The organism is Aquabacterium sp., from assembly GCF_030652515.1.
In the GTDB taxonomy this organism is placed as follows: domain Bacteria; phylum Pseudomonadota; class Gammaproteobacteria; order Burkholderiales; family Burkholderiaceae_C; genus Aquabacterium.
The window spans coordinates 115,344-211,093 of record NZ_JAUSAR010000013.1 but is presented as its reverse complement, the minus strand read 5'-3'; the positions used below and the strand labels follow the sequence as shown (position 1 = coordinate 211,093).

88 protein-coding genes (1 of these 88 only partly in view) are annotated in these 95,750 nt (G+C 65.1%); 31 read left to right on the top strand and 57 right to left on the bottom strand.

Annotated elements, in window-relative coordinates; translation table 11 throughout:
- Nucleotides 1-148: 148 nt before the first annotated feature.
- On the bottom strand, nucleotides 149-1,375 hold the full coding sequence (locus Q7V20_RS03410; RefSeq protein ID WP_304787185.1) for a CHASE3 domain-containing protein: 1,227 nt from the start codon (nucleotides 1,373-1,375) through the stop codon (nucleotides 149-151).
- A 176-nt stretch (nucleotides 1,376-1,551) separates the two neighbouring features.
- Between Q7V20_RS03410 and Q7V20_RS03405 the strand changes: the two genes are divergently transcribed.
- Entirely contained in the window at nucleotides 1,552-2,559 is a 1,008-nt protein-coding gene (locus tag Q7V20_RS03405) for a PHB depolymerase family esterase (protein ID WP_304787183.1), read from the top strand.
- A gap of 32 nt (nucleotides 2,560-2,591) precedes the next feature.
- Nucleotides 2,592-3,389, top strand: a complete 798-nt coding sequence (locus Q7V20_RS03400) for a transglutaminase family protein (protein ID WP_304787181.1) — start codon at nucleotides 2,592-2,594, stop codon at nucleotides 3,387-3,389.
- 24 nt (nucleotides 3,390-3,413) lie between these two features.
- Here the strand turns inward: Q7V20_RS03400 and Q7V20_RS03395 are convergent, their stop codons facing one another.
- Nucleotides 3,414-4,622: an AI-2E family transporter gene (locus Q7V20_RS03395; protein WP_304787179.1), complete on the bottom strand. Its 1,209-nt coding sequence runs from the start codon at nucleotides 4,620-4,622 to the stop codon at nucleotides 3,414-3,416.
- 162 nt (nucleotides 4,623-4,784) lie between these two features.
- Here Q7V20_RS03395 and Q7V20_RS03390 point away from each other — a divergent pair, with 162 nt between their 5' ends.
- Both Q7V20_RS03390 and Q7V20_RS03385 read left to right on the top strand, forming a co-directional pair.
- Nucleotides 4,785-5,204, top strand: coding sequence for a CopG family transcriptional regulator (locus Q7V20_RS03390; RefSeq protein ID WP_304787177.1), 420 nt, complete (start codon nucleotides 4,785-4,787; stop codon nucleotides 5,202-5,204).
- Between the two features lie 26 nt (nucleotides 5,205-5,230).
- Nucleotides 5,231-6,313, top strand: a complete 1,083-nt coding sequence (locus tag Q7V20_RS03385; protein ID WP_304787175.1) for a PHB depolymerase family esterase — start codon at nucleotides 5,231-5,233, stop codon at nucleotides 6,311-6,313.
- Between the two features lie 16 nt (nucleotides 6,314-6,329).
- Here Q7V20_RS03385 and Q7V20_RS03380 read toward each other — a convergent pair whose 3' ends face one another.
- The gene (locus Q7V20_RS03380) at nucleotides 6,330-6,701 is read right to left on the bottom strand and encodes a response regulator (protein ID WP_304787173.1); all 372 of its coding nucleotides are present in this window, start codon (nucleotides 6,699-6,701) and stop codon (nucleotides 6,330-6,332) included.
- Between the two features lie 120 nt (nucleotides 6,702-6,821).
- Between Q7V20_RS03380 and Q7V20_RS03375 the strand changes: the two genes are divergently transcribed.
- Together Q7V20_RS03375 and Q7V20_RS03370 are read left to right on the top strand one after the other, a co-directional pair.
- Nucleotides 6,822-7,625 carry an alpha/beta fold hydrolase gene (locus Q7V20_RS03375; protein WP_304787171.1) on the top strand — a complete coding sequence of 268 codons (804 nt, stop codon included), beginning with the start codon at nucleotides 6,822-6,824 and terminating at the stop codon, nucleotides 7,623-7,625.
- 3 nt (nucleotides 7,626-7,628) lie between these two features.
- A complete protein-coding gene (locus Q7V20_RS03370) occupies nucleotides 7,629-9,596 on the top strand; it encodes an ATP-binding protein (protein ID WP_304787169.1) in 1,968 nt (655 codons plus the stop codon).
- Here Q7V20_RS03370 and ligD read toward each other — a convergent pair.
- The 3 genes from ligD to Q7V20_RS03355 are packed head-to-tail and all read right to left on the bottom strand — an operon-like array spanning nucleotide 9,568 to nucleotide 13,523.
- A complete protein-coding gene (gene ligD / locus Q7V20_RS03365) occupies nucleotides 9,568-12,033 on the bottom strand; it encodes a DNA ligase D (protein ID WP_304787167.1) in 2,466 nt (821 codons plus the stop codon). The genes Q7V20_RS03370 and ligD overlap by 29 nt on opposite strands.
- Nucleotides 12,030-12,614, bottom strand: coding sequence for a YqcI/YcgG family protein (locus tag Q7V20_RS03360; protein WP_304787165.1), 585 nt, complete (start codon nucleotides 12,612-12,614; stop codon nucleotides 12,030-12,032). Before Q7V20_RS03360 ends, ligD begins: the two co-directional genes overlap by 4 nt.
- An 18-nt stretch (nucleotides 12,615-12,632) precedes the next feature.
- Complete coding sequence (locus Q7V20_RS03355) at nucleotides 12,633-13,523, bottom strand: Ku protein (protein WP_304787162.1); 891 nt, start codon at nucleotides 13,521-13,523, stop codon at nucleotides 12,633-12,635.
- 109 nt (nucleotides 13,524-13,632) lie between these two features.
- Here Q7V20_RS03355 and Q7V20_RS03350 point away from each other — a divergent pair, with 109 nt between their 5' ends.
- The gene (locus tag Q7V20_RS03350; RefSeq protein WP_304787160.1) at nucleotides 13,633-14,037 is read left to right on the top strand and encodes a phage holin family protein; all 405 of its coding nucleotides are present in this window, start codon (nucleotides 13,633-13,635) and stop codon (nucleotides 14,035-14,037) included.
- 10 nt (nucleotides 14,038-14,047) lie between these two features.
- Here Q7V20_RS03350 and Q7V20_RS03345 read toward each other — a convergent pair whose 3' ends face one another.
- From Q7V20_RS03345 to Q7V20_RS03280, 14 genes are all read right to left on the bottom strand, one after another.
- Nucleotides 14,048-14,911, bottom strand: coding sequence for an SHOCT domain-containing protein (locus Q7V20_RS03345; protein ID WP_304787158.1), 864 nt, complete (start codon nucleotides 14,909-14,911; stop codon nucleotides 14,048-14,050).
- Between the two features lie 64 nt (nucleotides 14,912-14,975).
- Nucleotides 14,976-15,626 (bottom strand): DUF599 domain-containing protein, encoded by a 651-nt coding sequence (locus Q7V20_RS03340; RefSeq protein ID WP_304787157.1) that lies wholly within the window; start codon nucleotides 15,624-15,626, stop codon nucleotides 14,976-14,978.
- A gap of 9 nt (nucleotides 15,627-15,635) precedes the next feature.
- Complete coding sequence (locus tag Q7V20_RS03335; RefSeq protein ID WP_304787155.1) at nucleotides 15,636-16,652, bottom strand: YeiH family protein; 1,017 nt, start codon at nucleotides 16,650-16,652, stop codon at nucleotides 15,636-15,638.
- On the bottom strand, nucleotides 16,649-16,954 hold the full coding sequence (locus tag Q7V20_RS03330; RefSeq protein ID WP_304787153.1) for a DUF971 domain-containing protein: 306 nt from the start codon (nucleotides 16,952-16,954) through the stop codon (nucleotides 16,649-16,651). Before Q7V20_RS03330 ends, Q7V20_RS03335 begins: the two co-directional genes overlap by 4 nt.
- A 13-nt stretch (nucleotides 16,955-16,967) precedes the next feature.
- On the bottom strand, nucleotides 16,968-17,843 hold the full coding sequence (locus tag Q7V20_RS03325) for an ABC transporter ATP-binding protein (RefSeq protein WP_304787151.1): 876 nt from the start codon (nucleotides 17,841-17,843) through the stop codon (nucleotides 16,968-16,970).
- Nucleotides 17,844-17,854: 11 nt separating this feature from the next.
- The gene (locus tag Q7V20_RS03320; protein ID WP_304787149.1) at nucleotides 17,855-18,760 is read right to left on the bottom strand and encodes an ABC transporter permease; all 906 of its coding nucleotides are present in this window, start codon (nucleotides 18,758-18,760) and stop codon (nucleotides 17,855-17,857) included.
- A 21-nt stretch (nucleotides 18,761-18,781) separates the two neighbouring features.
- A complete protein-coding gene (locus tag Q7V20_RS03315; RefSeq protein ID WP_304787148.1) occupies nucleotides 18,782-20,212 on the bottom strand; it encodes an ABC transporter substrate-binding protein in 1,431 nt (476 codons plus the stop codon).
- Between the two features lie 84 nt (nucleotides 20,213-20,296).
- Nucleotides 20,297-21,370 carry an NAD(P)/FAD-dependent oxidoreductase gene (locus Q7V20_RS03310; protein WP_304787146.1) on the bottom strand — a complete coding sequence of 358 codons (1,074 nt, stop codon included), beginning with the start codon at nucleotides 21,368-21,370 and terminating at the stop codon, nucleotides 20,297-20,299.
- 3 nt (nucleotides 21,371-21,373) lie between these two features.
- Nucleotides 21,374-21,703 (bottom strand): ferredoxin FdxA, encoded by a 330-nt coding sequence (gene fdxA, locus Q7V20_RS03305; RefSeq protein ID WP_304787143.1) that lies wholly within the window; start codon nucleotides 21,701-21,703, stop codon nucleotides 21,374-21,376.
- A gap of 39 nt (nucleotides 21,704-21,742) precedes the next feature.
- Nucleotides 21,743-22,696 carry a HEAT repeat domain-containing protein gene (locus tag Q7V20_RS03300; protein ID WP_304787141.1) on the bottom strand — a complete coding sequence of 318 codons (954 nt, stop codon included), beginning with the start codon at nucleotides 22,694-22,696 and terminating at the stop codon, nucleotides 21,743-21,745.
- Nucleotides 22,697-22,706: 10 nt separating this feature from the next.
- Nucleotides 22,707-22,940 (bottom strand): ferredoxin family protein, encoded by a 234-nt coding sequence (locus tag Q7V20_RS03295; protein WP_230180168.1) that lies wholly within the window; start codon nucleotides 22,938-22,940, stop codon nucleotides 22,707-22,709.
- A 35-nt stretch (nucleotides 22,941-22,975) separates the two neighbouring features.
- The gene (locus Q7V20_RS03290) at nucleotides 22,976-24,703 is read right to left on the bottom strand and encodes a fumarate reductase/succinate dehydrogenase flavoprotein subunit (RefSeq protein WP_304787138.1); all 1,728 of its coding nucleotides are present in this window, start codon (nucleotides 24,701-24,703) and stop codon (nucleotides 22,976-22,978) included.
- A 16-nt stretch (nucleotides 24,704-24,719) separates the two neighbouring features.
- Nucleotides 24,720-25,490 carry a GntR family transcriptional regulator gene (locus Q7V20_RS03285; RefSeq protein WP_304787136.1) on the bottom strand — a complete coding sequence of 257 codons (771 nt, stop codon included), beginning with the start codon at nucleotides 25,488-25,490 and terminating at the stop codon, nucleotides 24,720-24,722.
- A 120-nt stretch (nucleotides 25,491-25,610) separates the two neighbouring features.
- Nucleotides 25,611-26,063: a GNAT family N-acetyltransferase gene (locus Q7V20_RS03280; protein WP_304787134.1), complete on the bottom strand. Its 453-nt coding sequence runs from the start codon at nucleotides 26,061-26,063 to the stop codon at nucleotides 25,611-25,613.
- Between the two features lie 71 nt (nucleotides 26,064-26,134).
- Here Q7V20_RS03280 and Q7V20_RS03275 point away from each other — a divergent pair, with 71 nt between their 5' ends.
- The gene (locus Q7V20_RS03275; RefSeq protein WP_304787132.1) at nucleotides 26,135-26,749 is read left to right on the top strand and encodes an XRE family transcriptional regulator; all 615 of its coding nucleotides are present in this window, start codon (nucleotides 26,135-26,137) and stop codon (nucleotides 26,747-26,749) included.
- 23 nt (nucleotides 26,750-26,772) lie between these two features.
- Here the strand turns inward: Q7V20_RS03275 and Q7V20_RS03270 are convergent, their stop codons facing one another.
- From Q7V20_RS03270 to Q7V20_RS03260, 3 genes are all read right to left on the bottom strand, one after another.
- The gene (locus tag Q7V20_RS03270; RefSeq protein ID WP_304787130.1) at nucleotides 26,773-28,176 is read right to left on the bottom strand and encodes an ammonium transporter; all 1,404 of its coding nucleotides are present in this window, start codon (nucleotides 28,174-28,176) and stop codon (nucleotides 26,773-26,775) included.
- Between the two features lie 101 nt (nucleotides 28,177-28,277).
- Entirely contained in the window at nucleotides 28,278-28,850 is a 573-nt protein-coding gene (locus Q7V20_RS03265; protein ID WP_304787128.1) for a HutD family protein, read from the bottom strand.
- Nucleotides 28,847-30,034 (bottom strand): FAD-binding oxidoreductase, encoded by a 1,188-nt coding sequence (locus tag Q7V20_RS03260; RefSeq protein ID WP_304787126.1) that lies wholly within the window; start codon nucleotides 30,032-30,034, stop codon nucleotides 28,847-28,849. The genes Q7V20_RS03265 and Q7V20_RS03260 overlap by 4 nt, the downstream gene beginning before the upstream one ends.
- Before the next feature lie 146 nt (nucleotides 30,035-30,180).
- Here Q7V20_RS03260 and Q7V20_RS03255 point away from each other — a divergent pair, with 146 nt between their 5' ends.
- From Q7V20_RS03255 to Q7V20_RS03230, 6 genes are all read left to right on the top strand, one after another.
- On the top strand, nucleotides 30,181-31,230 hold the full coding sequence (locus Q7V20_RS03255) for a LysR family transcriptional regulator (protein ID WP_304787124.1): 1,050 nt from the start codon (nucleotides 30,181-30,183) through the stop codon (nucleotides 31,228-31,230).
- Nucleotides 31,227-32,057, top strand: a complete 831-nt coding sequence (gene hutG, locus Q7V20_RS03250; RefSeq protein WP_304787122.1) for an N-formylglutamate deformylase — start codon at nucleotides 31,227-31,229, stop codon at nucleotides 32,055-32,057. Before Q7V20_RS03255 ends, hutG begins: the two co-directional genes overlap by 4 nt.
- Nucleotides 32,058-32,161: 104 nt before the next feature.
- Nucleotides 32,162-33,559 carry a type III glutamate--ammonia ligase gene (glnT, locus tag Q7V20_RS03245; RefSeq protein ID WP_304787120.1) on the top strand — a complete coding sequence of 466 codons (1,398 nt, stop codon included), beginning with the start codon at nucleotides 32,162-32,164 and terminating at the stop codon, nucleotides 33,557-33,559.
- A gap of 14 nt (nucleotides 33,560-33,573) precedes the next feature.
- Nucleotides 33,574-34,482, top strand: coding sequence for an amidophosphoribosyltransferase (locus tag Q7V20_RS03240; RefSeq protein WP_304787118.1), 909 nt, complete (start codon nucleotides 33,574-33,576; stop codon nucleotides 34,480-34,482).
- Nucleotides 34,470-35,159 carry a protein glxC gene (locus tag Q7V20_RS03235; RefSeq protein WP_304787116.1) on the top strand — a complete coding sequence of 230 codons (690 nt, stop codon included), beginning with the start codon at nucleotides 34,470-34,472 and terminating at the stop codon, nucleotides 35,157-35,159. Before Q7V20_RS03240 ends, Q7V20_RS03235 begins: the two co-directional genes overlap by 13 nt.
- Nucleotides 35,160-35,162: 3 nt before the next feature.
- Nucleotides 35,163-36,542, top strand: a complete 1,380-nt coding sequence (locus Q7V20_RS03230) for an FMN-binding glutamate synthase family protein (RefSeq protein WP_304787114.1) — start codon at nucleotides 35,163-35,165, stop codon at nucleotides 36,540-36,542.
- A gap of 1 nt (nucleotide 36,543) precedes the next feature.
- On the opposite strand, the gene Q7V20_RS03225 is transcribed toward Q7V20_RS03230, so the two are convergent.
- Together Q7V20_RS03225 and Q7V20_RS03220 are read right to left on the bottom strand one after the other, a co-directional pair.
- On the bottom strand, nucleotides 36,544-37,197 hold the full coding sequence (locus tag Q7V20_RS03225; RefSeq protein WP_304787112.1) for a hypothetical protein: 654 nt from the start codon (nucleotides 37,195-37,197) through the stop codon (nucleotides 36,544-36,546).
- A 174-nt stretch (nucleotides 37,198-37,371) separates the two neighbouring features.
- The gene (locus Q7V20_RS03220; protein WP_304787110.1) at nucleotides 37,372-39,165 is read right to left on the bottom strand and encodes a lipase family protein; all 1,794 of its coding nucleotides are present in this window, start codon (nucleotides 39,163-39,165) and stop codon (nucleotides 37,372-37,374) included.
- Between the two features lie 209 nt (nucleotides 39,166-39,374).
- Here Q7V20_RS03220 and Q7V20_RS03215 point away from each other — a divergent pair, with 209 nt between their 5' ends.
- Nucleotides 39,375-40,178 (top strand): TetR/AcrR family transcriptional regulator, encoded by an 804-nt coding sequence (locus Q7V20_RS03215; protein ID WP_304787108.1) that lies wholly within the window; start codon nucleotides 39,375-39,377, stop codon nucleotides 40,176-40,178.
- A gap of 1 nt (nucleotide 40,179) precedes the next feature.
- Here the strand turns inward: Q7V20_RS03215 and Q7V20_RS03210 are convergent, their stop codons facing one another.
- The 8 genes from Q7V20_RS03210 to Q7V20_RS03175 form a co-directional block, all read right to left on the bottom strand.
- Entirely contained in the window at nucleotides 40,180-42,747 is a 2,568-nt protein-coding gene (locus Q7V20_RS03210) for a diguanylate cyclase domain-containing protein (RefSeq protein WP_304787106.1), read from the bottom strand.
- Between the two features lie 144 nt (nucleotides 42,748-42,891).
- Nucleotides 42,892-43,314, bottom strand: coding sequence for a universal stress protein (locus Q7V20_RS03205; RefSeq protein ID WP_304787104.1), 423 nt, complete (start codon nucleotides 43,312-43,314; stop codon nucleotides 42,892-42,894).
- 33 nt (nucleotides 43,315-43,347) lie between these two features.
- A complete protein-coding gene (locus Q7V20_RS03200) occupies nucleotides 43,348-45,921 on the bottom strand; it encodes a cation-translocating P-type ATPase (protein ID WP_304787101.1) in 2,574 nt (857 codons plus the stop codon).
- A 2-nt stretch (nucleotides 45,922-45,923) separates the two neighbouring features.
- Nucleotides 45,924-47,660: an alpha/beta hydrolase gene (locus Q7V20_RS03195; protein ID WP_304787099.1), complete on the bottom strand. Its 1,737-nt coding sequence runs from the start codon at nucleotides 47,658-47,660 to the stop codon at nucleotides 45,924-45,926.
- Nucleotides 47,661-47,676: 16 nt separating this feature from the next.
- A complete protein-coding gene (locus Q7V20_RS03190) occupies nucleotides 47,677-48,753 on the bottom strand; it encodes an NAD(P)-dependent alcohol dehydrogenase (protein WP_304787097.1) in 1,077 nt (358 codons plus the stop codon).
- A 64-nt stretch (nucleotides 48,754-48,817) separates the two neighbouring features.
- Nucleotides 48,818-49,696: an NAD-dependent protein deacetylase gene (locus Q7V20_RS03185; RefSeq protein WP_304787095.1), complete on the bottom strand. Its 879-nt coding sequence runs from the start codon at nucleotides 49,694-49,696 to the stop codon at nucleotides 48,818-48,820.
- A 25-nt stretch (nucleotides 49,697-49,721) separates the two neighbouring features.
- Nucleotides 49,722-50,852 carry an alkene reductase gene (locus Q7V20_RS03180; RefSeq protein WP_304787093.1) on the bottom strand — a complete coding sequence of 377 codons (1,131 nt, stop codon included), beginning with the start codon at nucleotides 50,850-50,852 and terminating at the stop codon, nucleotides 49,722-49,724.
- Between the two features lie 70 nt (nucleotides 50,853-50,922).
- The gene (locus Q7V20_RS03175; protein WP_304787091.1) at nucleotides 50,923-51,516 is read right to left on the bottom strand and encodes a TetR/AcrR family transcriptional regulator; all 594 of its coding nucleotides are present in this window, start codon (nucleotides 51,514-51,516) and stop codon (nucleotides 50,923-50,925) included.
- Nucleotides 51,517-51,609: 93 nt separating this feature from the next.
- On the opposite strand from Q7V20_RS03175, the gene Q7V20_RS03170 reads away from it, so the two are divergent.
- The 3 genes from Q7V20_RS03170 (at nucleotide 51,610) to Q7V20_RS03160 (ending at nucleotide 58,211) form a co-directional block, all read left to right on the top strand.
- Nucleotides 51,610-52,272, top strand: coding sequence for an ion channel (locus Q7V20_RS03170; RefSeq protein WP_304787089.1), 663 nt, complete (start codon nucleotides 51,610-51,612; stop codon nucleotides 52,270-52,272).
- 150 nt (nucleotides 52,273-52,422) lie between these two features.
- Nucleotides 52,423-52,980 (top strand): SCO family protein, encoded by a 558-nt coding sequence (locus Q7V20_RS03165; protein ID WP_304787087.1) that lies wholly within the window; start codon nucleotides 52,423-52,425, stop codon nucleotides 52,978-52,980.
- A complete protein-coding gene (locus Q7V20_RS03160; RefSeq protein ID WP_304787085.1) occupies nucleotides 52,977-58,211 on the top strand; it encodes an RICIN domain-containing protein in 5,235 nt (1,744 codons plus the stop codon). Before Q7V20_RS03165 ends, Q7V20_RS03160 begins: the two co-directional genes overlap by 4 nt.
- Before the next feature lie 19 nt (nucleotides 58,212-58,230).
- Here Q7V20_RS03160 and Q7V20_RS03155 read toward each other — a convergent pair whose 3' ends face one another.
- The 14 genes from Q7V20_RS03155 to Q7V20_RS03090 all read right to left on the bottom strand — a co-directional run bounded on the left by Q7V20_RS03155 (nucleotide 58,231) and on the right by Q7V20_RS03090 (nucleotide 70,345).
- A complete protein-coding gene (locus Q7V20_RS03155; RefSeq protein ID WP_304787083.1) occupies nucleotides 58,231-58,944 on the bottom strand; it encodes a YebC/PmpR family DNA-binding transcriptional regulator in 714 nt (237 codons plus the stop codon).
- Between the two features lie 49 nt (nucleotides 58,945-58,993).
- Nucleotides 58,994-60,715 carry an ATP-binding protein gene (locus tag Q7V20_RS03150; RefSeq protein WP_304787081.1) on the bottom strand — a complete coding sequence of 574 codons (1,722 nt, stop codon included), beginning with the start codon at nucleotides 60,713-60,715 and terminating at the stop codon, nucleotides 58,994-58,996.
- Between the two features lie 2 nt (nucleotides 60,716-60,717).
- The gene (locus Q7V20_RS03145; protein WP_304787079.1) at nucleotides 60,718-61,749 is read right to left on the bottom strand and encodes an ATP-binding protein; all 1,032 of its coding nucleotides are present in this window, start codon (nucleotides 61,747-61,749) and stop codon (nucleotides 60,718-60,720) included.
- 1 nt (nucleotide 61,750) lies between these two features.
- Nucleotides 61,751-62,167, bottom strand: coding sequence for an anti-sigma regulatory factor (locus Q7V20_RS03140; protein WP_304787077.1), 417 nt, complete (start codon nucleotides 62,165-62,167; stop codon nucleotides 61,751-61,753).
- The gene (locus Q7V20_RS03135; protein WP_304787076.1) at nucleotides 62,157-62,528 is read right to left on the bottom strand and encodes an STAS domain-containing protein; all 372 of its coding nucleotides are present in this window, start codon (nucleotides 62,526-62,528) and stop codon (nucleotides 62,157-62,159) included. Before Q7V20_RS03135 ends, Q7V20_RS03140 begins: the two co-directional genes overlap by 11 nt.
- A gap of 7 nt (nucleotides 62,529-62,535) precedes the next feature.
- Nucleotides 62,536-63,402, bottom strand: coding sequence for an STAS domain-containing protein (locus tag Q7V20_RS03130; RefSeq protein ID WP_304787074.1), 867 nt, complete (start codon nucleotides 63,400-63,402; stop codon nucleotides 62,536-62,538).
- A 159-nt stretch (nucleotides 63,403-63,561) separates the two neighbouring features.
- On the bottom strand, nucleotides 63,562-64,404 hold the full coding sequence (locus Q7V20_RS03125; RefSeq protein WP_304787071.1) for a sensor histidine kinase KdpD: 843 nt from the start codon (nucleotides 64,402-64,404) through the stop codon (nucleotides 63,562-63,564).
- Complete coding sequence (locus tag Q7V20_RS03120; protein WP_304787070.1) at nucleotides 64,397-65,887, bottom strand: ATPase domain-containing protein; 1,491 nt, start codon at nucleotides 65,885-65,887, stop codon at nucleotides 64,397-64,399. The genes Q7V20_RS03125 and Q7V20_RS03120 overlap by 8 nt, the downstream gene beginning before the upstream one ends.
- Nucleotides 65,884-66,309: a hypothetical protein gene (locus Q7V20_RS03115; RefSeq protein WP_304787068.1), complete on the bottom strand. Its 426-nt coding sequence runs from the start codon at nucleotides 66,307-66,309 to the stop codon at nucleotides 65,884-65,886. Before Q7V20_RS03115 ends, Q7V20_RS03120 begins: the two co-directional genes overlap by 4 nt.
- Nucleotides 66,310-66,433: 124 nt before the next feature.
- Nucleotides 66,434-66,826 carry a response regulator gene (locus tag Q7V20_RS03110; RefSeq protein WP_304787066.1) on the bottom strand — a complete coding sequence of 131 codons (393 nt, stop codon included), beginning with the start codon at nucleotides 66,824-66,826 and terminating at the stop codon, nucleotides 66,434-66,436.
- Nucleotides 66,823-68,220 (bottom strand): HAMP domain-containing sensor histidine kinase, encoded by a 1,398-nt coding sequence (locus Q7V20_RS03105; protein ID WP_304787064.1) that lies wholly within the window; start codon nucleotides 68,218-68,220, stop codon nucleotides 66,823-66,825. Before Q7V20_RS03105 ends, Q7V20_RS03110 begins: the two co-directional genes overlap by 4 nt.
- Before the next feature lie 14 nt (nucleotides 68,221-68,234).
- A complete protein-coding gene (locus Q7V20_RS03100) occupies nucleotides 68,235-69,098 on the bottom strand; it encodes an OmpA family protein (protein WP_304787062.1) in 864 nt (287 codons plus the stop codon).
- Between the two features lie 32 nt (nucleotides 69,099-69,130).
- A complete protein-coding gene (locus tag Q7V20_RS03095) occupies nucleotides 69,131-69,526 on the bottom strand; it encodes a DUF4398 domain-containing protein (protein ID WP_304787060.1) in 396 nt (131 codons plus the stop codon).
- Nucleotides 69,527-69,625: 99 nt separating this feature from the next.
- Complete coding sequence (locus Q7V20_RS03090; RefSeq protein WP_304787058.1) at nucleotides 69,626-70,345, bottom strand: Crp/Fnr family transcriptional regulator; 720 nt, start codon at nucleotides 70,343-70,345, stop codon at nucleotides 69,626-69,628.
- Between the two features lie 248 nt (nucleotides 70,346-70,593).
- On the opposite strand from Q7V20_RS03090, the gene Q7V20_RS03085 reads away from it, so the two are divergent.
- The 3 genes from Q7V20_RS03085 to Q7V20_RS03075 all read left to right on the top strand — a co-directional run bounded on the left by Q7V20_RS03085 (nucleotide 70,594) and on the right by Q7V20_RS03075 (nucleotide 76,511).
- Complete coding sequence (locus Q7V20_RS03085; RefSeq protein ID WP_304787056.1) at nucleotides 70,594-70,950, top strand: hypothetical protein; 357 nt, start codon at nucleotides 70,594-70,596, stop codon at nucleotides 70,948-70,950.
- A gap of 93 nt (nucleotides 70,951-71,043) precedes the next feature.
- A complete protein-coding gene (locus Q7V20_RS03080) occupies nucleotides 71,044-74,865 on the top strand; it encodes an MBG domain-containing protein (RefSeq protein ID WP_304787054.1) in 3,822 nt (1,273 codons plus the stop codon).
- Nucleotides 74,862-76,511, top strand: coding sequence for a ShlB/FhaC/HecB family hemolysin secretion/activation protein (locus Q7V20_RS03075; RefSeq protein ID WP_304787052.1), 1,650 nt, complete (start codon nucleotides 74,862-74,864; stop codon nucleotides 76,509-76,511). Before Q7V20_RS03080 ends, Q7V20_RS03075 begins: the two co-directional genes overlap by 4 nt.
- Nucleotides 76,512-76,550: 39 nt before the next feature.
- On the opposite strand, the gene Q7V20_RS03070 is transcribed toward Q7V20_RS03075, so the two are convergent.
- A complete protein-coding gene (locus Q7V20_RS03070) occupies nucleotides 76,551-77,453 on the bottom strand; it encodes a LysR family transcriptional regulator (RefSeq protein ID WP_304787050.1) in 903 nt (300 codons plus the stop codon).
- 173 nt (nucleotides 77,454-77,626) lie between these two features.
- On the opposite strand from Q7V20_RS03070, the gene Q7V20_RS03065 reads away from it, so the two are divergent.
- The 8 genes from Q7V20_RS03065 to Q7V20_RS03030 all read left to right on the top strand — a co-directional run bounded on the left by Q7V20_RS03065 (nucleotide 77,627) and on the right by Q7V20_RS03030 (nucleotide 84,829).
- Nucleotides 77,627-78,346 carry a pirin family protein gene (locus Q7V20_RS03065; RefSeq protein WP_304787048.1) on the top strand — a complete coding sequence of 240 codons (720 nt, stop codon included), beginning with the start codon at nucleotides 77,627-77,629 and terminating at the stop codon, nucleotides 78,344-78,346.
- A 96-nt stretch (nucleotides 78,347-78,442) separates the two neighbouring features.
- On the top strand, nucleotides 78,443-79,096 hold the full coding sequence (locus tag Q7V20_RS03060; protein WP_304787046.1) for a hydrolase: 654 nt from the start codon (nucleotides 78,443-78,445) through the stop codon (nucleotides 79,094-79,096).
- A 5-nt stretch (nucleotides 79,097-79,101) separates the two neighbouring features.
- Nucleotides 79,102-80,991 (top strand): amidohydrolase, encoded by a 1,890-nt coding sequence (locus Q7V20_RS03055; protein WP_304787044.1) that lies wholly within the window; start codon nucleotides 79,102-79,104, stop codon nucleotides 80,989-80,991.
- A 5-nt stretch (nucleotides 80,992-80,996) separates the two neighbouring features.
- Nucleotides 80,997-81,395 carry a DoxX family protein gene (locus tag Q7V20_RS03050; RefSeq protein WP_304787042.1) on the top strand — a complete coding sequence of 133 codons (399 nt, stop codon included), beginning with the start codon at nucleotides 80,997-80,999 and terminating at the stop codon, nucleotides 81,393-81,395.
- Nucleotides 81,392-82,999 carry an MFS transporter gene (locus tag Q7V20_RS03045; protein WP_304787040.1) on the top strand — a complete coding sequence of 536 codons (1,608 nt, stop codon included), beginning with the start codon at nucleotides 81,392-81,394 and terminating at the stop codon, nucleotides 82,997-82,999. Before Q7V20_RS03050 ends, Q7V20_RS03045 begins: the two co-directional genes overlap by 4 nt.
- A gap of 299 nt (nucleotides 83,000-83,298) precedes the next feature.
- The gene (locus tag Q7V20_RS03040) at nucleotides 83,299-84,129 is read left to right on the top strand and encodes an alpha/beta fold hydrolase (RefSeq protein ID WP_304787038.1); all 831 of its coding nucleotides are present in this window, start codon (nucleotides 83,299-83,301) and stop codon (nucleotides 84,127-84,129) included.
- Nucleotides 84,130-84,131: 2 nt separating this feature from the next.
- Nucleotides 84,132-84,401, top strand: coding sequence for an AraC family transcriptional regulator (locus Q7V20_RS03035; protein WP_304787036.1), 270 nt, complete (start codon nucleotides 84,132-84,134; stop codon nucleotides 84,399-84,401).
- Nucleotides 84,402-84,475: 74 nt separating this feature from the next.
- Entirely contained in the window at nucleotides 84,476-84,829 is a 354-nt protein-coding gene (locus Q7V20_RS03030; protein ID WP_304787034.1) for a hypothetical protein, read from the top strand.
- 52 nt (nucleotides 84,830-84,881) lie between these two features.
- Here Q7V20_RS03030 and Q7V20_RS03025 read toward each other — a convergent pair whose 3' ends face one another.
- A complete protein-coding gene (locus Q7V20_RS03025) occupies nucleotides 84,882-85,949 on the bottom strand; it encodes a class I SAM-dependent methyltransferase (RefSeq protein ID WP_304787033.1) in 1,068 nt (355 codons plus the stop codon).
- A gap of 31 nt (nucleotides 85,950-85,980) precedes the next feature.
- Nucleotides 85,981-87,294, bottom strand: a complete 1,314-nt coding sequence (locus Q7V20_RS03020; RefSeq protein WP_304787031.1) for a vanadium-dependent haloperoxidase — start codon at nucleotides 87,292-87,294, stop codon at nucleotides 85,981-85,983.
- Between the two features lie 135 nt (nucleotides 87,295-87,429).
- Here Q7V20_RS03020 and Q7V20_RS03015 point away from each other — a divergent pair, with 135 nt between their 5' ends.
- Entirely contained in the window at nucleotides 87,430-88,473 is a 1,044-nt protein-coding gene (locus tag Q7V20_RS03015; RefSeq protein WP_304787029.1) for a GlxA family transcriptional regulator, read from the top strand.
- 6 nt (nucleotides 88,474-88,479) lie between these two features.
- On the opposite strand, the gene Q7V20_RS03010 is transcribed toward Q7V20_RS03015, so the two are convergent.
- The 6 genes from Q7V20_RS03010 to Q7V20_RS02985 all read right to left on the bottom strand — a co-directional run bounded on the left by Q7V20_RS03010 (nucleotide 88,480) and on the right by Q7V20_RS02985 (nucleotide 94,364).
- Nucleotides 88,480-89,238 (bottom strand): Crp/Fnr family transcriptional regulator, encoded by a 759-nt coding sequence (locus Q7V20_RS03010; RefSeq protein WP_304787027.1) that lies wholly within the window; start codon nucleotides 89,236-89,238, stop codon nucleotides 88,480-88,482.
- Between the two features lie 121 nt (nucleotides 89,239-89,359).
- Nucleotides 89,360-90,259 carry an SDR family NAD(P)-dependent oxidoreductase gene (locus Q7V20_RS03005; protein ID WP_304787025.1) on the bottom strand — a complete coding sequence of 300 codons (900 nt, stop codon included), beginning with the start codon at nucleotides 90,257-90,259 and terminating at the stop codon, nucleotides 89,360-89,362.
- Between the two features lie 41 nt (nucleotides 90,260-90,300).
- Nucleotides 90,301-90,903 carry a DUF2894 domain-containing protein gene (locus Q7V20_RS03000; RefSeq protein ID WP_304787023.1) on the bottom strand — a complete coding sequence of 201 codons (603 nt, stop codon included), beginning with the start codon at nucleotides 90,901-90,903 and terminating at the stop codon, nucleotides 90,301-90,303.
- Nucleotides 90,900-91,556 carry an OmpA family protein gene (locus Q7V20_RS02995; protein WP_304787022.1) on the bottom strand — a complete coding sequence of 219 codons (657 nt, stop codon included), beginning with the start codon at nucleotides 91,554-91,556 and terminating at the stop codon, nucleotides 90,900-90,902. The genes Q7V20_RS03000 and Q7V20_RS02995 overlap by 4 nt, the downstream gene beginning before the upstream one ends.
- Nucleotides 91,543-93,702: a DUF802 domain-containing protein gene (locus Q7V20_RS02990; protein ID WP_304787021.1), complete on the bottom strand. Its 2,160-nt coding sequence runs from the start codon at nucleotides 93,700-93,702 to the stop codon at nucleotides 91,543-91,545. Before Q7V20_RS02990 ends, Q7V20_RS02995 begins: the two co-directional genes overlap by 14 nt.
- A complete protein-coding gene (locus Q7V20_RS02985; RefSeq protein WP_304787191.1) occupies nucleotides 93,699-94,364 on the bottom strand; it encodes a DUF3348 domain-containing protein in 666 nt (221 codons plus the stop codon). The genes Q7V20_RS02990 and Q7V20_RS02985 overlap by 4 nt, the downstream gene beginning before the upstream one ends.
- 235 nt (nucleotides 94,365-94,599) lie before the next feature.
- Between Q7V20_RS02985 and Q7V20_RS02980 the strand changes: the two genes are divergently transcribed.
- Nucleotides 94,600-95,649: a putative solute-binding protein gene (locus tag Q7V20_RS02980; RefSeq protein WP_304787019.1), complete on the top strand. Its 1,050-nt coding sequence runs from the start codon at nucleotides 94,600-94,602 to the stop codon at nucleotides 95,647-95,649.
- On the opposite strand, the gene Q7V20_RS02975 is transcribed toward Q7V20_RS02980, so the two are convergent.
- Nucleotides 95,646-95,750, bottom strand: partial view of a secretion protein gene (locus tag Q7V20_RS02975; protein ID WP_304787018.1) — the 3' portion only. It continues 1,743 nt past the right edge of the window; the window shows 105 of its 1,848 coding nt (coding positions 1,744-1,848); the start codon falls outside the window, past its right edge; it ends in the stop codon at nucleotides 95,646-95,648. The two genes, Q7V20_RS02980 and Q7V20_RS02975, sit on opposite strands and share 4 nt — an antisense overlap.

Genomic DNA, 95,750 nt, shown 5'->3' with positions numbered 1-95,750 from the left:
CGATCAAGGCCTGCTCGGTCAGCTGGACATTGATCTGCTCCAACTCTGCTTGCTGGTGCTCCAGGTTCGTCTGGGATTCGGTCAGCACGCGCGACTGCTCTTCCAGCTCTTCATTGGCGGTGCGCAGTTCTTCCTGCTGGGTCAGCAGCTATTCATTGAGCTGGTGCGTTTCTTCCAGCGCGTCCTGCAGCCGCTGACGGTACTGCGCGGCCTCCACCGAGGCGCCCACGTTGGTGGCCAGGATGCGCAGCAACTCCAGATCGCGCTCGACCACGGGCCGCATGAAGCCCAACTCCATCACCCCGTTGACCTGGCCATCGTTGCTGATGGGCAGCAGGACCACGTCCGTGGGCGCCCCCGTGCTCAGGCCAGTGGTGACCTTGAAGTGGTGGTCGGGCACTTGCGGAACATGCTTGAGCTGGCCATCCATGGCCACCTGCCCCACCAGGCCATGGTCCAGGTCAAAGCTTTGTGCCACCTGCTCATGGTGCTTGTCAAACCCATAAGCCCCGGCCCGCACCAACTGGCCAGACTGGTTGCGCACATACAGGGCCGCCACGGCCACGCCCAGGTAGCCGGCCATGAACTCCAGCACATGGCGGCTCAACACCGGCAAGGTCAACTGCCCCAACAGGCGCTCGGCCAATTGGGTCTGGCCAATGCGGAACCAGGCCTTCTCCTGCAAGGCTTTGGTGCTGAGCACATGCTGGCGCAGTGCATCGCCGTAGCTGGCTGACAGGGTCATGATCTGGCGCCGCCCGCTCAAGGCGATGAGGCCGCTCAGGATCAGCACCAGGCTCACATACGACACGATCACCCAGAAGGTGGTACTGCGGGCGGTTTCATTGCGTTCCTGAAGGAGCTTGTTTTCCTCCCCGATGAAGTCCCGCAATTCACGGCGGATTTCGTCGAACAGTTGCTTGCCGGTTTCGGCCCGGATGATGCTGAGGTAGTCGCCTTGCGTTCGCCTCAGCTCGATGATGCGTTGGGCAAACTGGTCCCATTGTTTTTGCAGCGACTCGATGCGGTTGATCCGGTCCAGTTGCGGTTGGTTGTCCAGCACCAGCCCCTTCAAGTTCAGCAACTCCGAGGCCATTTTGGGTTTGGCCAGGTTGTAGGGCGCCAGGAACTTGTCCTCGCCAGTGATCAGGAAGCCGCGCGTCCCCGTTTCCTGGTCCACGATCACGGTCTTCAGTTCGTTGGCCTTGCCAATCACGCGCTGGGTGTGCTCCACCCAGTTGAGCTGGGACAGCAGGAAGAAAATCAGCCCGATGAACACCATGGCGCTGAACGCCCCCACTGCCAGAGGCAAGGTCAGGTGCCGCGTCAAGACACGCTGGAAGTGCGCTGTTTCATGAGAGGTCGTTTCGGGCATCTGAGAATCCGCGTGAAATCCAGGAGGAAGGCTTGGGAATTGTCAGGCAGTTGGGGCCCGTTCACGGTGCCCCAACTGCAAGACGCGGCAATGTCCTACAAGATCCGGGGCGGCTGTCCGGTGCGCCCGGGGCCTTTCCGACGGGAAACTACAGTTTGAAATCAACAGGTCAGCTCATGGCAAGGCGCTCCCCACAATCCATCTGGACCCGGTCCTTCCAGCGCACGGTCAGTGCCATCACCCGCAGCACGATCAAGGCGGGCAGCCGGGCTTTGACGCAGTCGCTGCGCACCCCCAAGGCCAGGGCACCTCGCTCCAGCAAACTCCAGGGTGAGTGGATCCCCGGCGTGGCGCTGTCACCGATGGGTGCGCGCCGCTACCACCTGTTCAAACCACCCGGCGTTCAATGGCAAGAACGCCTGCCTTTGCTAGTGATGCTGCACGGATGCGGGCAGGACGCCCAGTCCTTCGCGCTCAGCACCCGCATGAACCGCCTGGCGGCGCGTGAACGCTTCCTGGTGCTCTACCCCGAGCAAGACCGCCGAGCCAACCCCCAGGGCTGCTGGAACTGGTATGGCACGCGCACCAAAACGGCCTATGGCGAAGCAGCCATCCTGATGGCGGCCGTGCAGCAGGTCAGCCAGCTGTACCCGGTGGACCCTGCCCGCGTCGCCATCGCGGGCATGTCGGCCGGGGCCAGCATGGCCGCCTTGATGGTCACGCGCTACCCTGACCGGTTCAAGGCCGTGGCCATGCACTCGGGTGTGCCGCCAGGCGCGGCCGAATCCACGGTGTCGGCGCTGGCCGCGATGCGGGGCCGCGGCGCCACGCAGGCCTTGTCCGCCACCACCGACTGGCCGGCACTGCTCGTCATCCACGGTGACCGGGACGCCATCGTGGCGGCCAGCAATGGCCAGGCAGCCGCCAAGCTGTGGGCCGAAGCGGCGGGCCCCCATGTCGAGAAAAGCCGGCAAGTCAGCCGGGGCCAACGCCACCCCATGACGGTGACCGACTTCAAGGTGCGGGGCGGCCGGACGGTGGCCACCTTGTGCGCCATCGATGGCCTGGCCCACGCCTGGAGCGGGGGACTGGCCCGACAGGCCTACAGCGATGCCCAGGGCCCGGACGCCTCTCGCATGATCTGGTCATTCGCGACCAGGCAGTTTGACATCACCAAACCATGACACCACCACAACCCCTCTAACCCCCAAGCATCATGAGCACCACACCACGCCTGTTCAACATCGACTGCAAGCTGTCCTACAAATTGGCCCAGACCACCGACTTCGTGTTCCAGATCCACGCCCTTGAAGGCCAGGACCAACACATCCAGTCCGAGTCACTCAAGATCACGCCCAGCGCGCATTACCGGGTTTACGAAGATCCGCAAGTGGGCCAGCGCTTCTTGCGCGTTCAGGCCAAGGCTGGCACGCTGAGCTTGCGCTACAAGGCCAAGGTGCAGGTGGCCAGGCCGCCTCGCAAACGCAAGGCCCCCGAGCTGGCCATCGCCGAGTTGCCCGACCACGTGCTGCACAACCTGATGCCCACTCGGTACTGCGAATCCGACCTGCTGGCCTCGGCCGCGGTCAAGCTGTTTGGCAAGGTGCCACCGGGCTGCTCACGCGTCGAAGCCATCTGCGACTGGATCCACCACAACATCGAGTACCGCACCGGTTCCACCGACAGCACCAGCACGGCCTGCGACGTTTTCCTGAAGCACGCCGGCGTGTGCCGCGATTTTGCGCACCTGGGTGTCACCCTGTGCCGGGCGCTGAACATCCCCGCCAGGCTGGCCGTGGGTTACGCCATGTTCGACACGCCGCCACCAGACTTTCACGCCATGTTCGAAGCCTACGTGGGCGGCCGCTGGGAGCTGTTCGACCCAACCCGCATGTCGGACCCGCGCGACCTGGTGCTGATCGCCACCGGCCGCGATGCCAAGGACGTGGCCTTTGCCACCATCTTCGGCCCGGCACAGACCCTGGCCATCTTGCCGGAAGTCGAGCGGGCCTGAGCAGGGCCTGCCCGGCTCAGGCCATCAAGGCACGTTGATGGCGGCGTTGTCCCTGGCGGGCTCGACCCCGCCCATCAATTCGCCGACCGCCTTGAGTTCGTCCACCCGGTCACACACCGCTTTGATGGCCATCATGATGGGCGTGCCCAACAGCAGCCCCCACACGCCCCACAGCCATCCCCAGGCCAGCATGCCCACGAACACCACCACGGTGTTCAGGTGGCTGGTGCGGCTGGTGAGCCAGGGCGTGATCATGTAGCCCGAGATGATGTGCAGCAGCACCGACACACTGGCCACCAGAATGGCTTTGTCGATCGAGCCGAACTGCGTCAATGCCACGATGGCCGACAGCACGCAGATCGCGATTGAGCCCAGGTAGGGGATCAGGTTGAGCACGGCCGCCGCGATGCCCCACACCGCCACGTGCTTCATGCCCAGCGCCCAGAAGGCCAGGCTGGTGGCCAGGCCCACGCCGATGCTGGTAACGATCTGCACCACCAAGTAACGCCGCACCTGTTGCGTGATCTCGTTGAGAGCCTGCACCGTGATCTTGCGCTTGGCGAAGTTCGGCCCCGCGATGCGCGCCAGCTTGCGCCGGAAGATGTCACCCGAGGCCAGCATGAAGTAAGTGATGAAGCACACCGCCGTGAACTGGCCGATCATCTCGACGATGCCCAGGGTGCCCACCACCACATAGTCTTTGATGTTGAACGTGGGCTTTTCGATCCGCACACGCGTGATGCCAGCGGCGCCCCCGGAGGAACCCACCTGGCTCAGCTGCTCGGCCGCGAGCTGCAACTGATTGGCCGCCTTCTGCACCTTGTCCATGTTGCTGTCGGCCTGCGCCTGCGTGCCGCGAATGGCCTTGCGCAAGGTGCGCGCCGCCTCGGGCATCGACTGGATCATGTTGTCCACATCGTCCTGCAAGGTGTAGGCCCCCGCGCCCAAGGCCGACACCAGGGACAGCATCAGCACGGCAGCGCTCAGCGAGCGGGGCAGGCGCCAGCGGCACAGCGCATCCACCACCGGCGTCAAGGCGTAGGTGAACATGATGGCCAACAGCAGCGGGATGAACACCGCCCGGGCCCAATGCAGGGCGAACAAGCCCAGCAAAGCAGCGATCATGGCCAGCGAAGCGCTGCGCACGTCCACCGGCATGTGCAGCAGCACGCGGTCGGGTTCTGATTTGAACGAGGTAGGAGGGGGCTCGTCGGCTTCGCCAGCAATGCGCATGAATGTCCAAACCCAGGTAGACGTGAATGCGCCATTAAGCCCAAAGCCTTGTCCGATATCCAGCAGCGTTCACCGCGATGCGTTGTCAGCGGTGTCCTACGCCTGCATGGGCCACAGGCGAAGCACTTGCGCCATCCACTTGGATGGTGCTAGGATGGCGCCATGCCTCCACTCAGCCCCTCCGCCACGTCCAGCAAACCGCTGGACGAAAAAATCACCATCAACGTCGGCGTCGTCGATCTGGGACAGATCGACCTGCTCGTGCAGGAAGGCTTCTACGCCAACCGCACCGACCTGATCCGCACCGCCATCCGCAACCAGTTGTCGACCCACGCCGAGGTGGTGCGGCAAGTGGTGGCTCGGAAAATGCTGGTGCTGGGCATCCAGCACTTCAGCGCCGACGACCTGCGCGCCGTGCAGGCCGCGGGCCAGACCTTGCAGATCCGTGTGCTGGGCCTGGCCACCATCGCGCCCGACGTCAGCCCTGAACTGGCCCTGGCCACCATCGACTCCTTGACCGTGATGGGTGCCCTGCACGCCAGCGCGGCCGTCAAAGCCGCGTTGGCCCATCGCCTGCGCTGAACCTCGCCTAACCGGACAACTCACGCATGAACCCTCTCTTCAAACAACTCATGGGCCAGGCCTCGCGCCTGACCCTGACAGGTGACCTGGGAACGGCCACTGCGGCGATTCAGGATGCGTTGGCCCGGTCTGGCATGCCAGGGGCCCATGCGAAGGCGCCCGCGTGGTCAGACCTCAATGTGATCGATGTGGTGGCCCGCGAGGTGATTCAACCGGATGAAGCCTCGCCCCCGCCCGTGCCCAAGGGCAAGCCGCAGGACCAGGCCGGCCAATTTCTGAGCGCCACGCACCGCGATCCCATCGGCACACGCGACTACAAGCTGTACGTGCCGCCCAGCTACACGGGGCAGCCCTTGCCTTTGGTGGTGATGCTGCACGGCTGCACCCAGAACCCCGACGACTTCGCCGCCGGCACGGGCATGAACGACGCAGCGCTGGCCGAAGGCTTCTTCGTGCTCTACCCCGCGCAATCGCAACAGGCCAATGCCCAACGCTGCTGGAACTGGTTCAAGCACAACCACCAGCAGCGTGACCGCGGCGAGCCTGCCATGATCGCCAACATGACGCGCGCCGTGATGAAGCAATATGGCATCGACCCAGGCCAGGTTTACGTGGCGGGCCTGTCAGCGGGCGGGGCCATGGCCGCCATCCTGGGCGAGGCCTACCCGGACTTGTTCATGGCGGTGGGGGTGCACTCGGGCCTGCCCGTGGGCTCTGCGCGAGATGTCAGCAGCGCCTTGATGGCCATGAAGAACGGGGGGCCACGGCCTGCCTCTCAACGGGCGCCGTCCGCGCCGACGATCGTCTTCCACGGGGATCGCGACACCACCGTGCACCCGGTCAATGGTGACCACCTGATGGCGGACAAGTCCGCAGGCACAGTGATGGAACAAGAGCAGGCGCGTTCAGCCAATGGCCACGCCTACACGCGCCGACAGCACCGCAATGCCGAGGGCCAGGTGGTGGCAGAACAGTGGGTGGTCCACGGGTCGGCGCATGCGTGGTCGGGTGGTCGCATGCAGGGTTCGTACACCGATGCAAGGGGCCCGGACGCCACCCGGGAGATGCTGCGTTTCTTCAAGCGCCACGCTCGCCCCACCCCGCGCTGAGGCCCACGCTCGGCCGTCAATGCAGATGGCTGATCAAACGCAGCAACAAGGCCGTGTCACACGGCTTCTGAAGGTACAGGTCGAAATCGGACAAGCTGTCAGGCCGTGTGCCCTGATCCAAAGCCGTCAAGGCCACCAGGATCAAATGCCGATCCGGCAAAGTCTGCCGCAATTCGCGCGCGGCCTGGTGTCCATCCATCACGGGCATGTTGATGTCCAGGATGACGGTGTCGGGTTGAAAGCTCTTGGCCAGCTCCACGGCCTGGGCGCCGTTGTAGGCGGTGGCCGTCTCGTAGCCGGCCGAGTTCAACAGCATGGCCAGGCTCTCGGCACTGTCCCGCCAGTCATCCACCACCAAAACCTTGCCCATGGCTGCCGCCTGGTTCATAAGTTGCTCCTGATTGAGAAACCGCTGGCTTGAATGAGCCAGCACCCTTGGGTCAAGTCAGGCAAACCGCAGACCCGCTGTGAAAGAATGGCCCTTGGCATCGGTCTTGTTGGAGCACACATGAGCATTCAGGCACGCAACAACGTGCAAACGGCCGGGCAAGGCCAGGCGACCATGGTCTTTGCACATGGCTTTGGTTGCGACCAGCACATGTGGCGGCTCATGGCGCCCCACTTTCAAGGCCGCTTCAAGACCATCCTGTTCGACCTGGTGGGCAGCGGCAACTCCGACCTGTCGGCCTACGACATGGACAAGTACGGCACCTTGCATGGCTACGCCGCCGACCTGATCGAGATCATCGACGAGTTCGCGGATGGCCCCGTGGTCTTCGTTGGGCATTCGGTGAGCGCGTGCATCGGCATGCTGGCGGCCATCGCCGCCCCGCAGCGTTTCGCGGCGCAAGTCATGGTCGGCCCTTCGCCTTGCTACATCAACGATGGCGACTACATCGGCGGTTTCACCCGACCCGACATCGACGACCTGCTGAGCACGCTGGAGCGCAACTACCTGGGCTGGTCCAGCACCATGGCGCCGGCCATCATGGGATCGCCCGCGCAACCGGAACTGGGCGTCGAGTTGACCAACAGCTTTTGCCGCACCGACCCCGACATCGCCAAACACTTTGCGCGCGTCACTTTCCTGTCCGACCACCGGGCCGAACTGAGCCAGGTCACCACCCCCTCGTTGATCCTGCAGTGCAGCGAGGACATCATCGCGCCCCGGTCCGTGGGCCAGTACATGCACCGCACGATGCCGCACAGCACGCTGCGCATCATCGACAACGTGGGGCACTGCCCGCACCTGAGCGCCCCCAGCGCCAGTGCCGATGCCATGGGCGATTTTCTGCGCCAGCTGGAGATCTAGGCGATGCCCGCCAGCGCGAACCCGGTGCTGCCCACCGCTGAGGCGCTCTACGAGCAGGCCGCCTCGGGCCTGCTGCTGACCAGCACCGATGGCACCATCCTTCGCGCCAATGCCACCTTCTGCCGGTGGATAGGCCAGGACGCCGCCGACCTGATCGGACAGCGCCGGGTGCAGGAGTTGTTCACGATGGGTGGCCGGGTGTTCTACCAAACCCACTGGTCGCCCTTGCTTCAGATCCAGGGCTCGGTCGCCGAAGTCAAACTGGACATGGTGCACCGCGATGGCAGCCACGTGCCCATGCTGCTCAACGCCATCCGCCGGCAGCATGGCGACACCACCTACCATGAGCTGGCCGTCATCGTGGTCCGCGACCGCCACAAGTACGAAAACGAGCTGGTTCAGTCGCGCAAGAACGCCGAAGCCGCCCTGGCCGCCCAACACGAGGCGCAAAAGGCACTGCAGGAAACCGCCGATGTGCTGGGCCTGGCCATGCAGGGTGGCCAGATGGGCGCGTGGTCACGCAACCTGGCCACCAACCAGGTCTGGTGGAGCAGCCAGCTTGAAGTGCTCATGGGCCTGCCCACCGGCGGCTTTGCCGGCACCGAATCCGACTTCTTCGACCTCGTTCACCACGAGGATCTCTCCAAGGTCAGCGAGGCGGTGGAACAGGCCGTGACCTTGGGCACCGACTACAGCGTAGAGTTCCGATTTCGGCACGCGGGTGGGCAGTGGCGCTGGATGGAAGGCCGAGGCCGCGCGGTCTACGATGCGCAAGGCACCCCGGTGACGCTGTACGGCTTGGGCATCGACATCACCGACCGCAAGCATTCGGAAGACCAGTGGCAAGAGATCAGCGAGCGCCTGGCGCAAGCCGACCGCCGCAAGGACGAGTTCCTGGCCACCTTGGCCCATGAATTGCGCAACCCGCTGGCCCCCATGCGCAATGTGGTCGAGCTGCTCAATCTTCAGACCCTGGACGCCACCCAGTTGCGCTGGACACGCGAAGTGCTGGAGCGCCAGTTGCAGCACCTGACCCACCTGGTGGACGATTTGCTCGAAGTCTCGCGCATTACCCAGGGCAAGCTGGAGCTGCGCCGGCAACGCGTGGAGTTGGCCCACGCCGTGCACGGCGCGCTTGAAGCCGCGGCGCCCCTGGTGCGAGCAGCCTCGCACGAGTTGACCGTGGATCTGCCCGAGCAGGCCATCATGCTGGACGCCGATCCGACGCGGCTCACGCAAATCATCTTGAACCTGCTCAACAACGCCACCAAGTACACGCCGCCCGGCGGCCACATCTGGCTGAGCGTGCAACAGGTGGACGAGCACGCGACCGTGACGGTGCGCGACTCAGGCCTGGGCATCCCCCGCGAACACCTGGCCACCATCTTCGAGATGTTCTCGCAACTGACGCCCGCGTTGGAGCGCTCACAAGGTGGTCTGGGCATCGGGCTGGCGCTGGTACGCGGGCTGGTCGAACTGCATGGCGGCACCGTGTCAGCGCACAGCGATGGGCCCGGCCAGGGCAGCGAGTTCAAGGTCACCCTGCCTTTGGCCCCCAGCCACCACGCCGAGGCCACCCAAGTGGACACCCCCGACGAAGGCGTCATGTGCACCAGACGCATCCTGGTGGTGGACGACAATGAAGACGCCGCCGAAAGCCTGGAGATGCTGCTGAGCCTGCATGGGCACGAGGTGCGCAGCGCGGGCGATGGCATGGCGGCCTTGCGCCTGGCGGGGGAGTTCTTGCCCGAGCTGACCTTGCTGGACATCGGCTTGCCCAAACTCAATGGTTACGAGGTGGCCAAGCTGATTCGACAACAACCGTGGGGCGCCCACATGCTGCTCGTGGCCGTGACCGGCTGGGGTCAGGCCCAGGACAAACAAGCCGCTGACGAGGCGGGCTTTGACCGGCACCTCACCAAGCCCGTGGATCCGCAGGAACTCATGTCAATCCTGAGGGAGATGGCTTGAAGCCCAGCGCTTTCATCGCCCCGCTCAAGGTCTGCTTGTGCGTCCAGTAGCCTGACCACGGATCCTCGGCCTGGAAGGACAAGCGATCACGTGCCGTGGACACGGTCCAGTGGGCCCCGCTTTTCAGCGTGGGCAACTCGTCCCAAGCCACAGGCATGGACACCCCCAGGCCAGGCCTGGCCCGGGCTGAGAATGCCGCTGCCGTCGTGGCGCCATGCCCATTGCGCAGGTAATCGACGAACAGCTTGCCCACCCGGTTGGCCGGTCCGCTCTTGGCCACGAAGCGCGTCGGGATGGTGGTGGCCAGGTGCTGCACGATCACTTTCGAGAAGGCCTTGACCGTGTCGGCCTTCAAGCGCGGCGTCAAGGGCACCACCACGTGCAGCCCCTTGCCACCACTGGTCTTCAGCCACGACGCCAGGCCCAACTCGGTCAGGAAAGCCCGCACCAGCATGGCGGCCTCCTGCACATGTGCCCAGGGCGTGCCTTCACCCGGGTCCAGGTCGAACACCATGCGGTCGGGTTTGTTGATGTGGCGGCTGTGCGAGTTCCAGGTGTGGAACTCGATCACATTCATTTGCGCGGCGCTCAGCAAGGCCGACACGCTGGCCACCTCCAGCAAGGCATCGTGATCAGGCCAAAGCGCAGGATCGAGTTCCCGGACGCCCGGCATGCCGATGGCACCGCCATGCTTCTGGAAGAACAGCTCGCCACCCACGCCCTCCGGCCCCCGCACCAGGGAACACGGCCGGCCCTTGAGGTGCGGCAGGATCCAGTCGGCCACCCATTCGTAGTAACGCACCAGCGCCAGCTTGGTGGTGCCCGAGGCCGGGTCAATCACCCGTTCGCCATGGCTGACCTTGACTTTGCCGATGGTGGTTGAGGCGGTTGAACGCATGGCTGACTCCCCCAAGGTTTTGGCCACCTCCCGCACGATGGCTTTGGCAGGCTTGTCGCTGCGCAGCGCGATGTACGAGGCATGCCGGATCTGGCCATCGGTGGTCCACTCGGCAAACTCGACCTCGGCCACCAGGGTGGGCTTGACCCAGCGCTCACTGCCCAGCACGCGCTTGGACCATCGGCCTGGCTTGGTCACACCCGCCGCGAAGGGCGCGTGGGCGCTGTGCAGCTTGGCCAAGGTCGCTTTCAGATCTCGCGCCTCCTGCGCACGCCACCCCGTACCGACACTGCCCACCGAGACCAGTTGCCCCTTCTCGTCGTGCACCCCCAACAAGAGGCTGCCGATCTGCGCCCGGCCATCGCTGCGCTCGGTGTAGCCGCACACCACGAACTCCTGGCGCTGCCTGCACTTGAGCTTGAGCCAGGTCTCGGACCGGCTGGAGGTGTAGGGTGCATCGGCCCGCTTGGCGATGACACCCTCCATCTTGAGCTGGCAGGCTGATTGCAGGATGGACGCCGGATCGGCTTCGAAAGCGGCGCTGAACCGGATCGGTTCGCGACCCTTGGCCTCGATCAAGGCTTTGAGTTGCTGTCGGCGGGCTTCCAGTGGCAAGGGGCGCAAGTCCTGGCCATTCAAGAAGGGCAGGTCGAACAGGAAGTAGATGATCTGGTCGGTGCGCGTGCGGTGGGTGAAGGCGCTCTGCAAGGCGTTGAAGTTGGGCGTGCCGTCGTCGTCCAGCACCACGATTTCGCCGTCCAGCCAGGCCGACTGGATGCCCAGCCGCTCAATGCCCTTGACGAGTTCCGGCATCTTGTCCGACCAGTCGTGGCCGCCCCGGGTGATGAGCCGGGCCTTGCCACGCTCCACCCGGGTCATCAAGCGGTAGCCATCGAACTTGAGTTCGAACAACCAGCGCCCGGTGGCCGGCAGCCCCGTGACCAAGGTGGCGAGTTGTGGCGCCAGCTTGGCGGGCAGGCCCGCCTTGATCGGCTGGGTGATCACGCTGTCAGGCAAGGCGGTCACCACGTCGTACTCGGCCCTGGGCCGGGCGAACTCATCGCGCTTTTTAAAGAGCAGCCAGGCCTCCTGGCGCTCACCCGGTTTGGCCATCTTCACCAACTCCCACAGCCCGGTCAGCTTCTGGCCGTGCAGGGCGAACACCAGCTTGCCCTGCGCCAGGCCTTTTTGCGGATCACCGACAGGCTCCCACCGCCCCTTGTCCCACACGATCACGGTGCCCGCGCCATATTGCTTGGGCGGAATCGTCCCTTCGAAATCGCCATACGACAGCGGGTGGTCTTCCACATGGATCGCCATGCGCTTGTCGCTCGGGTCAAAGCTCGGGCCTTTGGGCACCGCCCAGGACACCAGCACGCCACCCAACTCCAAACGGAAATCGTAATGAAGGTGCGAGGCCGCGTGCTTTTGAACGACGAAGGCCCAACCCTGCGCCTTGGGCACATGCTGCCCCCGGGGCTCGGCGGTGAGGGAGAAGTCGCGCTTGTCCCAATAGCGTGCCAGAGGCTCTGTTCTCATCGCCACGCGTTCCAGACCGGGTAGAAAACCATGGAAGGTCGCGGCAAGCCACCCGCCCCCTGATGCCGGCCCACCACCACGTAGACGCGGCCACCGAATGAAAACTCGACCTTGGACGCATCCACACTGAGCGGATCAACGCCGTTAAAGTACTGCGCATCCACGCCGTGCATGGTCTGCAACTGCCGCCACAACAGGTGCTCGAAGTGAACCTCGCTGCCAATGGCTTGCCCTTTGAACAAAGCGGCGAAGCAGGCGCCCTGCTCGTCGTCCGCCTCGGCCAGGTCATGGGCAAAGTCGTACAGGTCATGGCACACCGCCAAGGCCGACTCGGGCGCCCCCAGATCAGGGTACAAGCCCATCCGAACCAATGAACGACCGGCCACGGGCCGCAGCGGCAGGTCACTGCTCAGCCTTGCAGCCTGCGGGTGCAAGTGCAAGGGGTTCCAAGGCCGCTCTGCCGACCACGCACCTCGGTGGCCCGGCAGATGCCCCCGCACCTGCCGCTGGCCCAGTCGGGCATGGTGGTCAAAGTCATGAACCGCAGCCAGAAACTCATCGGTGGGCAGGGCATGGATCATGTTCAGCCTCCGCCTGGCTCAAGCGTGCTTGCGGGCTGGTGCGCGGCCCGCTGCTTTCTTGACCGCGGCCTTCTTGGCGGTCGGCTTCGGTGCCGAGGCCTTGCTCTCGGGCGCTGATTTCTGGCTCAGGCTGCGCTTGAGCAGCTCGGTCAGGTCGATCACATTGTTGGTCACACCCGCATCAACGGCCTCCAGGGCTTGGACATGGCTGAGTTGCCCGGCCTGGGCCTTGGTTTCAATCAAGGCCATCACCGCATCGCGGAACTTGTCGCTGTAATGGCTGGGGTCAAAGTTGGCCGACATGTCATCCACCAACTGCGCGGCCATGCTGAGCTCGCGCTCGCTCAAGCCCGCCGCCTTGGCGCCTTCGGGCGGCAGCTTGAGTTCGTCCCAGGCTCGGATCTCGGATGGCCAGCGCAAGGTGTTCAGCATCAGCGCCGGCCCCACGGGGATCAAGGCTGCCAGGTGCTCCTTGGTCTGGATCACAACGCGGGCGATGCCGATCCGCTTGGAGGCGAGCAGGGTTTCGCGCAACAAGGCGTAGACCTTGTCACCCTTGGCAATCGGGCCCAGGTAGTAGGGGCGCTCCAGGTGCACAAAGGGGATGTCCTGGGCCCTGACGAAGGCCTCGATCTCGATCGTCTGCGTGGTCTTGGGATAGGCCTGCTTGATCTCGTCGTCGCTGAGCACCACATAGCGGTCGTCTTCGTACTTCACGCCTTTGACGATGTGCTCTTTGGTGATTTCCTTGCCCGTGCGCTTGTTGATGCGCTTGTAGCCCACCGGGTCCATCGAACGGCTGTCCAGCCAGTCAAAATCGATGGCATCTTCGCGAGAGGCAGGGTAGAGCGCGACCGGGATGTGGACCAGGCCAAATGAAATGGCCCCTTTCCAGAGACTGTGCGGCATGGCAGGCAAGGCACGATGCCCTGACGGTAGTGATGGTCCCGCCTACCAGCAGTTGGCGTGCCTGCCGGGCCGATTGATAATGGGGTCACCTTCATTGCACTGGCCCCACATGCTCGACCACCTGACGCCTTTTCTGATCCATTGGGGCATCACTGCCCTGTCACTCTGGGCGGCCAGTCACCTCTTCAAAGGCTTGAAGTTTGACGATGCCTCGTCGCTGATCGTGTCAGCCCTGCTGTTGGGCTTTGCCAATGCCGTCGTCAAGCCGCTGCTGGTCTTGCTCACGCTGCCGCTGACCTTGATCACCTTTGGCCTGTTCCTGCTGGTGATCAACGCCTTGATGATCATGCTGGTGGCCGCGCTGGTCAAAGGCTTCAAGGTCTCCAGCTTCTGGACGGCGTTTTTTGCCAGCATCTTCATCGCCTTGCTGAGCATTTTCATCGGCTCGTTCATCACCAACGACAGCCCGGCCAACACCATCCAGATGCCGCACGGTAGCGGCACCTGGCTTTGATGATGAAGGTCTAGAGGCGGCCCAGCAGCTCGGACTTCTTGGCCGCAAACTCTTCCGCGCTGATGAAGCCTTTGGCCTGCAAGGCGGCCAGCTTCTCGATGGTGGCAAAAATGTCGGAAGCATCTGCCGTGTTGGCAGGTGCCGGCTCGAAACGCTGCGGCTGAGGCGTTGGTGCGCTGTAAGCAGGCGCCGAGCGTTGGGCACCCTCGCCCGACACCACCGGCAAGGCCGCCACATCGATCAGGCCGTATTGGCTGGTGAAGCTGATCGAGCCGCTGCCCGATTGCTGCTGCGAGAAACCACCGATCTGGTGGTCCAGTGTGTCGTAAACCGTGACGCGCCCGCCCACGTCGATCGCCAGGCGACGCGCCTGCGCGAAATAGGCATAGCGCACGCCATTCTGGGCACCGGTGCTGTTGGGCCAACGCAAATCCGCGGGCCACCAGTCGTTGGAGGTGCCGGGCACGAACAGGCTGGCCGATTCGTTGTACCCCCCGCCTTGCGACTGGGAACTGCCCTGGTAAGCACCATTGTTTTGCTGTTGCTGCCCACGTGAATCCTGCCCGCCCTGGCTTTGCGATTGGAAGCTGCCGGTGCGGATCAGGTTGGGCTGGCTGGCGATCAGGTTGGCCAACTCAAAGCACAGGCCATCCACCCGCCCTTTGAGGTGGTTGTTGAACATGTCGGACACCATGGTCATGCCACCCCGCATCCACTGCCCGTAACCACCGAACTCGGGGTGATTGAACTGGGCCATGCCGCCGTTGCCTTTGATGACCGAGTCAAGCATGCTCATGACCGCGTCCGGGCTGAAGCCGGTGCGGTTAGCGATGTCGTTGATGGCCTGCTGGCCGGAGCTGGAAAGTTCACGCATGATGGGTCTGCCTGCTTGCATTTGATCGAGGAGATCAGCAATTCGCATGCCGACGGGCAGCAGGTTACCCCAGCGGGGGCACACCGGCCGGCGCGCGGTCGAAAGCCCTCAACACCAAGGCCAGCGCAATGGCGGCGAAAGGCATGGCCAAGGGGTTGACCAACCCGGCCACGATCGGGGCCAGGAAGAGGAACAAGCGCAAGCCCCAGCTGTATAAAATGCCAGCGCGCCGCACATAGTCGATGGCCATGGAGGTTCGGCGCTGGCGCTCTTCGGAACCCACCGGCAGCGACATGATGAAGCTGCCATGGCTGAAGTAGCGCATGGCCGTGGCCGAGCACACGTACGAGGCGAACAAGGTGGTCAGCAGCAGCAGCTCCAGCACCAGCCGGGTGGACAGTTGCTGCAGGCCGAACAGGGCCATGTCCTGGGCCACGGTGGTCGAGGTCACGGTGAGCGTGCCCATCAAGGCCAGCGCCGCGGTCGAGGCCGTGATGGTGGCCGACATCAGCGAGTTGCGAAGCGCCTGCACGGCCACGATCTCGGAGCCCGCCTGCCGAGACAGGGCCTGCACCCATTCCACACGCAGCAGGGCGTGGGCCGAACGGGCCGTGGCCAAGGGCTGGCGGCGAGACAGCCTCGACAGGTTCAGTTCATAAGCGCCCAGGATGGCCAGGGACAAAAACAGGGAGAGCCAGGGGATGGTGCTGTTCATACCCCCTGTTTACCACATCAGGTGGACGCCGATGAGGGCCTGGGCGCCGATGAACAGGGTGTCGAGCAGGAGCAAGGTGGGCAGCTTCCAGCCAGCGTCGAAAAGTTGCTTGAGGGAGGTGCGCAAACCCATGGCCGCCATGGCCACCAGGATGAAGAACTGCGATGCCGTGATCAACCCCGCCTTCACAGCCGGTGAAAACAGGCCGGCCGAGTTCATCACCACCAGGGCCGCGAAGCCGACCAGGAACCAGGGCCGAGGCGCCGATCCCGCCGTCACCTGCGCCGCCCGCTCGCGGAAGAACCAGGCGATCAGCAGCACCGCTGGCACCAGCAAGGCCACGCGCATCATCTTGGTCACCGAAGCCACATCACCTTCGGCCGCCCCCATGTGGTAACCAGCGCCCACCACCTGGGCGACGTCGTGCACCGAAGCGCCCAGGAACACACCCGCCTGGACACCGCCCAGTTGCATGGCATGCAGCATGGCCGGGTAAAGGATCATGGCGCTGGTGGACAGACAGGTCACGGTGACCACCACCAGCAGCACCAGGGCTGGCTGGACACGCCTGGGGGTCAAGGCATCGGCCACCGCCAACGCGGCAGACGCACCGCAGATGGCCACCGCCGCCCCGGCCACCACCGCATCGGCCACCGGGGTGCGCAGCCAGCGGCCGATCACCACGCTGACCAAGATGGTGGACACCACGCACAGCACCAGCAGGGCGAAGGTGTGCAACCCCAGCTCAGCGCATTGCGCCCAGGTGATGCGGGCGCCCAGCAAGGCCACCCCGATGCGCAAGCCCCGCGAACCGCAATGCAGGCAGGCCTGTTGGATGTGCGGTTGCTCGTGCAGAAAGTTCAACACCATGCCCAGCAGCAGGGCATACAGCAAGGCCGGGCCGCCCTGGTGGTCGGTGAGGAACTGCGCCGCGATGGCAATGGTGACGGGCAGCAACGCGCCCCGCGCGATGGCGCCCCAGCTCAACCACCAGGCCGGTGTGCGTGCCAGGGCCAGGCCGGTCATGGCGAGGTCGGCAAGTGTGCGGCTTGCGCCTCGGCCAGGTCCACCAGGTAAGGGTAAGGGTAGATGCCCCGCACATGGCCGTCCGAGAACTTCAGGTGGATGGCCGCCCCCATGGATTCCCACCCCACGATGTGCGTTCCCTCAGCCACTTGCGGCAGCTCACCCTTGCGTCGGCCCGATTCACAGAAGGCGCATTTGCATGCCGCCCTCAGCATCGCGTCGGGCAGGTCGATGCACCGGCCATCCTCCAGGCGCAAGGTCAGCACCTCGCGCTGCTGGTCGATCAAGAGTTCTTCAATCACGGTCAGGGCTCCTTCAGTGCATCAAACCCTCGACCCCGCCGGGGCCGATCTCGGTGCTCAGGCCTTGCAAGGCGCCATCTTTCAGATCCGCCCCCATGGCGCTCAGGCTTTCCTCGCGGATCAGTTGCTTGATCTGCTGGACGATGCGCAGGAACTCGGGCGAGCTGGTCATCGCCGGTGTGCGCGGGCGGGGCAAGGGCACGCGGATCTCGGCCTTGATGCGCCCCGGCCGCGCCGTCATCACGTAGATGCGGTCCGACAGGAACACGGCCTCGTCGATGTCGTGCGTGATGAACAGCACCGAGATGCGCAGACGCTGCCACATGTTGGTCAGGATCTCCTGCATGACCACGCGGGTCTGCGCGTCCAGCGCCCCGAAGGGCTCGTCCATCAACAGCACCTGCGGCGACGTGGCCAGCGCCCGCACGATGCCCACACGCTGCTTCATGCCACCAGACAACTGGTCGGGGTAGTGGTTCTCGAACGCCAGCAGGCCCGCCATGGACAGCAAGGTGCGCGCGGCAGACACGCGCGAGGTGCGGTCCACCCCCTTCATCTTCAAACCGAACTCGACGTTCTTGCGCACCGTCATCCATGGGAAGAGCGAGTACTGCTGGAACACCACGCCCCGGTCGGCGCCAGGCCCCTTGACCGTGCGGTGGTCCACCTGCGCCGTGCCCGACGAGGCCTGCAGAAAGCCCGCCACCACATTGAGCAAGGTCGATTTTCCACACCCCGAGGGCCCGATGATGGAAACGAACTCGCCGGGTTGCACCTGCATGGACACGTCGTCCACGGCCCGCACCAACTGCCCTTGCGCTTCGAAGCTCACCTCCAAGTGATCGACCTGGATCAGGCCCTTGACGTCGCTGTGGGGATGTCTGTCCATGGGGTTCTCCTTCAATCGTGGTTGGACGCGCCGTAGGCCATCCAGGGCATGACCGATCGGCCCACCAGGCGGATCAGCCCCGAACACAGCAGGCCCAGCACGCCGATGACGATCATGCCGAGCGCGATCTCGGAGTAGCGCACCAACGAGTAGGCCTCCCAGGTGAAATAGCCGATGCCGAACTGACCCGAGATCATCTCGGCCGCGATCAGCGAGACCCAGGCCACCCCCATGCCCAGGGCCAGGCCCGTGAACACATGGGGCAAGGCGCCAGGCAGGATGACTTCGAAGAACATGGCCCGCTGCGTCACGCCCAGGCTCTGCGCGGCGCGGATCAGCACCTTGTCAACCGCCTGCACGCCCTGCATGGTGTTGAGCAGGATGGGGAAGAAGGCCCCCAGGAAGGTGATGAACACGATGCTCACCTCATTGCTGGGCCACAGCATGATGGACATGGGCACCCAGGCGATGGCGGGAATGGGGCGCAGCACCTCCAGCGCGGGGAAGACGAGCTCACGGGCCGCACGAAAGCGTCCCAGCAGCAGGCCCAGGCCCACGCCCACCACCGAGGCGATCGCGAAGCCCAGGAAGATGCGCTGCAGGCTCAGGTAGATGTGCTTTTGAAAGCGCGCATTGCCGAACAGTGCCTGCGCGTCTTCCCACACCGCCGCGGGCGCGGGGATGTTGTTGAAGCGGATGTAGAAGTCCAGCCGGTACTTGACCGCCAGGTGCCACGCCAGGAGCAGCGCGCCCAGGGACAGCGCCGCACTCAGGGCGGTGCGCACCGCGCGCCAGGGCAAGCGCCGCGCTGGCTTGGATGAGTTGAGGGCGGCAGCGGTGGGCACCACATGCAAGTTGGGCGCCCCGGGCCCAGGGGCCTTGGCCGACGGGGCCATCACAGGTTCGGCGATGCGCATGGCGGGCTCCTGTTCAGTGGTTCACTTGATGAGCGCGAGCACTTGCTCGTACACCAGCACCTTGCCCTTGACCTTCGCGGCCATCTGCTCCGCGTCCTTCTTGAGCAGGAAGGGCTCGATGACCAAGGCCTTCGGATCCTGATCATTGACCGCGAAGAAGGCCTTGTCGGCGAACAGCTTGATGTTCAGGTTCTGGTCGAAGAGGTAGGCCGCGGCCAGGGCCTTGCCTTGCCCCGTGAACTGCTTGATGGCCCCCAGGGTGCAGGCCGCGCTGCTGTAGGCCATCAGCTCACCGGACTTGAGCCACACCTCGCCCGCCTCGATGGACTTGGCGATGGGCTTCTTGCAGAAGGTGTCCTGGCCACTGATCTCGCTGCCCGCGAAGCTGGCCTTCTGCGCCTCATAGTCCTCGCCACGCTCCTTGAAGGCCGCGCGCACATAGCTGTCGTCCACCCAGGCATTGACATCGAACTGCTTGACCCGACCCAGGCGCTGCAACACACCGGTGTCGTACCTGATGGTCTCGACCCACTTGGGCTTGATGCTCGGATCGAGTGTGTGGATGCCAGCGGGGCCCAGGAACATGTAGACCACTTCCTTGTCGATCTTGGTCCACTCGGCGATCTTCTCGGCGGCCAGCTTGGGGTTCTTGCGCACCCAGTCATTGGCCTCCATCACCGCCTTGAGGTAGCCCACCACGAACTCGGGGTACTGCTTGGCAAAGTCCTCGCGCACCACCACGCCGTGGAAGGTTGGCAGCTTGGTCTCGACCCCGTCGAAGATCTTGCGGGCAAAGCCCTTGAACGGCAGCAATTCCATGAAGGGCACGAAGTCGGCGTGCGCGTCCAGCTTCTTCTCTTGCAAGTTGGTGGTGCCCACCTCGGGGCTTTGCGAGGAGAGGTCCCAGAAGTCGTCCTTCCAGCCACGGTCTTCCATGGCCTTGAGCAACATGCCGTGCGCGGCTGAGCCGAAGGGCGCAGAGATGCGCTTGCCCTTCAGGTCTGACAGCTGGTAGTAGGGCGAGTCCTTGTGCACCACCACGCCGTTGCCCGCACCAAACTGGTTGTAGGCCAGGATGGCGATGAGCTTGCTCTTCGTGTCATTGCCCGCCTGGAAGGTGGCGCCGTTCACCAGCAAGGGGTAGTCGCCCATCATGCCGATCTGCAGCTTGCCAGCCATCATGCCGTTGGTCACCGGTGGGCCCGAGGTGAAGTTCTGCCAATCAATGACGAACTTGATGTTGGCGTACTTGCCGGTCTTGGGCAGGTGCTTCTCCAACAGGCCCAGTTTGTCCAGCACGATGCCACCCGTGACGGTGTTGGTGGTGGTGTTCTGGGTGCCGATGCCCACGACCACCTCTTGCGGGGCGGCATGGGCCACGGCGGCCATCACTCCCCAGGCCGCGCCCAGGGCCCAGGTGAACAAACTTTGATTCGATGAACTGCGGATCATGAAATACTCCTGATGCAATGCGTTGAAACTGGTCTTGGCTTGTCATGACATCTGCATGACGCGTGCCATGGCCGGGGGCTTAACTCAATCGAACACGGGGGTCTCCACGCCCAGCACCTGGTGCAATTTGGGGCTGGTGGTGGTGTATTGCAGGTGAATCCGCTTGTCGGGGAAGATCAGCGGTGCGGCGGCGAATGCGGCGAGCGCGGCTTCGTGGAAGCCACTGAGGATCAGCTTCTTCTTGCCGGGGTAGGTGTTGATGTCGCCCACGGCGAAGATGCCCGGCACATTGGTGGCAAAACGCTCGGTGTCGACCTCGATCTGCTTGCGGTCCAGGGCGATGCCCCAGTTGGCGATGGGCCCCAGCTTGGGGCTCAGGCCAAAGAAGGCCAGCACCGCATCGCAGGGCATGACCCGGGTCACGCCATCGCCGCCCGTCACCTTGACCGCGCTCAAGCGGCCATCGGCCTCCTGGAAGCCCGTGACCTGGCCGACCTCGAACTGCATCTCCATCTCGGCACAGTGCTGGCGCATCTTGGCCACGCTGGCCGGGGCAGCGCGGAATGCATCGCGGCGGTGCACCAGCACCACACTCTCGGCTTGCTGCGGGCCGGGCTGCACGAAATTGAGCGCCCAGTCCAGGGCCGAATCGCCACCGCCCACGATCACCAGGTGCTTGCCGGCGAAGTCGGTCGGCTTCTTGACGCGGTAGAACACCTGCGATCCCTCGAAGCGGTCCAGTCCATCGACACGCAAGGTGCGCGGCTGAAAAGAGCCCACGCCACCAGCGATGAAGATCGTCCGCGCCAGGAACTGCGTGCCCTTCGAAGTGGCGACCAGGTGCCGTCCATCAGCTTGCGGGATGACCTCGACCACTTCCTGCCCCAGGTGGAAGGTCGCGCCAAAAGGCTCGATCTGTTGCAGCAGCTTGTCCGTCAACTCTTGCCCAGTGCACACGGGCACGGCGGGGATGTCGTAAATGGGCTTGTCGGGGTACAGCTCCATGCACTGGCCGCCCGGGTGGGCCAGCGAGTCGATGATGTGCGCCTTGATCTCCAACAAGCCCAGCTCGAACACCTGGAACAGGCCGACCGGGCCCGCACCGATGATCAGCGCGTCGGTCTCGATGGGTTGCTCGATGGGCGTGCGTGCATTCATGGCTCAGGCCTCCGCGATGAGTTGGTCGTGCTTGCCCTGCACATCGCGCCAGTCGTCGGCATCGGGCAGTGGCGCCTTGCTGGCGGTGATCACGGGCCAGGTCCTGGACAGCTCATCGTTCAGGCCCAGATAGATCTGCTGGTCGGCTGACAGATCACCTTCATCGACGATGGCGTTGGCCGGGCACTCGGGCACGCACACGCCGCAATCGATGCATTCGGTGGGGTTGATGACCAGGAAGTTCGGGCCTTCGTGAAAACAATCAACGGGGCAGACTTCCACGCAATCGGTGTACTTGCATTTGATGCAGGCTTCGGTGACGACAAAGGTCATGACACGCTCCTTGGTGTGTGATGAGCAGACCAGTTCAGTTCAGGCGGCCAGCCGCGACAGCGCCAGGCGCGCCAGCTTGCGCACATCGGGGTCGGGGTCGTTGGCGGCGTTCTCCAAAGCGGGCTTGGCCTCGGGATCGCCCACCTCGCCCAAGGCCACGGCGGCTTCCTTGCGCAGGTTGCTGACCTCGTGGTTCAAGGCTTCGATCAAGGCGGGCAAGGCAAGGCGCGCTTTCAGCTTGCCCAGCGCTCGGGCACAGGCCACGCGCACCTGCCAGTAGCTGTCGGCCATGCTCTGCATCAGCGCTGGCACGCAGCCCGTGAGCTGCAGCTTGCCCGCCGTGTTGGCCGCTTCCTGGCGCACTTGCCAGGACTCGTCGGTCAGCGCGCGCACCAGGGCCGGGCTGGCGTCGGCGCCGCTGGCAAAGCCCAGGCCACCCACCGCCACGCGGCGCACTTCCGCGTCAGGATCGGACATGGCCGCCTGCGTCAGCTTGTGCAGCGCACCGGGGTTCTTCAGGTAGGCCAGCACCCCCAGGGCTTCGCGCCGCACGGCCGCATCGCTGGATTCGGTGGCGATCATGGCCGGCTCAAAGGCCGCTTCCACCCGCAAGGCGCGCAAGGCCTTCAAGGCATTGGCCTGCACCTGGGGTTCGGGGTCGCTCACCATGCCCAGCAACAGGCCGCCCCATTGGGGCTCCTTCAGCTCGGTCAGGGTTTGCGCCACGGCCTGGCGAACCTCCGGGCTCTCGTCCTTGAGCATGGGCACCAGCACCGACACCACGTCTTCCTGCTCGATGCCTTCCAGGGCCAGGGCCGCATCGGCGCGAACCCCGGGGTGCGCGTCGCCGAGGGCGGCAGTCAGCAAGGGGATGTAGTCGTCTTCCTCGCTGTAGGGCAGTTCGCGGATGGCCACGCGGCGCACTTCGGGATCGGCGTCGGCCAGTTGCTGGCGCAGCAAACTGGGCTGCGCGAAAGGATGAGAAGCAGTCATGGCAAGCCTTTCAACGCAGCAGATAAGGGATGCTGACCTCGACCGCGCCAGTGGGGCAGTCGGTCTCGCAAGGCATGCAGTACCAGCACTCGTCGTACTTCATGTAGGCCTTGCCTTTGACCATGTCGATGGCCAGCACATCGAGCGGGCACACATCCACGCACACGGTGCAGCCTTTCTGGGCAATGCATTTCTCTTCATTGATGACCACCGGGACGCTGGTGGGCGCGAGGGCTTGGGGCATGGTGTTCTCCTGAGGGATGACAGGTGACTGAAAGGTCAGGCGGCTTCGGCCTGCTTGACGACGCGAAGGCGGTCGTAGGCCTGCTTCTCGTCGTCGTCCAGCTTGAACAGGTAGGGCTCGACGGGGCGCTTGAGGCTTTCCATGCCGTTGGCGCCCTTGCGCAGGTGGCAATGGGCAAACCATTCGGCGTCATTGCGCTCGGGGTGATCGGCACGGAAGTGGTAAAGGCCCCAGCGGCTTTCTTCGCGGAACAGCGAGGCGCGCGCGGCCATCTCGGCACAGTCGATGATGTGGTGCACTTCCATGCAGCGCATCAGCTCATGCGGATTGCGGGCATGCATCGAAGGCAGGTCGGCGCGCACCTGGGCCAGACGGTCCAGGCCGATCTCCATCTTGCGCGTCACCTTGGGAGGCTGCAGGTAGTCGTTGACCAGGCGGCGGATCTTGTACTCCACCTGGTTGGAAGGCAGGCCATCGTCACGCTTGAAGGGCGCTTCGATGCGCGCCTTCTCGCGCTCGATCTGGCCTTCGTCGATGCCGACCGCGCCCTTGGTGGCCACGTAGTCCGCCGAGTTCTCGCCGCAGAACCAGCCATAGGTGAAGGCGCCGAGCATGTAGTTGTGCGGCACGGCGGCCATGTCACCGGCCGAGTACAGGCCGGGCACCGTGGTTTCGCCGCGTTCGTTGATGTACACGCCCGAGGCGCTGTGGCCGCTGCAGAAGCCGATTTCGGAGATGTGCATCTCCACCATCTTGTTGCGGTAGTCGGTGCCGCGCCCTTCGTGGAAGCGGCCCCGGCTGGGTCGCTCGTTGGTGTGCAAGATGGTTTCGATGGTCTGGATGGTCTCCTCGGCCAGGTGGTCCATCTTCAGGAAGACCGGGCCATTGCCGCTTTGCAGCTCGTTGTAGAACTCCATCATCATCTGGCCCGACCAGTAGTCGCACTCGATGAAGCGTTCGCCCTTGTTGTTGGCCGTGTAGCCGCCGAAAGGGCCGGTCACGTAAGCACACGACGGGCCGTTGTAGTCCTTGATCAGGGGATTGATCTGGAAGCATTCCAGGTTGGCCAATTCAGCACCCGCGTGGTAGGCCATGGCATAGCCGTCGCCCGCGTTGGTGGGGTTCTCGTAGGTGCCGAACAAGTAGCCCGAGGTGGGCAAGCCCAGCCTGCCCGCCGCGCCGCAGCACAGGATCACGGCCTTGGCCTTGATGACCACGAAGTCGCCGGTGCGGCAGTCAAAGCCCAGCATGCCCGCCGCCTCGCCATGTTCGTCCAGCAAGATGCGCGTGGCGATCACGCGGTTGGTGACCTCGACGCGGTGGCGCTTGAGCTGGCGGTACAGCACCTTCTTCATGTGGTGCCCTTCGGGCATCGGCAACACATAGGTGCCGATGTGGTGCACCTTGCGCATGGCGTAGTCGCCGGTCTCGTCCTTCTCGAACTTCACGCCCCAACGGTCCAACTCTTCGATCGTCTTGTAGCTGTTGGCGGCATAGGCGTAGACGGCAGCCTGGTTGACGATGCCGTCGTTGGCGATGGTGATCTCCTTGACGTACTGCTCGGGCGTGGCGTGGCCCGGCACCACGGCGTTGTTCAGACCGTCCATGCCCATCGAGATCGCGCCGCTGCGCTTGACGTTGGCTTTTTCCAGCAGCATCACTTTCAGCTGCGGGTTGCGCTCCTTGGCTTTGACGGCGGCCATCGGGCCGGCCGTGCCGCCACCGATCACCAGGACATCGACTTCGTATTGCACCGTGTTCATGGCTTAGCTCCGTGAATCAAGATTGGGGTTGGGACTGGCGATCGATCCGCAGGCGGTACTGGAAGGCATCCCCGCGGTAGTACAAGAATTCGTAATCGACGGGACGGCCGTCCTGCGTGAAGGTCAGGCGCTCCATCTTCAAGACGGGCGAGCCCTCCTCCACCTTCAGCAACTCCGCCAGGCTCTCGTCGGCCAGGATGGCTTCGATGCGCAGCTCGGCCTGGCCCAGCGGCAGGGCCATCTGGTTCTCCAGGATCGAGAAGATGTCGCGCTGCGCCAGGTCGGCGCGCTTGAGTTGCTCGCCAATGCTTTTCTCAAAGTAGCTGACGTCCAGCGAGATGGGTTCGCGGTTCAGCAAGCGCACGCGGCGGATCTCGGTCACCGCGCTGCCTGTGGCCAGGCCCAGGCGCTCGGCCACTTGCCGCGTGGCCTTCTGCGTGCGCACACTGATCAGGCGGTTGTAGGTTTCGTGGCCGTGGCGGCCCATGGCCTCGCCAAAGCCTTCAAGCTGGCCCAACTCTTGAAACGCCTTGGGCTTGGACACGAAGGTGCCCTTGCCATGGATCTTGAAGATCAGGCTTTCGCTTTGCAGATCACCCAAAGCCTGGCGCACCGTGATGCGGCTGACGCTGAAGGCCTCAATCAACTCGCTCTCAGAGGGCAGTTGCTGGTGCGGCTGGTAGGTGCCGTCCAGGATGCGGCGCCGCAGCTCTTCCTTGATCTGCGCGTACATCGGTTGGGGCGACAAGCGCAGGACCGGTGCGATTTTTTGGGGCTTGGGCGTCATGTTGGGGCGGCAGCGTCGGGTTTTGGGGCAATGCAGCCAGAACACACTTGTTCTGACTCGTCATGACAAGTTCATTGCAAACCTTGTGCCAGATCAACCGGGCCCGATCCGCGCGGCGCGTCAGTCGATGGCCAGCCGGTAAGGCACCATCGTTGACTGCTTGAAGCCGTTCATCTCATAGAAGCGATGGGCCGCCACGTTGTCGCCATCGGTGAGCAAGGTAATGCGCCGACAACCTTGCTGGCGCGCCAGTCCAATGGCCCCCTGCAGCAAGGCGGCACCGATGCCGACGCCTCGGCAAAGCGGGTCCACCACCATGTCTTCCAGCAGGGCCACGCGCTCGCCCAAGGCGGTGGACACCGTGTACAGCAGGTTGACCATGCCCACCACCTGCCCGCCTTGCCGGGCCACCACGATCAGGCCGATCTGCTCGTCCCCGATGATGCGTGTCAGACCCCGATGCTGCGCGGCTTCTTCCGGCTTGAACTCGGCCTCTTGCGTGAACAAGGTGGTGAGCAGGGCACACAAGGCGGGCAGATCGCCCAAGGCGGCGGGGGTGATGTCGATGCGCATGCGCCAAGGCCTTTCAGGGTGGTCGTCGTACACTGAATCCAGTGATGAACAAGCTTGCCCACAGGATACCCATGGCCAACGGAACGCGCGCGGACAACCAGGCACAGGCCCCATCTTTGGAAGAGTCCGTGGGCGCCGCGATCCGCGAGTTGAGGCAACGGCATGGCCTGACCATCGCGCAGGTGTCCGAGCAATCGGGCATCAGCCGGGGCATGTTGTCCAAGATCGAGACCGGGCAGACCTCGGCCGGCATGGAGTCGCTGGCGCGCATCGCGCGGGCGCTGGGCGTGTCGATGTCGATGCTGTTCCGCAAGTACGACGCGTCTTCAAGCAGTGCGCAGCACATCAAGAAGGGCCAGGGCATGGAAGTGGTGCGGCGCGGCACCAAGAGCGGCCACACCTACCACCTGCTGGCCTACGACCAGGGGCCGACCAAGCTGTTCGAGCCCTTCCTGATCACGATGGACGACGACTCTCAGCGCTACCCCACCTTCGAGCACCCGGGCACCGAGTTCATCTACATGCTCGAAGGCGAGATCGAGTACCGCTGCGGGCAGGAGACCTTCTTGCTGGAGCCGGGCGACACGCTGACCTTCGAAGGCTCGGTGCCACATGGCCCCGAGCACCTCACGCGTTGCCCCATCAAGTTCCTGTCGGTCATCATCTACCCGAAGGCCGTGGAGTAAGCCGCCACGGCCTTCGCCGCTCATCACGAGTGGTAGGCGCTTTCGCCGTGCGAGGTCAGGTCCAGGCCCGTGCGTTCGTCTTCCACGCTGACGCGCAGGCCGATGGTCACGTCCACCAGCTTGAAGGCGATGACGGACACCACGCCCGACCAGACCACCGCGATGCCCACGCCCCACAACTGGCTCACCAGCTGCGTGGCCATGTCGAAGTCGGCGACCTTGTTGGCCACGTAGTCGTAGACGCCCGGCCCGCCCAATGAAGGCGACACGAACACGCCGGTGAGGATGGCGCCCAGGATGCCGCCCACCCCGTGCACGCCAAACACGTCCAGGCTGTCGTCCATGCCCAGCAGGCGCTTGAGGCCGTTGACGCCCCAGTAGCAAGCCACGCCCGCCAGCAGGCCGATGACCATGGCGCCCATCACGCCCACGAAGCCGCAGGCCGGGGTGATGGCCACCAGACCCGCGATGGCACCCGAGGCAGCGCCCAGCATCGACGACTTGCCCTTGAAGATGGCCTCCACCAAGGTCCATGAGACCGTGGCCGCGCAAGTGGCCAGGAAGGTGTTGAGGAAGGCCAGTGAGGCGGTGCCCGTGGCTTCGAGGTTGGAGCCGACATTGAAGCCGAACCAGCCCACCCACAGCAGCGAGGCGCCGATCATGGTCATCGTCAGGCTGTGCGGGGCCATCAGCTCCTTGCCATAGCCAGTGCGCTTGCCGATCATGAAAGCCCCCACCAGGCCGGCCATGGCCGCGTTGATGTGCACCACGGTGCCGCCCGCGAAGTCGAGCGCGCCCTTCTGGAACAGGAAGCCTGCGGTGGCCGTGGCCTTGGCCGCCGCGTCAGCATCAGTGTAGGCATCGGGGCCAGTCCAGTACCAGACCATGTGCGCCATGGGCAGGTAGCTGAAGGTGAACCACAGCACCATGAAGGCCAGCACCGCCGAGAACTTCACGCGCTCGGCCAGCGATCCGATGATCAGCGTGGGCGTGATCGCCGCGAAGGTCATCTGGAAAGCGATGTAGATGAACTCGGGCACCACGACGCCCTTGCTGAAGGTGGCGGCCATGCTGTCCACCGTCACGCCTTTCAGGAAGAGCTTGTCCAGCCCGCCGATGAAGGCATTGCCTTCGGTGAAGGCCAGACTGTAGCCATAGATGCACCACAGCATGCCCAGCAGGCAGAAGGTCACCATGACCTGCATCATCACCGAGAGCATGTTCTTCGTGCGCACCATGCCGCCGTAGAACAGCGGCAGGCCGGGCACCGCCATCATGATGACCAACAAGGTCGACACGATCATCCAACTGGTGTCGCCCTTGTTGGGCACCGGGGCCGCAGCGGCTTCCTGGGCCAAGGCGGGCAAGGCCAGCACGCCCAGGGCCGTGGCCCCCAGCAGTGTCAGCGTGGCAGACAAACGTTTCATGGGGACATCCTTGTGGTTGGGGACCGGGTGATTCGTGGGCGGAGGGGCTGTATGCAATCCACATGCCAAAGATTCCTCTCAAGAAACCTTGATTCCTTGCGCTATAGCTGGATGCGGGTGTGCAACAGGACGGTGTCGGGGCTTTCGGATTGGATGAGGCCAGGCTTGCCAGGTGTTGGCAGCAAAAGATCCCCCACTTCGTGGTGCGTGGTGGTGCCTTGCTCTGGCGATGCCCATTGGCAGGCACCAGCCAACACCAGCACAATGCGGCGGGACGTGGCCGATGCTTCAAGCACCAAGGGGCCGTGCTCATGGCGGATCAGCGTCACTTCGGCAAAGACCCCGCCACGCCGCGTCATCACGTTCCAGAAGCGCGCCGGGCGGCCGGTCAAGGTCACGGCGCTGTCGGCCTCGCCGCTGAAGCGCACTGTGTCGCCGACGTGCGCCATGGTGTTCGGCGTGCAGGCGACGACCAAGGTCAAGGGGCCACCGGCGATCAGCATGGCCTGGCGGTCCATGTTCGGGAAGCGCGAGAAGGCCCCGCTGGTGGTGATCTCGGCAGCACTGACGCGCCACAATTCACCACCAGCGTCTTCTTCGCCACGGGCCACGGTGCGGGTCACGCCACCCCCATTGCGCCAGGGCTCGGGCGGCAGGTCAAGCAGCCTGCTCATGAGACCGCGCCCTTGCCGTACAAGCCCGTCAGCAAATGACCGGTCCTGAAACGCTCCAAGGCATACGGCGCCAGCGACACGTCGGTGGGCAAGCCCAGCGCCTCTTGTGCCAGCAGCCGTCCAACCCCCGGCGACAGCTTGAAGCCATGGCCCGAGAAGCCATAGCCCACGATCAGGCCCTTCACATCGGGCAGGCGACCCAGCACCGGGTTCCAGTCGGGCGTGACATCGTAGACCCCGGTCCATGAGGAGGCCAGGCCGGCCGTCTCGTACGTGAGAAAGCGCTGTGCCACTTGCTCGCCCACCTCGACCATGTAGTCCAGCGAGATGTCGCCCTGCTCGTTGTCGGGCGCGGGCAGGGTCTCGCCCACGGTGCCCTCGCTCACCAGCATCTGCGTGCCGCCATAGCTGCGGCAGTACAGCATGCCCGGTGAGCCCAGGTCTTTGAACACGGGCATCTGGAAGGTGTAGGGCTGCGGGCCTTCCAGGGCCAGCACCGCGTGGCGCTCGGCGCTCACGGGCGTGAGGATGCCGGTCCAGCGTTCGATGTCGGTGGCCCAGATGTTTTGCGTGCTGATCACCGTGGCGCTGTGGAAGGTGCCACGCGAGGTTTCGACGCCAAGCACTTGACCACCCTCGACCAGCAACCGCTGCACCTCCACGCCCTCCATGATCTTGACGCCCAGGCGCCGGGCCGCGCGGGCGAAGCTGGTGGCTGTCAGGTAGGCGTCCGCGAAACCCGCTTCGGGCTCGTGTCCGATCAAAGCGGCATCGTCGAAGTGCGCGATGGGCAACAACTCACGCGCCTGAGCACGGTTGATCAGGTTCACTTCGATGCCCTGGGCCACCTGGCCGGCCAGGGCCTGACGCAGTGGTTCCAGCTTGGGGCCTTCGGGCGCGCAGATCAGGTAGCCGCATTTCACCAGGCCGCTGGCGGCGTCCTCGTCACCCAGGTAGCCAGCCAGGTCCTTGAAGATGGCCCAGGAGGACTTGGCCAGCTCGACGTTCTCGCGCACGGAGTAGTGGGTGCGCAGGATGCCGGAGGACTGCGAGGTCGTGCCCGCACCGATCTGGGTTCGGTCGAGCACCAGCACGCGCTGCGCACCAAAACGAGCCAGGTGATAGGCCACTGAGCTGCCAATCACGCCGGCCCCGATCACGATCACGTCGTAGTTGTTGTTCATGGCTGTCCTGGGGTTCAGTTGGCGGGGTGATTCAGCGTAGCGGCGAGGAGTTGGCCCGACCTTTGCATCAGTGAAACTTATTCAATGCTGAAGTTTTTCTGTTGCACTTCACCCAGCCCTTGCAAGGCCATCACGATGGGGTCCACATGAACGCCGCGCCGCCCTTCGCCACCCTCGTCCCTGTTGAGCCCATCGCCTCGGCTTGGCCCGACTTGCGCACCCTGCACGCCTTCGTCACCGTGTGCGAGGCGGGCTCGATGTCGCTGGCCGCCGCGCGCCTGGGGGTGAGCCAGAGCGCCATCAGTCAGATGGTCAAGGCGCTGGAAGCCAGCTATGCGCTGCAACTCTTCGACCGCGAAGTGCGCCCCGCCCAGCCCACGCGCGCTGGCCGGGCTTTGCTGGCCGCCTCGCAAGACCTGCTGATCCAGGCTCGTGCGATGCACGAACAGGTGCGGGCGAGCGCGCGGCAGGACATTGCCCACATTCGTCTGGGTTGTGTGGACTCCTTCGCCGCCACGGTGGGGCCTGAACTGATCCGTGCGCTGTCGGGCACCGCGCGCCAGATCCAGATGTGGTCGGGCCTGACACCCAGCCTCAGCGCACAACTGCAAAGCCGCGAGCTGGACCTGGCCATTTGCACCGAGATGAAGCTGGAAGACGCGCGCATCCAGCAGCGCCTGATCTGTTCTGAATCCTGGGTGCTGGTGTTTCCCAAAGACCAAGCCTTGATGCCACTGACTTCGGCGCGTGAGCTGGGCACGCTGGTCGGCGCCCTGCCCCTCATCCGCTACAGCCAGCGCTCGGTCATCGGCCAGCAGATCGATGGGCTGCTGCGTCACTTGGGCGTGCGAGCGCCACGCCGCTTCGAGTTCGACGCCACCGACCCCCTGCTCAGCCTGGTGGCCGCCGGTCTGGGCTGGGCGATCAGCACGCCGCTTTGCCTCTGGCAATCGCGCCAGTACCTGGACCAAGTGACCGTGCTGCCCTTGCCGCCCACCCGCCTAGGCCAGCGCGACTTCTACCTGCTCTCGCGCGAAGGCGAATGGCCTGGCCTGAGCCAGGACGTGCTGCGCGTGGTCCGCCAGTTGATCCGGCAGGACACCGCGCCCGCGATTGCCCGCGCCATGCCCGCCCTGCCGCGCCCGGCCCTGATCTGCCCCGACGACGAAAGCCCAGCGCACCGGACCTCGCCATGACCAAGCTCGACATCACCGACCACCCGACCTACACGCTGCAGCGCGGTCAACAGCCGCTGCTGATCTCCATCCCTCACCTGGGCACCTTGTTGCCCGACGAGGTGCGCATGCAGTTGCTGCCCGAGGCAGACGCGCTGTGCGACACCGACTGGCACCTGGACCACCTCTACGACTTCGCCTTGGACCTGGGCGTGTCGGTGCTGGGCGCCAAGGTCTCGCGCTACGCCATCGACCTGAACCGCCCCGCCACGGGCGAAAGCCTTTACCCCGGCCAGGCCACCACTGGCCTGTGCCCCACGCAAACCTTCCGGGGCGACCCTTTGTATGCCCCCGGCCACGAACCCGATGCCGCCGAGGTGCAACGGCGTTTGGACACCTACTGGCGTCCCTATCACCAAGCCCTTCAAGCCGAGCTGGACCGCCTGCGCGCCCTGCACGGCCAAGTCCTGCTGTGGGAAGCGCATTCCATCGCCAGCGTGCTGCCCCTGCTCTTCGACGGCAAGCTGCCCGACTTCAACTTCGGCACCGCTGAAGGCCGCAGTTGCGCGCCGCCCTTGATCAACGCGGTGCTCGCGCAGTTGCCCACCAACGGCACCCTCACCCACGTGCACAACGGCCGGTTCAAAGGCGGCCACATCACCCGCCATTACGGCCAGCCTTCGCAAGGCGTGCACGCCATCCAGTTGGAAATGTGCCAGAGCCTCTACATGGAAGAAGCCGCCCCCTTCGCCTACCGGCCCGACCTCGCCCTGCAGGTGCAGCCACTTCTCAAAAACCTGATCAGCACCGCAATCACACAGATTCGCTTGACGCCATCCGGCGCCTGAGTTAGATTCACAACAAGAACATTAGATTCATTACAAGAAACAACGCTGAGGCTTTCGCAAACCACGTCATCTCATCCAAAGATGCCTTGCAGGAGCCCTTTCCGATGAACGCTCTCACCCTCGACGGTCGCGCCGCCAACGCGGCCACCTTGCCGCCCCCGCAGCGCTTCACCAACGTCCAAGACGCCCAGCGCTACCTCACCGAACAAGGCGTCGGCTACGTGCTCGCCCAGTTCGTCGACATCCACGGCGTGGCCAAGGCCAAGTCCGTGCCCGTGGCCCACCTGCCCACCGTGATGACGGACGGCGCGGGCTTCGCCGGCTTCGCCATCTGGGGCGTGGGCATCGACCCGCACGGCCCTGATTTCATGGCCGTGGGCGACCTCGCCACCATCAGCCTGGTGCCCTGGCAACCCGGCCTGGCCCGCATCGTCTGCGAAGGCCACGTCAATGGCGAGCCCTGGCACTACGACAGCCGCGTCACCCTGCGCCGCCAGATCGAGCGCCTGAGCGCCAAAGGCTGGACCTTGTTCACCGGCCTGGAGCCCGAGTTCTCGCTGCTCAAGCGCGGCATCGAAGGCCGCATCGAGCCCTGCGATGCCAGTGACAGCCTGGCCAAGCCCTGCTACGACTACAAGGGCCTGTCGCGCACCCGCGTCTTCCTGGAGCGCCTGTCGGACGCCCTGCGCTCGGTCGGCATCGACGTCTACCAGATCGACCACGAAGACGCCAACGGCCAGTTCGAGCTGAACTACACCTACACCGATTGCCTGACCTCGTGCGACCACTTCATCTTCTTCAAGATGGCCGCCAGCGAGATCGCCAACGAGCTGGGCCTGATCTGCTCCTTCATGCCCAAGCCCTTCTCGAACCGGCCGGGCAATGGCATGCACATGCACCTGTCCATTGGTGATGGGCAACAGCGCAACCTCTTCCAGGACAAGGCCGACCCGCGCGGGCTGGAGCTGTCCAAGATGGCGTACCACTTCCTGGGCGGCCTGCTGGCGCACGCACCGGCCTTGAGCGCCTTGTGCGCGCCCACCGTCAACTCCTACAAGCGCCTGGTGGTGGGCCGCTCGCTCACCGGCGCCACCTGGGCCCCGGCCTACATCAGCTACGGCGACAACAACCGCTCGTGCATGGTGCGCATCCCCAAGGGCCGCCTTGAACTGCGCCTGCCAGATGGCGCCGCCAACCCCTACTTGGCCACGGCCGCCGTGATCGCCGCAGGCCTGGATGGCATCGAGCGCGAGCTGGACCCAGGCGAGCCCTGCAACGCCAACCTCTACGACTGGAGCGAGGTGCAGTTGAAGGCAGCAGGCATCGGCCTTTTGCCTCAGAACCTGGACGCGGCCTTGAATGCGCTCGAAAGCGACAAAGTGATCCGCAAGGCCTTGGGCCCCGTGGCCGACGAGTTCATCAAGCTCAAGCGCATGGAGTGGATCGAGTACATGCGCCACGTCTCCGAATGGGAGATCAAGAGCTACCTGGAATTTTTCTGAAAGAGAACACCCCAATGTGCGGAATTGTCGGACTCCTTTTGAAAACGCCCTCGCTGCGCGGCCAGCTCGGCGAGTTGATGGTGCCCATGCTGATCGGCATGACCGAGCGCGGCCCTGATTCGGCTGGACTGGCCGTGTTCTCGCAACCCTTGCCAGAAGGGCAACGCAAGATCAGCGTTTACTCGGGCCTCACGCCTGAGGCCGATCGCTATGACTGGCCCGTGCTGATCGGCTCGCTGAACGAGGCCTTGAAGGTCAGCGCCACAGCGCAGCTCAAAGGCAACCACGCCATCCTCACCTTCGAAGGCGATGTGGACCCGGTGAAAGACTGGGTCAATGCCTTCAACCCCAAGCTGCATTTGCTGTCGGCCGGCCGCAGCATCGACCTCTACAAGGACATCGGCACGCCTTCGCAAGTGGCCGCGCGCTATGGCTTCAACCAACTGGCCGGCAGCCACCTGGTGGGCCACACGCGCATGGCCACCGAGTCGGCCGTCACGCCCGACCGAGCCCACCCTTTCACCGCCGGTGAAGACTTCTGCCTGGTGCACAACGGCTCGCTGTCCAACCCCAACGGCATCCGCCGCATGTTGGAGCCACGCGGCATCAAGTTCGAGACCGACAACGACACCGAGGCGGCTTGCCGCTTCCTGGAATGGCGCCTGCGCGAAGGCGACGACCTGCATGGCGCCTTGCAAAAAGGCTTCGAGGCCCTCGACGGCTTCTACACGTTCCTGATGGGCACGGCCACCGAGCTGGCCCTGATCCGCGACCCCTTCGCCTGCAAGCCTGCCGTGGTCGCCGAGACCGACGACTACGTGGCCATCGCCAGCGAGTTCCGCTCGCTCGCCCATTTGCCCGACATCCAGCACGCCAAAGTGTTCGAGCCTGCCCCCGAGGAGATGTACGTATGGAAAGCCTGAGTTTCGATTTGAGCCGCGCCACCGTGCGCCAGCTCAACCAGCACCTGCACGGCCCGGCCAATGAACTGGCCGACCAGCACGTGGAGGTCTTCAATCCCGATGGCGCGCACAACCTGGCCGTGGGCATCAACGCGCCAGTCAAGGTCACCATCCACGGCCACGCGGGTTACTACGCCGCCGGCATGAACAAGTTCGCCGACGTGACCATCGAAGGCAGTGCCAGCACCGGCGCGGCCGAGAACATGATGAGCGGCAAGGTCCACATCAAGGGCTTTGCCTCCAACAGCGCAGGCGCCTCGGCGCATGGCGGCCTGCTGGTCATCGATGGCGATGCGGGCCTGCGCTGCGGCATCTCGCTCAAGGGCGGCGACATCGTGGTCGGCGGCTCGGTGGGCAGCTTCTCGGGCTTCATGGCGCAAGCCGGGCGCATGGTGGTCTGCGGCCACGCGGGCGATGCGCTTGGCGATTCGCTGTACGAAGCCGTGATCTACGTGCGCGGCGACATCAAGTCGCTGGGCGCCGATGCGCAAATCGAGCCCTTGCTGGACGCCGACATCAGCGCCTTGACGCAACTGCTGCAAGACGCAGGCTTCAAGCATGACCCGCATGAGTTCAAACGCGTGGCCTCCAGCCGCAGCCTTTACCACTGGAACGCCGACGCCGAGCAGGAGTACTGATCCATGAACGCCCCCACCGAACACCCCATCGCCTTCAAGCCCCTGCAACGCGAAGAGTCGGCCCTGTTCGACCGCAGCACGCTGGACTACATCCACCGCGCCTCGCAAACCGGTTTGTACGAAATCCGCGGCCTGGGCGCCAAGCGCGCACTGCCGCACTTCGACGACCTCGTCTTCCTCGGCGCCTCGCTGTCACGCTACCCGCTGGAGGGCTATCGCGAGAAGTGCAGCACCCGCACGGTGCTGGGCACCCGCTTCGCCAAGAAACCCATCGTGTTAGAGACGCCCATCACCATCGCCGGCATGAGCTTCGGCGCCTTGTCGGCCAATGTGAAGGAAGCCTTGGGCCTGGCCGCCACCGCCATGGGCACCTCGACCACCACGGGCGACGGCGGCATGACCCAGGAGGAGCGCCAGTCCTCCAAGACCCTGGTCTACCAATGCCTGCCCTCGCGCTACGGCTTCAACCCCGACGACGTGCGCCGCGCCGATGCCATCGAGGTGGTGCTAGGCCAGGGCGCCAAGCCCGGCGGCGGCGGCATGCTGCTGGGCCAGAAGGTCAACCCCCGCGTGGCCAAGATGCGCACCCTGCCCGAAGGCGTGGACCAGCGATCAGCGTGCCGCCACCCCGACTGGACCGGCCCCGACGACCTCACCATCAAGATCCAGGAACTGCGCGAACTCACCGATTGGGAAAAGCCCATCTACGTGAAGGTGGGCGCCACTCGCGTCTTCAACGATGTGAAGCTGGCCGTGCACGCGGGCGCCGACGTGATCGTGGTCGACGGCATGCAAGGCGGCACCGCGGCGACCCAGACCTGCTTCATAGAACACGTGGGCATCCCCACGCTGGCCGCCGTGCGCCAAGCCGTGGCGGCGCTGGAAGACCTGGACATGGTCGGCAAGGTGCAGTTGATCGTGTCGGGCGGCATCCGCACGGGTGCCGACGTGGCCAAGGCCTTGGCCCTGGGCGCCGATGCCGTGGCCATCGGCCAGGGCGTGTTGATGTCATTGGGCTGCAACCGCGACACCTACCAGCAAGGTGGCCAATTGCTCAGCGCGCAGGCCGACTACGCGGCACTGGGCACGCAAGCAGGCTTTTGCCACCACTGCCACACCGGCAAATGCCCCGTGGGCGTGACCACGCAAGACGCGGTGCTGGAGCAACGCCTGGAGCCCGCCTGGGGTGCCAAGCAGCTCAAGAACTATTTGAAAACTTTGACGATGGAATTGACCACCCTGGCACGGGCCTGCGGCAAACAGAACGTGCACCACCTGGAGCCCGAAGACTTGGTAGCCCTCACGGTGGAGGCGGCGGCCATGGCGCGTGTGCCACTGGCCGGCACCAACTGGATCCCGGGGATGGGGCCCAGCGGCATCTGAATCAGCTGGCGGCGGAAGCACCCAGGCGGCGGGATTCCACTTCAGCGCGCTTCTTGCGCGCTTGCTCGTCGCTCACGGCATCCTTCAGCAAGGAGGCTTGCAGCTTCTGGGCTTCTGGCTTGTCCAGGTCGGCATTGGCCACGCGCTGGGGCAGATCGTCCAGCAGTTGCTCGGCCAGCAGCTGGCGTTTGGCCATGTCATTGGAGTGCTCCATCGACTGCCACAGCTCCAGTTGCTTCATGAAGCGCAGCTTGTTGACCAGGCGCGTCAGCTCCGCGTCGGGCGTGGCGTTTTGCTGGGCAACGCCTTTCAGCATCGTCCACTCCATTTCAGACACGAACTCCGGGCGCTCCGTGACAGGCCCCGTGATGGGCTTCATGGCGGGCGCACGCGCCACGACCTGGGCGGCAGCGGCTTGTTGGGCCATCAAGCCCGCCTCGGTGGTGGGCAAGGCGGCCGCGGGCTGGGCCAGCGCCACTGGCTGGACCAGAGCAGCGGCCTCGGGGGCAGGGGCCGAACTGGCCACAGGCTCGCTCACGGCCGCATCATCGCGGTGGGACCACCACCACAGCACGGCCGCCATCGCCCCACCAATCAGGGCCAGCAAGGCGAACCACTGTTTGCCCGCGCTGCGCGCCACTTGAACTTGTGCCATTTTTCGAATCCTTAGATTTGTTCCGCCAAATCGGTGTCAACCGGCAGTGTGCACAGGGTGGGACAAAATGCCCACTCAGTAAAACCCGGGCGAGAAAACCCGTAGAAAGACAAAAGGCCGACCCGCCTTTTCAAAGGTGGGTCGGCCTCGCGTTCAGTTCACCTCAGGCGGTGATCAGAACTTGCGGGGAGCCGGGGGCTTCACGGTGAACGAGTAGGTCTGGCCAGGGCCGGACATGACCGCGGTCAGGATCGCCGAGACGCCGCAGCCCTTCAGTTGCGGGAAGGTCGTCGTGCCCGAGAAGTTCAGGTTGCCATTGCCCAGTGAAGAGATCGGACCATCGAAGTCGATGGGGAACTCGACTGGCGTCACCGTCTTGCACGAACCGATCGGCAGACCCGACAGGGACGTGATCGTGATGTCGGCCTTGACCAGGCCATGAACGTGCAACTGGCCATCGTTGTCCAGCGACACCGTGCCGGTGGCCTCGCCCACAGGCGTGATCTTCATGCCGACCTGCGAGCCAATGCCCAGGATCTTGATCGACTGGCTGAAGTTCGGCACCGAGAGGGTGCCGGTCAGGCGTTGGGCCGTGATGTCCGTCTCGGCCGTGAAGGTCGAGGTGGTGGGCAGGTTCACGGTCTGACCCAGGGTCTTCAGGCCCACGCTGGCAACCAGAGGCCAGCTCTTGAGGGACACCACGAAGTTGCCCTTGTTGGGGTTGGCGGTCGATTTGGGCACGGCCGACAAGGTCAGGCAGCTGCTGGTCGCGCTCTTGCCATTGAAGCGGTCACCCAGCCAGGTCAGCACGGTGGGTGCGGCCTGGAACTGCGTCACGATGTGCTCGCTGGGGTACACGTCGAAGTACACATTGCTGAACTTGGCGCAGTACTTGCGCTTCAAATCCACGTGCTGTTCGATGGGGATGAACTCGTCGGCCTGGCCGTGGTACTGGTACATCGGCACGGGGACCTTGGTGGCGCCCAGGTTCTGCGCCTTCAGCGTGGCGTTGATCGCGGGCACGGCGATCAGCTGGTCCAGCGTCTGGTTGCCCACCGTGTACTCGGACAGGCTGTCATTCATCAGGTCGAACAGCGACTCGAACACGCACTGGTTCTTGGCACGGGCGATGGCGGCTTGGCCAGTGGCATTGGCCAGCGTGTCCAGCGGGATGGCGGTGGGGTATTGCTCGGCCAGGCCGACCACACCGCCGAACAGGAAGGAGGCGCCGTTGGAGCCGTCCAGGTACTTGGCCGTGGTGATGAAGTCAGCGGGGGTGCCGCCGGCGGCCACGCCCACCAGGTTCAGGCTGGGCACGTAGGTGGCCTTGCGTTCAGCGGCCCAGGAGGCGCTTTGGCCACCTTGCGAGTAACCCCAGATGGCAGTCTTGGCGGTGGCGCTCAGGCCCACCGACGGGATTTGGCTGGCCGCGCGGACGATGTCCAGCACGGCGTTGCCTTGCGAAGCACCGGCCAGGTAAGTGGGCGTGCTGCCGGTGGTGTAACCCGCGTAGTCGGAAACCAGAACCGCGTAACCGGCCTTCAGGGCGGCGGCGATGTTGGCGGCTTCATAGTCCTTGCCAGCGGCCATTTGCAGCGAAGGCGCGCAAGGTTGGGCCAGACCGTGGGTGCCCACGGCATATGAAACGATGGGGCGTTCACCCGTGCCCGCCCAGGCGGCCGTCGGGACCAGCACCGTGCCGGTGACCACGTTGGCAGCGCCCACCGAATCGGTGGACTGGTACATCACGTTCCAGGCCTTGACGGCTGGCGCCGTGGCACCCAGGTTGACGGTCGTGGTGCGGTAAGAGATCAGGTCACCATGGACGCCGGTGAGGCTGGCCGGGGCCGTGTAGAAGGCGATGCCGGATGGGCCGGCCGTGGGGGCCGCGTAGGCCGACGTCACCGCCAGGGCCATGGCAGCCAAAGGCAGTGCCAGAGCGGGGCGGCGAAAGAAGGTGGTCATCATGAGTCTCTCTCCATTTTGGTTCCGGCAACCTATCGGGGATCGATTACCAGCGATCGATTAATCGCATGGGGTCAGTTTGACAAACTGATTAAGCAGTTCATCAGAGGGTTTGCGCCAAGGTGAGCCGCCCTTTCACCCTTCCCCCCGCGAACACGGGCCTGGTAGTCAAAAGGGGGGCTAAAACGACAACCTAAGGGGTTTTCACAAGCATGGAAACACCCTTGCGACGGCTGGATGACCCCATACTCAAGGTGTCGATCAAATCAGCCATCGTCGTTGTCCAATTCCCAATGCCTTTGCAACCGCCACCCGCCGACGTGAAACCGCGCATGTACTCGGGCGTCCCGCTGGAGGAGCGCACCCGTTTGCGGCGGCGGCGGCTGATCGATGCGGGCATCGAGGTTTTTGGGCAGCAAGGGTTCGCGCGGGCCACCATGCGCGACATCTGCGCGCAATCACGCCTGAGCGAGCGCTATTTCTACGAATCCTTCAAGAGCACGCACGAGGTTTTCGACACCGTGTTCAAGCACTTGGTGCGCGACCTCATGGCCGCCGTCAGCGGCGCCATCATGCAGGCCCCACTGAATGAAGAAGCGCTTCTGGAATCGGGCCTGGGCGCCTTCTTGCGCTTCATCCGCGACGACCCGCGCCGCGTCCAGATCATCCTGATTGATGGCGTCTGGCGCGAGCAATCCAAGCTCCGCGAAGGCCAATCGGCGCTGCTGGTCTATCAGCAGGTCATCGAAACGCTGACGCAGGGCTTGCACCCACAGGTGAGCACCGAGATCGATTTGAAACTGGCCGCCAGCGGCCTGGTGGGCACGGCCGTCCACACGGCCATCGCGTGGTCCGACACGGGCTTCAAGGCCGACCTCGATTCGGTCGTCAAACACAACCTGTTCGCGTGGGCCGGCCTGAGGCGCTGGATGCAATTGACCGTGCCCGGCTCGGAAACGGTGCCCGCGCCCGACGACATCGTCGCCCACGTGCGCCAGGTTTTCAAGCCTGACTGATTCAGGCTCGCCTGGCCGCGGCCAGGCTGACCCGGTTGCGGCCACCGTGTTTGGCTTGGTACAGGGCCGCATCGGCCGCCGCGATCAGGTCGGATTCGGTCTGCCCGGCACCGGCCCGCGCGCTGGCCACACCCACGCTGACCGTCACCATGGCGGCCGTGTCTGATCCTTCGTGCCGAACCTGCAAGGCTTGCACGGCCAAGCGTATGCGCTCGGCCGCTTGCTGCGCCAGCTCGGCGCTGGTTTGCGGCAGCACCGCGATGAACTCCTCGCCACCGTAGCGGGCTACGAGGTCGCCAGGTCGGCGCAGGCAGGCCTGCATGACCTCGGCCACCTGGACCAGGCAACGGTCGCCGGCCGGGTGGCCATAGCGGTCGTTGTATTTCTTGAAGTGGTCCACGTCCAGCATGATCACGGCCACCTCGCCTTGCCCGTGCTGGGCCCGCTGCCAGGTCTGGCGCAAATACTCCTGCAGGTGGCGGCGGTTGTAGGCGCCGGTGAGCACGTCCACCCGGGCCAGGTTCTGCAAGCGTTGGTGCACCTCGTCCAGATCTTGCAGCAACTGCTTTTGCCGCAGAACCAGCAGGTAGCGCTTGCGCTCGTCGCGCTCCATGGCGTAGTTGGCCATCAGGGTGGAGACCACGGTGGCGCCGACCAGGGAGATGACGGGCAGGATCAGGCGCTCATTGAAAGCGGGCACCATCAGCACTCCACCAATGTGCATGGCCAGGATGGCCACAGAGCAAGCCAGCGCGTACCAGAAGCGCAGCCGCTGCACGATGTTGGCGTAAATGACCACCACCATCAGGCCCACGTGGTAGTACTGCCCCGTCGGGCTGCGGGTGGCGGCCAGGATGTAGGCCACGCAGGCCGCCGAGAACACGCCACTGACCAGCACCAGGCACTCCACCAGCATGGGCGGCACAGTGCGCAACACCCAGTCGCGGCCAAACCAGCCCAGCAGCAGCAAGGCGATGGCCAGGGGTGTGAACAGGCCCAGGCGGATCTTGACGGCCAGCTCGAACACGTCCGCCGCCATCAGATAGTCGGCCCAAAGGAAGCCATTGAACACGAAGAGCGAGAGGATCCCGCTGAGCACCAGATAGCGCAGGCGAGCCGGGGCGCCGTTGTTCAGGAATTGCTGCTCCAGGGCGGCAGGAAAGCGCATCCAGGAACAGCTGCGGTCGATCTGCGCCTGGGCCAACGCCACCTCGTCGTGCAACGCGGCGGAGGGGATCGGCTCGCCTGGCAAGGTCGCCAGGGGCTCGGGCGGCACCTGCGCCAGGTCTGACGATGGCTGGACATCGGCCGAGCACACCCGGTTGCGTCCGTCGCCCTTGGCCTGGTACAAGGCTTGATCGGCCGCGGCCATCAGCCCGGTCGGCGTGATGCCGTGGGCACCAGGACGCACGCTGGCCACCCCGATGCTCACCGTGACCGGGGTGGTGCCGCTGGCCACGCCAGCCCGCACCCGCTCGGCCGCCACCATGGCCGCCGGCAGGTCCGAGTGGCTCAACAGCGCGATGAACTCTTCGCCACCGTAGCGTGCCACCAGGTCTTCAGGCTGGCGCAGGCAATCCCGCAAAGCCTCGGCCACGGCCTGGAGGCAGGCATCACCGGCCGGGTGGCCATGCTCGTCGTTGTAGGCCTTGAAGTGGTCGATGTCGATCATCAGCAGGGCCGCGGCGTCACCGTCGTGGCTGGCGCGAGCCCAGGTGTGCTTCAGGAACTCGTCGAAATGACGGCGGTTGGCCAGCGAGGTCAAGGGATCGAAACGCGAGAGTCTCTCCAATTGCTGGTTGCCCTGCACCAGTTGGCGTTGCAGCCATTGCTCGTGCTCCAGCATCAGCCAGTTGGAGCGGTCTTCGTGCTCCAGCCAGTAGCTGCCATACAGCGTGAACACGATGACCGACACCATGACCAGCGTCATCGCGATCATGACCGCCGTGGGCGGGTTGGGCAGGGTCAAGGCGGCCCACGCGTACATCATCAGGATGACGGTGTCCACCAGCATGGCTTTCCAGAACCGCAGCTGCATCATGCCGCCATTGATCAACTGGACCATGCACAGGACGACCAGGTAAGACGGGGCCAACTCGTCCTGGCTGTTCAAGCACAGGTAGATCGTGACGGCGGCCCCCACCGGCCCCATGACCGCCGCAACCCATTCGCGCGCGGCGGAGCTCAGGTGTTTGATGCCAAGCAGCCAGAGCAAGCACAGGGGGGTGTAGAACAGCAAACGCAACTGCAGCGCGCTGCCGAACTGGTCGCGCACCATCAGCCAATCAGTGAGCAGGAGGCTGTTCCACAACAGCAACACCCAGAACACGCCACGGTGGATCAGCCGCAACCGTTCATCGGCACGGCCTTGCTGGTAGCGCCGCTCCAGATCGGCCGGGAAACGCAAACCCCCGAAGCCCTGCGACAGCGCGGTGGCGAACTCGCTGGTGGCCGACGCTCGGGGCTGCGCAGGCCCATCGGCCGCGCCGTCCATCAAGGGTTCGTTCGCATTGGCGGGCAACGGTGTGGGCGCCAGCTCAACCATGGTCAGCGGGATCCACAACGACACCCGCGCGTTTCAGGGCCAACAGTGACATGGTGGAAAACTGGCATCCGTCAGTGTGAGCACCAGTATCAGACGCCGAACCCCGGGAAAACCTGACGGGGCACCGCGCTGCATGACATATTGCCCGATTCCCGGGCTATTTCAGGGTCAGCGCACCAGCAGCACAGGCACCTTGGTGCGCGCCAGCACGCCGGTGGCCACCGACCCCAGCACCACATTGCCGATGAGCGAGCGGCCATGGGTGCCCATCACGATCAGGTCGGTCGGGTGTTTCTCGGCGAACTCCGCGACCATCTCGGCGGCATGGCCCTTGCGGCTGACCAACTGAACCTTCCAGCCCTTTTGGTCGGTGAATGCCTTGATGGGCCGCAGCACCTCCTGCGCGCAGTCTTCGTAGTAGGCATCGGCCATGGCGCGCTCCAGGAAGCCGGTCACGCCCGCAGGCAGCAGCGGCACCACCGTCAGGATGGTGAACTCGTGCTGGGGGCCCAGCAACTCATCGTGCGCAGCGATGTAGGCCAGCATGCGCTTGGTGTAGTCACTCCCATCGACGGGCATCAGGATGTTCATGCAGGGCTCCAAAGCGTTGAGGATGGGTGCATGTTAAGGCCCAGACGCTTGAGTTGATTGACGCGGGTCAAGCGTCAGCCCACCCGAAGCCAGACGCCGAATCAACATCACCGCAGGCCACAGCAAAAGGCCCACCAAGGCGCACACCAACGCCGCCTGGCCGCCAGGCCAGGCCAGGCTGAACAAGTCACGCAGCAGGGGCCAGGACAGGATCAGCGCCAACACCAGCCCGGCGCCCACCACCACGGCCCACATGGCAGGGTTGGCCAGCCCACCCGCCCGACGGCTCAGGATGAGCGCCACATTGCCCAGCACCAGGGTGGCAAAGCTCAGGGCCCTGATCTCTGCCGCCGCCTCGGTCTGGTGGCGCGCCCACTCATGAACCCACAGCACCGCCGACAGCAAGAGCAGGCCCTGAAAGACCCAGGGCCAGATGCCCGAGGCCCCAAAAAGGGAGGTGGGCCCACGCCTAGGCGGCGTCCGCATGGCCCGGGCCTCCTCGGGTTCGGCCTCGAACGCGACCGAACAGGCCGGATCGATCATCAGCTCCAGGAAAGCGACGTGGATGGGCAGCAACATCAAGGGCCCGCCCATCAGCACCGGGAACATGGCCAGCCCCGCAATGGGGATGTGAACGGCCACGACGTAGCCGCAGGCTTTCGTCAGGTTGGCATAGACACGGCGCCCCAGCCGAATCGCCTCGACGATGGATGAGAATCGGTCATCGGTCACGACCAGGTCGGCAGCTTCGCGGGCCACGTCGGTGCCCCGCCCGCCCATGGCGATGCCGATGTCGGCCGCGCGCAAAGCGGGCGCGTCGTTGACGCCATCGCCCGTCATGGCCACCACCTCGCCATGGGCCTGCAGCGCCCGGACGATGCGCAGCTTGAGCTGGGGCGTGGCGCGTGCGATGACATGCGTGCCAAGCATCTGCTCGCGCAACTGGGCGTCGTCCATCTGGGCCACCTCGGCCCCGGTCAGGCCACCCAGCGTGCCATCGGCCGCGCCGATCCCCGCCTGGCGCGCGATGCTGCTGGCGGTGGCCGGGTAGTCGCCGGTGATCATGATGACGCGGATGCCGGCCTGGCGGCATTGGGCCATGGCCTGGGGCACCTCGGCCCGCACCGGGTCGGCCAGGGCCAGCAGGCCGATGAACTCGAAATCGAAGTCATGCACCGACTCGGCCAGCGGGCCCGGTGGGGTCCGCGCACGCGCCACGCCCAGCACGCGCAGGCCTTGTCCCGCCATGCGCTGCACATGGGTCAGCAGCGCCTGGACCTCCTGGGGCGGCAGGTGGCACAGGCTGGCGATGGCTTCGGGGGCGCCCTTGGTGGCCACCAGTTGGTGATCGGCCCCCGGGGCCTGCCACACGCGCGAAACCGCCAGCAACTCCGGGGTCAAGGGGTATTCGCGCGCCAAGGTCCAGTCCTGGTGAAGCGATCCCGCTGGTTTGACCGCGTGGATGGCCACCTCCATGGGGTCGAAAGGCTCGCGGCGGCTGGCCAGCACCGCCAGGTCCACCAGCTCGGCAAACGGCGGTGGCCAGTCGCCGGACTCGTCCAGGGAGCACGCCTTGTCCAGTTGGCCCGCCAGGCCCAGCCGAACCACACGCATGCGGTTCTCGGTGAGGGTGCCGGTCTTGTCCACGCACAGCACCGTGGCCGCGCCCAGGGTTTCCAGCGCGGGCATGCGCCGTGTCAGCACGTTGTGGCGGGACATGCGCCAGGCCCCCAAGGCCAGGAAGATGGTCAGCACCACGGGGAACTCTTCGGGCAGCAAGGCCATGGACCAGGCGATGGCGGCCAGCATGGCCTGAACCCAGTCGCCACGGGTCAAACCCATGACCAGCAAGACCGCCACCCCCAGCACCAGCACGCCCGCCGCCACGCGCCGAACCATGTGGCGAGTGGCTTCCTGCAAAGGCGTGCGCACGGTTTCGATCAGGCTGAGCGCGCCACCAATGCGCCCGATCTCGCTGCGCGCGCCGGTCGCCAGCACCTGGGCAAAGCCCTGCCCTTGCACCACCAGGGCACCGGAGAACACACAACTGGCGCTGTCATCACCTGGTGACGTCATGGTCCAGGGGGCGGGCTGGTGGGTGGCCTGCTTGTCCACCGGCAGGGACTCGCCAGTGAGCAAGGATTCGTCGGTCTGCAGGTTGTTGGCCTGGACCAGCACGCCATCGGCGGGCACGCGGTCGCCCTCCAGCAGCACCATGAGATCACCGGGCACCAGCTCCTGGGCATCGATGCGCTGCCGCTGGCCATCGCGGATGACCAGGGCCTTCGGGCTGGCCAGGTCCTTGAGGGCATCCAGGGCCCGCTCGGTGCGCCGCTCCTGCACCAGGGTGATGCCCATGACGGCCACCACCGACACCATCAGGGCCAGGCCCTCTTGCCAGTCACCGATCAGGAAGTACAACAGCAGGCAGGCCATGAGCAGCAGGAACATGGGTTCGCGCGCCACCTCCAGCGCCGAACGCCACAGCGGCCGGGTCTTCTGGGTGGCCAGCGCGTTGGGCCCGTGGGTCTGGCGCAAGGCCAGGGCTTGCTCGGTGCTCAAGCCAGCCATGGGGGCAGGATGGACCGGGCCGGGCACGGTGCTCATCGCTAGCGCGTCAGCACGTATTGGCCTGGCGCATCGCCCAGCGGCGGCAGTCCCAACCTGGCGTTGCCCAATGAGGGCGGCCTCACCGCTTGGCCTGAATGGGCTGCCAACCAGCTCTGCCAGGCTGTCCACCATGAACCCTCGTGGTGTTCGGCCGTGTCGAGCCAGGTGTCGGGATCCATGTACTGGGCGCCCTCGGGACGGGTGCGCAACTGGTAGCTGCGGCCCGCGTGGCCGGGCTCGCTGACGATGCCCGCGTTGTGCCCGCCACTGGCCAGCGCGAAGGTCATGGGCGCGCTGGTCAGCAAGTGCAGCTTGTAGACCGAACGCCAGGGCGAGATGTGGTCCTTCACGGTGCCCACCGAGAAGATCGGCACGCTGATGTCGGACAAGGCCACCGGCCGGTCGCCCACCTCGTAGCTGCCATGGGACAGGTCGTTGTGCAGGTACAGGCTGCGCAGGTACTCCGAGTGCATGCGGTGCGGCATGCGCGTGACGTCCTGGTTCCACGACATCAGGTCGTTGAGCGGCTGGCGGGTGCCCAGCAGGTAGTCGCGCACCAGGCGCGACCACAGCAGATCGCGCGTGTTCAGGTAGGTGAAGCTGCCACCCATCTGCGGCCCTTGCAGCACGCCCTGCTCCCACATCAGGTCGTCCAGGTAGGTGAGCTGGCTGTCGTCGATGAACAGGGACAACTCGCCCGGCTCTTCAAAATCGGTTTGCGTGGCCAGCAGGCTCAGGGTGGCCAGGCCAGCCTCCCCATCGCGCGCCCAGGCGGCGGCCGCGATCGACAGCAAGGTACCGCCCAGGCAATAGCCCACGCCGTGCACCTGGCGGCCAGGCATCAGTTGCTTGACGGCTTTCATCGCGGCCACCGGCCCAAGCTGGAGGTAGTCGTCCATGCCCAGATCGCGGTCGGCCGCCGTGGGGTTGCGCCATGACAGGATGAACACCGTGTGCCCCTGCCCGACCAGGTAGCGCACCAACGAGTTGTGGGGCGACAGGTCCAGGATGTAGTACTTCATGATCCACGAGGGCACGATCAGGATCGGCTCGGGGTGGACCTTGGCGGTGGTGGGCGTGTACTGGATCAGCTCGATCAGGTGGTTGCGGAACACCACCTGGCCAGGCGTGGCCGCCACGTGCTGGCCCACCACGAATGATGCTGGGGCGGTGCCGTGCTCGTGCTTGAGCGCATGCGTCAGGTCCTCGGCCGCGTTGAAAGCACCACGCACCAGGTTCAAGCCCTGCTCGTTGAAGGTGGCAGCCAAGGCCTGCGGGTTGGTGGCCAGGAAGTTGGAAGGCGACAGCATGTCCAGCGCCTGCCGCGCATTGAAGGTCATCACGTCTTCGTGGTGCGGGGTCACGCCGCGCACGCCCGTGGTGGCGCAGTGCCACCACTGCTGCGTCAACAGGAAGCCCTGGGCCATCACGTTGAAGGGCCATTGCCGCCAGGCCGGATCGTCAAAGCGGTGATCCTGGGGCAAGGGCTCAATGCAAGGCGCCGTGGGGCTCGTGGTGGGCAATGCCACCTCGGCCAGCCGCAGGTATTGCTGGCGGGCCTTCTGGATCAAGGCCTGTTGCTTGCCGGGCGCGATGGCCAGGTGCACGGCCCAGTCCAGGTAAGCCAGCAAGAAGGCGGCCGGTGACAGGCCTTGGGTGAGGCGGCCCAGGGCCGCGTGGGCCGCCCGGTCCAGGTCCAACACGGCCGGGGGGGTGTGGGGATCGCGGGCGTCCATCAATGAGTGCATCCCTTCAGGGCGTGATCGCCACTTTCAGCACGCCATCGCGTTGATGGCCGAACAACTCGTAGGCCGCTTCGATGTCATCCAGCTTGAAGCGGTGCGTGACCATCGCGCTCAAATCGACCCGGCCGGATTCGATCACCGACATCAGGCGGCGCATGCGCTCAGAGCCACCCGGGCACAAGGAGGTGATGATCTTGTGGTCGCCCAGGCCCGCAGCGAAAGCGCCCAGCGGGATGGTGAGGTCGGTGGAGTACACGCCCAGGCTGGACAAGGTACCACCCGGGCGCAAGACTTTCAAGCAGGCCTCGAAGGTGGCTTGCGTGCCCAGGGCCTCGATGGCCACATCCACGCCGCGCCCGCCGGTCAGGCGCATGATTTCGTCCACCGGGTCCAGGCGGCTGGCGTCGATCACGTGGTCGGCGCCCATCTGGCTGGACACGGTCAAACGCTGAGCCAGGCGGTCCACGCCGATGATGGTGGTCGCCCCGCTCAGCTTGGCCCCGGCGGTGGCGCACAAGCCGATGGGGCCTTGCGCGAACACCGCCACGGTGTCGCCAATGCGGATGCCCGCACGCTCGGCGCCGCTGAAGCCGGTGGACATGATGTCCGGGCACATCAGCACCTGTTCATCGCTCAGACCATCGGGCACGGGCGCCAGGTTGGCCATGGCATCGGGCACCAGCAAATACTCGGCCTGGCAACCGTCGATGGTGTTGCCGAACTTCCAGCCGCCCATCAGTTTGAAGCCATGCGGCGTGCCCGCGCCATCTTGCGAACTCACGCCGCATTGGCAGGCGCTGCTCCAGCCACTGGGGGTGATGGCCCCGGCGATCACGCGCTGGCCTTCCTGGTAGCCGCGCACCGCCGAACCCAGCTTGTGGATGATGCCCACGGGTTCATGGCCGATGGTCAGGCCACGGGCCACCGGGTACTCGCCCTTGAGGATGTGCACGTCGGTGCCGCAGATGGTGGTGGTGCTGACCTTGATCAAGGCATCCAGAGGCCCCACATCGGGCACAGGTTTGTCGTCCAGCACGATGCGGCCAGGCTCCACGAAGATCGCTGCTTTCATCATCATGGCCATGGTGTGCTCCTGCCGGGTTCAAGGAAAGACCCAGTCTAGGCAAGCCCGGCCCGATCGTCCAGACTTAAGGTGCCCTGGCTTGACCAGCGTCAAGGACGGTGCTCAAAAGCCGCGTCAGTGCCTCGCTGCAATCGAGTTCCAGCTTGGCCGACAGCAGGGCATCGGCGCGGGTCGCCCCTTGGTTGATGGCGAGCACGGGCTTGCCCAGACGGTGGGCCTGCTCGGCAAAGCGAAAGCCCGAGTACACCGACAACGAGGAGCCGATCACCAGCAAGGCCGAGGCGCTTTCAATGGCCTGGCTGGCCGCCGCCACGCGGTCACGCGGCACGTTGTCACCGAAGAAGACGACATCGGGTTTGAGCACACCCTGGCAGGCGGGGCAGGTCGGCACCTGGAAGGCGGCGTAGTGCTGGTCTTCCAGGTGGGCATCGCCATCAGGCGCGGCTTGCACGGTTGCCGCAGGCATCGGGGCGAAATGAGTGTTGCAGGCCACCAGCCAGGCCTGCACCTGGGCGCGCGGGTAGCGCTGCTGGCACGACAGGCACAGCACCCGGGCAATGCTGCCGTGCAGCTCGATCACCGACTGGCTGCCAGCCTGGTGGTGCAGGCTGTCCACGTTCTGGGTGATCACCGTGCTGACCAGGCCCCGCGCTTCCAGCTGGGCAATGGCCTGGTGCCCCGCGTTGGGCTCGGCCCGTGACAAGGTCTGCCAACCCACGAAGCTGCGGGCCCAGTAGCGGCGGCGCATGGCCGGCAAACTCAAGAATTCCTGGTGCTGGATGGGCTTGGAATGCAGCCATTGCCCATGCCGATCACGGTAGGCGGGGATGCCGCTGCCTGTGCTCAGGCCCGCCCCGGTGAGGACCGCCCAAGGACCTGCGCCCAACAAAGCGAGCAGGGTCGCGATGTCGGGCGCAGGGGTCGTCAAATCGGCAGCGGGCATCCGGTCAGGATACCCGTTCCATGCTTCAGGCGGGCAAGGCGGGCAAGGCGGGCAAGGCGGGGTAGTCGGTGTAGCCGTGCGCGCCCACACCGCCGTACAGAGGTGCGTCGCTGAACAGCTCGTTCAGCGGGGCGTTTTCCTTGAAGCGACGCGGCAGGTCCGGGTTGGTCAGCATCAGGCGGCCAAAGGACACCAAGTCGGCCTTGCCGGAGGCGACCACGTCCACGGCCATGGCCTTGTCGTAGCCATTGTTCAGCATCCAGACGCCGTCGTACAGCTTGCGCAGCGCTTCGTAGTCAAAGGGGGCGATGTCACGCGGGCCGCCCGTGGCGCCTTCAACGATGTGGATGTAGACGGGCTTGAGCTTGTTCAACTCGCGCACCACGTGTTCGAACAGCGGTTGAGGATTGCTCTCGCTGGAATCGTTGACGGGTGAAACAGGCGACAGGCGCACGCCGACCTTGTCCGCACCGATTTCGTCGATGACGGCGGCCATCACTTCAACCAGGAAGCGGGCGCGGTTCTCGATGCTGCCACCGTAGCGGTCGGTGCGCTTGTTGGCGCCATCGCGCAGGAAGGCGTCCAGCAGGTAACCGTGGGCGCCATGGATCTCGATGCCGTCAAAGCCGGCTTCGATCGAATGGCGGGCGGCGGTGCGGAAGTCGTTGACGATGCCAGCGATCTCGTCGGTTTCCAACGCGCGGGGCACCGAGGTGTCGACATAGCCTGCGCCGGGGATGTAGGTCTTGGCCTTGGCCGCGATGGCCGAGGGGGCCACGGGTGCTTGCTCGCCGGGCTGGAAGGCCGTGTGCGACATGCGGCCGGTGTGCCACAGCTGCACGAAGATGCTGCCGCCACGGGCGTGCACCTCGTCGGTCACCTTCTTCCAGCCAGCGATCTGCTCGGGGCTGTGCACGCCGGGCGTGGCGTTGTAGCCCTGGGCTTGGGCCGACACCTGGGTGGCCTCGGCAATGATCAGGCCGACCGAGGCGCGCTGGGCGTAGTACTCGATGGTCAGTGGGCCGGGCACGTTGCCCGCTTCGGCGCGGTTGCGCGTCAAGGGGGCCATTACCATGCGGTTGGCCAGGGTGATGCCACCCAGTTGGAAAGGCTGGAACAGCGCGGCATCAGTGGAGGTGTGATCGGGGGCAGACATGCAATGGACTCCTGGTTGGGAAACGGGGGATGCCGCACAGGCGGCGACAGATGAGCGAAAGCCCGTGTGGTCAGGGCCGGAAGAATTTGTCGAGCAGGAGGTGACGCACTTCGTGCAAAGGCCGCACGCTGTGCTCGACCTTGCTGCGCAGCACGGCGCCCTCCCAGGCGTCCCAGTAGAAGCTGGCCAACACCGGGGCGGCCACGTCATCGCGGATTTCACCGGCTTGCTGGGCTTGCAGGATGAGGTCGGCCAAACGGTCGCGCCAATCGCGCAGCACATCAGACAGCACAAGGCGGCAGGTTTCGCTGGCTTCGACCACTTCGGCCGCGAAGTTGCCCACCAGGCAACCTTGGCAGCCGGTTTGCTCATGGTGCTGGATGAAGCGGCCAAACACATGGTGGATGGCGGCCAAGGGTGCCGGGGGCGCGTCTTTCAAGGCAGCGCTCCAGGCATCGCCCGTCCACTTGGCGTAGTTGCGCAGGATCTGCGCGGCAAAGGCTTCTTTGCTGTCGAAGTGGTTGTAGAACGAGCCCTTGGGCACCCCGGCCTTGTCGGTGATCTGCTGGATGCCGGTGGCGTTGTAGCCCTGCAGTTGGAACAAGGCATAGCCCGCGTCGCTCAAGCGGCGGGGGATGTCGGTGGGGTCTGCGGTGCGGGCCATGCACAAACTATATGACCGGTCGTCTTGGAATGATTGGGGACCCGTTTTAGGCACTGCTGGGCGCAGGGTTTTACCCAGACGACAATGCGGCCCATGCACCACACCCACCTGCTCTCGCTGACGCGCCGCCACCCTTCGGCCATCTTGCTGGTCGTTCAATTGGTGGGCCTGCTGCTGTACCCACTGCTGGAGACCACCCCGGGCGGGCCACTGGTCCTGGGCGCCTTCGGCATCACGGTGCTCGTCATCACCACCGGCATGGTCGGCCGCACACCCGGCCACACTTGGATCAGCGCCTGCATTGCTTTGCCCGCCATCGTGCTGCTGGTGCTGCAATCCACGATGGACATGCCATGGCTGCTGCCGTGGTCGGCCGCGCTGGAAGCGGTGTTTTATTTCTACGCGGCCGGCAGCCTGATCGCCTACATGATGAAAGACATGCACGCGACGACCGACGAGCTATTCGCGGCAGGCGCCACCTTCACCTTGCTGGCCTGGGGCTTCACCTACTTGTTCGTGCTGCTGCAGGAGTTGCAGCCCGGCAGCTTCGCGGCGGCCGTGAACGCCGAAGCGCCGCGCACCTGGACCGAGCTGATGTTCCTCAGCTTTGCTTTGCTGTCCAGCACGGGCATTGGCGACGTGATCCCGATCAGGCCAGTGGCACGCGCCTTGGCCTCGCTGGAGATGTTCGCCGGGATCATCTACCTGGCGGCGGTGGTCTCGCGGCTGATCGGGCTGACCTTGCTGAGGCGCTGAGCGAACAACCCGACCGTGCCAAGCTCCCGTGATCAAGGGATTGGCGTGTAAACGAATGTAACGGATAGTGCGGGCACGAGCAGGCCAGGGTGGCGGCTTGATCCGGCCCATGACCCTCCCCCGTTGCCAATGCCCCGCTTTGTCCTTGCCTTGCTGTTGATCCTGCAGACCGTGCTGGCGCATGCGCAGCCCGCGGCCCTGAGGGGGCTGGCACTGGTGGACCACCACGGGCAGGCGCTCATCCCAGAGACGCTCACCGGCCGACCAGTGCTGCTTCACTTCGTGTTCACCACATGCGCCAGCACCTGCCCGGCGCAAGTTCATGAGCTGGCCGAACTCCATGCCCAACTGCCGACGCCAGTCAGGCAGCGGCTGGCCATGCTGTCGGTGACGGTCGACCCGCTCAGCGACACGCCCGCCACGCTCAAGGCTTATGCCCGGCGGCTGGGCGCGGACCGCCCTGGCTGGCGCTTCGTCACCGGCCCGCCAGCGGCAGTGCAGACCCTGGTCGACCGCATGCAGGCCCTCAACACGCGCAGCTTGCCCGCCCGCCCCTCAGACCACCGCACATCCCTGTACCTCTTCGACACGCAGGGCGTGCTGATCCAGCGCTTCAACGGCGTCCCGGTGGACCGGCCACGCCTGCTCCACGAAATCGCACTGGCCGCGCGACAGCCCCGCGGCCCACTCACCGCCTCATCCAGATGAACACACGCACGCTGCCCGATCTGGCCAAACATCTGCTGGCCACCTTCGCTGTCCTGACACTCATGACGGCTTGCGGCGGAGGGGACGACACCACCACCCCCAGCAGCGCCGGCTCATCCGACACGGCATCGGGCCGCCTGCGGGCCATGGCGGTGGCATCGGGCAGCGTGGCCACCAGCCTGAGCGTGCCCATCGCACCGATCGAAGACCCGCTGATGCAGAACCTCGCCATCCCCGCCGATGCCGCCACCCGCGGCATGTGGGGCGGCACCAAGGCCTGGCCCATGAACGGCCTGCACGCGGCCCTGCTGCCCGATGGCCGGGTGCTCACCTATGGCACGCCCAAGAACACGCCCGACACCCAGAATGGCCGCACTGACGACCTGTGGACGCCCTCGCTGGGCTTCACCGACGCGGCGCACCAGTCCACCTACAACGCCAATTACCTCGACAGCTTCTGCAACACGGCGGCCTGGCTGGCCGATGGTCGGCTCATGCTCAGCGGCGGCAACTCGCCGGTGAACAGCGCCTTCTTCAGCCCCTCCGCGTCCAGCCGAGCCAACGATCTCTTCGCCCTGGCCGACCAGCGCTGGTACGCCACCTTGCTGCCCCTGCCCGATGGCCGCATGGTGATGCTGGGCGGCATGGACCCGTACCAGGAAGGCATGGTGGACAACCCGGAGACGGCCATCGCCAATGGCACCGTGTCGATGACCCCCGAGATCTACAAACCAGGCACGGGCTGGACCAGCCTGGGCGGGGCCCGCAGCCGCGATGCCTTTGGCCCGGACTACCTGCGCGCGTCTTACCCACGCGCCTGGGTCGCACCGAATGGCAAGATCTTCGGCATCTCGGCCGAAACGCTGTGGAGCCTGGACGTCCACGCCAACACTGGGACCGGTGCCATCACCGTGCTGGGCAAGTTCAAGACCCCGGCCAGTACAACGGCACCGGTCAATGTGGGCGCCACCAGTTCGGCCGTGATGTACGCACCGGGCAAAATACTGCAGGTGGGGGGCAATGGCTACTTCAATGGCGATGGCTACCCGGCCAGCAACAAGGCCAGCCTCATCGACATCAACGGCGCCACGCCGGTGGTGACCGAAACGGCGGCCATGGCCCTGCCACGCCGCTACGTCAACACAGTGGTGCTGCCTGACGGCAAGGTGTTGGCCACGGGCGGCACCAAGCTTGGCAACAACGGTGGGGCCGACGCCGTCTATGCGGCCGAGATCTGGAACCCGGCCACCGGCACCTGGACCACGGGCGCCAGCGCCGCGCAGATCCGGGTCTACCACTCGGCCACACTGCTGCTGCCCAATGGCACGGTGTTGTCCACCGGTGGCGGCGCGCCAGGCCCGGTGAACAACCTGAACGCCGAGGTCTACTACCCGCCCTACCTGTTCACCACGGTGGGCGGTGCAGCGCAACTGGCCCCGCGCCCGGCGTTGATTGGCATCAGCGCCAAGTCCTTCAACGCGGGCGGGACTGTGGTCTTGCAGATGAGCGACAGCACCGCCATGGCGCGCCTGGTGCTGATCGCCAACGGCACGGTCACGCATTCGTTCAACAATGGACAGCGCTTCATCGAGTTGGCCTTCACGCAATCCGGCGACATGCTGACGGCCACCTTGCCGGCCAGTGCCAATGTGGTCCCGCCAGGCTATTACCAACTGGCCGTGCTGAACGCCAACGGCGTGCCCTCGGTAGCCACCACCGTGGCCATCGGCATGTCGGTCAAGTCCGCGGCAGAGACACCCGCCCTTGCCGTGGGCAGCAGCTATGCGCTGTCCACCCTCACACCAGCCAACTACGCCATGGCCACCGATGCCACCGGCCTGGGCGTCATCGTCCCGGCGGCCACGGCAGACACCGCGCCGGCCAACGCACAATTCACCGTGCGTGCCGGTTTGGCCGACGCGGCCTGCGTGTCACTGGAATCCACCGCGCAACCAGGCAAGTTCATGCGCCATGCCAATTACCGGCTGCAGTTGGGGGCCAACGACGGCTCGGCCCTGTTCGCCAATGACGCCACCTTCTGCCGCGAACCTGGGCTGGCCGGCTCGGGGCTGACACTGCGCTCGAAGAACTTCCCTGGCTACGTGGTGCACCACCGCAATGGGCAGCTTTGGCTGGACACCCAGGCCAGCGACACCGATTTTGCCAACACCGCCAGCTTCCTGCCCCGCGCGCCCGCAGGCGGCACCGCGCTGCCCCCGCTGGCCAGCACCGCAATCGCGGCCACGGCCATTGGCAGTGGCGCCACCGCCAGCTACTCGGTCAGCAGCCTGGAAGCCGAAGGCCTGAGCTTTGCCTGGGACTTTGGCGATGGCGGCAGCAGCGCCTACAGCGACAGCGGCAGCGTGAACCACGCCTACAACGCCCCTGGCCTGTACACCGTGACGCTGACAGCACGCACGGCCGATGGCCGCACCGCCAGCAAGGTGTTTGTGCAGGCGGTCTATGGCGTGCGCACCGGCAACACACCACGCGCGTCCAGCGCCCTGCTGCTGGAGCCGCGCGGCACAGGCGCGGCCCGGCTGTGGGTGGTCAACCCGGACAACGACACGGTCAGCGTCTTCGACACCAGCGCCGGCGGCAAGCTCAAGGAGATTGCCACTGGCGCCGCCCCGCGCACCGTGGCCCTCGCAGCCGACGGCTCGGTGTGGGTCAGCAACCGTGACAGCGCCAGCATCTCGGTCATCAACCCCGGCACCCTGGCCGTCAGCAACACCATCAAGCTGCCCCGAGCCTCGCAGCCCTGGGGCCTGGTCATCGCGCCCGATGGTTACGCCTACATCAGCCTGTCCGCCACCGGCCAGGTGCTCAAGCTCAATGGCAGCACCGGCACCACCGTGGCCACACTGTCGGTCGGCAACAGCCCGCGCCACCTCTCCGTGAGCGCGGACTCGGCCACGGTGCTGGTCTCGCGCTTCATCACCGCCCCCATGGTGGGGGAAGGCACCGCCACGATCGACACCAACAGCGGAGGCGGTGAGGTGTGGATGGTCAATGCTGGCGACCTCACGCTGCGCCAGACAAGCAGGCTGGCCTACAGCAACAAAGCCGACACAGAGACCACGGGCAGCGGCCTGCCCAACTACCTGGGCCCGGCCGTGATCTCGCCCGACGGCCAGACCGCCTGGGTCCCCTCCAAGCAGGACAACGTGGCGCGCGGCATGCTGCGCAACGGACAAGGCCTGAACTTCCAGAACACGGTGCGCGCCATCAGCAGCCGCATCAGCCTGGCCACAGGCCTGGAAGACCGCGCCATGCGCGCGGACCATGACAACAGCAGCCTGGCCTCAGCCGCCGTCTTCGACCCCACCGGCACCTACCTTTTCGTGGCGCTGGAGACCAGCCGCGAGGTGGCGGTGCTGGACGCGGCCAAAGGCTCACAACTCTTCCGCATCAACGTGGGCCTGGCGCCTCAAGGCCTGACGGTGTCGGCCGATGGCCAGCGCCTGTATGTGCACAACTTCATGGGCCGCAACGTGAGCGTGGTCAACCTGGGCCCGCTGGTGAACAACGGTGAGCTGGCCAGCACGCTGGCGGCCACCTGGACCAGCGTGGGCACTGAAAAGCTCGGTGCTACCGTGCTGTTGGGCAAACAGCTTTTCCACGATGCCCGCGACACCCGACTGGCCCGCGACGCCTACATGAGCTGCGCCAGTTGCCACAACGATGGCGAGCATGATGGCCGCACCTGGGACCTGAGCAACCACAACGAAGGGCTGCGCAACACCCTCTCGCTGCGCGGCCATGCGGGCATGGGCCAGGGCCTGCTGCACTGGAGCGGCAACTTCGACGAAGTGCAGGACTTCGAGAAGCAGATCCGCGACCTGGCGGGCGGCACGGGCCTGATGAGCGACGCCGCCTACAACACCGGCACGCGCAACCAGCCCATGGGCACCGCCAAGGCCGGCGTCAGCGCCGATCTGGATGCTTTGGCCGCGTACGTCACCTCTTTGTCGACGTTCGATTCCAGCCCCCTGCGCCCTGCCGCGGGCACGCTGAGCGCGGCCGCCCTGGCGGGCAAGGCGGTGTTCGCCAACGCTGCCTGCGCAGCCTGCCATGGTGGCCCGGCCTTCACCTCCAGCGCGCTCAGCGGCGGCATGCGCAGCATCGGCACACTCAAGGCCAGCAGCGGAAACAGGCTGGGCGCTGCGCTGACCGGCCTGGACGTGCCCACACTGCGCGGTCTCTGGGCCACGGCGCCCTACCTGCATGATGGCAGCGCACCCACGCTGGCGGCGGCCGTGCAGGCCCACGCCGGCAACACCGTGACGAGTACTGAGCTGGGCAACCTGGTCGCCTACCTTCAGCAGATCGATGGTGACGAGGCGGCCCCTCCTGACCCGCTGGGCGATGGCGTTTACCGGCTGCTCAACAAAAACAGTGGCATGGCTTTGAGCATCACCAACGCATCGACGTCCAACTCGGCCACGGCCAACCAGTTGCCCTGGGCCGGCACCAACAACCAGCGCTGGAAGCTCATCAACCTGGGCAGCGGCAAGTACCAGTTGACCGCGCAGCACAGCGCCAAGCGCCTTGAGGTGGGCGGCTGCAGCACCGCCGAGGGTGGCACCGTTCAGCAATACACCGCCACCACCTCACGCTGCCAGACCTGGTTGCTCACGGCCGTGGGCGATGGCAGCTACCGCGTGATCAACAGCAACAGCAACAAGGTGATCGAGGTCACCGGGTCCTCAACCACCAGCGGCGCCAAGGTCAAGCAACGCACCTGGGTCGGCACCAACAACCAGAAGTGGACCATCTCCCCGGTCAGCAGCCACTACATCGCCGCGGGCAACTACCGACTGACGCCCAGCCACAGCGGCAAGGCACTCGACGTGGCGGGCGTGGCCGTGGCCAGTGGCGCCAATGTGACGCAGTGGGCCTGGCTGGCCGGCGCCAACCAGAAATGGGCCATCACGGCATCGGCCGACGGCTTCTATGAATTGAGCCCCACCCATGCCGCAGGCATGCGCCTGGAAGTGGCCGCGGGCGGCCTGCTCAACGCCCACAATGTGCAGCAAGGCTGGGCCAGTGGCACGGCGGCGCAGCGCTGGAGCTTTGAAGTGCAGGCCGATGGCAGCCATCGCCTGGTTAACCGCAACAGTGGCCTGTCTCTGGAGGTGGCCGGTGCGAGCACCGCCGATGGCGCCAATGTGCAGCAGGGACTCTGGTCAGGCGCAGCCAACCAGAAGTGGAAGTTGGTGAAACAGTGAATCGGCGGGCGGCGAGGGCTTAGCCCGCCAAGCCCGCGAACACGTTCTGCACGTCTTCGTTGGCGTCCAGCGCGGCCAGGAAGGCCTCCACCTCTTCCAGATCAGCAGCGCTCAGGCTGGCGGGGTCAACGGGGTTCTTGGGCTTGTAGCCCAGCTTGGCCGACAGCACCGTGAAGCCCTGCGCAGGCAAGGCGCGGCTGACCAAATCAAGGTCGGTCGGATCGGTCAGGAACACGGTGGTGCCGTCTTCTTCGCCCGCTTCGAAATCCTGCGCACCGGCTTCGATGGCGGCCAGTTCGGGATCGGCGCCCTTGGCTGCGGGCTCGGCCTCGATCATGCCCACGTGGTCAAAATCCCAGGCCACCGAACCCGAGGTGCCCAACTGCCCCTTGCGGAACAGCACGCGCATCTCGGACGCCGCGCGGTTCACGTTGTCGGTCAGGCATTCCACCATCACCGGCACGCGGTGCGGCGCAAAGCCTTCGTACACCACGTGTTCAAAGTGAACGGCCTCGCCCGTCAGGCCCGCGCCCTTCTTGATCGCGCGGTCCAGCGTGTCTTTGGGCATGGAGACCTTGCGGGCCTGCTCCACCACCAGGCGCAAACGCGAGTTGGCGGCCGGGTCGGCGCCATGGCGCGCGGCGATCATGATGTCCTTGGACAGCTTGCCAAACAGCCTGCCTTTGGCGTTGGCGGCCAGGTCCTTGTGTTTTGCTTTCCACTGCGCGCCCATGTTGGATCGTCCTTTGCGTTGCTGGGTTTCGGGTCCGACATTGTCCACCTCAGCGCAGCAAGCTCACAATCTGCTTGATCAAATTCAGGGGGCGCAGGGGCTTGGGGCAATGGGCGTCAAAACCCGCGTTGAGGGCCTGGAGGCAATCGCTGTCGCGCGCGAACGAGGTCAAGGCGATGGCGGGCAAGCGTTGATGGGCGGGTGAAGCCAGCCCCAGCGACTCGCGCCTGCGCAGCTCCCGGATCAGGTCGTAGCCATCTTTGCCGACCATGCCGATGTCGCTGATCAACACGTCAGGCTTGAAGCTGGCCAACATCTCCAGCGCCTGATCCACGTGGCTGGCCGCCAGCAAAGTGGCGCCCCTGTCGCCCAGGATGATGTGGAGCATGGCCGTGGCATCCGGGTCATCATCAACGATCAGGATCCTGAGCTGCCGCAGCGGCAGGTCATCATGGCCCGCCGGGGCGGTCAGCTCATCGTCGCCCGCGTGCAAGGCAGGTGCAGCCTCAGACCAGGGATCGGTGGGCAGCCACACCTCGAAGGTCGCCCCGTGGCCCAGCCCCTCGCTGCGCACCGACAGCAGGCCGCCATGCGCTTCCACCAGTTGCTTGGCGATCGACAGGCCCAGCCCCAGGCCGCCTCGGTGCCGGTTGCTGGCCGCGTCGCTTTGGGCGAAGCGGTCGAACACGAAGGGCAGAAAATCAGCCGCGATGCCTTGCCCGGCATCGGTGACGAGGATGCGCAGGCCCGTGTCCACCTCCACCAGGGAGACACTGATGGTGCTGGCGCGTGGCGAGAACTTGATGGCGTTGCTGAGCAGGTTCCACAGCACCTGTTGCAGCCTGGCCGCGTCCGCCCGAATCGCGCGGCACGCAGGCGCCTGGATGACGTCAATGTGGATCGCCTTGTCTTCGAGCGCCGGCATCATCGCGCTGATGGCGGCATCGATCTCTTGCGCCGGATCGAGCACGGCCATCGACAGCGGCAGCTTGCCCAGGTTCAGGCGCGACATGTCGAGCAGGTCGGAGATCATGCGCGCTTGCGTGGTGCCATTGCGCTTGATCACCGCCAGTCCGCGCATCGTCTCGTCGGTGCCGCCCCGCTTCATCAGCACATGCGTCCACCCCATGATGGCATTGAGCGGTGTTCGCAACTCGTGCGAGAGCACCGCGATGAAATCGTCTTTCATCCGGCTGACCTGCTCGGCTTCGCCGCGTGCCACGCGCTCACTGTCGAGCAACTGCAAGCGCTGGAGCTCCAGCGCCACCCGCTCGGAGATGTCGGTGGCCAGCACCATGGCGATGCCCGGTTCGATGGGCGAGGGCACGCTCCACTCCAGGTGCACCAGGCCGCCGCCAGGCAGCCGGATGGGCACCTCCTGGCTTTGCGCCTCGGCCCCGACGTGCAGCGCCAAGCCATCGAGCTGCGCAGCCCACTCCGGGACACTGAAGCCGCTCAGCTTGTGGCCGACCACCTCGGCCACGCCGCGCTGCAAGAGCTTGAGCATGGCGGGGTTGGCGCCCACCACCGTGCCATCGCTACCCAGCAGCACAATCCCGCTGGGCGCTTGCGAATAGATCGTGTGGAACTTGGATTCGCTGCGCTCGGACGCCAGCCGAAGTTGCTCGGCCTGCTTGTCCAGCTCGGCATACAGCGCCACAACGCCGGTGTTGGTTTCGTTCAGCTCTTCCCGAAGCTCCGCCAGCTCCAGCGTCATGGCCGCCAAGGCCTTCAGAGCCACCTGGTGAGGATCGTCGAGGCGGTCATCCATGGTCATGCCCGCTTGACCACCACGACCAGCACGTCATCCAACCCCCGGGTGTGGTCACGGACCAACCAGCCCGCGATGACGGCGGGGTCGCAGCGCAGCAAACCGCCCACCTGGTCCAGGCTCCAGCGCGTCTTCAAGCCATCCGAGTGCATCACCAGCAAAGCATGCTCGGGCCACGCGTACGTGGCGTCTTGCAGGGTTCGGATCCTCAAGCCCAGCGTGCCATGCTGCGAGAGCAGCGACCGGTCGGACAAGCCGCAGATGACTCGGCCCGAGACATTGCCGGCGCCAGCGGCCACCACCGTGTTGGCCCGCAGGTCCAGCGCGCAGATGGACACCGCCGCGCCGCGCGTCTGGCGCATCAAGGGGTGCGCTTGCTCCAGCACCGCACTCGGAGACCTGTGCCCATCGCCCACATCGGCCGCGCGGAACGCCTCCATGGCCACCTGCGCGGCGGCGGCGGCTTCGGGCCCATGCCCCAACCCGTCCGCGACGATGACGCTGGCGTGGCCCTCTTCAACGCGGATGTCCCAGGCGTCACCGCTGACCACTTCGCCCGGTGCCGCCAGGCAAATGCCCGCGTACACAAAACGCCGGTTCAACAGGGCTGCGCGATTCGTCGCCGCACCACCCGTGGGAACGCGGATGCGCGACAAAATCACCGTGCCGTGATCCACTTTTGAAAACACCGAGAAATCTGTCGAGAGCCGCTGCACCGCGCCCAGGCCCGTGCCGGGCGTGCCGCCGGTGGAATAACCGTCGAGCAGGCACTGGCTGACGTCCGGCATGCCGGGCCCACTGTCGATCGAGATCACCTCGAAATGGGCAGCGCCCTCTGCGAGGGTGCAGGCGATGAGCAGCCGACCGGCCTTGGCGTGGCGGACCAGGTTCGTGCCAAGCTCGGTCACCACCAGGGCGATGCGGCCACAGACGTCTTCGCCCAGCTCATGTTCGGCCGCGAGGCGCAGCGCCATGCGGCGGGCCTCGCCCACCTGCGATGCCTCGTCAACGTGGATGTCGGCATGGGGCGTCACGTCAGGACTTCCACCGTGTGATGGTGACGCAAGTGCCCTCGCCCACGGCCGTTCGCAACTCGAACTCGTTGACGAGCCTGCGGCTGCCTGACAGGCCCATGCCCATGCCCTTGCCCGAGGTCCACCCATCGGTGAGGGCCAGCTGGACATCGGGAATGCCCGGCCCATGGTCTTCGAAAGCCAGGCGCAGGCCCCATTTCGAGTCTCGCTCGATGATCTCCCAGCGCATTTCGCCGCCGCCGCCGTACACCAGGGTGTTGCGCGACAGCTCGCTCGCCGCCGTGATCATTTTCGTCTGATCCACCAGCGAGAACATCAATTGCCGCGTGAGCTTGCGGACCATTTGCCGGCTGGTGACGACGTCGCTCTCTACCTGGATGGCGATGGTGCCCGTGAGACCTTCCGGTTCAGCATTCAAGGTCGCCCCCATCTGCACGACGCAGCAGCGTCATGCCTCGTTCGACGTTCAGGGCCGTGCGCACGCCCTCCAGCGACAGGCCCAGTTCAACCAGCGTGATGGCCACCGCAGGCTGCATGCCGACCACCACCGTGGTGGCGCCCAGCACCCCGGCGATGCCGGAGATGCTGATCAGCATCCGGCCAATGAACGAGTCCACGATCTCCAGCGAGGAGATGTCGATCAACACCCCGGTGGCGCCACTGGCGGAGATCCTCACAGCCAGGTCATCCTGGAGTTGAACCGCCATCTGATCTTGCAGGTCCACCTGGATCGTGACGAGCAAACATTTGCCCATCTTCAAAACGGGTATGCGTTCCATGGCCGACCTAGCCTTGAGCTTGAGCGCGCGAGACGATCCAGCCCGAGCGCTTCATCGCCAGCGACAGCGCATCGGCCAGCGTGGCCTTGGTGGTGATGCCCTGCAGGTCAATGCCCAGGTGAACGATGGTTTGGGCGATCTGCGGGCGGATGCCGCTGATGATGCAGTCCGCGCCCATCAGGCGGATCGCGGTGACGGTTTTGAGCAAGTGCTGCGCCACGAGCGTGTCCACGGTGGGCACGCCGGTGATGTCGATGATGGCCAGCTCGGCGCCGGTCTCGACGATGCGCTGCAGCAGCGACTCCATCACCAGTTGGGTGCGGCTGGAATCGAGCGTGCCAATCATGGGCGCCGCCAGCACGCCTTCCCACAATTTCACCACCGGGGTAGACAGCTCCAGCAGTTCCTGCTGCTGACGCTTGATGACTTGTTCGCGGCTGCGCTGGTAGGTGGTGGCCGTCCACTGAGCCATCTTGTCGACCAGGGTGGAGGCGGCCCACACGGTGTCGAACACCTGCTGCGGATCGGTGGAGATCAACTGCTGCAGCCCGGCGAAGAGCGGCTTCTTGATGGCCATCACGAAATAGCTGGTTTCACCCGCGCTGGCCCCCTGCGCCGCGCGGGACTGGGACAACTCGGCCAGCACGGCCCGCGTCTTGCTCCAGGCATCGCCGCCAAACTGCGTCAGGTCCGCGTCGTTGCGCACAGCGTCTTGCAGCGCATTCAGCAACTCGCGCGCTTCGTTCTGGGCAAGCTTGGCGTTGGCCCCGGAAGAGCCTTCTCCGGAATGCACCACTTCCTCAATCCATGATTTGAGGAAAGCCTCGGGGGCGGCCTTGAGCACATTGTCAAAGGCGGTATTGACGGGTTTCATCGGATTCCTGGTGGACACCACAAACAGCAGCACGGCATGCCGGTTCGGCATGGGTGACAAGGGATCGGTGGCCAGGAGATGCGCTATCCGACAAGGGCGACGAATCGCGTTGATCCGTCGTGACCCAGTATATCTGCCGACAGCACCGGTGTACTCAGGTCATTCATCCATGGCGAGGTACCGCCCACAGCCGGGCAGCATCACGACAAACTCGCTGCCCAGGTTTCGCCCGGCACTGGTGGCAACGACGGTGCCGCCGTGGGCCACCACCAGGTCGCGCACCACCGCCAGGCCAATGCCAAGGCCCGGGCTGGTCTGGACGAAGGTGGACGCCATCGTGTCCTGCACAAACAGGTCAAAAATGTAGGGCAAGGCCGAGGCATTGATGCCCATGCCGTTGTCGGCCACCTTGATCATCACCATGGGGCCCTGATTCTCCAGGGTCAGTTGAACCTCGCCCTCGTCGGGCGTGTACTTGGACGCGTTGTCCAGCAGGTTGCTGAAGACCTGCGTCAATCGCACGGCATCCCCCTCCACGCAGACCGGCCCCACCGGCAGGCTCACCACCAGGCGTTGATGCCTTTTGTCCATGGCCGGCTTGCACATTTGCACAGCGGCATCCAGCACATCGCTCATCTCCATGACGCATCGCTTGAGCTGGAACTTGCCCGCGCTGACCCGCGATCCATCCAGCAGGTCGTCAATGAGCCGCGAGATGTGGCTCACCTGCCGCTCGATGATGCCTTGCAGACGCGCGAGCTGGGGCTTGTCCAGCCCCGCGTGGTTGAGCAGCAAGGAGACTGTCCTGATGGGCGTCAAGGGGTTGCGCAACTCATGGGCCACCATGGCCAGGAACCTGATCTGCTGGGTGTGGGCATGTTCGGCCTTGGCCTCCAGCTCCTGGGCGTTCAGCGCCGCGATCACCAACTGGGCATTGGCCTCGCGAAGATCGCGCAAGCGCGGATCGACCGCCGGGCCGGGTTGTTCAGGCAGGCTAAGCATGGCCTGGGCCGGTGGGGCCTTCACGCCGGGAAAGGCTGCGATTCGGCGCCCCGCCCAACAAGCCTTCCTGGCCTGGCAGCATGTCGCCAATCTGAATGCCCTCATCGTTGATCGTGAACGAGCGCAGCTCATTGGAGTGCGCACTGGCGCGCACCTTGACCACCGCCATCACACGCTGCAGGCGGCTGTCCACCTCCACATAGCGCTGCAGGATGATGGCATCGGTCAGGAAGGCCGTGCCATACGGGCTGAAACGCAAGTCGGTGTAGCGGTCCTCCAGCTCCGAGGTCATCAAGACCGTGGCACCAGTGCTGGCCAAGGCCGCCACCATGCGCGACAGCGACTCGCGAAAGTCCTCGCGGAAGGTGGGGGCCAAAGCCAGTTCAAACCCCGACAGAGAATCGATGACCACCCGCGTGGCCTTGAGCCGGCGGATTTCGTTGATGAGCAAGGAGGCGATCTCATCCACCGACAAGGCGGCAGCCCGGGTGTCGATCACACCGACGCGGCCGGTTTCAATCAAGTTGGCCATGAGGCTGCCACGTGATCGGTTGGGCCTCTGCTCGAAAGCGGCAATGACGCCCGTCTCGCCCTGGCGGGCCCCTTCGGCCAGGAAACCCATCGCCAGGATGCTTTTGCCGGACCCGGACGGCCCGGCCACCAGCAGGGAGTAGCCTTTGGGCAACCCACCGCCCATCATCTCGTCCAGCGCGGGCACCCCCGTCTGCAAACGAACGGCTTCGCCTGCCGCAGACTCTGGCGGGGCGGCGTAGGCCAACTGCGGTGGCGAAAACACTTGGATCCCGGCGGTGCCGATGCGGAAGGTGTGCAGCCCCGGCTCGGTGGGCTGGCCGCGCATCTTCATGATCTCCATCTTGCGGACCACCGAGTTGCGCTGCACGCTTTGGCGCAACCAGATCAGGCCATCGGCCACGGTGAAAATGGGATTGGGGTCGTTGTCGGTGAAGTACTCGCCAATCAGGAAGGTGGTGGCCTGCCAACTGGTCATCAACACACCCAGGTTCTGGATGAACTGCTGCAGGCTGATGAAGGAGTGCCCCTGGCTCTGGCTGGCCAGCACCACCGAGCGGAACGAATCGATGAAAACCAGCCCAGGCTGGCGTTGCTCTACCTCCGCCACGATGCGGCTCAAGACCTTGTCCAGGTCGCCCGTGGCGGTGTCATCGGCCAGGTTCACGAAGCGGATGGAGCGGTTGAGCTTGTCCAGGTCAAAGAAATCAAACTGCTGCTGGTAGCGCAGCATCTTCAATGGTGGCTCGCCCAGCACGGTGAAATACAGGGCGGGCCGCTCTGGCGTGGCCATGGCGAACATCATCTGGTGCGCCAGGGTTGTCTTGCCACAGCCAGGCGTGCCGGCGATGACGTTGAACGAATACTCGGGCAAACCACCGCCCAGCACCTCGTCCAGTCCTTGCACGCCAGTGCGCAGGCGAGTGATGGTTGCTTTACCAGAGGTGTTCATGGCGAGGTGTCCTGTGCGGGTCGACCGCTTGAAGTTGTTTCGCAGACGGTTCTGAGCAGCCGATCGGTGAGGGATCGGCCAATGAGCTTGGTCAGGAGATCGTAGAAGTTTTCCAACAAGGCCGCGCTCGCCGCTGCGGCAGTCGAGCTATCTTGTTGGGCCAGCACCTCATGCAGCACCGAGAACTCGGCCACTTGCAGTACGCCGTCTTGCGCGGCGGCCAAGCAGGGGAAATCAACCCGGGTGAGTTGCAGGCTGCGCTTGTAGAGCGCGGCAAACCCACGTTGCCCAACGATGGGTGACAAGGCCACATCAATGGCGGACCAGGTCGTCACGGCAATGCTGGCGGCTTGCGCTTCATGGGCACCGTTGGCGGCCAGTTGCGCAAGTATTGCTTTCGTGCTTGGCGCCTCGTCTGGCATGTCGGGTCCGGTGACAATCCGCCCACGCGGAATAGGCAATGGTACGCCTCGTTCAGGCACTTTCAAAGCAAGGGGCTGCCGCTTGTGGGGCGCCGTGTCGGTCGCAGGGCCTTGATCGGTACGTTCAGGCACGTCGAATCCCCTGTTGCGTGTCAAAAATGGACTGCAAGGTGGCCACAAAGGTGGCCACGTCAATGGGTTTGGCAATGTAACCATCGCAGCCGGCCTCGCGCATCCTGGCCCGGTCGCCACTCATGGCATAGGCCGTGAAGGCCACCACGACGATGCCTTGCGTTTGGGAGGCCGCCTTCAATCGGCGCGTCAACTCCAGGCCGTCCATGCCGGGCATCTGGATGTCCATCAGGATGAGATCAGGCTCGAACACGGTGATCTGATCCACGGCCTCGTTCGCATCGGCCGCGCAGTCCACCGTGATCTCCGCTGCCTGCAGAACGGCACGCGCCAGCTCCAGGTTCAGGGCATTGTCGTCCACGATCAACACACGGGGTGAGCTCATGGGGTGTCTCCAGGCTGAGGCTGATGCACGCGGTCAAGCACCACGTGGAACACACTGCCCTGGCCCAAGGTGCTGTGCACACCCACGCTGCCGCCCTGCGCCTCCACGAGCCTGCGTGTCAAGGCCAACCCCAAGCCGGTGCCCTGGTGAAGTTTGTTGTGGCCAGCGTCCAGCTGCTGAAAATCCACGAACAAGCGGGGCAAATCTTCCGGCGCGATGCCAATACCGGTGTCTTCCACCTCCAGCCTGAACCGATCAGGCCCTTCCGCACGGGCGCTGACAGTCACGCGGCCGCCTGAAGGCGTGAACTTGATGGCATTGGACAAGTAGTTGTAGAGCACTTGCTTGAACCGAGCCGGATCAAGCACCAGGCCCGACAAGGCTGCGTCAATCTTGACCTCGAACTGGATGGATTTGCGCTGCAAGGACGGGTGCAACACGTCGCCCAGCTCGGACACCAGTTGTTTGAGGTCGACCGCCTCGGGGAAGAACTCGAACTTGCCGGATTCAACCTTCGACATGTCCAGCACGTCGTTGATGAGGTGCAACAAGTGGCGGGCGCTGCTGCCAATGTGGCCCAGGTACTGGCTGTACTTGGGCGAGCCCGCCGGCACCAAGCCCATGGCCAACAAGTCGCTGAAGCCGATGATGGCGTTCAGCGGTGTGCGCAGTTCATGCGACATGTTGGAGATGAATTGGCTTTTCAGCCTGCTGGCTTCCAGCATCTGCCGATTTTCAAGCTCCAGCCCCTCAAGCTTGCGGTGCGCAGCTTCGGCCTGCTTGGCAGAGGTCACGTCGGTGATGATGCCCAGCAAGCGCGCCGCATGCCCCTCGTGCCGGATGACCCCACCACGGATGCTGATCCAGTGGATGCTGGCATCGGGCCAGATCACGCGGCACTCCGCTTGCCAATCGGTCAACTGCCGGGTGGCCTGGGCCAGGCCTTGCGCCACCTCATCGCGATCGTCCGGGTGCACGCGCTTCAGGAAGGTGTCGACGCTCCAGTCGGGTTGCAAATCATGGTGCCCAAAGCACATGTCGTGTCGCAGCGAATGACGCATGGTGCCGCTGCGCAGGTCCATCTCCCATTCGCCAATGCTGGCGGAATCAAGGGCCAACCTCAGCAGGGCATCGCGCTGGCTGGCACGTTCAAGCTCGCCCAGTTCGCTCACGGCGCTTTCGGCCACGGTTTCGGCGTGCAACGCGGCCAGCACCAGTTGCTCATTGGCTTCCAGCATGCGCGCGCCCTGGGATTCGCTGAACTCTGCGTTTACCTGGGCCATGTCTTGGCGAAGGTGCCGCAGTTCCGCGCGCATGTGGTCAGCCTGACGGTGCAACTGCGCCACCAGGCTGATCGCACCCGCCACGTCCCTGTCAGTGCGGGGAGTGTTCATGGCTGGGGCCCACGCTAGTTCACCGTCGCATCGACCGGCTGCTGGGCGAACACGATCTCGACACGGCGGTTCATCTGCCGCCCCGCCGCGCTGCTGTTGCTGGCGACGGGTTGCTCTTGGCCATGCGCCCGCGTGGTCAGCAGGCCTGGCGACACGCCCAGCCCCAGCAAGGCCGACAACACCGCGTCGGCACGCCGCTGCGACAAGGCCAGGTTGGCCATGCCCGAGCCGGTGCTGTCGGTGTAGCCCTCGATCGAGGCCCTGCGCGCCGAGGGGGTTTTCAACACGGCTGCCAGCTTGGCCATGTGGACGGCACTTTCCGGTCGAAGCCGGGACTCGCCGGTGTCGAACAGCACGTCACCCAAAGTCACCACCAGCCCACGGTCGGTCTGCTTGGCATTGAGGTCTTTCAGTTGCATCTCCAGGCTGTTGACCTGGGCCTGCCCTCGCGCCAGGTCCATGTTCTTCTGGGCATTGCTTTGTTGCGCCAGGGCCAGCTTCTGCTGTGCCGCGTCCGCCTCCTGGGTGCGCAAGGCCAGGCGGGTTCTGTTGCGCTCACTGGCGGCACCGGCTACCACCGCATCGGATGCTTTGTGCGATGCGGTTTCTCGCGCGATGACCACGCGCTGGGCGGTCATGTAGGCCATGTGGTCCACGGCAGACAGCGTACCCCCTTCGGCCCAGGTTCGGTCTGCGGCGGCCAGCGCGTCTTGCGCCAGCTTGAGTTCATCGGGTGCCAGCGCCATGACCTGGGTATCGCGCTGTGCGAGGTTGACGCCCTGGCGGGCTTGCTCCAGCGCGCTGTTCGGCTCGCGGGTGGTGCCGCAGGCGGTCAAGGTGGCGGCGAGGGTGGCCAAGGCAATGAATCGAATGCTCATGAGGATCTCCTGAATTTTTTAAGTGGGGGCTGTCAACGGACCGTGTTCCGATTGATCTCGTCGCGCAACACGCGGGCGGCATTTTCTGACTCCTGGGCGGCCTTGCGCGAGCGTTCCGACTGCGCGTGCAGTTCGGCCACTTGCGCATCCACCTGGGCCTGCTCGGCCAGTTGTTTGGCCCGTTCAAAATCCTTGGCTTCCATGGCCTGGCGTGCGCTGGCCAACTTGGCGGTGGCCACCTGCAACTGCGCCGGGGCGTCTTCGCTGGTGCCGGTGGTGCTGGCGCGCTGCACGGCCGCGTTGGCCACCGCCATCTCGGCTTTGGGCCCGGGCTTGCTGGCGCATCCGGCCACCAGCAGGGCCATGGGGCCCAACACCGCCAAGATGAACACGGCATGGGGACGACGAAGTGAGGTTGATCTGGTCATGGTGCTTCCCGGATTGAATGATCGACACGAGGTCGTATCAACCAAGACTAGGGAGGCCCTTCGGTGGCGTCTGTCTGCCAGCGCACATTGGCTGGGGGGTCAGGTGGCCACGGTTCGGGGCAGCAGGCGGTCGTACTCCGTCTTGACCACCGCGTAGCACTCGCAGGTGCGCTGCTCCAGGCCGGGCCGGTCCAGCACCGTGATCCGACCTCGTTGGTAGCTGATCAGGCCTGTTTTCTGCAACCGGCCGGCTGCCTCGGTCACGCCTTCGCGCCGCACACCCAGCATGTTGGCGATCAACTCTTGCGTCATGAAGATCTGATTGGAGGGCAGGCGGTCCAGGCTGAGCAGCAACCACCGGCACAACTGCTGATCCAGGGAATGGTGGCGGTTGCACACCGCCGTTTGCGACATCTGGGTGATCAGCGCCTGCGTGTAACGCAGCAGCAGGTGCAGCACCGGCCCGGCGCGGTTGAACTCCTGCATCATCACGCCCGCCTTGAGCCTGAAAGCCCGGCCCGCACTTTGCACCACCGCCCGGCTCGGCGTGGACTCCCCGCCCATGAACAGCGAGATGCCCACCAGGCCCTCCAACCCCACCATGGCGATCTCGGCGGAGCCGCCGTCTTCCATGACGTAGAGCAAGGACACGATCGAGTCGGTGGGAAAGTAGACGTGGGCCAGCCTGTTGCCTGGCTCGTAAAGCACCTTGCCCAGAGGCATGTCCACCAGCTCGAGTTGCGGCAGCCAGCGAACCCACTCCGCTTCGGGCAATGCCGCCAGCAAGCGGTTCTGTCGGGGGTCGGGGGCCAGGGTCATGCGGTCCTTCAGGAGATGTCGGCCTGAGGGTTCGCCTTTGCATGGCGCCCTTGATGGCGCGGCATGCGTCAGTCAAACCACGGTCGAGTGAAGGTTCGCTGAAGCGTTGAATCCTGACCAAACCAGTATAGGCGGCGCACGCGGCCCGATCATGGTCCTGTTCCGTTCACCACACTGTGTGCGCCAGCGCACAGACAGTCAAGCGCACAGGGCGCAGTGTCCCTGCAAATCAGGCTGGAGCGGAACCCATGAAGAATCCATCGAGCAAGGACACCCAGGTCATCCTGGGCAATGGCTGGCGGCAGTTCGCCTTCGCCCGAGATGACCTGGAATACCTGGGCACCATCCGGCGTGGCCTGGAAATTGGCGCGCTGGCGAAAGACGCCGAAGGCCATTTTTTGCAGGTCAACGGCGACATGCGCCAGAGCCTGAACACCAGCCGAATGGAGGCCATGGTGCGAAAAGCCGTTGTCCGCATTCAACCCGCCAGCGTCACCCGCCAACCCACCCCGGTTGAACGCGCGGCGGTGGTGGTGGTGGTCAAGCCGCGCAGGCGCGTGGTTTTTCCCATTGAAGTGCCCGCCTGCGCTGTTGAAAGCCCCTGAAACCCAGGATCAGCCCGCCAGTGAGGGGATGTGAGCGCAATCACAGGCCGTTATCCGAAGACCTGAGGCTAGAGCCGGGAGCGAGCATGGGGTATGCATAAACTGACACCCCTGGTCGCCTCGGCCGCGCTTTTGACTTGTGCCGTGGCTTCGGCCACAGAGCTGCCCACCGGCCCACAGATCACGGCCGGATCCGGCAGCGTGGACACCCAGGGCGCCACCATGACCATCACCCAGACGACCGCCAGGATGGTGACCGACTGGCAGGGCTTCTCCATTGGGCAGGGGCACACGGTCAACTTCATCCAGCCATCGGCGCACGCCGTGGCCTTGAACCGCGTGCTGGGCGCCGACGTGTCGGTGATCCAGGGCACGCTGACTGCCAACGGCCTGGTGTTCATCATCAACCCCAACGGCGTATTGTTCACGCCCACGGCGCAAGTGAACGTGGGCGGCCTGGTGGCTTCCACCTTGAACCTGAGCACCGCCGACTTCATGGCGGGCCGCTACCGGTTTGCGGGCACCAGCAGCAATGCCATCGTCAACCAGGGCCGCATCACCACGGCGCATGGCGGCTCCATCGCCTTGATCGCGGCCCGGATCACCAACACCGGCAGTCTGGTGGCTCGGCAAGGCCAGATCCTGATGGGAGCGGGCAGCCAGGTCACGCTGGACCTGGGCGGGCCCGTGAAGATTCAGGTGACGCAAGGCGCGCTGGACGCGCTCATCACCCAGGGCGGGGCCATCAAGGCCGATGGCGGCTTGGTTTACCTGACCGCCAAGGCGGCTGGCGATCTGATCACCACCGTCATCAACCACACGGGCGTGACCGAAGCCCAAACCCTGGCCAGTGGCGAGACCGGACAGATCTACCTGATGGGCGGCATGGACAACGACCGCACGGTGGTCGGCGGCACGCTGGATGCCAGCGCCCCTGATGGCGGCCATGGCGGCTTTGTGGAAACCAGCGCGGCCCACGTGGCCCTGAGCGCCGGCCTGCAGGTCAGCACCCTGGCCCCCCAGGGCCACACCGGCACCTGGCTGATCGACCCGCAAGACTTCACCATCGCGGCCAGTGGCGGCGACATCAGCGGCACGCAGTTGAGCGGCTTTCTGGCCAGCAACAACGTCACCATTGAAAGCAGCAGTGGCGGCACAGCGGGCAACGGTGACATCCATGTGAACGATGCCGTGAGCTGGTCGGCCAACGAGCTGACCCTGACCGCCGCCCGCGACATCAACCTGAATGCGGTGTTGACCGCCAGTGGCACGTCCAGCCTGGTCTTGAACACGGGCACCACCAATGGCAACGATGGCGGCGACGGCAGCGGCACGGTCAAGGTGGGCTTCGCACCAGGCCAGGCCAATGGCTTTGCGGGCCGGGTGGATTTCGCAGGCCGCTCGGGCACGGGTTTGCTGACCATCAACGGCAACACCTACACCGTCATCAACACCGCCACCGACCTGCAAGGCATGCAAGGCAACCTGGGCGGCTACTACGCGCTGGGCAACGACATCGATGCCAGTGCCACTGCCGCCTGGAACAGCGGGCAGGGCTTCACGCCCGTGGGCGATGCCTCGAACGCCTTCACCGGGCAGTTGGACGGCCTGGGCCACACCATCGATCAACTCACCATCAACAACCCCTCATCCAACAACCAGGGCCTGATCGGCAAGGCCTTTGGGGCGGAGGTTCGCAATGTGGGCCTGAGCAACGCACAGGTGACTGGCAATGACCAGGTGGGCGCGCTGCTGGGCGAGGCCGTGGTGGGCGTGTTGAACAACAGCTACGCCACGGGCGGCCAGGTGAGCGGGCAAAACCAGGTCGGCGGGCTGGTCGGTGCGAACAACACCATGCGCGTGAACGACAGCCATTCATCCAACACCGTGAACGGCAACAGCATGGTGGGCGGCTTGATGGGGTGGACCAACGGCGGCGTCAATTCGCACCGCAATCACGCCTTGGGCCAGGTGACCGGCACCGGCCAGTATGTGGGCGGCCTGATCGGCTACAACGATTTTGCTTACAACGTCTTGTCCAGCCACGCCTCGGGCAACGTCATCGGTGCGGAAGCCGTGGGCGGGCTGGTGGGCTACAACCACAACGGCGACATCCGCGACAGCCATGCCTCCGGCACGGTCACCTCGACCGGCAACCAGGCGGGCGGCCTGGTGGGCCTGAACCGCGGCACCATCGATGGCAGCCATGCCACGGGCAATGTGTCGGGCAACGCCAACCAGGGCGGCCTGGCGGGCATCAACGAGTACATCGTGCGCAACAGCTACGCCACTGGCACCGTGACCGGAACGGGCATCCTGGTGGGCGGATTGACCGGGCAGAACAATGGCCACCTGCTCAACAGCTATGCCACGGGTGCAGTGTCTGGCCCCGGCTACGTGGGCGGCCTCACCGGGTACAGCAACAGCATCATCATCAATACCTACGCCACAGGCTCAGTGACCTCGACCGGCGAGGAGGTCGGCGGCCTGGTGGGCCACTTTGGCGGTTCGATTGACAGCAGCTACTCTACCGGGGCCGTGAGCAGCCCAGGTGTTTACGTGGGAGGACTGACCGGCTACGCCGACAGCGGCGCGACCAACAACAGCTTCTGGGATGTGACCACCTCTGGCCAAAGCACCAGCGCGGATGGCAGCTTGGGCCTGACCACGGCCCAGATCAAACAGCAGGCCCACTTCAACAACGCCAACTGGGATTTCTCCAGCGCCTGGGTAATGTACGAAGGGCACACCGCCCCGCTGTTGAGGACGTTCATGACGGCTTTGACCGTGAGCGCGGCCAACGCCAGCAAGACCTACGATGGCACGGCCTACAGCGGCAGCCCTGGCTTGACCTATTCGGCGGCGCCAGACATGAGCAAGCTCTTGGGCACCGCCGTGTACGACGGCAGCTACCAAGGCGCCACCCAGGCCGGCAGCTACACCATCACCCCGGATGGGCTGTACTCCAGCCAGCAGGGCTACATCATCAGCTACGGCACACCAGGCACGGTGACCATCGACCAAAGGCCCATCACGGTCACGGCCGACGCGCAAAGCAAGACCTATGGCAACGCCGACCCCACCTTGACTTACCAGGTCACCACCGGCACCTTGGTCGGCAGCGATGTGCTCAGCGGCAACTTGAGCCGCGCCACCGGCGAAGACGTGGGCGACTACGCCATCAGCGCTGCCAGCCTGAGCAACGGCAACTACCTGATCACGGCCCACGACGGCACCTTGACCATCGACCCACGCCCCATCACCGTCACGGCCGATGCCAAGGACAAGGTCTACGGCCAGGCCGACCCCACCCTGAGCTACCAGGTCACCGCTGGCAACCTGGTGGGCAGCGATGCGCTCAGTGGCAGCTTGAGCCGCGCCACCGGCGAAGACGTGGGCGACTACGCCATCAGCGCGGATGGCCTGAGCAACGGCAACTACCTGATCACGGCACAGGACAGCACGCTGACCATCGACCCACGCCCCATCAGCTTGACCGTGGACGCCAAGAGCAAGACCCATGGCGATGCCGATCCAGCGTTCACCTACCAAATCAGCAGCGGCAGCCTGGTTGGAAGCGACGAACTCAGCGGCAGCCTCACACGCGCCGCTGGCGAGGACGTGGGCGACTACGCGATCAGCGCGTCCACCCTGGCCAACAGCAACTATCTGATCACGACCACCGATGGCCCACTGACCATCCTTCAGCGCCTGTTCACGCAAGTGCCCGCTGAGCAGGCCGCCGTCGCCACCGCCCAAACCACGGCCGCGTCCAGCGCGGTGAACACCCATGCCACCCCGGTCGCCATCCCCCTGAACCCCAGCGGCTCGGGCTTGCCGGGCCTGTCCAATCTGGCCGTCGTGGCCGGTGGCATCAAGCTGCCACCGCGAGCCGAACAAGAAGAGCGCCAATGATGATGAATCGCGCCCCCACACTCCTGGCCATCACCTTGGCCCTGGCACTGCCCGCTCACGCTCAACAGCCACCCGATGCCGGCCAAACGCTGCAGCAACTTCAGCCCGACTTGCCCGCGCCCAGGACCAGCCAGGGCGTTGACATTCAAGCGCCAAACCCCACAGCCACCCCGGCCGGGGGCATGGAGATCCGACTGCAGACGGTGAGCTTCGAAGGCAACACGCTTTTCTCCGACGCGGCCCTGCAAGCGGTGTTGGGCGACGTGACCGGCAAGACCTTTGACATGGCGGGCTTGCGCCAGTTGGCCGAAGCGGTCAATCGACACTACCGCCGTGAAGGCTATCCTTTCGCGCGGGCATTCCTGCCCACCCAAGCCTTGAACCATGGCGCACTGCGCATTGAGGTGATAGAGGGCCGCTACGGCGAAGTCCGTGCCATCGGCGATGACGCGCCCCTGGTGGCCCAGGCTCAAGCCTTCCTGGCCCCGCTGCAGTCAGGCGCCGTGATCGAAAGCCGACCGTTGGAGCGGGCCAGCTTGGTCCTGAGCGATCAGCCCGGCATCCAGGCCAGCCCCGTCCTGCGGCCCGGCCAGGCGGTGGGCAGCGGCGACCTGGAGGTGGCGATTCAACGCACCAAGGCCTATACCGTTGAGATCGGCCTGGACAACCATGGCAACCGCTACACCGGCCAGGCCCAGGCCCGCTTGAACCTGGACATCAACAGCCCCTTCAGGCTGGGCGACCAGGCCACCTTGCACAGTTTGATCACGCAGCAGGGCATGTGGTTTGGCCAGTTGGGCTACAGCTTGCCTTTGGGCGCCTCGGGCCTGCGAGGGCAAGTGGGCTATGCCCACACCTACTATGAACTGGGGCAGGAGTTTGATGCCCTGGGCGCCAACGGCACCGCCCATGTCGCCAGCCTTGGCATGAGCTACCCCTTGCTGCGCTCACAAGGCGCCAACCTGAGTGTGAGTGGCACCTACCAGCACAAGATCCTGGTCGACAAGCAGGATGCCGTGGGCACCCGCAGTGACAAGTTCAGCCACTCACTGCCCCTGGCCTTGAACTTCGACGTGCGCGATGGCTTTGGTGGCGGTGGCATCACGCAAGGTGCCTTGGCCTGGACCCAAGGCCAACTGCACCTGGATGCCTCACTGCGCAACGCCGATGCCCTCACTGCCCGCATGGAGGGGCACTTTGGCAAGCTCAACCTCGACCTGGTTCGCAGCCAGGCGCTGATGAACCGGCTCACCCTGTTCGCGCGGGTTTCGGCCCAATGGACTCACCACAACCTGGATTCCTCCGAGGAGTTCGGGCTGGGCGGGCCTGGCGGTGTGCGGGCCTACCCGGTGGGCGAAGGGTATGGCGACCGGGGCTGGCTCGGCCAGCTGGAGTTGCGCTACACCCTGGATGCCTGGGCGCCCTATGCCTTCTATGACAGCGGCAAGGTGACCACGGCTGCACGCCCATGGACGCCCGGCATCAATGAGCGGCATGTGGCCGGCGCTGGCGTGGGTTTGCGTTACCAACAAGGCGGCTGGCGCGCGGACGCGTCCATCGCGTGGCGCAGCCAAGGTGGCGCCGCCCAATCCGACACCGTGCAGCGCAACCCAACCGGCTGGTTGACGGTGAGCCACCAGTTCTGAACACCCAGGTCGGGGCCAGCGGTAAGCACGACTCCACCGTCACTTGGGCAGGATGTGGGGCACCAGGGGCCGCTCCAGGCGCGTGACCCACCACTTCAAGGCCTCGCCCATGCGCCCGGGCTTCCAGGCCAGCCAGAAGGTCTCATCAGGCCGAGGCTCTTCGCAGGGCAGCTGCACCAAGGTGCCGCGCGCCAGGTCCGCCTGAACACACACCAAAGGCAGGAAGCCATGCCCGATGCCCGCCACCTGGTAGGCAATCTTGGCCGCCATGGATGGCACCGTGATGCGCTTTTGCCCCATCAGCAAACCCACGGTGCGCTCTGACAAGGAGCGCGCGCTGTCGCCCACCACGATGGCCGTGTGCAGCAGCAAGTCCTCACGCGTCACAGGCCGCGTCAGCAAGGCCAGTGGGTGGGTCGGTGCCACGCAAAATCCAAAGGCCAGCGAACCCACGCTGACCGCCTTGTAGCCGCCGCCCGCCGGGCCATCGCCCGCGGCCACGATCACATCGGCGCGCCCATCGCGCAAGGCCTCCCAGGTGCCGGTCAGGGTTTCGCAGGCGATGCGCAGGCGCGTGCCGCACTGCAGGTCTTCGAAGGCGCAGATGTCGTCGGCCAGGGCGCTGGTGGGGATCAGCGAGTCGTGCACCAGGCGCACTTCGGTCTCGAAGCCGGTGGAGATCTGCCGCATCCGCGATTCCAGGTCAGCGGCCGCGCTCAGCAACCAGCGCCCCTCCTTGAGCATTTCCTGGCCCGCCGGGGTCAGGCTCACGCGCGGGCCGTGGCGGGTGAACAAGGCCAGGCCCAGGTGATCTTCCAACTTGCTGACGGCGTAGGAAATGGTGGAGGGCACCTTGTGCAGGCGCTCGGCCGCAGCCGCGAATGAGCCGTGGCGCGCGATGGCGTCCACAACCTCGATGGCTTCCAGGGTGATTTTCAGCATGATCGAAATTATCGATCATAGGCGCGCGAATGTTTCAAGCTGGAGGCCATTTAAAACGCAGACACTTGATCCATGCCAACAAATCAACCGAGAAGCAAGCCTGCTTCCCAGGTTGACCCAGGCCAACATCAATCATGAATTTTGTCGACAGACAAACTGACCAGGAGCCCACCATGCAAGAACTTCGCCCCTCCTCCGCCCGCGGCATCGCCAACCACGGCTGGCTCAATTCCCACCACACCTTCTCGTTCGGCAGCTACCGCGATCCGCAGCACCAAGGTTTTTCGGACCTGCTGGTGATCAACGATGACCGCGTGGAGCCCGCCCAAGGCTTTGGCACCCACGGCCACAGCAACATGGAGATCTTCTCTTACGTGCTGGAAGGCGCGCTGGAGCACAAGGATTCGATGGGCACCGGCTCGGTCATCCACCCCGGCGACGTGCAGTTGATGAGCGCGGGCACCGGCGTGCGCCACAGCGAGTTCAACCATTCGGCCAGCGAGCCTGTGCACTTCCTGCAGATCTGGATCGTGCCCAACGTCAAGGCGGTGGAGCCCAACTACCAGGAGAAGGGCTTCACCGCCGCCGACAAGCGCGGCCGCCTGCAACTGATCATCTCGCCCGATGGCGCAGACGGCTCGCTGGCCATCCGCCAGGATGCGCGCGTCTATGCCGGCCTGTTCGATGGCGCCGAGCAAGCCACGCTGGAGTTGGGTCCTGATCGGTATGCCTATGTGCACGTGGCACGCGGCAGCGTCGAGCTCAATGGCCAGCGCTTGAACGAAGGCGACGGCGTGAAGCTGCGCCACGAGCAGGTGCTGAGCTTGTCCGGCGGCCAGCAGGCCGAGGTGCTGGTCTTCAACCTGCGCCCCCAAGAGCTGCCCGCCCTGTGAACCTGACAAATCTTCAAGACTGAAACGGCGCCCAGCGGCACGATCTGCCGCAGCGCCACCCAGCCATCCAACCATCTTCTTTCCAAGGAACCCGCCATGCCCATCACCGCCACCCCCACACCCGGCGCCAAGCTGCTCACCCCCACCGACCACGCGCTGATCCTGATCGACTTCCAGTCGCAGATGGCCTTCGCCACCCACTCGATCGACGCGGTGAGCCTGCGCAACAACGCCGCCTTGGTCTCGCGCGCCGCCGCCGGTTTCAAGGTGCCCACCATCCTGACCACCGTGGCCGAGAAAAGCTTCTCGGGCCCCATGTTCGACGAGATCACCTCGGCCTTCCCCGGCCAGGCGCTGCTGGACCGTACCTCGATGAACACCTGGGAAGACGCGGGCGTGATCAAGCAGGTCAACGCCATCGGCAAGGACCGCCTGGTGTTCGCCGGCCTGTGGACCTCGGTCTGCATCGTCGGCCCCACGCTGTCGGCCCTGGACCAAGGCTACGAGGTTTACGTGATCGCCGATGCCTGCGGCGACGTGTCCGACGAAGCGCATGAACGCGCCATGGCGCGCATGATCCAGGCCGGCGTGCGCCCCATGACCTCGGTGCAATACCTGCTGGAGCTGCAGCGCGACTGGGCCCGAGGCGACACCTACGAGATGACCACTGGCATTGCCAAGCAGTTCGGTGGCGCCTATGGTTTGGGCATCACCTATGCCAAGACCATGTTCGGCGCACACGAGGGCTGAGCAACATGAGCAAGACCAGCGCCCCAGACCTCATCCTGCACCACGGCCGCTTCACCACGCTGGACCGCGCCAATCCCAGCGCCAGCGCGGTGGCCATCCAGGATGGTCGCTTCACGCACGTGGGCTCAGAGCATGATGTTCTGCCGATGGCTGGCCCCACCACCAAGGTGATTGATCTGCAGGGCCAGCGCGTGTTGCCCGGCCTGATCGACAACCACCTGCACATCATCCGTGGCGGCCTGAACTTCAACCTGGAGTTGCGCTGGGATGGCGTGCGCAGCCTGGCCGATGCCATGGGCATGCTCAAGCGCCAGGTGGCCATCACGCCCCCGCCGCAATGGGTGCGCGTGGTGGGCGGCTTCACCGAACACCAGTTCGTGGAAAAGCGCCTGCCCACCATCGACGAGCTCAACGCCGTCGCCCCCGACACGCCCGTGTTCATCCTGCACCTGTACGACCGCGCCCTGCTCAATGGTGCCGCCTTGCGCGCCGTGGGTTACGACAAGACCACCCAGGCGCCACCCGGGGGCGAGATCCTGCGCGACTCGGCGGGCAACCCCACCGGCCTGCTGCTGGCCAAGCCCAATGCCGCCATCCTGTACGCCACCCTGGCCAAGGGCCCCAAGCTGCCGCTGGAATACCAGCTCAACTCCACGCGCCACTTCATGCGCGAGCTGAACCGCCTGGGCGTCACCGGCGCCATCGATGCGGGCGGTGGTTTTCAGAACTACCCGCAAGACTACGAGGTGATCCAGAAGCTGGCCGATGCCAAGCAGCTGACCATCCGCCTGGCCTACAACCTGTTCACGCAAAAGCCCAAGCAAGAGAAAGAAGACTTCCTGAACTGGACGGCCACGTCACAGTACAAGCAGGGCGATGACTACTTCCGCCACAACGGCGCGGGCGAGATGCTGGTGTTCTCGGCCGCTGACTTTGAAGACTTCCGCCAACCCCGGCCCGAGATGGCGCCCGAGATGGAAGGTGAGCTTGAAGGCGTGGTCAGCCTGCTGGCGCAGAACCGCTGGCCCTGGCGCATGCACGCCACTTACGACGAAACCATCAGCCGCGCATTGGACGTGTTCGAGCGCGTGAACCAGACCATTCCCCTGCAAGGCCTGAACTGGTTCTTCGACCATTGCGAGACCATCTCCGAGCACTCCATCGACCGCATCGCGGCCTTGGGCGGCGGCATCGCGGTTCAGCACCGCATGGCCTACCAGGGCGAGTACTTCGTCGAACGTTATGGCATCGGCGCCGCACAAGCCACGCCACCCGTGGCGCGCATGCTCGAGAAAGGTGTCAAGGTCTCGGCCGGCACCGATGCCACCCGCGTGGCCTCGTACAACCCCTGGGTGTCGCTGGCTTGGCTGATCACTGGCAAGACCGTGGGCGGCCTGCAGCTCTACCCACAGCGCAATTGCCTGGACCGCGAAACGGCCCTGCGCATGTGGACCGAGAACGTCACCTGGTTCTCCAACGAGGTGGGCAAGAAGGGCCGCATCGAAGTGGGCCAACTGGCCGACGTGGTCGTGCCCGACCGCGACTTCTTCGCCTGCCCGGAATCCGACATCGCCGACACCACCTCCGTGCTGACCATGGTGGGCGGCCAGGTGGTCTACGGCGCGGGCCCCTTCAAGGCTCATGACGATGCCGCGCCACCACCCGCCATGCCCGATTGGTCGCCCGTGCGCACCTTTGGCGGCTACGCCGGCTGGGGCGACGAAGGCGCGCCTTTGCAAGCCACGCTCAAGCGCCAGGCTGCCGCGGCCTGCGCTTGCGATGCCCGTTGCGGCGTGCATGGCCACGACCACGCCACGGCCTGGAGCCGCCAGTTGCCCATCGCCGACCTCAAGGGCTTTTGGGGCGCACTGGGTTGCGCCTGCTGGGCAGTGTGATGGTGATGCACACGCCATGGATCCACTGGCTGGCTTTGCTGGCGCTCTGCGCAGCGTACGTGCAAGGCGGCTTGCAGAAAGCCATGGACTTTGGCGCGGCCGTGGGTGAGATGCGGCAGTTTGGCCTGGCGCCCGCCGCACCTTTCGCGCTGGCCACCATCGCCCTCGAACTCGGTGCCTCCGCCCTGATCCTGACCGGCTACCAACGCTGGCTGGGCGCCCTGCTGCTGGCGGTCTTCACCCTGGCGGCCAGCTTCTTGTCCAACCGTTTCTGGGCCACGCCATCGCCACAGCGGGCCATGGCCACCAACACCTTCTTTGAACACCTGGGTTTGGTCGGCGGCTTCGTGCTGGTGGCCTGGCACGACCTGCACCTCACCGCCACCTGGGCACCTGCACCATGACCACCTCTACCCCGCCCCACACCCCTGTTCCCGGCGCCTTCGCGCCTTTGCGTCAACCGGTGTTCGCCGTGCTGTGGGCCGCCACCGTGCTGGGCAACACCGGCAGCTTCATGCGGGACGTGGCCAGCTCCTGGATGGTGACCGAGCTGACCCCCAGCCCGGCCGCCGTGGCCCTGATCCAGACCGCCGCCACCCTGCCCATCTTCCTGCTCGCCATTCCCGCCGGGGTGCTGTCGGACATCCTCGACAAGCGCCGCTTCCTGATCTTCATCCAAGTCATGCTGGCCCTGGTCAGTGGCAGCTTGCTGCTGCTGACCCACACCGGCCAGCTCACCGTGGAATACCTGGTGGCCCTGACCTTCGTGGGCGGCATCGGCGCCGCCCTGATGGGGCCCACGTGGCAATCCATCGTGCCCGAACTGGTGCCACGCGCTGACCTTAAAAATGCCGTGGCCTTGAACTCGCTGGGCATCAACATTGCACGAGCCATTGGGCCGGCGGCAGGTGGCTTGCTGCTGGCCAGCTTCGGCGCCAGCATGGCCTATGGCGCTGACCTGATCAGCTACTTCTTCGTGGTGGGCGCCTTGATCTGGTGGCGCCGCCCACGCCGTGGGGACGATGCCTTGTCCGAGCAGTTTTTCGGTGCGTTCAGGGCGGGCCTTCGTTACACCCGCGCCAGCACCGAACTGCACGTGGTGCTGCTGAGAACCGCTGTGTTCTTCCTGTTCGCCAGCGCCGTCTGGGCCCTGTTGCCACTGGTGGCCCGCCAGCTGCTGCACGGCAGCGCCAGCTTCTATGGCGTGATGCTGGGCGCGGTGGGTGCAGGCGCCATTGCTGGTGCCCTGATGCTGCCCAGGCTGCGCCAGCGCCTGGACGCCGATGGCCTGGTGCTCACCGCGTCCATCGTGGCGGCTGGGGTCATGGCCTGCCTGGCCACGGCACCACCCCAATGGCTGGCCGTGGTGTTGATGGCCGTGCTGGGCGTGGGTTGGATCATCGCGCTCACCACGCTCAACGGCGTTGCCCAATCGGTGCTGCCCAACTGGGTGCGCGGCCGGGGTCTGGCGGTTTATCTGACCGTGTTCAACGGCGCCATGGCCGCAGGCAGCTTTGGCTGGGGGCTCATCGCGCAGGAAACTGGCGTGCCCATCACCTTGCTGCTCGGTGCCAGCGGTTTGGTGATCGCGGCCCTGATCTTGCATCGCGTCAAGTTGCCAGCCGGTGAAGCCGACCTGCAACCCTCCAACCATTGGCCCGAGCCCCTGCTGGCCGAGCCCATCGAACACGACCGAGGCCCCGTCATGATCCAGGTGGAGTACCGCATCCGCAAGGCCGACCAGGCCGATTTCCTGAAGGCCCTCAAGCGCCTGTCGATGGAGCGCCGCCGCGATGGTGCTTATGCCTGGGGCATCACCGAGCACAGCAGCGAGCCGGAGCGTGTGATGGAATGGTTCCTCGTCGAGTCCTGGGCCGAACACCTACGGCAACACCGCCGCGCATCCCACGCAGGCGCCGACCTGCAAGCCGATGCTGTCCGATTCCACATGGGCCCGGAGAAGCCGGTCGTGCACCATTTCCTGGCGTTGAAATTACCCCTGTCCTGACGCCACTTCAGACTGCCCGGTAGCATTGGGCATGACCTCGCCAGCCCCGCTCAAATGCCACAAGATCGTCACGTGGACCGCTGAGAATGTCCAGTTCCAGCGGGTCGACATCTCCACCAACGACACGCTGGCCTTCACGCACTCCACTTGTCGCGCGAGAAACTGGCCAGTCTGTACGAAAGTGCCGAGAGTTCCTTGCCGACGATGGACTTCATCCCCCCCGTCGTGCAGAACCGGGACGTCAAGGATCTGTTTTGGAAGACGCACGAGATCTTCGCCAACCCCAAGGAGCCCGCGCCATGGCCACCGACAACTTCATCACCACCAAAGACAACACCCGCATCTTCTACAAGGACTGGGGCCAAGGTCAGCCCGTGGTGTTCAGCCACGGCTGGCCTCTGAACGGCGATGCCTTTGAAGACCAGATGCTGTTCCTGGTCCAGCATGGCTTCCGCGTCATCGCGCACGACCGCCGCGGCCACGGCCGCTCGTCGCAGCCCGGTTTTGGCAACGACATGGACCACTACGCCGACGACCTGGCCGCGCTCACTGCTGCCCTGGATTTGAAAGATGCCGTGCACATCGGCCACTCCACCGGTGGTGGCGAAGTCGCCCGCTACATCGGCCGCCATGGCACCAAGCGCGTGGCCAAGGCCGTGCTGATTGGCGCCGTCACCCCCATCATGGTCAAGACCGACTGGAATCCCAATGGCGTGCCGCTGTCGGTGTTTGATGGCATCCGCGCTGGCGTGCAGGCCGATCGGGCGCAACTGTTCAAGGACTTCACCTCGGCCTTCTATGGCTACAACCGCCCTGGATCCAAGCCCTCGCAAGGCGTGCGCGACACCTTCTGGATGCAGGGGATGATGGGCAGCATCCTGGCCGAGTACGAATGCGTGAAGGCATTTTCGGAAACCGACCTGCGCGAAGACCTGAAGAAGATGACCATCCCGACCCTGATCATCCACGGTGATGACGATCAGATCGTGCCTTTGGAGACCACCGCCAAACAGGCCGTCAAGCTCGCGCCCCAAGCCCGTCTGGAAGTGATCCCCGGCGCGCCGCATGGCCTGTGCACCACCCACAAGGACCTCATCAACAGCATGCTGTTGAGCTTCCTGAAGGGCTGACCATGCGTGGCGACACCGGCCTGTCGAAGGTGAACCACATGCGGTCCATCGCCTTGCTGGATGTCAAGGTGTCCACCGGCTGCACGCCCTACCAATGGCTGCTGGTGCGCAAGATCGACAAGGCCAAGCTGTTGCTGAAAGGCCCCCTGCCCATCGCCGCCATCTCGGCGGAATGCGGCTTCGCGGACCAGGCCCACCTGACGCGGGTGTTCAACATGGCGGTGGGCACCACGCCCGGCCGCTGGCGGGCCGAGCACCGCCAGCGGCCTTGACGCGCCACCGGGAACGCCATTTGCCATCTGAGGGCAGGCCGACGTCGTCGGCTACAACTCATAGGAGAGCCCTCATGAATTCATCCAGCCTCAAAGCCATACTCGCAGGCACCGCGACCGTTTTGAGCCTGTCGGTCATGGCCGCAGACCCCACCGTTGATCCCACCAACAGCCGCACGGAGCTGACACCTCAGCAGCAGGGAAAGCGTGATCTCAAGACCGAGAGCAAGGCCGAATACAAGGCCCGCAAGGAGATCGCTGAAGTCAACAAGGACCTGGACGTCGCCGACTGCAAGACCGCCGGCCTGGACAGCAAGGACGTGCGCGACTGCAAACGTGACGCCAAGGAGAACGCCAAGGCCGCCAAGCAGGAGGCCAAGGAAATCTACAAGAATGACAAGGCCAACATCAAGGCTCAAACCGAGTGAGCGCCTTGTAAGTCTTGCAGCAGCGCGGGCGGGCGCCATCGCGCCCGCACATTCAGCGCCGAACCTCGCAAATCAGGTTGAACGGCGTCTGGGCCGCCTGCCTGAACTGCGTGAACCCGCCCTTGCGACAGACCTCGGCCAGGCGCTTGGGCCCCGCCTGCGCACCCAGCACCAGCTTGCCGCCCTCCGATATCGCGTGTGCGCAGCAGATCAGGGCAGAGCCCGCGTAGTACAGCTGCCCCACCATGGCGTGGTTGCCCTCGGCCCGGTCGCTCGCGAAAGGCTCCACCAGCATCACCGAGCCGCCGGGTGCCAGCACCTGTGATGCGTGGTGCACGGCGGCGACCGGGTCGCCCAGATCGTGCAAGGTGTCGAAGAAGCAGACCAGGCCATAGCGGTGATCAGGATAGTCCACCGCCCGTGCCACCGAGAAACTCACCCGGTGCGACAGGCCCGCTGCCTCGGCGTGGCGCCGCGCCTCCGCAATCGAGGCCTCGTGCGTGTCGAAGCCAAAGAAGCGCGAGTTGGGAAAGGCCTGCGCCATCAGCAAGGTCGCATGGCCATGGCCGCAGCCCACGTCGGCCACCGCGATGCCAGCCTCCAGCTTGGCCACGACGCCATCCAGGGCGGGCAGCCACTGCGAGACCAGGCTGGCACGGTAGCCGTTGCGGTAGAACGCGGCCACGCCGCAGGCCATGCGCGCATCGTGCTCGCCCCAGGCCACGCCCCGCCCGGTGCGAAAGGCCTGCAAGGCCTGGTCCTCGTCAAACCACATCGACGCGGGCACGTTCCACGCGGGTGGGATGTAGCAAGGGCTGTCCTCGTCGGCCAGCACCATCGCCTGCTCGGGCGACAGCTCATAGGTGTCGCTGACAGCGTGGTAGTTGAGGTAGCCGCCCGCTGCCTGGGCATTGAGCCACTCCTGCACATAGCGTTCGGCGCAGTCGGCCCGCGTGGCCAGCTCTTTGGCGCGCAGCGGCCCGGCACCCGCCATCGCCTTGTACAAGCCCAGCTTGCTGCCCAGGCTGATCATCACACCGGCATAGGCCGAAGCCACATCGCCGATCGCACGCATGGCGAGAGCTTCAAGCTTCGCCGCATCAATCACATGGGTGTCCATGGTGTTGTCCTTGGTTCAGTTGGAGGTTTGATCAGCGCACTGGGGCGAGCGCTTCGGCCACGGCTTGACCCACGCTGCGGCCCTGGCGGCGGCCATCCTTCACCGCATGCCGGAAGTGGATGCCGGCGTACAAGCGAGACAGTCCGTTCTCTTGCGCTGCCTGCGAAAAGCCTCGGTAGTGGCGCGTCACGCCCGGCAGCGTCAAGCTGGTGGCGCTGTAGCGCACCTTGTCACCAAACACATCGATCAGCACCTCGGCCGCGGCCCAACCCAGCACGGTGTGCGTGGAGGGGTAATCAGGCACCGGCGGCGTCACCAGGAAGGGTTGCCAGCTGGCATCAGCGTGCGTCAGTGGGTTGCCATCGGTGGCCGCCAGGTGGATCGCCGTGACAGGGCGCCAGAAGCGGTGCTGGTATTTCGCATGGAAGCCCGCGATGAAGCCATCGGCCATGGCGAAGTGCATCAGCGCAAAAGCCCGCGCGGCCGCCCAGTCATCCAGGCCCCGTTGCCGCGCGACGGCGTTGGCAATGCGGGTCCAGCCCAGTGGCGAATCCTCGTACCAGAACTTGGCCACCTCCGATTGCTCCGGGGTGCGCGTGGTGCTGGCCTCGTGCCCGATCTCCCGGATGTGGGCCAGGTCCTGCGCGTACTGAACACTGGTCAAAGGCAATGGCCCTTCGGTGGCGTGCTGGTGCAGGTCGATGACGAAGGGCTTCACCCGCCCCCAGCCAGGCTGAGCCGCGAAGTTGAACGGCGCGGTGAACTGGTATTCGCCAGGGGCATGGCCCGGCTCGTACACCGGCTGTGCTGCGGTGTCGGCACCATCGCCCTGTCGGCGGTTCATCGTCGCCCAGGCGGCGGCCTGGCCAGTGGTGATGCCCGCGGTCTTGGACTGTCCGTCACGCACAGCCATGAGTGCGCGGCCATAAGCGGTCTCCACCATCGCAGCCTGGTCGGGCAGTAGGTTGACGAGCACCTCACGCGCTGCCGCAGCCACCGCCGCATCGGGCGAGGCGCGCGGGGCGGCCTGCAAGCCGGGCGTGTACGACTGGTAGCGGCGGTCAATGGCGTTCAGCGCATCGTGGATGGCCGCGTGCATGATCGCCAAGGTGCGCGATTGCATCATCGGGTTCGTGCCCTGACTGGGTGTGAACGCCTCGCTGGCAACGGCGTTCCAGTGGACCACGGCCTGGCCCGGTCGGTGATGATGATGATGGCGCGCCGGGTGAACGTCGCGGGGCTCGGCCCAAGCTGGTGCAGAGCAGGTCCCGGCGATGCCCACCAGGGCGGCCACGCTCAACAGACGCGCCACGACGGCGCGCCGTGATTTCAAAGAGGTCTTCATGATTTACGATTCCTTTGACAAACAAACATGAGTGCTTGAACAGCGCGCTCATGATTGCAATCCGACCGCCATCGCGGGAGAGCTGAAATCGCCCGAAATCGGTCCGTTCGTGCCAACGTGACAAAGCCACCTGCCATGCCAAAGCCTTCCGTCTCAACGGCCTTGCCCGCCGATCAAACCAGGCTGCACATCGCCTTGCTGGCCTTGCCCGATGCCGTGGTGTCCACGCTGGCAGGCATCTACGACGTGATGAACGCCCCCTCGCTCATTGGCCTGCCCAGCAGCCTGGCCAGGCCGCCCTTCCATGTCGAGATCGTGGGCGAAGCAGTGGGCCCCATCGAGCTGGCCAGCGGTGTGCCCATCCCGGTGCAACGCGCCATCGACACCATCGAATCGACCGACATCGTGATCGTGCCCTCGGTGCTGCTGCGCGATGAGGGCTGGCAACAGGGCCGCTACCCGCAACTGGTCGAGTGGCTGCAACGCATGCACGCGGGGGGCGCCGTGCTGTGCTCGGCGTGCTCGGGCATCTTCCTGCTGGCCGAGACCGGGCTGTTCGATGGCAAAGATGCCACCGTGCACTTCACGTACGCCCGGCATTTCTCGGCCTTGAACCCGGCCATCACGCTGCACCCCGAACGGGTGCTGGTGATCTCCGGACGGCGCGAAGAGCTGGTCACCTCGGGCGCGTCCATGACCTGGCACGACATGGTGCTGTACCTCATCGCGCGTTATGCGGGCGCGACCGATGCGCAAGAGGTGGCCCGCCTGTTCGCGCTGCAATGGCACCAGGATGGGCTCACGCCCTACATCACCTTCGAAGGCCACAGCGACCACGGCGATGCAGAAATCCAGAGCGCGCAGCAGTGGCTTGGCACGCACTTCTCGGTGGCCAACCCGGTCGAGGAAATGGTCAAGCGCTCGAAGCTGGCCGAGCGCACTTTCAAGCGGCGCTTCACCGCCGCCACGGGCATCGCACCCATCGCCTATGTGCAGCGCTTGCGCATCGAAGACGCCAAGCGCCGCCTGGAACGCACCGAAGCTTCGGTCGATGAGATCAGCTGGCGCGTGGGCTATGAAGACGCCGCCTTCTTCAGGCGCTTGTTCAAGCGGACCACGGGGCTGGGGCCAGGGGCTTATCGCAAGCGCTTCAGCATCCCCGCCTACGCCCGCCCATGACGCCCCTCAACGGCCCGTTGACATGACCGGCAGCCAGTTCTCGTAGTGCACCTTGGTCTGCAAAGCCGCCACATCCAGGATCTCGACCTTGCCGTAAGCGATCTGCAAGATGCCCTCGGCCTTCAAGCGCTGCAGCGCCTGGCTCACCGTCTGCCGCGACATGCCCAGCATGTCGGCCACCTCTTGCTGCTGGATGGTGACTCGCAGTTTCACCGGCCCTTCACCGCGCGGCACGTAAGACTGGGCGATCATCAGCAGCGTGCGCGCCACCACCAGATCATTGGAATCAAGCTTGCGCCCATCCAGGATGAACAAGGCCAGGCGCAGCTTCTGCGTCAACAACAGGCCGAAGTGATGCCAATGCTGCGGACACTGCTCCAGGTGGGCGCGCAGCAATTGGTCATTGAGCCACAACACGGCAGAGGGCCGCTCCGCACGGATGTGGTGAACCCGGGGCAGCCTGTCGTACAGGCCCATCTCGCCGAACCAGGACACCGGCTCCAGGTGAAGCTGGATGGCCTCATCGCCTTGCTCGTTCACATCCAGGGCCGCCAGCCGCCCTTCAAGCACGGCGTACACCCCATTGGTTGCATCGCCGCGCGAGAAGAGGCGCTGCCCGGTTCGCAGCCGACGAACCACACCCATTTTCAGCACGGCCGACTGGAGCAACTCGGGCACTTCCCTGAACCACGGGTCTTTTCCCAAAATGCCTGCGACATCGATGGTGCTTGCTGTGGCCACGTTGGTCCTGCTGTTGAATGCCATGCCAATCATCGCAGGATCACCGCCGACGCAAGTGCCAACGAACACCGGGATAGCCATCATCGGGCGAACCCTGGGAATGCATGAAACCAGACAAACTTGGGCGGGCGCCGCCGCTACACCATCAGGTGGCCGCGCTCCCCATCGCCAGCGTGAGCTCCTGCCGTCCCTGATCAGCCCCACTGCCCGGCACCGTGGCGCCATCCAAAGTTCCCAGCACCGCCAGATGCTGGGCCAACTGCTCAGGCACATCGCCGCCCACGCCCAGGTACACCCCCGGCGTCATCGCGATGTGCGCCGCCGCAAACGTGCCCGCCCCCGCCCCCAGGATGGTGCGGTTCGGCGCGCTCTCGTGGGCCAGCACCAGCATCGCTGGCACCACCGCCTCGGGCTTCAGCAGATCAAGCATGGCTTGGGGAAAGAGGCCTTCCGTCATCGCCGTGGCCGCGGTCGGGGCCAGGCAGTTCACGCGGATGTCGTTCCTGGCGCCTTCGATGGACAAGGTCTGCATCAAACCCACCAGCGCCATCTTGGCGGCGCCATAGTTGGCCTGACCGAAGTTGCCGTACAAGCCGGAGGACGAGGTGGTCATCACCACGCGGCCGTACTTCTGCGCTGTCATCAATGGCCAGACGGCCTTGGTGCAATGGACCGCGCCCATGAGGTGAACCTCCAGCACCAGCCTGAAGTCGTCCATGTCCAGCTTGGCGAAAGACTTGTCGCGCAAGATGCCCGCGTTGTTGATCAACACGTCCACACGGCCCCAGGCATCTTGCACCTGCTGCACCATCGCCTGCACCGCGGCAAAGTCGGTGACCGAGCAGCCATTGGCCATGGCCTCGCCGCCGGCGGCCTGGATCTCTTCAACCACTTTTTGCGCGGCCGCAGAGTGGCCCGAGCTATCGCCCAGATCGTTGACCAGCACCTTGGCCCCGCGCGCGGCCAGGGCCAGCGCGTGCTGACGGCCCAAGCCGCCACCAGCGCCCGTCACGATGGCCACTCGGCCGTTGAAGTTCAGTTCCATGAGGGGCTCGCTTTCATGATTGAGAAGTGGCGGGAGGGTGTTCATTTCTTGGCGCGGTTTTGACGCACCGGTTTGGCGTCCGTCAGCGTGTACTTGTGGTTCACCTGATCCAGCCAAAGCAAGGAATCGACCTGCGACATGAACTGCTGCAGGTAGTGGGGCGACAGGTCACGCATCAAGCGCAGGGAATGCAGCACCAGCATGTGCGCATTGAGCGGACCGGCATTTTCAGGCCCGCGCCCAAAAGCCTCGTTCACCTGCTTTTCAGCCGCGATGCGGGACCAGGTTTCCCGGAAACGGCGGGCGCTCTTGATTTCAGAACCGCCATCATCATGCCCTTCCGTTCCCGGACCGTCCACGTGCTTCGTGCGGCGCTGGATGTACTGGTTCAGTTGGGCCAACGGTGCGCTGGACGACAAGGGCTGGGCCCGTTCATCGCGGACCACTGGAGGCGCTTGCGCGATGCGTTGGCCATAGTCCGCCAGGGCCTGGTCCAACTTGCCTTGCAAGATGCACCGCAACTCACCAGAGGCCTCGTCCACTCGCCGTGACAACACTTCCAGGAAATGAAAGCGCACCGGATCAACGCGCCCAGCGCCCTCGCGGCGCCAGGCTTGCAGCGATGGCACAGGCACCTGGCTCATGGGGCCGCCTCAGCCTTCACGTTGGCAGACTTGGGCACCGGCGCCATCTCTACACGCCGGTTCAAGGCGCGCCCCTTTTCGTCGGCATTGGAGGCCACCGGTTGCTCGGGCCCGAAGGCCGCGGCGAACACCCGGGACGACGGCATGCCCTCTGCCATCAAGGCGCGGGTCACCGTCAAAGCACGCTGGGCCGACAACTCCAGGTTGTCCGCGAAGCGCTTGTTGCTGCTCTCGCGCAGGCCCTTGTCATCGGTGAAGCCACTCACCATCAGCATCTCGTCGCGCTCACCCAGGTAGACCAGCAAGGGCTGCACCAGCCCCTTCAACAACTGCCGCCCCTCAGGCCGCAACTGATCAGAGTTGACGGGGAAGAGCACGCTGCCACTGATGCCAATGCGCCCGTTGTTCAAGGTGACGCGCCCGGTGGCCAAGGGGATGGCCAGGGCTTTCTCCAGGGCGATGCGGCGCTTCTCTTCCACCTGGCGCTTTTGCACTTCCGATTGCAGGTTGGCCACCAGGTCCATCTGCACCACCAGCACGCCCACCAGGATCAGCACGAAGGCGCCCAGCAGGCCCGCCATGAGGTCGCCAAACACAGCCCACACCGGAGCGGTGTCTTCGATGCCGTTGCCCTGCTCGTCAAGCTCGGACATCGGCGGCCTCACGGTGCAGTCGGCGCAGGTCTTCCACGATGCCTTGTTGCGACGAGATGCTCAGGTCGATGACCTCGCGCGCTTGCGCCACGTAGTAAGCCAGTTGCTCATCGCTGCGCGCGGTGGACTGCTTGATCGAGCCTTCGATGCGCGCCAGGCTGTCCAGCAGCTTGTCGTTGCTGGCACTGAACAACTGCACGCCGTGGCCAAAGGATTCGCCCAGGCTGGACAGCTCGACCGCGCTGCCGGTGAGGTGCGCGGCCACATCGGCCGATTGGCCCGCTTGCGCCTGCAGCGCTTGCGCGAACTGGCTGCTCGCCTGGTCCAGCACCTGGGTGGCCGAAGTCACCAAAGATTCGATGGCCTCGCGCTGTTCGCCAGAGGCCTGGTTCAGGCCCTGCAGCAAGGTGGTGATTTTCTCGACCAGGCCATTGCGCTCTTGCAGCGCCACATTGCCTTGCTCGGTGAGCTGGGCCATCTCCTGGCGCAGCTGCGCGATCACCTGGGCGGCAGCTTGAGGCACCTCGGACGCCGTCTGCATCAGGCGGGTCATCGGTGCTTCCAGGGCCGTGCCCAAAGTCGCCAAATGGCTGGTCATCGCGGTTTGCAACTCGCCCAAACGCTCAACCGCCGCATTGCCACGCGCAGCCTCGTCATCCCGCAACGCGCCCAACTCCGTGCGCCACACGCTGGCCAGTTGGTCCATGCGCTCGCGGTGGTGCTGCATCCATTGCGCTTCAGATTCGATGCGCGAGCGGATCAACTCTTCGGACTGGTTCAACAAGCGCGCCACATCATCCAGGGTCTGGCCGGCCTGCAAACTGGTGCGCTCGGTGATCTCGCGGGCGGTGGTCTCCAGCGTCAGGCAGACGGCGTTCTGCTGGGCCAGCGTTTGCGCGCCCACCTGCTGCCATTCGCCCTGCAGCTTGGCGGCCATGGTTTCCAGCGCGCCCGTCCAGGCTTGCAGGCGCTGGTCATCGGCCAAAGCCAGCTTGGCTTGCGACTGGGCCGCGGCCTCGTTGACCGTGGCCAACAGCGCCCCCGAGCGCTGCTCGAAGGTCTGCGTGAAGACCGTCAGCGAACGGTCCAGTCCATCGACCAGGCTTTCGCTGGTGCGCGCGTGGGTCTGCAAGGCGGCGGCCCAACCATCGGCCACGGTGCGGGCCGTGGCGCTGAACTGGTCCGACAGGCCATTCAACTGCGTTTGCGCTGCGTCCACCTGGCGCTGGTGCGCGCGGGTTGATTCCAGCGCGATTTCCGACATCGCGGCCTCGACCACCGGCTTGATGGTCTCGCCCGCCATTTTCGCGCTGCTGACCAGGCTGTCTTTCAGCGATGCCCCCACCTCGCCCGCCAAGCCCGTGTAGGCCGCGGTCACGTCGCGGTGGAACTGCGCCTGCTGGCCCAGCAACTGCTCACTCAACTGTTGATGGCGGCGCTCCAGGCCATCCATCATGGCCTGCAACTGGTTGACCACCTCGGGCAAGGCGTGCGCCTGCACTTGCAGGGCCTTGAAGCTTTCCTCGCGCTGGTGGGCGCGTGAGAAGGGCCGCAGCTCAGTGGCGATGCGCGCGTCAAGCTGCCGCGCCACGTCCAGCCGCTCGCGGCGGCTGATGGCCGAGATCAGGCCCAACATGCTTGATGCCGCCACGCCCGCCACCGAGGTGCCGAACGACAAGCCCAAGCCCTTGATGGGCGCCGCCAGCGCCGAGCGGATGGCCTGCAGGTCGGTCGAGCCTTCCAGCGCGAACACGGCGCCCTTGAAGGTCACCACCATGCCCAGGAAGGTGCCGAGCATGCCCAGCATCACCAACAGGCCCACCAGGTAAGGCGTCAAGGCGGGGCCCGGCAAGGCCACGCGCTCACCCTCGATGCGCAAACGCACGGCGTTTTGCAAGGAAGAATGCACGCCAGCCAACCAGCCACGCAGGTCGGACAAGGGCTGCGGGATGCTGGTCAACGCGGCGGCCAAGGACGACGTGGCCGAGCGAAACTGCTGGAGCTCGAACGCGCCCAGCAAGTAAACCGCCGCGATCAGCACCGTCATCAGCAAGGCCAAGGGGCTCGATCCGATGAACCCCACACCAACCCAGCCGACGACCATCAGGCCAATGGCGAAGGTGGCTGCAAAAACAATCCTGTTCATGGTGACTTTGTGACCTCGTTGCTGAATGCTTCCATCAATCCCACCACCGGCTGCAGGCGCACGTTCATCTCGGCCAGCAACACCTCTTGCCACTCCTGGCAGAAGGTGCCTTGCCAACCGTCCGCCTGGGCCCGGCGCAATTGCTCGAAACGCTTTTCAAGCAGCACGGGCACCGTGGACATCAGCCTTTGCTCGCGCGCACCGATCACCTGGTCCATCACGGTGTCCAGGTAGGCCAGCTGCTTGAGCCGGGGTGAGGCCCGGGAAAGGACTTGCCGGACGTGGGATCTCAATGAAGCAATCTTGGATTCAATGTGGCGTTGTTGTTCAAGGTAACGCTGGCGAAAGGGCGCGTAACCGGCGTCCGCCTCGATGGCCTTGGTTGAACCGTTCGCCGTGATGGCCTGCACCATGGCCGAGCGCACCCGCTGGACATCCTCTTCCAGGGGGTGATGGGCCGTGGCCCGCGCGCCCGAGGGCGTCTCTTCGGCAAACGCTTTGATCGACTGGTGAGCGGCATGAAGTTGAAGGGTGTCGAGCGTGCCCAGCCACAGGCCCAGTTTCTCGGCCACGTCCTGGCGGGACGCGTCCACGTCCACCGAGGCGGCCTCACTGAGCAAGCGAACGAGTCTTGAACTGCTGAAATTCCGGCGCAAATGCATTCTTCTGTCTGCCACGCTGCTCAATGCCCGTGGCCAGGGGAGGATTAGACACGATCCGCAGAACAGGGCCTCACCAGCGGCTCACGGCGCCTTTCAACCCCGAAACCAATGGCAACAAGGGGCGATTTCACGAACATTTGCGCGCTATACAAGCTTCACACCGGGTGCATCAGCTTGTGTGCAGGCCCTGATTTGGCGAGTATCCAAGGTTGCACCCAAAACAGGAGATCCCCGCGTGAACCCATTGACCCGAAGCAGTCTGGCCGCCTTGGCGATGACCCTGGCCAGCCTGAGCGCCCAGGCCGCCCCCTCTCAAAAAGTTTGCGTCTACGACATGCTGGGCGCCTCGGGCGACCTGTTCAGCATGACCAAGGACTACGTGCTGGCCATGCAGAAATTCGGCGCCAACATCACACTCAAGGGCTACACCGACGAACGCCAGGCCGCCGAGGACTACCGTTCGGGCCAATGCGATGCGGTCGTCACCACCGCCTTTCGTGCCCGCCAGTTCAACCGCACCTCGGGCGCCATTGACACGCTCGGATCCACCACCATCGTCCGCGACGGCAAGATCGACATGCCAGGCAGCTACGAAGTGGTTCGCAAGCTGATCCAGACCTACGCCTCCCCATCGGCCAAGGCCCTGATGGTGGAAGGCAACAACGAGGTTGGCGGCATCATGCCGCTGGGTGCGGCTTACCCGATGGTCCACGACCGGCGCATCAACACCATCGAGGCCCTGGCCGGTAAACGCATCGCCGCCTTTGACCACGACAAGGCGCAAGCCATGATGATCAAGCGCATCGGCGCGATCCCCGTGTCGGCCGACATCACCACCTTTGCCAACAAGTTCAACAACGGCCTGCTCGACATGGTGGCCGCGCCCTCCATCGCCTACAAGCCGCTGGAGTTGTACCGGGGCATTGGCGACAGCGGGTCTGTCGTGCGCTTCCCGATCATGATCCTCACCTACCAGATGATCTTCAACCGGACGCGCTTTCCGGAAGGCATGGGCGAGCCATCCCGCACGTATTGGTTGAGCCAGTTCGACCGCGCGCTGCAGTTCATCAAGCAGGCCGACAACAGCATCCCGCCCACCACCTGGTTGGATCTGTCACCCGAGAACGCCTACAAGTACTCGCTGATGTTGCGCGAGTCGCGCATCGACATCGCGCAGCAGGGTGTTTACGACAAACGCGGGCTCAAGGTCATCAAGCGGGTGCGCTGCAATGTGAACCCGGCTGATCCGGAATGCAGCACGAAGTCGGAAGAAGAGTGGCGCTAGTAGTACAAAAAGCCCAGGGCTTCCTGCAAGCGCTCGCCCGTGGTGCGCATGCGGTCCCAGCGCTCCATCGACACATCACCCTGGCGAAACTCCCGAAAGAA

What these genes read in the sequence shown, in the direction of transcription:
- Q7V20_RS03265 (WP_304787128.1), bottom strand. Translation starts at nt 28,850, where the DNA reads ATGAGCAGGCTGCTTGACCTGCCGCCCGAGCCCTGGCGCAATGGGGGT.
- Q7V20_RS03020 (WP_304787031.1), bottom strand. Translation starts at nt 87,294, where the DNA reads ATGAAGACCTCTTTGAAATCACGGCGCGCCGTCGTGGCGCGTCTGTTG.
- Q7V20_RS03300 (WP_304787141.1), bottom strand. Translation starts at nt 22,696, where the DNA reads ATGACTGCTTCTCATCCTTTCGCGCAGCCCAGTTTGCTGCGCCAGCAA.
- Q7V20_RS03105 (WP_304787064.1), bottom strand. Translation starts at nt 68,220, where the DNA reads ATGAACACTCCCCGCACTGACAGGGACGTGGCGGGTGCGATCAGCCTG.
- Q7V20_RS03325 (WP_304787151.1), bottom strand. Translation starts at nt 17,843, where the DNA reads ATGGACAGACATCCCCACAGCGACGTCAAGGGCCTGATCCAGGTCGAT.
- Q7V20_RS03200 (WP_304787101.1), bottom strand. Translation starts at nt 45,921, where the DNA reads ATGAGCACCGTGCCCGGCCCGGTCCATCCTGCCCCCATGGCTGGCTTG.
- Q7V20_RS03120 (WP_304787070.1), bottom strand. Translation starts at nt 65,887, where the DNA reads ATGAACACCTCTGGTAAAGCAACCATCACTCGCCTGCGCACTGGCGTG.
- Q7V20_RS03400 (WP_304787181.1), top strand. Translation starts at nt 2,592, where the DNA reads ATGAGCACCACACCACGCCTGTTCAACATCGACTGCAAGCTGTCCTAC.
- Q7V20_RS03405 (WP_304787183.1), top strand. Translation starts at nt 1,552, where the DNA reads ATGGCAAGGCGCTCCCCACAATCCATCTGGACCCGGTCCTTCCAGCGC.
- Q7V20_RS03055 (WP_304787044.1), top strand. Translation starts at nt 79,102, where the DNA reads ATGAGCAAGACCAGCGCCCCAGACCTCATCCTGCACCACGGCCGCTTC.
- Q7V20_RS03230 (WP_304787114.1), top strand. Translation starts at nt 35,163, where the DNA reads ATGAACGCCCCCACCGAACACCCCATCGCCTTCAAGCCCCTGCAACGC.
- Q7V20_RS03065 (WP_304787048.1), top strand. Translation starts at nt 77,627, where the DNA reads ATGCAAGAACTTCGCCCCTCCTCCGCCCGCGGCATCGCCAACCACGGC.
- Q7V20_RS03205 (WP_304787104.1), bottom strand. Translation starts at nt 43,314, where the DNA reads ATGAACATCCTGATGCCCGTCGATGGGAGTGACTACACCAAGCGCATG.
- Q7V20_RS03135 (WP_304787076.1), bottom strand. Translation starts at nt 62,528, where the DNA reads ATGGAACGCATACCCGTTTTGAAGATGGGCAAATGTTTGCTCGTCACG.
- Q7V20_RS03335 (WP_304787155.1), bottom strand. Translation starts at nt 16,652, where the DNA reads ATGACCGGCCTGGCCCTGGCACGCACACCGGCCTGGTGGTTGAGCTGG.
- Q7V20_RS03040 (WP_304787038.1), top strand. Translation starts at nt 83,299, where the DNA reads ATGGCCACCGACAACTTCATCACCACCAAAGACAACACCCGCATCTTC.
- Q7V20_RS03130 (WP_304787074.1), bottom strand. Translation starts at nt 63,402, where the DNA reads ATGAAACCCGTCAATACCGCCTTTGACAATGTGCTCAAGGCCGCCCCC.
- Q7V20_RS03160 (WP_304787085.1), top strand. Translation starts at nt 52,977, where the DNA reads ATGAACACACGCACGCTGCCCGATCTGGCCAAACATCTGCTGGCCACC.
- Q7V20_RS03175 (WP_304787091.1), bottom strand. Translation starts at nt 51,516, where the DNA reads ATGGCCCGCACCGCAGACCCCACCGACATCCCCCGCCGCTTGAGCGAC.
- Q7V20_RS03340 (WP_304787157.1), bottom strand. Translation starts at nt 15,626, where the DNA reads ATGAACAGCACCATCCCCTGGCTCTCCCTGTTTTTGTCCCTGGCCATC.
- Q7V20_RS03000 (WP_304787023.1), bottom strand. Translation starts at nt 90,903, where the DNA reads ATGAGCCAGGTGCCTGTGCCATCGCTGCAAGCCTGGCGCCGCGAGGGC.
- Q7V20_RS03170 (WP_304787089.1), top strand. Translation starts at nt 51,610, where the DNA reads ATGCACCACACCCACCTGCTCTCGCTGACGCGCCGCCACCCTTCGGCC.
- Q7V20_RS03190 (WP_304787097.1), bottom strand. Translation starts at nt 48,753, where the DNA reads ATGGCCATGATGATGAAAGCAGCGATCTTCGTGGAGCCTGGCCGCATC.
- Q7V20_RS02985 (WP_304787191.1), bottom strand. Translation starts at nt 94,364, where the DNA reads ATGCATTTGCGCCGGAATTTCAGCAGTTCAAGACTCGTTCGCTTGCTC.
- Q7V20_RS03390 (WP_304787177.1), top strand. Translation starts at nt 4,785, where the DNA reads ATGCCTCCACTCAGCCCCTCCGCCACGTCCAGCAAACCGCTGGACGAA.
- Q7V20_RS03115 (WP_304787068.1), bottom strand. Translation starts at nt 66,309, where the DNA reads ATGCCAGACGAGGCGCCAAGCACGAAAGCAATACTTGCGCAACTGGCC.
- Q7V20_RS03150 (WP_304787081.1), bottom strand. Translation starts at nt 60,715, where the DNA reads ATGGATGACCGCCTCGACGATCCTCACCAGGTGGCTCTGAAGGCCTTG.
- Q7V20_RS03385 (WP_304787175.1), top strand. Translation starts at nt 5,231, where the DNA reads ATGAACCCTCTCTTCAAACAACTCATGGGCCAGGCCTCGCGCCTGACC.
- Q7V20_RS03395 (WP_304787179.1), bottom strand. Translation starts at nt 4,622, where the DNA reads ATGCGCATTGCTGGCGAAGCCGACGAGCCCCCTCCTACCTCGTTCAAA.
- Q7V20_RS03185 (WP_304787095.1), bottom strand. Translation starts at nt 49,696, where the DNA reads ATGCCCGCTGCCGATTTGACGACCCCTGCGCCCGACATCGCGACCCTG.
- Q7V20_RS03090 (WP_304787058.1), bottom strand. Translation starts at nt 70,345, where the DNA reads ATGACCCTGGCCCCCGACCCCCGACAGAACCGCTTGCTGGCGGCATTG.
- Q7V20_RS02990 (WP_304787021.1), bottom strand. Translation starts at nt 93,702, where the DNA reads ATGAACAGGATTGTTTTTGCAGCCACCTTCGCCATTGGCCTGATGGTC.
- fdxA (WP_304787143.1), bottom strand. Translation starts at nt 21,703, where the DNA reads ATGACCTTTGTCGTCACCGAAGCCTGCATCAAATGCAAGTACACCGAT.
- Q7V20_RS03350 (WP_304787160.1), top strand. Translation starts at nt 13,633, where the DNA reads ATGCTCGACCACCTGACGCCTTTTCTGATCCATTGGGGCATCACTGCC.
- Q7V20_RS03315 (WP_304787148.1), bottom strand. Translation starts at nt 20,212, where the DNA reads ATGATCCGCAGTTCATCGAATCAAAGTTTGTTCACCTGGGCCCTGGGC.
- Q7V20_RS03125 (WP_304787071.1), bottom strand. Translation starts at nt 64,404, where the DNA reads ATGCTTAGCCTGCCTGAACAACCCGGCCCGGCGGTCGATCCGCGCTTG.
- Q7V20_RS02995 (WP_304787022.1), bottom strand. Translation starts at nt 91,556, where the DNA reads ATGTCCGAGCTTGACGAGCAGGGCAACGGCATCGAAGACACCGCTCCG.
- Q7V20_RS03345 (WP_304787158.1), bottom strand. Translation starts at nt 14,911, where the DNA reads ATGCGTGAACTTTCCAGCTCCGGCCAGCAGGCCATCAACGACATCGCT.
- Q7V20_RS03295 (WP_230180168.1), bottom strand. Translation starts at nt 22,940, where the DNA reads ATGCCCCAAGCCCTCGCGCCCACCAGCGTCCCGGTGGTCATCAATGAA.
- Q7V20_RS03010 (WP_304787027.1), bottom strand. Translation starts at nt 89,238, where the DNA reads ATGGCATTCAACAGCAGGACCAACGTGGCCACAGCAAGCACCATCGAT.
- Q7V20_RS03025 (WP_304787033.1), bottom strand. Translation starts at nt 85,949, where the DNA reads ATGGACACCCATGTGATTGATGCGGCGAAGCTTGAAGCTCTCGCCATG.
- Q7V20_RS03075 (WP_304787052.1), top strand. Translation starts at nt 74,862, where the DNA reads ATGATGATGAATCGCGCCCCCACACTCCTGGCCATCACCTTGGCCCTG.
- Q7V20_RS03380 (WP_304787173.1), bottom strand. Translation starts at nt 6,701, where the DNA reads ATGAACCAGGCGGCAGCCATGGGCAAGGTTTTGGTGGTGGATGACTGG.
- Q7V20_RS03015 (WP_304787029.1), top strand. Translation starts at nt 87,430, where the DNA reads ATGCCAAAGCCTTCCGTCTCAACGGCCTTGCCCGCCGATCAAACCAGG.
- Q7V20_RS03095 (WP_304787060.1), bottom strand. Translation starts at nt 69,526, where the DNA reads ATGACCAGATCAACCTCACTTCGTCGTCCCCATGCCGTGTTCATCTTG.
- Q7V20_RS03225 (WP_304787112.1), bottom strand. Translation starts at nt 37,197, where the DNA reads ATGGCACAAGTTCAAGTGGCGCGCAGCGCGGGCAAACAGTGGTTCGCC.
- Q7V20_RS03255 (WP_304787124.1), top strand. Translation starts at nt 30,181, where the DNA reads ATGAACGCCGCGCCGCCCTTCGCCACCCTCGTCCCTGTTGAGCCCATC.
- Q7V20_RS03215 (WP_304787108.1), top strand. Translation starts at nt 39,375, where the DNA reads ATGGAAACACCCTTGCGACGGCTGGATGACCCCATACTCAAGGTGTCG.
- Q7V20_RS03375 (WP_304787171.1), top strand. Translation starts at nt 6,822, where the DNA reads ATGAGCATTCAGGCACGCAACAACGTGCAAACGGCCGGGCAAGGCCAG.
- Q7V20_RS03310 (WP_304787146.1), bottom strand. Translation starts at nt 21,370, where the DNA reads ATGAATGCACGCACGCCCATCGAGCAACCCATCGAGACCGACGCGCTG.
- Q7V20_RS03410 (WP_304787185.1), bottom strand. Translation starts at nt 1,375, where the DNA reads ATGCCCGAAACGACCTCTCATGAAACAGCGCACTTCCAGCGTGTCTTG.
- Q7V20_RS03035 (WP_304787036.1), top strand. Translation starts at nt 84,132, where the DNA reads ATGCGTGGCGACACCGGCCTGTCGAAGGTGAACCACATGCGGTCCATC.
- Q7V20_RS03050 (WP_304787042.1), top strand. Translation starts at nt 80,997, where the DNA reads ATGCACACGCCATGGATCCACTGGCTGGCTTTGCTGGCGCTCTGCGCA.
- Q7V20_RS03085 (WP_304787056.1), top strand. Translation starts at nt 70,594, where the DNA reads ATGAAGAATCCATCGAGCAAGGACACCCAGGTCATCCTGGGCAATGGC.
- Q7V20_RS03100 (WP_304787062.1), bottom strand. Translation starts at nt 69,098, where the DNA reads ATGAGCATTCGATTCATTGCCTTGGCCACCCTCGCCGCCACCTTGACC.
- Q7V20_RS03080 (WP_304787054.1), top strand. Translation starts at nt 71,044, where the DNA reads ATGCATAAACTGACACCCCTGGTCGCCTCGGCCGCGCTTTTGACTTGT.
- Q7V20_RS03355 (WP_304787162.1), bottom strand. Translation starts at nt 13,523, where the DNA reads ATGCCGCACAGTCTCTGGAAAGGGGCCATTTCATTTGGCCTGGTCCAC.
- Q7V20_RS03060 (WP_304787046.1), top strand. Translation starts at nt 78,443, where the DNA reads ATGCCCATCACCGCCACCCCCACACCCGGCGCCAAGCTGCTCACCCCC.
- Q7V20_RS03045 (WP_304787040.1), top strand. Translation starts at nt 81,392, where the DNA reads ATGACCACCTCTACCCCGCCCCACACCCCTGTTCCCGGCGCCTTCGCG.
- Q7V20_RS03320 (WP_304787149.1), bottom strand. Translation starts at nt 18,760, where the DNA reads ATGCGCATCGCCGAACCTGTGATGGCCCCGTCGGCCAAGGCCCCTGGG.
- Q7V20_RS03155 (WP_304787083.1), bottom strand. Translation starts at nt 58,944, where the DNA reads ATGGGCGCGCAGTGGAAAGCAAAACACAAGGACCTGGCCGCCAACGCC.
- Q7V20_RS03285 (WP_304787136.1), bottom strand. Translation starts at nt 25,490, where the DNA reads ATGACGCCCAAGCCCCAAAAAATCGCACCGGTCCTGCGCTTGTCGCCC.
- Q7V20_RS03110 (WP_304787066.1), bottom strand. Translation starts at nt 66,826, where the DNA reads ATGAGCTCACCCCGTGTGTTGATCGTGGACGACAATGCCCTGAACCTG.
- Q7V20_RS03260 (WP_304787126.1), bottom strand. Translation starts at nt 30,034, where the DNA reads ATGAACAACAACTACGACGTGATCGTGATCGGGGCCGGCGTGATTGGC.
- Q7V20_RS03220 (WP_304787110.1), bottom strand. Translation starts at nt 39,165, where the DNA reads ATGATGACCACCTTCTTTCGCCGCCCCGCTCTGGCACTGCCTTTGGCT.
- Q7V20_RS03180 (WP_304787093.1), bottom strand. Translation starts at nt 50,852, where the DNA reads ATGTCTGCCCCCGATCACACCTCCACTGATGCCGCGCTGTTCCAGCCT.
- Q7V20_RS03270 (WP_304787130.1), bottom strand. Translation starts at nt 28,176, where the DNA reads ATGAAACGTTTGTCTGCCACGCTGACACTGCTGGGGGCCACGGCCCTG.
- Q7V20_RS03005 (WP_304787025.1), bottom strand. Translation starts at nt 90,259, where the DNA reads ATGGAACTGAACTTCAACGGCCGAGTGGCCATCGTGACGGGCGCTGGT.
- Q7V20_RS03290 (WP_304787138.1), bottom strand. Translation starts at nt 24,703, where the DNA reads ATGAACACGGTGCAATACGAAGTCGATGTCCTGGTGATCGGTGGCGGC.
- Q7V20_RS03280 (WP_304787134.1), bottom strand. Translation starts at nt 26,063, where the DNA reads ATGCGCATCGACATCACCCCCGCCGCCTTGGGCGATCTGCCCGCCTTG.
- Q7V20_RS03030 (WP_304787034.1), top strand. Translation starts at nt 84,476, where the DNA reads ATGAATTCATCCAGCCTCAAAGCCATACTCGCAGGCACCGCGACCGTT.
- Q7V20_RS03235 (WP_304787116.1), top strand. Translation starts at nt 34,470, where the DNA reads ATGGAAAGCCTGAGTTTCGATTTGAGCCGCGCCACCGTGCGCCAGCTC.
- ligD (WP_304787167.1), bottom strand. Translation starts at nt 12,033, where the DNA reads ATGAGAACAGAGCCTCTGGCACGCTATTGGGACAAGCGCGACTTCTCC.
- glnT (WP_304787120.1), top strand. Translation starts at nt 32,162, where the DNA reads ATGAACGCTCTCACCCTCGACGGTCGCGCCGCCAACGCGGCCACCTTG.
- Q7V20_RS03360 (WP_304787165.1), bottom strand. Translation starts at nt 12,614, where the DNA reads ATGATCCATGCCCTGCCCACCGATGAGTTTCTGGCTGCGGTTCATGAC.
- Q7V20_RS03275 (WP_304787132.1), top strand. Translation starts at nt 26,135, where the DNA reads ATGGCCAACGGAACGCGCGCGGACAACCAGGCACAGGCCCCATCTTTG.
- hutG (WP_304787122.1), top strand. Translation starts at nt 31,227, where the DNA reads ATGACCAAGCTCGACATCACCGACCACCCGACCTACACGCTGCAGCGC.
- Q7V20_RS03370 (WP_304787169.1), top strand. Translation starts at nt 7,629, where the DNA reads ATGCCCGCCAGCGCGAACCCGGTGCTGCCCACCGCTGAGGCGCTCTAC.
- Q7V20_RS03070 (WP_304787050.1), bottom strand. Translation starts at nt 77,453, where the DNA reads ATGCTGAAAATCACCCTGGAAGCCATCGAGGTTGTGGACGCCATCGCG.
- Q7V20_RS03195 (WP_304787099.1), bottom strand. Translation starts at nt 47,660, where the DNA reads ATGGACGCCCGCGATCCCCACACCCCCCCGGCCGTGTTGGACCTGGAC.
- Q7V20_RS03240 (WP_304787118.1), top strand. Translation starts at nt 33,574, where the DNA reads ATGTGCGGAATTGTCGGACTCCTTTTGAAAACGCCCTCGCTGCGCGGC.